Origin of the sequence: Paraburkholderia sp. GAS38 (assembly GCF_050434965.1) — a bacterium.
Lineage (GTDB): Bacteria > Pseudomonadota > Gammaproteobacteria > Burkholderiales > Burkholderiaceae > Paraburkholderia > Paraburkholderia phenazinium_A.
The window spans coordinates 1-114499 of record NZ_JBNDJO010000007.1 but is presented as its reverse complement, the minus strand read 5'-3'; the positions used below and the strand labels follow the sequence as shown (position 1 = coordinate 114499).

Here is a 114499-nt window from a genome sequence, read left to right as displayed (position 1 = left end):
CAACGCCGCGATTCCGATGGGCGCGGTGGCGGCGAGCCGCACGATCCACGACACCATCGTGAATGCCGGCGCGCAAGGGGCGATCGAACTGTTCCACGGCTACACGTATTCGGCGCACCCGGCTGCGGCTGCGGCTGCGGTGGCCACGCTCGACCTGTATCGCCGCGAAGATCTGTTCGGCCGTGCCGCTTCGCTCGCTCCGGCGTTCGAGAGCGCCGCACACGCGCTGCGCGATGCGAAGCATGTGAAGGACATTCGCAATCTGGGCATGGTTGCCGGAATCGAACTCGAACCGCGCGACGGCGCACCGGGCGCGCGTGCCTATGAGGCGTTCGTCAAATGCTTCGAGGCGGGCGTGCTGGTCCGCTTCACGGGCGACATCCTCGCGTTCTCGCCGCCGCTGATCGTCAACGAAGAGCAGATCCAGCACATCTTCAAGACCGTGCGCGACGTGCTCGCCACGGTGCAGTAACGACACCATCGGGCAGCGGCGTCGCGCCGCTGCCCGCCTGACGTACTTACGCAGCAGTCCCGACGATGGTATCGAAGTAGAGCTTCAAAAAACCGTCCACGTCGACATCCACACACACGTCCTGCTTGCTCGAGTTGTCCCAGTCCGGCGCAGGCACCCCCATGTTCTCCGGCTTCTGGATGGTCTGGCCGACCGCCAGCCCTTCGACCACCACCCGCACCGCCCCACGCCGGATCCGATAAAGCTCGGGCGCCACCAGATAAGCGACCGCCGACGAATCGTGCACATAGATTCCATGGACGCCCGAGCTGTCGATGTGGAACTGCTCGTACAGACGCGACACGTCCCAGACAAACTGCCCCACCTCGCCGCCGTGCTGACGGATACGGTCCAGGTAGGCGGTATCCATGATGGCCTTTTGCGTCACGTCCAGCCCCACCGCGGTGACCTTCCACGCGGCGGCAAAAACCTGATCGGCCGCCTCCGGGTCTGCGGAGATATTCGCCTCTGCACACGGGCTGACATTGCCCAAAACGCCGTTCATGCCGAACGCGCCGCCCATGATAATGACCTGCTTGACCAGCTGCTGGATCTCGGGGTCTTCCTGCAAGGCCCGCGCGAGATTGGTCATCGGGCCCACGGCGATGAGATTGATCTCGTGCGGGTGCTTGCGAATCTCGTCGATGATGAAGCGATGCGCGGGGCGCGCATCGAGGCGGGCGCGGCCGCCGTCGGCCAGCGCAGGCAGCGCGATGTCGCCGAGGGCGTTGTGTCCGTGAATATGCGGAATCGGTTCGGGGGTCGCGCGGCGCAGCGGTTTGCCTGCGCCACGTGCGACGACTACCGTAGGGTCCGCAAACCGTTCGACGAGATAGACCGCGTTACGGGTCGTGGTTTCGATCGTCGCATTGCCGAACACGGACGTCACGCCGATCAGTTCGATCGCCGGATGACGCGTCTGGAACACCAGCGCCATCGAGTCGTCGACGCCGGGGTCCGTGTCGAAAATTACCTTGTGCATGATTGGGCACTCACCTTGTTTGCGGAGGACAGCGCGGCGTGCGTGCTTATGCAGCCGGCACGCCGCCTGGCTCCAGATAAAACGCGCCGGGCAATAGCGCGGCGGCGCTGGTCACCTCGACCTTGCCCGCCAGGTTGCTCAGTACGACTTCGAGTTTGGGCGAGCCCAGTTCGATCATCACCTGACGGCACGCGCCGCACGGCGCGATGGGACCGTCGGTGTTGCCGATCACGGCCAGCGTCTTGAACTGCCCCGGACGATAACCTGCTGCCACCGCGCTGAAGAACGCCGTGCGTTCGGCGCAATTGCACAGGCCATATGAAGCGTTCTCGACGTTGCAGCCGTGAAAGAGCGTGCCGTCGTTCGTCTCGAGCGCCGCGCCCACCAGAAAGCCCGAATAAGGCGCATAGGCACGCTCACGCGCTTTGCGGGCTTCGTCTATCAGATGTTCGTGTGTCACTACTCCTCCCCATCAAAATCAGGAATCCACCGGTGCTTCGCTCCGCCAGGCGATCATTCGATCACTCGATCAGGCCGTACACGGTGGGCGGCATCGTCGTTGCGGTTGCGGCCAGGGTGAACGCGGCCTGGATCTCAGCGGCCGCGTGTTGCGCTGCGGATCGACCGCGTGCGTGAACCCGCGCAATCGTTGCGCCCGCATCGACGTATTGTCCGAGTTCGACGAGGTCTGTCAAACCGGCCTGATAGTCGATGCCGTCTTCGGGACGGCGTCGGCCGCCGCCCAGCCCCACCACCGTCAGTCCGAGCGCCCGGCAATCGATCCGCGTCACGTAACCCGCATGCGGTGCGGCGACCTCAAGCACAACCGGCGTCTCACCTAGATGATGCTGAGACGCCTCGATCAAATCAGATGGCCCGCCCAGCGCGCGCACCATCCGCGCAAAACGCTCGGCAGCCGCGCCCGAATCGAGCGCGGCGTTCAGTTTGACATAGGCGTGCGCGGGATCGTCGGCGAGGCCGCCCGTGACGAGCATCTGCGAAGCGAGCGTCAGCGTGACTTCGTGCAGCCGTGCCGGACGACGGCGTCCGGTGAGATAGTCGATCGCACAGCGGACTTCCAGCGCGTTACCCGCGCAGGGGGCGAGCGGCTGGTTCATGTCGGTCAGCACGGCGACGGTCTTCATGCCGGCGCCGTTGCCGACGTCGACGATGCTTCTCGCCAGTTCCAGCGATTTCTCGTAGTTCGGCATGAAAGCGCCCGACCCGACCTTGACGTCCATCGTGAGGCTCGCGAGTCCCGCCGCGAGTTTCTTGGAGAGGATCGACGCCGTAATCATCGCCACGGACTCGACCGTCGCCGTGACGTCGCGGATCGCGTAGATCCGCTTGTCCGCCGGCGCAAGCTGCGCCGTCTGGCCGATGATCGCTACCCCAACCTCGCGCACGACACGCTGGAACGCCGCGGTTTCAGGCACTACGTTGTAGCCGGGTATGGCCGCGAGCTTGTCGAGCGTGCCGCCGGTGTGACCGAGCCCGCGCCCGGAGATCATCGGCACGAAGCCTCCGCAGGCGGCCACCAGCGGGCCTAACAGCAACGACGTGAGATCGCCGACGCCGCCTGTCGAATGCTTGTCGATCAACGGCCCCGGCAGATCGAAGTCGCGCCAGCCGAGCACCTGACCCGAGTCGCGTTGCGCGAGCGTCAGTGCGACACGCTCGTCGACGCTCATGTCGTTGAAGTACACCGCCATCGCAAACGCGGCGACCTGGCCGTCGGTGACGCCGCCGTCAGCGACGCCCTGCACGAACTCGGCGATCTCGCTGCGGCTCAACGGTTGCCGGTCACGCTTCCTGCGAATGATTTCCTGTATCAACGACATGATGATCGACCCAACCCAAGGTAGGAGACCGTAGCGTCATTTCACTTCTCGCCGCTCAATGCGTTTAACGCGTTCAATGAAACGACAGGAAAATGCCGGCAATCGCCGCACTCATCAGATTCGACAGCGTGGCCGCTGCGACCACGCGCAAGCCATAGCGCGCCACTTCCGCGCGTCGCTCCACCGCCACCGCGCTAAAGCCACCCGTAAGAATCGCGATCGACGAGAAGTTGGCAAATCCACACAGCGCAAACGAGACGATAGCCAGCGTCTTCGGATCCAGCACTTGCAGGCCGGCCGCCGCGACCGACTGCGCGCCCTTCAGGTACGGCGACAGATCCACATACGCCACGAACTCGTTGAGGATCAACTTCTCGCCGATGAAGTTACCCGCGAGCGGCGCATCGTGCCAGGGCACGCCGATCAACCACGCCAGCGGTGCAAACACCCAGCCAAGCAGACTCTGCAGCGTGATCTGCGGATGGCCGAACAGGCCGGCAATGCCGCTGACAGTGGAATTCAGCAATGCGATCAGGCCGATGAAGGCGATCAGCATCGCGCCGACATTGATGGCGATGCGCAGCCCGATGGCCGCACCCGACGCGGCCGCTTCGATCACATTGGCCGAGCGCCGTTCGTCGAACGTGAGTCCTTCCAGCACGACGCGGCTTGGCTCGGTAGTCGGGAAAATCACCTTGGCGAACAGCAGGCCACCGGGAATCGCCATGAACGAGGCGGCCAGCAGATACTCCAGGTTGACGCCTAAGCCCGCGTAACCGGCCAGCACCGACCCCGCTACCGAAGCCATGCCGCTCGACATGACGGCGAACAACTCGGCTCCGGTCATCTGCTTGACGAACGGTTTGACGAAGGCCGGCATCTCGCTCTGGCCGAGAAAGATGGTGGCCACCGCGGAGCACGCTTCGACGCGGCTCACGCCGAGCAGCTTTTCGAACACGACGCCGAGACCGTCGATGATCCACTTCATCACGCCGATGTGATACAGCACCGCGATCAGCGCGGTGACGAAGATGATCATGGGCAGCACGCGCAGCGCGAACACAAAGCCACCGCCGCCGAACAGCGCGAACATCTTGTCGTCGACGAGACCGCCGAACATGAACGAGACGCCACGGTCGCCCATCTGCAGCACATGATTGACGCCGCGCGCAGCGGCGGCGAGGGCGGCGCTGCCGAGCGGCACGAACAGCACCAGCGCGCCGATCGCCACCTGGGCGGCCAGCGCGGGAATCAGCGTGCGCAGACGGATGCCGCTGCGATTGGTCGAGAGCACAAAGGCGATCAGCAACAGCAAGGCAATGCCACACAGACTACGTACGATATCCACGTTGTGCTCGCTCTATCGGAATGAGGATGATCGGGGGAGTTGCCAGCCGGGCTGACGGCACGAGGCCGGTCTCTCCAGCACGGTGGCGTAGGGATGCTTGGGCCGTCTAGCAGGCCCGCTTTGGGTTCAGTACGAGCCGTTCGGAACGACGGCGCGGTTGACAGCGCGGTTGAAGGAAAATTGGGTGGGATGGGGGACGTGCAGCACGACTGACTTTACTTCGCATACCTATCTTCCTCCTCTTTGTCTCTTTTGTTGGTCCAGCGGGCATGTCGCGGCGGCGTGCCCGTCCGTGCACCGTATAGTGCAGCGCAAAGTGCGCCGCGTCCAGCCTTGGCAGCCGCGCACGGCTCTGCATGTTGAGATGACGCAATGCAGCGATGCTCGCCGTTTTGGCGGGCAGGATGCGACCCATGCATTGCGCATCCCACAGGCAACGCCGCGACTTCACCTTTAATCCTGTCCTATCGGTCAGGTTATAGATGACCAAAAAAATAAAGTACAAGGCTTTTCGTGGAGAGGCGAAGGCTCTGTGCCAAGCCGCATGCGAAATGCGTGAAGTGAGCCCTACGTGTGGAATCACCGAGGTTCACGGTAAGGCTTCCGTATTGTTTACGCGCGGCACGTCCGTATCAGCGGCGTGCGGCATGACGGGCGGCGGCATTGCACCGCCGCCCTCGACACCCGCCTCAAAGCGTCACGACGCATGCATCAATGATGCGAGCGCGCGGCCCGCGTATGCGCGGCCTTTTTCGCCGCCGCCGATCGACCGGCGGCGCCCTTGGTACTGGCCGCCTTCTTCGCCGCCGCTGAGCGGCTCGCGGCCGGCCGGCGAGCGGCAGCCGTCTTCGTCTGCCTCGACAATGCCGCGCTCGACGCACCCTGTCCGCTCTCGCGCTTGAGCGCCGTGGTGGCGGCACGCGCGCGCTTCGTCTTCGATTCGGTGCTGGTACTTTTGGCAGCACTTTTGTGCTGACCCGCCGCGCTATCTTTGGCCGCCTTTTTACGGGTCGCCTCGCTGGTCGTACCCTTCTTCGGCGCCTTCAGATCGACGCCGGCGCGGCGCGCCTTCGACAAGCCGATGGCAATCGCCTGCCTGGCCGATCGCACGCCATGCTTGCCGGCGCGCACGCGGTCGACCTCTTCCTTGACGAACTCCCCGGCCTGGGTGCTCGCGGCTTTGCCGGCGCGCTTGTCGGCCTGGGCACGGTGGATGGTTTTCTGTACTGGCATGACAGTCCTCCCAATGGGTTGTTGGCCTGCATTCATGCAGCAACCCCTGTGCCTTACGAAAAAGCCCACGAATCCGGTGCGCCATTCGCGCGGACGGCGTATGGTTACAGCAAGGGCCGGCGCCTGGTGTCCGGCTTGACGGCCGTCCGGCCATCCGGGAGAAGCCGCATGAAGATACCCACCTTACGCGCAGGCGCTCATATTGAGGGAGTGCACTGGATCGCCGAATATGCCGAGGACGTCCACGAAATTCGCGTGTTTCGCGAGGGGCAGGAAGTGGATGTGCACAACGCGCCGTCCACGCTGTTCGGCGACGAAGAGAACGCCGGGTCGAAAAGCTGCGCCGATCATCGCGCGGCGGAGGCGGCAGTGCTGGCGTATTTGCGGCGCTTCGTCGCCGAGCACGACGCGGAAGAATAGCGAGCGGCCAGGGCTAAATCATGACGATTTCGCCCTGGCCAGGGTTTTACGGCCGCCATTGACCAACCCTGGCGGCGCCTGGTTCGACGGAGGCAGTCAGTCAGCAGGACGCAGCTTCTTCACTTCGGCGTCCGAAGGTTGCACGCTCGCGCCGTCGATATAGTGGAACGACGTCATTACACCCTTGCCGTCCTTCACACCCGTCACGCCCACATAAGCGCCCATGGTCGACTGGTTGTCCTGCGCGCGATACGTGACCGGCCCAAACGGCGTATCGACGTTCAAGCCCTTGAACGCGGCGGCAAGTTTGTCGGGATCGGTGGAACCGGCTTTCTTCAGCCCGTCCGCAATCGACATCAACGCGGAATAACCGACCACCGAGCCGAGACGCGGATAGTCGTGATACTTCGCCTGATACGCATCGACAAACTTCTTGTTGGCGGCCGTATCGATCGAATACCACGGGTAGCCCGTGACAATCCAGCCGGTCGGCGCTTCGGCGCCAAGCGGGTCCAGATAATCCGGCTCGCCCGTCAGCAACGACACCACGCTGCGGTCCTTGAACAGACCCGTCGTATTGCCCTGACGCACGAATTTGCCGAGATCCGCGCCGAACAGCACGTTGAAGATTGCATCGGGTTTCGCATCGGCGATGGCCTGGGTCACTGCACCCGCATCGAGATTGCCGAGCGGCGAGGCCTGATCCGAGACGAATTCGATGTCAGGCTGCGCAGCCTGCATCAGGCGCTTGAACGTCGCCACTGCCGACTGGCCGTACTCGTAGTTCGGATACACCAGCGCCCAGCGCTTTTTATGCAGCTTGAGGGCTTCCGGCACCAGCATCGCCACCTGCATGTAAGTCGAAGGACGCAGACGGTAGGTGTATTTGTTGCCGTCGGCCCAGACGATCTTGTCGGTCAGCGGTTCGGCGGCGAGGAAGAACACGTGCCGCTGCTTGGCGTAATCGGCGAGCGCGAGACCCGTGTTCGACAGGAAGCCGCCGAACAGCAACTGCACGCCCTCGCCCGTGACCAGTTCCTGCGCGACGCGCACCGTGTCACCCGGGTTGGCGTTGTCGTCGCGCGAGACGACTTCGAGCTTCTTGCCGAGCACGCCGCCCGATGCGTTCACCTCGTCGAGCGCGAGATTCCAGCCGTTCTTGTAAGGGCCGAGAAAGGCCGGTTGAGCCTTATAGCTGTTGATTTCGCCAATCTTGATCGTCTCTTGCGCCGCCGCCCCGAGAGCGGTCAACGAGAGCGTCAACGAGACGGTCAGACAAGAGATCCATCCTGCGCGTGTGGTCATGCCTTTCTCCGTTATCAGTGGGATTGCGGGAATGCGAATGTGCTACCAGGCAAATCGAAGCGCTCAGTCAGCGCGCGGCGCCGCGCGTATGCGCGCCACCGTCGCCTCGACGTCCTGCCACGCGGGCTTGCCGCCCGCAAACTGCTGACGCAGGTACGACACCAGTTCGGCCACCTGGGCGTCGTTGAAACTGTCTCGGTACGCCGGCATCGTACCGAGTTCGGGCCGCGCAGGCGAGCCGATGCCGTCCAGAATGACGCGTATCAGGTTGTCGGGCATTCCGCTATGCAAGTTCGTGTTGAGCGCCAGCGACGGATGCGCGCCGAACAGTTGCGGCCCGCTGCCGGTGTGGTGGCACGCGGCGCAAGCGCCGTCGAAGAGCCGTGCGCCGAGACCGGAGGCAACCGGCGTCGCCATGCTGGCCTCTTCATATTCGCGTGCGAGCGCTTGCGGATTCGCATTCGGACCGGCCGGATTGAGCGAGGCGAGATAGTTCGCCATCGCGCGGATGTCGCTGTCGGGCAGATGCGCGAGTTCGCTGACGACCGGCCCCATCGGTCCGGCCGCCACGCCATGCAGCGGTGCATGACCGAAGCGCAGGTAGCTGAACAATTCGTTTTCGGTCCACGGTACCGGCGCGTTGGACAGCGTCGTCAAGGCGGGGGCTTCCCAGCCTTCGGCCATGCCGCCGCCGAGGAATGCCGCGCCGGTTTTCTCGGCACCCATTGCATTGCGCGGCGTGTGACAGGCACTGCAATGACCCAGGCCGTTGACCAGATACGCGCCGCGATTCCATTGCGCCGTTTGCGTCGCATCCTGCGTGAAGGTATTGCGCTTCAGAAACAGGCTGTTCCATGCGGCCATCATGGGCCGCACGCCGAACGGAAACGCCAGCCTGGTTTCCGGCGGCCGCGAGCGTACCGGCGTTTGCGACATCAGGTAGGCGTATAGCGCCTGCAGGTCGTCGTCGGAGACGTTCTTGAAGGACGTGTACGGAAACGCGGGGTACAGGTGCCGTCCGTCGCGATGAATGCCCTGGCGCATGGCGCGCACGAACGCTTCGAACGACCAGTTGCCGATGCCGGTCTGCTCATCCGGCGTGATGTTGGTCGTGTAGATGGTGCCGAACGGCGTATCGAGCGCGAGGCCGCCCGCGTTCGGCACGCCGTTGTGCGCGGTGTGGCAGACGGCGCAGTCGCCGAGCGAGGCGAGCAGCTTGCCGCGCGCGATCAGCTCGGGGGCAAACGCCGAGGCGAGCGGCGGCGTGATCGGTGCAATCGGCTGCGGAGCGAATGAAGCCATGCTGAGCCAGCCCGCGGTGCCGGCGACCAAAGCGCTAAGGAAACCGAAACGCCAGCGCTTTTTCCTGCGCGCGGCAGCCGCGGCCGCCGCCTCTTGCGCGGGACCATCCGCGAGCGCCGCACGGATCACCTCCGGCGTGAACGGCGGGCGGCGAAAGCGCACCCCGGTCGCATCGTAGAGCGCGTTGGCAATCGCCGCCGCGCCCGGCAGCGAGGCCGATTCGCCGGTGCCCATGGGCGGCTCCCCGTGGCGCGGCATCATCACCACTTCGATGACCGGCACCTCGCGGAACGTCAGGATCGGATAGGCGCCCCACTCCTGGCTCGTGACCGCGTTGTCGCCGAACGTCACGCGCTCTTTCAACGCGCGGCTCGTCGCCTGGATCACGTTGCCGTGGATCTGATGACGCACGCCGTCCGGATTGACCATCGTGCCGGTATCCTGGCCCACCACCACGCGCGTGACGGCCAGCTCGCCGCTCTTGCGGTTCACTTCGATGTCGGCCACCCAGGCGGCCCATGCCGCGCCGAAACCGGGGAATTTGCTGTGCACGTAACGCGCATACGCAAAACCTCTGCCGCGTGCGATGTCGCCTTCCTGCTGGTCCGGCTCGTCCTGCTCTTTTAGCGCGACGTTACGCGGCTGCCAGCCGGCCTTGTTCGCCACCGCCTTGACCAGATCGATTGCGCGCGGATCGGTCAGGTGCTGCAGGCGGAACGCGACAGGATCGACACCCGCCTGCTCAGCCAGTTCGTCGATGAACGATTCGTGCGCGAACGTATTCGGCAAAGCTGAAACACCGCGCAACCACGAGGCCCGGACAATCGGCGGCGTGTCGTCGCAGACGATCCGCATGGTCCGGTAGTCGTAGGGCGGCACCGCCGTGCGGTCGCCCATTTCGAACACCTGCGGCTGCGGCGCGGTCGTCCCGGTCAGCAGCAAGGCGAGCGTCGGCGCGTCGTTCGACGGGTAACGGGTGGCGAAATCGTAGCCCGTGAGCTGGCCGTCCGCGTCCACTGCACCGCGTACGTCCATCAGTTGCGCCGCGCCTTTCGGTTCCCAGGCGTGTTCGTCTTCGCGCGATAGTTGCACGCGCACCGGTTTGCCCACTGCGCGCGAGAGCAGCGCCGCATCCGCGACCACGTCGTCGGCGCAGTTGCGGCCGTAGCAGCCCGCCGCCTCCATCCGCACCACTTCGATGCGCGCTTCGTCCAGCGCCATCAGCAGCGCCAGATCCGCGCGCAGCGAATGCGGATTCTGGGTGCCGGACCAGACCTTGAGCGCGCCGTCGCGATAGTCGGCCACCGCACACGACGGCCCGATCGACGCATGCATCTGGAACGGCCACACGTAAGTGCGGTCAAGGGCATTGCCCGCCTGCGCGAGCGCGGCGTCGACGTCGCCTTCGATCACCAGATCGCGACGCTTCGAGGGGTTGGCACGCAAAGCGGCCTCCACCTCGCTGCTGGTCTCGAGCGGCGGTAAGCCCTCCACCGGTTTCCACTGCACGTCGAGGCGTTTGGCGGCCTGTTGCGCGATCTCTTCGCGCTCCGCCACGATGCCCACAAAATCGCGGATCACGACCACCTTGACGATACCAGGCAGGTCGCGCAGCGAGTCTTCATCGACGTGCAACAGGCTGTTGCCGATGAAATCGCCCTGCGCCACGCCTGCATAAGGCGGACGCACCACGCGGCCATGCAGCATCCCTGGCATACGAACGTCGTGCACGAAGGTCAGCTCGCCGGTGGCTTTGGCGGGAATATCGACGCGCGCCGTGCTCTTGCCGACAATCCGATACGCCTCAGGCGGCTTGACCGGCGTATCCGTCGAGAGCGTCAGTTCGATGCGCCGCCCGGCGATCAGCTCGCCGTAGCCGATGCCTTGCGCCATCGCTTGTGCCGCCGCCTGTGCCCCATCCTCGCCGCGACGATGCACGATACCGTCGTGCACGTCGAGCGTATCGGCGACGACGCCAAAACGGGTGGCCGCCTCCTTCACCAGAAATTGCCGCGCCTGCGCCGCGGCAAGACGCAACGGCACGGCGGAAATCTGGATGGTTGCGCTCGCAATCGTCGGGCCCTGGTTCGGCACCTCGGTGGTATGCCCGAGCACCACCGACACGCGCGTGAGCGGCACATCCAGCTCTTCCGCGACGATCTGCGCGAGCGCAGTGCCGATGCCGGTTCCCAGGTCGACGTGTCCATTGAACGCCAGCACGCTGCCGTCGCCGCGCACCACCAGGAACACGTCCGCCATGGTCGGCACGAAGGACGAGCGCGAGCCCGGCTGCCCGATCGCCGGCTTGACCGGCGCCTGCGGCAGCCGCACGACGATCAGCACGTTCTGCGCGTCCTCGAGTTGCTGGCGCGAGAGCGGTTGACGGTCGACACTGACGTCCGGCCCGGTCATACGCGCTCTCCTTCAAGCTCGCCACGTCGCGCCGCCAGCAATTCGGCAGCGCGATGCACGGCGCGCAGGATTTCGACATGCGTGCCGCAACGACACAGGTTGCGCGACAGTTCGCGGCGGATGGTGTCGTCGCTGGGATGAGGGTCGCGGTCGAGCAACGCTTTGGCGGTCATGATCATGCCGTTCAGGCAATAGCCGCACTGCGCGGCCTGTTCCAGGATGAACGCCTGCTGCACCGGATGCAGCGCAGTCCGCGTACCCAATCCTTCGAGTGTGGTGACTTCATGCCCTAGCGCGACTCTCGCGGTCGTCACACAGGAGCGCGTCGGGATGCCGTCGAGCAGCACCGTGCATGCGCCGCACTCGCCCAGGCCGCAGCCGAACTTCGGACCGTTCAGCGCCAGGTCGTTACGCAGCAGATACAGCAGCGGCGTGTCGACGCCGGCGCTGACGACATGCGTCGCGCCGTTGACGTTGAGCGTGAGGTTGGCGGGACGGTTCATGGCCGCAGCGTCGACGGGTGGCGGCGCGCGCTCAGACGACCACCGGCACTTCGGTAGCAGGCGGCGTATTGCGACTGCGCCGGCAACGGATCAGGCCGTCGATCATCACCATGCCCACACCCGGTATATCGCCAAGCTGCACGCTTTCGAGCAACGTGCTGCCCGCCGAGTGCTGCGCGCGGTCCATGAACACCAGGTCCGCGGGACGGCCCACTTCGATCAGCCCCTGGCGTAGATTGCGTTGTCGCGCGGTGTTGCCGGTCGCAAAGCAGAAGGCGATTTCCGCGGGCACGTCGGCGAGACTCGAGATCAACGCGATCATGCGCAGAATGCCGAGCGGTTGCACGCCCGACCCCGCCGGACTGTCCGTGCCGAGAATGATCCGGTGCGGACATTTAAGTTCGATGGCGTGGCGCGCGGTCAGCAACGCGATGCGCTCATTACCGTTGTGGACGATTTCCAGCGCCCGCGTGGATTGCTCGCACAGATCGCAGACATGGCGGTAAGACAACGACGTATGGCCGCCGTTGATGTGGCCGATCACGTCCGCATCCGCCGCCAGCACCACGTCCTTGTCGATCAGTCCCGAGCCGGGGATCGACGGGCCGCCCGTGTGAATCGTGCTTTGAATGCCGTACTTGCGCGCCCAGGCAACCATCTGCCCTGCTTCTTCACCCGCCTTCACGCTGCCGAGACCCACTTCGCCCAGCAGCTTCACGCCTGCTTCCGACAATTCCTTGAAGTCTTCTTCGACCATGCCCTTTTCGATCACAGGCGCACCGGCCAGCACTTTCACGCCGCCGCCGACACCCGCTCCGCGCATGCCTTCGAACGAGCGCTGCGCCGTGATCGCCAGCGCCTTCACGCCGACGATATCCTTAGGACGTCCTGGCAAATGCACTTCGCCGGCCGAGATCATCGTCGTCACGCCGCCGTTCAGGTTCGATTCGATCCAGCCCATCTGGTTCTGGCGCGGCGTCCAGTCGCCGAAGACAGGATGCACGTGCGAATCGATCAGGCCAGGCGCGACCGTGGTGCCTTTGCAATCGACCGTGGTGCGCGCGCCTTCGAGGTCGCAGTCTTTCTCCTTGCCCACGGCGACGATCACGCCGTCGTCGATCACCAGCGTGTCGGCGTCGAGAATCGGCTGATCGATATCGCCCGATAACAACAGGCCGATATTCGTGATCACGACCTTGCCCGACAACCCTGTCAACGTCTCTGCTGCCATCTGCTTCTCCTTTCGCAACGACTACCCGACGCAACCGTTCGCCCGCATGGTGCTGGGCGCAGGACCGCGTCGCAGGAATCAGACGCTCAGATAAGCGCGCCTGACTGTTTCGTTCTTCGCGAGTTCGCCGATCGTGCCGCTAAAGCGGATCTGCCCTTTCTCGAGGACATACGCGCGGTCGCTGACCAGCTCGGCGAAGTGCAGGTTCTGTTCGGACAACAGAATCGACAGCCCTTCGCGCTTGAGTTCGAGAATCATGTTCGCCATCTGCTCGACGATCACCGGCGCCACGCCCTCCGAGGGTTCGTCGAGCAGCACCAGATACGGGTTGCCCATCAGCGTGCGCGAGACGGTCAGCATCTGCTGTTCGCCGCCGCTCATCTGGCCGCCGGGGCGCTTCGGCATTTCGCCGAGGTTGGGGAAGAGCCGGAACAGCTTCTCCGGGGTCCATTGCGGCGCGCCTTCGCGCGGCGGTTGACGGCCCGCGTCGAGATTCTCCATCACCGTGAGATCGGAGAACACGCGGCGGTCTTCCGGCACGAAGCCCATCCCCATGCGCGCGATGCGGTACGGCGGCAGCGCCGCAATGTCCGCGCCGCGAAACCGCACTTCGCCCTGGCGGCGCGGCAGCAGACCCATCACCGCCTTCATCGTGGTGGATTTGCCCGCACCGTTGCGGCCCATCAGCGCCACCACTTCGCCGCGGCCCACTTCGAGACCGACGTCGAACAGGATGTGCGCGCGGCCATAGAACGCATTGAGACCGGAGACTTTCAGCATCGGATCGCTCATTGCAACGCCCCTTGATGGCCGGCGTGGCCGTCCTGATGGTCCAGCGCAGCGTGCGCCTGAAACGTCTTGCCGGTGCCGAAATACACTTCCTGCACGCGGGCGTCGTTGCGGATCGTCTCGGCGCTGCCTTCGGCAATCAGCTTGCCGCGCGCCAGCACGATCATGCGGTCAGCGTAGGCGAACACCACGTCCATGCTGTGCTCGGTAAACAGCACGCCGATCTTGTGCTCGGTGACGAGGCGCTTGGTCAGCGCCATCAGATCGTTACGTTCCCTGGGCGCCATGCCCGCGGTCGGCTCATCCATCAGCAGCAGCTTTGGACGGTTTGCCATGGCAATCGCGAGTTCCACGCGCTTGACGTCGCCGTAGGCCAGCACGCCACAGGCACGATGCGCGTCGGCGCCCATGCCGACCTGTTCTAGCAGGCTGAACGCCTCATCCGCGTACCACGAGCCCGCCGGCTTCCACAGGCCGAACAGTTTGCGTTCGCGCGACACCAGCGCCATCTGCACGTTTTCCAGCACCGTCATCGAATTGAAGGTCGCGGCGATCTGAAACGTACGGCCCACGCCGAGGCGCCAGATATCGCGCGGCCGCATGCCGACGAGTTCGTGATCGTCGAGCCGGATCGAACCGGACGACGGCCGCAGTTGCCCATTAACCATGTTGAAGCAGGTCGATTTGCCCGCGCCGTTCGGACCCAGCAATGCGAGCAGTTGACCGGCTTCGAGATCGAACGACACGTCGTCGACGGCTTTCAGGCCACCGAACGATTTCGACAGCCCCGACACGCGCAGGAGACTCATAGACCCTCCTTCATGGCGGCCGCTTGCGAGGGTGACGGGGACGGCACATCGCCGCGCTCCGCGTCGGACGCGCCGCCGGCATGACCGTTCTTCGCGCCGAGGTCGTCGTCGCCGAAGCGGTCGCGGATAAAGCCCACGATGCCCTGCGGGAACGCGATCACCAGCAACAGGATGGCGAAGCCGAGCAGCGCTTGCCAGTAGTCGGTCTGACGCGCGACGGTGTCCTGCAGCCACGTGAAGACCGCGGCGCCGACGATCGGCCCGGTCAGGGTCTGCAAGCCGCCGAGCAGCACCATCACGAGTCCGTCGACGGAACGGCTCACGCTGATGACCTCGGGAGATATCGTGCCCTTCGAAAACGCGTACAGGGAACCGGCGAAACCGCAGAACACCGACGCGATCACAAACGACGCCCATTGCACGCGCTTGACGTCGATGCCGATTGCCTCGGCACGCAGGCCCGAATCGCGCGAAGCCCGCATGGCATAGCCGAGCGGCGAAAACAACATCCGTCTCAGCAACCACACACACACCACGACACAGGCAAGCGTCAGGTAGTAATAAGCGACCGGCGAGGACAACCAGTTCGACGGCCACAATCCGAGTACGCCGTTACTGCCGCCGGTCACGTCATCCCACTGGAACACCACGGACCAGACGATCTGCGCAAACGCCAGCGTCAGCATCGCCAGATAGACGCCCGACAGGCGCACGCAGAACCAGCCGAACACGAGCGCCCCGCCAAGCGCGAGCAACGGCCCGAGCAACAGCGCCGCTTCCATCGGCAAATTCAGGACTTTGAGAAAGAGCGCGGCGCCATACGCGCCGAGACCAAAATACGCGGCGTGGCCGAACGAATGCATGCCACCCGGTCCCATGATGAAGTGCAGGCTGGTCGCAAACAACACCGCAATCAGGATTTCAACCAGCAGGATGGGCATATACGGAAACGCGCTCGCCGCGAGCGGCGCCAGCACCAGTACCACCAGCGCGGCCGCCGCCAGCCACTTCAGACGCTTGCCTGCAGGCCGCAGCGGCGCGTCCGGTGCAGCCATGCCACGCACTGCCGCGCTCGCGCGACCGAGCAAACCCCAGGGCCGCACCACCAGAACAATCGCCATCACGACAAACTCCGCAACCAGCGTGAAGCGGCTCAGCGAAAAATCGATCCCGCCAATCGATATATGTCCAATGCCGATACACAGCGCCTTGATCTCGGCGATCAACAACGCGGCGACGAACGCACCGGGGATGGACCCCATGCCGCCCACCACCACCACCACGAACGCATTGCCGATGGTCTCCAGATCGAGCGACAGATTCGCCGACATGCGCGGCCCTTGCAAGGCGCCACCCAGCCCCGCCAGAAACGCGCCCACAAAAAACACGCCAGTGAACAGCCACGCCTGATTGATACCCAGCGCGCCGAGCATCTCGCGATCCTGCGTCGCCGCCCGTACCAGCGTGCCCCAGCGCGTGCGCGTGAGGCCATACCAGAGCAGCAGCAACACCAGCGGACCGATCACGATCAGCGCGATATCGTAAGTGGGTAACGCATGGCCGAGCAGATTGACCGCGCCGGCCAGGTGCGGCGCACGCGGCCCGAACAGTTCCTCAGGGCCCCACAACCAGAGCGCGGCGTCACGGAAGATCAGGACCAACGCGAAGGTCGCAAGCAGATGAAATAGTTCGGGGGCCTGATAGATGCGCCGCAATACGATCATTTCGACCAGCGCGCCGAGCACCGCGACAACCAGCGCCGCGGCCAGCACCGAGAGCCAGAAGCCGCCCGTCGTCTGGCCGAAGCGGCTCGCAATGCTGTAGGCCACATAAATGCCGAACATATAGAACGAACCGTGCGCGAAGTTGACGATGCGCGTGACGCCGAAGATCAAGGACAGCCCCGCGGCGACGAGAAACAGCGTCGACGCGTCGGCGAGTCCATTGACCAGTTGTACCAGCAGATTCGAAAACATCGTAACCCTCAGCGGCGTGCAATCCATCCAATGCGCAGGACACTACCAGCGAAATTATTCAGCGCAAACCATCTTCGCCTTTGATTTCGCTGACCTGCAATCCGCCGATGCGCGGCAGCGGCCGGCCCGATGCCGTCACTGCCACCGCCACCACAATCTCGTTGGCGCGCGGCGCATCGGAGACGCGGGCTTCGATGGCGTCGAAATGACTGCGTACGAACGCGGCGTCTTTATGGCCGAGCGGCACGTCGATCGCCGTGCCGAGCGTGCCCATCTTCTTCGCCGACGGCACCAGCGCCGCACCCTTCTCCACCGCGACGCGCAACGGCGCGCCGAGCTTCGGATGCAGGATCGCGGCCGCGTGTTCGAGTTCGCCCGCTTCGCCGACAATCGCCGCCTTGCCGTAACTTTGCGCCTCGCCCGGCGCGATGCCCAGCGCCTCGACGCATTTCTTGCCGAGCAGCGCGCCGAGTTCTTCACCCGCGTCGATCAGCGCATCCAGTTTCGGTTCGAAGCGGCCCGCATAGGGGTTTTCGATGACGGCGATGGCGACCGCGCGGCGTACCGGCGGATCGATCGTCTGACCCATTTCAATGCGTGTTTCATCCACCTGCACGATCAGCTTGCGAAGCTTGATTGCCATTTCGCTCTCCATATATGGGTTCGCTGTGTTTGCGTTCGGTCTGTTTTCGTTCGACGCCGCTGCGGGTTAGCGCAGGCCGTCCTTGCCGGCGATGGCCTCTTTCGCGAGACCGCCGACGCGCGCATGCACGCGCTGTCCGGTACTCATCACGAGGATATAGACCACCTCGTCCGCGGCCGGCGCGCCCGGCACGCGCACTTCGATCGCGTCGAAGTGGCTGCGCACATAGCTCGCGTTGACGTGGGTCATCGGCACGTCGAGTGCCGTGGATGGCGCCCCCACCTTCTTGGTGGACGGCACGATCGCATTGGTCGGCACGCCGTTCTTTTCCAGCAATTCGCGCATCGCATAACCGCCGGGCACATGCCACAACGCGCCATGCTCGAGCTCGCCGGCCGAGCCGACAATCGCGCCCTTGCCGTAACTTTCGATCGCCGCGTGCGGGACCGCCATCGCCGCCAGCAGCCGTTGCGCCATATCGATGCCGATCGGCTTGAGCGCTTCCATGGCGTGCTGGATGTCGGCCTCATAGCGGCCCGCAAACGGATTGCGCATCACGGCGGCAATCGCGCCCTTGCGCAAGGGATGCGCGGGCGCCGGACCGAACTCGTGAAAAATGTCTTCGACGTGCGTCAGCACGCGGCGTATTTCGAACACGGAGCCTCCGTTGGGTAATGGGCGTCACGGGTCAGGCGCAGGCCGCCACCGGCAGCCGGCGCCGCTGCGTGCGGACCGGCCATGCCGACCACTCGCACGCTGCGCTGCAGAAACAGCGCAGCACCTTCAATCAAACCTTGTTCGTGCAGACGGGCCGCTTCCTGGACCCCACGCGAGAGCGCAAAATCGATCAGCGGTTGCGGCAACGGCGGCACATCCACGGTCACCAGCAGGTCGCCTAGATCGCTGTCGTCCTTGAGCGCAGAGGCCGGCTGGCGGACGATATCCGCGTGCTTCAGATCGACGGCGTTGGCGATCATCGTGGCGGCGGCATCGGCGGCGGCGGCGCTGCGCGCCAGCACTGTCACGCTATCTGCAATGCCAAGACTGAAACTGCGGCCGCGCCAGCCACTCGTGGCGACGCCACGCACCGGCGAGGCCGCATCGAGCGTCAGGTTCGCATCGAGCGGGACGCCCCCGGCGAGGTGCGCGCCGTCGAACTGGGCCAGGTCGGTGAATACACCAATACGGTACTGCTGACCCGCGCTCAGATAAAGCGCAATGTCGCCCCCGTTGTTGATGAAGGCGCGCGCCACACCCGGCTGCGCGAACGCTCCGATCAGCTCATCCGCAACGCTGCCGGCAACGGCAGCCATGGGCGTGATGTAGCGGGCCCGATGCGGATAGCACGCGTCCCACATGCGGTTCGCCACAGGGCCCTCGCAGGGCCGGCGCACCGCGTCGTGCTGCACGGCTCGCCGCAGGCCTGGCAGTTCCGCAACCAGCTCGCTCAGCACACCGGTGAAGCGCTGCCAGCACGCCTCATGCGCGTCGCGCACGGCCGCTGCCTCGCCATCGGCGCCGATGATCAGATCGATCGGGCCGTGCTGCAAGTGCCAACGGGTGGCGTCGAGTTGGGCGCGGGTCGCGTTCATAGCCGTCATCCCAGCATCGGCGGCATGCCGAGCGGCCATGGGTTATCCGGGTGACGCGCCAGGGTGCGGCGTGCGAGCGGTGCCCCTTCGACGTGATCCGGTCCATTCGCCAGCACGCTTTCGAGCGAACGCACCGCATCGAGGTGACCGCCCAGGTCGCGGTAGACGTCATAGCTCATGGTGAATTCGATCGGCGCGACGATCGCCGGTGTCGGCACCGTGCCGAACGAGCGGTCCGGCATGCGCGTCACATCGACCATCACCGTGATGCCGCCACCGGGCCAGACGTAGGCCGGCGCACCGCCGCAAGTCACGTTCACCAGACGCTGCTTGATGGCGCGCGTCAGCAGGACCGGATTCTCCGTGGCACCGGCGCGCAGGCTGCCGCCCGCGCCCCCCAGGAACAGCACCGTCGCGAGCGACGGCTCGCAGTTTTCGCCGATCCGCTCCACGGTGCGCAAAACATCTGTAGGCATCTCTGCGATGCGCGGCACCAGATCCGCGTCCAGTTCGTACCATTGCGCATGCTCCCCGGTGGTCGACACCATCAGCAAGCGCATGCCCGGTCGCGCCACGGCAGGATCGAAGCCTTCGATAATGGCCAGGGGGTCCTGAATATCCGTACCGCCCCAACCGGTGCCGGGATTGGCGACCTGAAAATAGCGGCCCGGCGTCGACTTGCGGCCGCGAATCTTCAGACCTGAGCGCGTCATGCCGAGGCAGCGTCCCGCCTGATGCTCAGTGAGCACGCCGGTGATGTGATCGTCGACCACTACCACTTCGTCGACATGCCCGAACCATTGTTTGGCGAAAATGCCGATGGTGGCCGAGCCGCAACCCACCCGCATGCGCTGTTCCTCGACACCGTCCACGATCGGCGCCGCGCCCGCGCGGATCACGAGGCTCGCCCCGCCGTCGATGGTCAGCTCCACCGCCTGCTTGTTGCCGAGCGCGAGCATCATGTCGCAGGTCACGCGGCCTTCTTTCTTGCTGCCGCCGGTCAGATGATGCACGCCGCCGAGGCTCAGCATCTGCGAGCCGTATTCGGCCGTCGTCACATGGCCGACGATCTCGCCCTGGCAACGCACGTTCGACTGCTCGGGCCCGAGAAAGCGGTCAGTGTCGATTTTCACCTTGAAGCTGCAATAGCTGAAGATGCCCTCGGTGACGACCGTCACCATGTCGACACCTTCGAGCTTTGAAGAGACGATGAACGGCGCGGGCTTGTAGTCGGGATAGGTGGACGACGCGCCCACGCCAGTGACGAACAGCGCCTGATCCTGTTGCGCAGCCGCCGCGGGGGCGGCCACCGCCGCGTCGCCGCCCGTCGCGGGCGATGCACCAAATTCGACCGCAGCCGCCTCCCCGGCGCCATCGCCCACCGCGAGCGTGCGCGACACGAACACCACCGGATCAACCCGGATCAGCCGCCCGTCCGAGTTCGCGTAGCGGTCGCACGCGCCGGTGCGGCCCTCGGAGATCTGGCACAACACGGGACACGCATTGCATTCGATCTTGTTGCTCGCCATCCGCTCGCTGCGGGGCGCCGCTTTTTCGAGCACGGTCGGACCGGGCGTCGAGGCGGTTTCGCCATCGACGCCGTCTGCACCGAAATCGACCTTCGTATGTTCAGTCATGGTGGGGTTCCCATACGACGACATTACAATCGGCCCTACCCGGCTGACGAAATAGCCCTTGTTTCAAGGCACATTCGTGTGACACCCAACAACTCTCATTTTGAAAAATGTTGCGGTCACTCACCGTTCGTGTAGTATCCACTACACCAAACTTGATTGAAATCTACTCGATCAAAATAGACTGCGCAACGCCTTTTCCCGATTGTTCGTTATGTTGCGGCGCGCCATTGCCCGTGCCGCGGTCCTATGCAGAAGGAGTTTCGCCGTGACCCATGTCGTGACAGAAGCCTGCATCCGCTGCCGCTATACCGACTGCGTGGACGTCTGCCCGGTGGACTGCTTCCACGCCGGCCCGAACATGCTGGTGATCGACCCGGACGAGTGCATCGACTGCGCGGTTTGCGTGGCCGAGTGCCCCGTCAATGCAATTTACGCCGAAGAAGACCTGCCTGCAGACCAGCAGGCGTTCACCGCGCTGAATGCCGAGTTGACCGGCGTGTTTCCGGTACTCAACAAACGTGAAGTGCCCTTGCCTGACGCCGACGCATGGAAGGACGTCACGGACAAGCTGTCGCTGCTCGAGCGCTGAGCCGAGCTTATCTGAGCTGAGGGACGCCATGCCGCTCGCCGCACCGCCGCCACTGCCACTGCTCATGCCCCTGCCTCCACTGCGAGGCGCATCGCTTTCGCCCTGCCGCAGCCGCCCCAGGCGCTGCGCACGGCTCATCGTTCCCCCGTTGTTCCTCACTCAACCGATTGCAGGAGAGACCCATGAACGAAGTTGTTGACCACCCCGCCTCGCACAACACGCCGGACACCCACGCCGAACCGCCATCGCCCATCGAAACCGACGCATTGATCGTCGGTGCAGGGCCGGTCGGCCTCTTTCAGGTGTTCGAACTGGGCCTGCTGGAAATCAAGGCGCATGTCATCGATTCGCTGCCGGTAGTCGGCGGCCAATGCGTCGAGCTGTATCCGGACAAGCCGATCTACGACATTCCTGCGGTGCCGATCTGCACCGGGCAGGAGCTCGCGGACAACCTGCTCAAGCAGATCGAGCCGTTCGGCGCCAACTTTCACCTCGGGCAGGAAGTGCAGATCGTCGAGCGTCTGGAAGACCGGCGCTTTTTCGTGCGCACCAGTAAAGGCACCGAGTTCATTACGAAAACTATCTTTATCGCTGCGGGTGTCGGTTCGTTCCAGCCGCGTTCGCTGAAAGTCGCCGGCATCGACAAGTACCACGGCCGGCAATTGTTCTATCGGGTGCGCGACCCCGAGCTGTTCCGCGACAAGGACATCGTGATCTGCGGCGGCGGCGATTCCGCGCTGGACTGGGCACTCAATCTCGTAGACATCGCGCAAAGCGTGATCCTCGTGCATCGGCGCGACGAGTTCCGCGCCGCGCCCGCCTCGGTGGCGAAAATGCGCGCGCTCTGCGACGACCTGCGCATGCAGTGCCTCGTCGGCCAGGTGAGCGGCTTCGAAGACAATCACGAGGCGCTGCATCGCATCAAGGTGACAGGCGGCGACGGCGTGACGCGCACGCTCGAACTCGATCACCTGCTGGTATTCTTCGGCCTGTCGCCGCAACTTGGGCCGATTGCACAATGGGGCCTCGAGATCGAACGCAAGCAGGTTGGCGTCGACACAGAGAAGTTCGAAACCAACGTGCCGGGCATCTTCGCGGTGGGCGACATCAATACCTATCCAGGCAAGAAGAAGCTGATCCTGTCCGGCTTTCATGAAGCGGCGCTAGCGGCGTTCGGGGCAGCACCCTATGTTTTCCCGGACAAGAAAATTCATATGCAGTACACAACAACCAGTACCAAACTTCACAAGGTTCTGGGGGTCGAATCGCCGGTGTTCGATTAAATATCTGCTTGCCGGGCAACCTCCCGGTTGTATCATGACAGCGGGCCGGCAGCGAAAAAGCGCGGGCCCGCTGTGTTGTGAGCAGATGCACCAGAAGCTAACAGAGAGAGACGAGGCCGCCCATGAGTCCAACTGCCGCCCGCAAGACGGGCGCCACCGGCATCCGCGCGAAGCAGGCCCAGGATACGCGCGCAAAGATTCTCAAAGCGGCTATCAAGGTGTTCGCCAAGCAAGGCTATGCGAGCGGCCGGGTCGAGAGCATTTCGAAAGCGGCCCGCTCGCACGACCGGATGATTTACTACTACTTCGGCAGCAAGGAGCAATTGTTCGTCGAGGTGCTGGAGACCATCTACTCGCAGTTCAACGAAGCCGAAAGCCGGCTCGATCTGGACTTCGACGACCCCGTGCGCGGCTTGCAGCAAGTCGTCGAATTTGTCTGGCAGTACTACCTCGATCACCCCGAGTTCGTCACGCTGCTGTCCAGCGAGAATCTGCACCAGGGCAAGCACGCGAAGAAATCGTCGAAGCTGCGCGATATTTCCGGCTACGCGATTTCCGTAGTGCAGAAGGTGCTGGATGCGGGCAAGGCGAAGGGCGTGTTTCGCGACAACATCGCGGCGCGCGACGTGTACATCATGATCGCCTCGCTCGGCTATTTTTATAACGCCAATCAGTACACGCTTAGCGCGTTTCTCGGCGAATCGCTGATGGACAAGACCGCCCTCGCGCACTGGCGCGAGGTCATCAAGGAGACGGTGTTGCGCTCGGTGCTGGCGCGGGTGCCGGTTGAGGAGCCCGGCACCGTGAGCGAGAGTACGTCGGCCTAAGCGCCGCGCTTGCTACGCTTGGGCTTTGCCCGCCGCGTCCTCTTCGCGGAACAGCTTGTCGGCCAGATGGAAAGCCGAATTCGCAGCCGGCACGCCGCAATAGATGGCAGTCTGCAGCAGCACTTCCTTGATCTCGTCGCGCGTCACGCCATTGTTCTTCGCCGCGCGCAGATGCAAGGCAAGTTCTTCGCTGCGATTGAGCGCCACCATCAGGCCGATGGTCAGCAGGCTACGCGTGTGACGGGGCAAACCCTCGCGCGTCCAGATTTCGCCCCACGCATAGCGGGTGATGAAGTTCTGGAATTCCTCGGTGATCTCGGTGCGGTTGGCCAACGAGCGGTCGACGTGCGCGTCGCCCAGCACCGCACGGCGCACGTTCATTCCTGCTTCAAAGCGTTCGTCGTCGTTCATTGCTGCTCCGTGAGGAAGTCGAGAATAGTCTTCGTAAACGTTTCCGCCTGCTCGATGTTGGAAATATGCGAGGCGTCCAGTTCGACATAGCGGGCACCCGGAATCGCTGCGGCGAGTTCCTTCCCCTGTGCCGGCGTTGCCGCCAGATCGTGCGTACCGCTGATTACCAGCGCCGGCAGCTTGATGCCGGGGGCTTCGGGACGCAGGTCGGTGGCGTCGATCGCTTCGCAGTTGCTGGCGTAGCCTTCCTTGTCGGTGTGGACGAAGACGTCTCGGATCACCGAGAACATCAACGGCTGGCGGGCAATGAACTCGCCGGTGAACCAGCGCGGCAGGACTGCTTCCGAAAGCGTCAGCATGCCTTCCTTACGCGCCCGTTCTGCACGCGGCACCCACACTTCCGGCGAACCGATGCGCGCCGCCGTGTTGCAGAGCACGACGCGCTCGAAGCGGTTCGCATGACGCGCGGCGAGCGCAACGCCGGTCAGCCCACCCATCGACAACCCGCAAAAATTCGCCGTGGCGATCTTCAGCATATCCATCAGGCCCAGCACGTCGCCGCTCAACTGTTCGATCGTGTAGGGCCCTTTCGGCGCCTCCGAGTGACCGTGTCCGCGCGTGTCGTATCGCAAGACGCGAAACTGCTTCGACAACGCGGCGACCTGGGGCGTCCACATCGACATGTCGCTGCCGAGCGAATTCGACAGCACGATCCACGGTGCGTGTCCATGGCGATCGCCGTCGATCCGATAGTGAAGCTCGATGCCGTTGACTGCGGCGTAGGGCATTCCGTTACTCCTCTGAGGTGGCGCGGCCAGCGCGCTCGTCATGAAGGGCCAGCACGGCGTCTACATAGGCGTGCGCCTGGCCGACGTATTGAGCCGGGTCGAGCAGATGCCGCAATTGCTCGACCGAAAGATGTTGGGTGACTGCGGCATCGGCCGCCAGCACGTCGAACAGCGTTTGCCCCGACTGCACCGCCGTTTTCGATGCGCGCTCAACCAGATGATGCGCGTCGAGCCGGCCGATGCTATCGCCGAGCGCAAGCATCACCGATTCGCCGAGAATCAGGCCGTGCGTGACCTCGAGGTTCGCGGCGAGACGCGCGACATTGACGTTCAGTCCGCTCGCGATCTGTTCGATATTGGCGAGCGCGCCGCCGGCGAGCCGGGCGAGATCGGGCAGCGCGTCCCACTCGGCCTGCCAGCCGCCGAGCGCGCGCTCGTGTTCCTGCACCATGCCCGACAGCACCGTGGCGACGAGGCCGGGCGCGCGCATCGCGGCGGTCAGCACGGCCGCGCAGCCGACCGGATTGCGCTTGTGCGGCATGGTCGACGACCCGCCCTTGCCCGCCGCGGCCGGTTCGGCCAGTTCGCCGAGTTCGGTTTGCATCTGCAGGGAAATATCGCGGGCGATCTTGCCGAGCGTGCCGATCAGCATGCCGAACCACGCGGCGGTTTCGGCCATGCGATCGCGCTGCGTGTGCCACGGCACCGCGGGCACCGTCAGCTTCAGTTCCGCGCCTAGCGTCTGCGTCACCGCCGGTGCTGCGTCGCGCAAGCTTGCAAGCGTACCGGCCGCGCCGCCGAACTGCAGCACCAGCACGCGCGGGCGCAACGCCTCGAGCCGCTCGCGATGACGCAGCAAGGCGTCGAGCCACTGCGCGAACTTCAGACCCAGCGTGATGGGCAACGCCTGCTGCAACCAGGTGCGGCCGATCATCGGCGTGGCGCGATGCTTGCGCGCCAGCGCGGCGAGCGCCGTGCAGGTGGATTGCAGATGAGGGGCGAGCAGGTCGAAGCTGTCGCGCAGTTGCAGGACGGTCGCGGTATCGATGATGTCCTGGCTCGTCGCGCCCCAATGGACGTATTTCGACGCTTCCGCGTCCGCCGCCTTGACGCGTGCGGTCAGTTGCTTGACCAGAGGAATGGCGAGATTGCCGCCGAGCGCGGCATCCTGCGCGAGGGCCTCGGCATCCAGTTGATCCGCCTGACAGGCGGCTTCGATCGCGGCCACCGCCGACGACGGAATCACGTTGTGCGCCGCCGATGCGCGCGCCAGCGCCGCTTCGACATCGAGCATGCGCTGCAGCGTCGCGCGTGGCGACCAGATATCGTTCATTGGCTGCGTGCCGCAGAGGAGACCGGTCAGACGGGCGCTGGCTTCGAGCATGGTGGAATTGGCAAAACGGAGAAGAAGGTAGGGTCCGCCCGCGCCGGACTCAGCGCAAGCGGAGCAGGCACGGTGTTCGGCACGCGGACCGATACATTAGACACCATTGTGCCAAACGCTGCGCCGGGATCAGGCGGCGCGCGCCGCCTGGGTGCCGTCGATCAGCGGAACGCCCGTCAGCTTGTGCAGCTCGGCGAAGTCGATGTCCGAGAAAATCTCGCGCACCACGAGGCCATCGGCGGTCACGTCGATCATGGCGAGATCCGTGTAGATGCGGTCCACGCACGCCACGCCCGTCACCGGGTAGCTGCATTGCGCGGCGATCTTGCTTTCGCCCTGCTTGGTCAGGTGCTCCATCATCACGTAGACCTGCTTCGCGCCGATGGCCAGATCCATTGCGCCGCCGACTGCCGGAATCGCATCCGGTGCGCCGGTGTGCCAGTTCGCGAGATCGCCCTTGGCCGACACCTGGAACGCGCCCAGCACGCAAAAGTCGAGATGGCCGCCGCGCATCATTGCAAAGGAGTCCGCATGATGGAAGTAAGCGCCGCCCGTCAGCAGCGTGACGTGCTGCTTGCCGGCATTGATCAGTTCGTCGTCCTCTTCGCCTTTCGCGGGCGCCGGGCCCATACCGAGCAGGCCGTTTTCGCTGTGCAGGAAGATTTCCTTATCGGCGGCGAGGTGGTTGGCCACCAGCGTCGGCACGCCAATGCCGAGATTCACATACGCGCCTTCGGGGATGTCCTGGGCGACGCGCTTGGCCATTTCATCGCGGGTCAGTTTTTTCATGTCGGGTCTCCTCAGGCGGCAGTCGCGGATGCAAGTTCGGCTTGATGCGTCGCCTGCGGCACTTCGATCACGCGTTGCACGAAGATGCCAGGTGTGACGATCTCTTCGGGATCGAGCTCGCCGAGCGGCACGACTTTCGATACCTGCACGATCGCGGTTTTCGCGGCGCTCGCCATGATCGGGCCGAAGTTGCGCGCCGTCTTGCGATAGACCAGATTGCCCCAGCGATCGCCCTTGAACGCCTTGACGAGTGCGAAGTCGGCGTGCAGCGGCGACTCCAGCACGTAATGCCGGCCGTCGATCAGGCGGGTTTCCTTGCCCTCGGCGAGCTTCGTGCCGTAGCCGGTGGGCGTGAAGAAACCGCCGATGCCGGCGCCGGCGGCGCGAATGCGCTCGGCCAGGTTGCCTTGCGGCACGAGCTCGAGCTCGATCTCGCCGGCGCGGTAAAGCGCGTCGAACACATACGAATCGGTCTGGCGCGGAAACGAACAGATGATCTTGCGCACCCGCTTGGCCTTGAGCAAGGCAGCGAGGCCGATGTCGCCATTGCCCGCATTGTTGTTGACGATAGTGAGCTCGCGCGCGCCCTGTTCGATCAGCGCGTCGATGAGTTCGGACGGCATGCCGGCCGTGCCGAAGCCGCCGATCATGACGGTCGCGCCGTCGTGCACGTCGGCGACGGCCGACTGAAGTGACTCGAAAATCTTGTTGATCATGTCGAATTCCCTTTGGGACGCACCGCACCGTGCCGCTCGATCCGCAGCGGCTCGCCTTGCCGGCGAGCTGCGTTGAACAACACACGGGACGGTCTCCACGTCCTTGTCATGGCGCGTAGACCAGAAGGGGTCAACACGCAATTTGTTCGCTATATGAACAGTGATTCGTTTAGCGAACGCACTGGCGCATTATGAAAGGCGGCCGTTCAGCTTGTCAAGGCGGGGATATCCATGATCCGCTTTTCTGGGTGGGTTTGCAGGCTGGGGGGCGTTAAAACGCCAAGTGAGTCGGAAGCCTCACGCGCTGAGTAAATCTTCTGATTGAAAAGAAGAAGTGCCTGATTGTTTATCTCATTCGGGATAAATATTATCTTTATTCGGATAATATTTAGAGACGAAGAAATAATGCGAACCAAGAGACATCACAACGGACGGAATGATTTAGGCAGACAGCGTTCGATCCGCAACCTGATTGGGCCGAAAGCCAGCGTACGTCGCGTGCTTGCCTGCCTGTCGCTTTCACTGGCGCTCACAGCCTGCGGCGGCGACAACAACGCCACGACCGCCGAAGCCACCCCAGCGGCGCAAAACGCGGCGGAGGTCGCGGCCGCGGCCAGTGCTGCCAGTGCAACCAGCGTCCCGCTGGCGACGTCGCTCAAGATGAATACGAGCAGCATCGATTCCAACACGTCCATCGACCGCTTTATCGTCAGATACAAGACCGGCACCGCGGAACGCGGTTCAACCTCATCGGCCCAGTCGCAACTCGACAAGCTGGCCGGCGCCCTGCCCGCTCGGGCGCACCATGTTCGCCGCATGGGGATTGGCTCCGACGTGGTGACGACCGAGCGCAAGCTCAACGCCAATGAAGCCAAAGCATTCATGCGTGCGATGGCATCGGACCCGAACGTCGAATACGTCGAGCCCGACAGGGAAATGTCCGGCACCATGGTTCCAAACGACCCGGAGTACGTCAATCAGTGGGGCTTGAGTTCAAACCTGAAGCCCGGCAACGCCATGGTTGGAATACGCGCCGAGGGCGCCTTCGACAGTGCTAACGGCGCTGGGGCAGTCATCGCCGTGATCGACAACGGCGTGACCGGCCACAGCGACCTCAACGCCCATATCCTTCCAGGATATGACTTCACCGCGAACAACCGCGGTAGCAACGGCACCAATCCTGGGCGCATCAATGAAACCTGCGAGGTTGTCTGGCACGGCACGCACGTCGCGGGCATCGCCGGCGCGTTGACGAATAACGGCGTGGGCATAGCAGGTGTTGCGCCAGCCGCCAAAATTGTCCCGGTTCGCGTATTGAACGCGTGCGCGAAAGGCTACACATCGGATATCGCCGACGGCATGACATGGGCGGCCGGAGGAAGTATTCCGGGTGTACCCGACAACCCCAACCCTGCCAGCGTCATCAACGTGAGCCTTGGTGGACTCGGGTCTTGCGAGACCACCTTTCAGACCGCGATTGATTACGCAGTCAGCCGGGGGGCCGTCGTTGTAGCGGCGGCCGGCAACAACAGCGGTGACGCGTCGAATTTCGAGCCGGCCAACTGCCGTAATGTGGTCAATGTCGGGGGCATCAATCGCATTGGATGGCGATGGGTCGACTCGAACTTCGGGCTGAACGTGGATATTGCCGCCCCCGCGGACTCGATCTGGTCGACCTACAACAACGGAACGTCGACCCCAGGTACCGAAGGCTATGCGTATATGAGCGGCACCTCGATGGCAGCGCCCATGGTGAGTGGCGTCATTGCACTGGCCCAGTCGGTGGCGCCGAGGCCATTGACCCCGGCAGAAATGCGCACCCTTCTCACACAGAACGTACAGCCGTTCCCTAACGGCCAGCCGGATCAGCCCATCGGGCCCGGCATTCTGGATGCGAATGCCACGGTCAATGCCGCAAAGTCGGGGAAAATTCCAGCGGCGGCAAATTTCACTTGCACGGAGAGCACGTCGATCATGCAGGTGACATGCACGGACCTCTCTACGGCGCGCGGTGCGCCCATCAGTTCATGGGCCTGGAATTTAGGCACCGGCGGCCCCGATATGGTCCGGACACAATCGGTCAATCCCTGGACGAACTATGACTACCCAGGTACTTATCCGATCACCCTGACGGTTACCGATAGCACCGGCGCCGTTAGCAAGTTGACGCGTTCGTTCCGGGTCCTTCCCCCGACACTTACCGATCTGAGCGCCGGCATTCCCACGACAATTTCGGCAAAAAACGGTGAGATGCAGAATTACGATCTGGTCGTGCCTGCTGGTGTGAAAAGCCTGACTTTTACCCTGTCGCCCGGAGCCAGCAGCCAAACCGCGCTTCTGGACACTCGGGCCGGCACGCCTTCATCGCTCCACCCCGATTGCGAGTCGATCATGGTGAGAGGCGGCGCGGCCACCTGCACGATCGCCAACCCGGCACCCGGAAGTTACTACGCCATTGTTAGCGCAAACACCAAGTTAAGCGGAGTCACCCTCCTCGCGACTCTCACGCAATAGCTTGTCACCGCACAACGACACCCCGGATCGCTGTTTCGGATTCGGGGCGTCCATCAAAGTCAAACTATGGCGAGAACATGCCCTCTATAGCCACCCTGCAAGACCAGTTAGACCGTGTCGCGGCATTGGCAAAGACCGATCGCACCCGTGAACTCGACGAATTCATCACGCAGCTAAGAACCCATTTTTCCGATCATGCCGAGTCGCTTAAATCCTTAGCTTTCCTGCTCAATCAGAATGACAGGTTTAGCGATGCGGTTAGCGTGGCGAAACAAGGACTCGCGCTTGACCCGCTACACCCGTTGCTGCATCACAATGCCGCGCGGGCGCTTGGGATGCTTGGCAACGTAGCTGAAAGTCTGGTGTACAGCAGGGAAGCTGTCCGGCTTCTGCCCGACAATCCTTATATGCACTTCCACCTCGCAGGCACGTTGCTCGGTTTGGGAAAGCTCGATGAAGGCTGGCAGCACTATCGGTGGTTTTATGAGTTACCCGGCATGGACCGGCAACTTGTGCGGCTGAATTTTCCCCAATGGCGAGGGGAGTCGCTGACTGGACGCACGTTTCTCCTTGTCGGAGAACAGGGCCGGGGCGATGAAATCCAGTTCATCAGGTTCGCCGAGTGGCTGCACAGGCAGGGAGCCATCGTTGATGTACTGGTTAGTCAGCCCATCGCGGGCATAGCGGCCAGCATCGCGGGAGTGCGAGCCGTGTTCACCACCGTACCGCCTGGCGCCTATGACTACTGGAGCCATATGCTAAAGATGCCCGAGCATATGAAACTCAATCAGTCGATGCTCCCCATCGCCACGCGGTACATCGCCGCATCGCCAGACAAGCTTGCCTATTGGCGCGCTCACGTTGATGCACTTCCAACACGTCCGGCACATGCGAAGACAAGGCGAATGGGTGTCGTGTGGGCAGGAGGACCGCACCATGTGCTCGACCGCTTCCGGTCTATCCGCCTTGACGCACTGAAGCCGCTTTTCGCGTTGCCGGGAACAAGCTGGTATTCGGTCCAGAAAGGGGACCGCGAGTGCGAAAGCGAAGCCTTAGCGGACGAATTCGACTTGCATACGCTCGGCCCGGCAATCCAGGACTTCACCGACACGCTCGCGATACTTGAGACGCTCGACCTGCTCATCACCGTCGACACGTCCGTCGCGCATCTTGCCGGTGCGGCCGGACGGCCAGTATGGGTACTCCTGCCCACTTGTGCAGACTGGCGATGGATGGTCGATAGAACCGACACCCCGTGGTACCCGTCAATGCGACTCTTCCGCCAACGCGAACTCGGCCAGTGGGACGAGGTGATCGAAGAGGTACGCAATGCGCTGCGCGAATGGCAGGCCGCCAGATAGGCCTCGGCGCTTTCCCCAATATCCGTCCGGGCGATTAACGCGGTATGGTCTATACGCTGAAACGATACTCCACCCGCCGCCCCCGCCCGCATGTCCGAACTCGACCTGAACCTGATCCCTTACCTCGTTGCGATGGAGGAAACCCGCAACGTCAGCCGCGCGGCCGAACGTCTCGGCGTCAGCCAGCCGCGCGTGAGCACAGCGCTTGGACGGCTGCGCGAGTACTTCGGCGATCAGCTCTTCGTGCGCACCTCGCGCGGCATGGAGCCGACGCCGCGGGCGCTCGCCCTGATCCCCGCCGCGCGTGAAGCGCTGACGCGGATCAAGCAAGGCATGCTGGATGCGCAAGACTTCGATCCCGCCACGACCACGCATACGTTTTCCATTGCTCTCTCCGACGTCGGCGAAATCGTGTTTTTGCCGCGCCTGCTGCAACTCTTCGCCGAGCGCGCGCCGCATGCGAATCTGCGCTCGGTGTCGCTGCCGCCTTCGCAGATCGAACGCGGCCTCGAATCGGGCGACGTCGATCTGGCGGTCGGCTATTTCCCGGATCTGTCGGGCAACAACTTCTTTCAGCAACGCCTCTTCACCCATCGCTTCATCTGCCTGATGCGCAGCGACCATCCCCTCACCCGCGCGCCGCTCACGTTGCCGCAGTTCGTCGCGTCCGGTCATGCGGTCGTGCGCGCCGAGGGCCGCAGCCAGGAAGTCCTCGAGCAATTCCTTGAGAAAAAGCGCATCCGGCGCCGCGCCGTGCTGGAGACTTCGCACTTCATGAGCTTGCCGTTCATCCTCGCGCGCACGGACCTGATCGCCACGGTGCCGCACGCCATCGGCTTTGCGTACGTCTCGGAACACGCGTCGATCACGCTCGTCGAACCGCCGCTCGAGTTGCCGCGCTTCGATCTGAAGCAGCACTGGCATCGCAAGTTTCATAACGATCCGCGGGCAGGCTGGTTACGCAGTATCGTCGCCGGGCTGTTTAACGACGCCATGGATGAATGGCCGAAATAGCGCTCCAGCACAGGCGAGCCCTTGGGCCACAGGGCAATCGGCGCGTGGCGGGGCAGCCGCTGCGCACGCCGCAACGCAAAACATGGAACAATGGCCGTTGCCGTCCGCGGCCATATTCAACATGCGAGTTCAAGGAGCGAAGGATGAGCAGCAAGGCAAAGAAGACCAAACAAAGCGAAGCCCTGGGCCGCCCGACGCGCGATGAAGCCGAAGCCGCCGTACGCGTTTTGCTGCGCTGGGCCGGCGACGATCCGCAGCGCGAAGGCCTGCTCGACACGCCGGCGCGCGTGGTGCGGTCTTACGAGGAGTTCTTCGCGGGCTATTCGGTCGATCCGCGCGAGATCCTCGCCCGCACCTTCTCCGAAGTGGACGGCTACGACGAAATGATCGTGCTGAAAGACATCCGCTTCGAAAGCTACTGCGAGCATCACATGGTGCCGATCATCGGCCGCGCGCACGTCGCCTATCTGCCGGGCCATCGCGTGGTGGGCATTTCGAAACTGGCGCGGCTCGTCGATGCATTCGCCAAGCGTCTGCAGATCCAGGAGAAGATGACCGTGCAGATCGCCGATACCCTTAACGAAGTGCTGCAGCCGGAGGGAGTCGGCGTGATCCTCGAAGCGTCGCATCAATGCATGTCCACGCGTGGCGTACACAAGGCCGGTGTGACGATGGTCACCTCGCGCATGCTCGGCACGTTTCGTACGGATCCGTCGACACGTCGCGAGTTTCTGTCCATCGTCGGCAATCCCGGCGTAGTGGCCGTAGCGAATACCTAAGCACACCAGAAGAAAGCAGAACGCCGGGACGCAGAGAGCGCAGCAACCGGCGACTGGCTAGCGCGACGCCAACCTCACGCCGAGCGACGCGGCATGCGCCTCATGTGCCCCACTGTCGCAAACAACACTGCGCCGAGCACACACGCCACCCCGGCAAGCTGCGCGCCGGACACCGGTTCGTGCAGCAGCAGCGCCGCCATCGCCACGGCGCTGATGGGCACGAGCGCGGTCATGAGTCCGGCTTCCGCGCCGGTGATTCGTGCGGCACCCTCATACCAGAGCACGAACCCACCCACTGTCGGCACGAGGGCGTAATAGACAACGCCGGCGAGCGCACCGGGATCGAACGGCAGCGTCCACGCCTGTTCGAAACTCGCCGGCACGATCGCCACCGCCAATCCTAGCCCACTCATCAACGCGGACAACGGCAGCGCCGCCACCGGCGTGCGCAGCTTGCGATTGAGCAGAATGAACAGCGCCTCGCAAACAATCGCCGCAAACACCAGCGCATTGCCGGCTAGCGAACTCGCGGCACGCGGGGCGGCCAGGTCTTCGACGTGGACCGTGCATACCAGCACACCCAGCGTCGCCAGGACGATGGCGCCGATCAGCGAAGGCGCGGGCCGCTCGCCGAGCGCCAGCATGGCCACCAGCGCCGACACGGCCGGCAAGGTGCCCGCGATCACCCCCGCATCCGCCGCCGAGGCGAGCTTCATGCCGCTGATCAGAAACACCGTATAGCCGACACTGCCCGCACCTGCCTGCGCGATCAGCAGCAGGACATCACGCCGCGCCAGACGTGGCCAACGCACCCCGCGCAGGCGCATCACCAGCAGGAACACGGGAAACGCAATCGCGAAACGTAAAGCCGTCGCCGAAAACGGCGGCAGCCCCGCCGCGATCGATTTGCTGACCACCACCGTGCTACCCACGCCGATCATCGCCAGCGCGCAACACAGATAACCCACGTAACGCGAATTCATGCAGCCGCCGTTCAGAAGGGAATGAACGGTCAGCTTAAAAGTCGCCGGGCGGGCGGTCTTGAACGAAATTGCAGCGTTGCGTCGGGGGTTGCGTGACTTATCGGATCGCGCCGGCGTAGCTAGCCGGCGTCACGCCGAACAAGCGCACAAAGGCGCGCGTCATATGGCTCTGGTCGGCAAATCCGGCCGCCGCGGCCGTATCGGCCAGCGCCGCGCCACGCGCGATCAGTTGACGGGCCAGCACCACGCGCCGCTGCATCCGATAGGCATGCGGCGGCAACCCCATCGCCTGCGCGAACCCGCGCAGCAACTGGAAGCGGCTCATGCCCGCTTCGGCGGCCAGTTCGGCGAGCGTCAACGCCGCTGCGGGGTCGTCGTCGATGCGGGCCTTGGCGCGTGTGATCGGCCCCGCCGGCGCTCGCGTCGATGTGCAGGTCAACGTGGTGTGGTGGCGCCCAAGATAGCCGAGCATCTGCAGCAGCGCAGCTTCGCGTGCCAGTGCATCCCCGGCGTTTGCCTGCGTGACGGAAACCAGGAATAACTGCTCGAACAGCGCCTTCAACACGGGATCGTGCGCGACGGGCTGCGTCAATTCGATCTGGCGCGGACCGCTGGTCGCCCGCTCTTCGGCCAGTTCAGCCGCAGCGTGGCACATTAATGCAGGTTCGAAGTACAGCATGCGCCATGCGCGACCACGCTCGTCGAGCGGGCTGCCGTCGTGAACTTCGCCGGGATTGACCATGATCGCGTCGTTCGCGCGTGCTTCCACGACGCCCCGTCCGCTGGCAGAGCGGTGACCGCCCCGCACAATGACGCCCACGCCGAAGCGGTCGTGCGAATGACGCGGAAACGCATGGACCGTTTCTGCAACCGTTGCCTCGACGCCGGCAAGCGCACAGCGCGGCATCTGCACGCGGTTGGCGGCCACGGTTAGCGCTGCCCCTACGAGGCGAACGACGGCGTCACCATCAACGCCGCCCCTCGTCGTCGCAATCGGTTTCGCGGATCTTGCCTTGCGAGACGCTGCTGCCTGGCGGCACGCTATGGGTCAGCCACACATTGCCGCCAATCACCGAGCCGCGCCCAATCGTCACGCGCCCGAGAATCGTCGCGCCCGCGTAGATCACGACGTCGTCCTCGACGATCGGATGGCGCGCATTGCCCTTGATGAGCGTGCCGTCGACATCCGCCGCAAAGCTCTTCGCGCCCAGCGTCACCGCCTGATACACACGCACGCGTTCGCCGATGATGGCGGTCTCGCCGATCACCACACCCGTGCCATGGTCAATGAAGAAGCTCGGCCCGATTTGCGCACCCGGGTGAATGTCGATGCCGGTCGCCGAATGGGCGATCTCGTTGATAAAGCGCGCCAGCAGCGGTACGCCGAGCCGGTGCAGCGCGTGCGCGAGGCGATGGTGCGTCATCGCCCAGACGCCCGGATAGCAAAGCAGGATTTCGGTGATGTGCTGCGCGGCGGGGTCGCCGGTAAAAGCGGCCTGGATGTCGCTCACCAGCAGCGCGCGGATGCCGGGCAACTGGGTGCCGAACTCGCGGGCCACCTCGAACGCGCGTTCGCCGAGCAGCGCGTCCGGGGTCTCGCCATGTTCCGGCAGAAATCGCAACGCGCGGCGGATCTGTTCGGCCAGCAGCCGCAAGGTGCTTTCGAGCGTGTGCCCGACGTAGTAGTCGACGGTCTCGTCGGTCAGGTCCGGGGCGCCATAGTGGGTGGGAAAAAGCGCGGCGCGCAGGCCCGTGACGATGTTGCCGACGGCCTCGCGCGACGGCAGTTCGCGAATGCCGCGCGGATGGCGCGTGCGGTGCAGTTGCTCGCGCGACGCGCGCAGGTCGGCGACGATCTGCTCGAGGCCCCAGTTGCGAGTAGGAGGGTTTGACATGGTAAGGACGGCGGTCATGCGGCAAGCATGACAAAGTGAATTGTCCCCAGAGATTACCGCGTTTTCCCGCCGCTCGTGCAGCGCTGCGTCCACGCTAGCTGCGTCAGATAGTAACGCTGCTAGCGTCGATCCAGCGTACCGCCCAATCGCGCGCATGTGCGATGGCAGCGGCTTCGTCGGCGAAGCGGAAATCCGTAGGGAAAAACCGGTTGGCAACCAGCTCGCCGTCACTCGAACGCGAGATGACCACGTAAGGTTGCCATGTCCCGTCGCCCGCGCGCGCCGGCGCGCAGTTAAGCAAGTAGCCGCGATGTGTGAATGCAGCATCAAAGTGCATGTGTCACCCGCCCTGACTGCCTCATATAGTGTTCGAGCAGCGCGTTGTCGTCTCCCAACGGCCCGCTGAGACGGCTTGGCAGAAGCCGTCAATTTTAACCGCGACTACTCGTCGGAGTAAGATCATACTCTGTAGAAAATACGCGTTGATTAAAAAAAATCAAAAGAATGTCATACGCGTGTGCCAGGAAAAAACGGAAGGCGCGTCGCTCGCCCTCGCGATCTCCGGAACAAGTTTTGCTGTCACTTCAACCATCAGTCTTCCATGGAGAATGCACGATGAACAGCAATGACACAGGCAAACCCTTAGACACCGCCCGCGCAGCCGGCACCGGCGGTCCGAGCAGCACGGATCTGCACAACGACCGCACGCACGACAGCACCGTCGACACCGACGGCAAGAATCTCGAAGCCGCGCGACTGGCAGGCCACAGCCCGATCGGTCCCGACGAAGTGACCACCTCCAACGCCACGCTCGTGAACAGCGTGCCGGAAGCGAGAGACGGCCTTGCCGGGTTCGATAGCCGGGTGGGCGGCAATCATCTGCTGCTGGCGCTCGAGCCGGGCTATGCGGTGGTCGACAAAGGCATGATCGCGCCGCAATCGACCTACGACGAAGACCATCAATTCGAAGAAGAGCAAACGGCGGCAAGCCGTCAGGATCGCGGTCGCATTCACTTTGCGCTCAACCATATGCGGCCCACGCGGGTGATCGAACTGCAGCGCGTGAAATAACGTGGCGGCGGGTCGCGCCATGTCACGCGCCCGCTTGCGCGCTGTTTGTTTTCGTCTCTCCTGCCCGACTCCAGGCGGACTCGCGCGGTCCACGCCGTTTGAATGACAACGCGAACTGCGTATCGTCACTGCCAAAACCCGATTCGAAACTGCAGGTTTAAGGACCTGCAAGCCACGCCCCCTTTTTCTCGCCGCGCGGGCCACCGACAATCGAAGCCACACTTAACATTCAGAGGTCGCACATGAAAAAGATCGTCGTGATTGGTGCAACGGGTACGCTCGGCCAGGCGGTGAGCGCCGAATTGAAAGCCCGCCATGAGGTGATCGAGGTCGGCGCGACGCGCGGCCAGTACCGCGTCGACAGCACGGACCCGGCGAGTATCGAACGGCTGTTCCGCGAAATCGGCAAGGTGGATGGCGTCGTTACGACCACCGGCAAGCTGCATTTCGGCCCGCTGCCGGAGATGACCATCGAGCAGTTCTGGGTCGGCCTGCGCGACAAACTGATGGGACAGATCAACGTGGTGCTCGCGGCCCAGCAGTTTGTGAACGACGGCGGCTCGTTCACGTTGACGAGCGGTATCGTCGGCGACGAGCCGATCCGCGAAGGCGCGAACGCGACCACCGTCAATCTGGCGCTGGAAGGTTTCGTGCGCGGCGCGGCGATCGAATTGCCGCGCGGTCTGCGCATCAATGTGGTGAGCCCCACGGTCCTCACCGAATCGCTCGAAGGGTATGGTCCGTATTTCCGCGGCTTCGAACCGGTGAGCGCGCAGCGCGCTGCGCAGGCGTATCTGCGCAGCGTCGAAGGCGCGCAGACGGGGCGGGTTTATCGCGTCGGTTATTGAGGCGTCGGTTATCGAATCGGGGCGGTCGAACTGCTCGGACTATGCAGTCAAAACCGCCCCGTGATTGCCGTGAGTCGCCGTCACCTTCGCTTCAGTGAATCTCCGGCTCGCCAACACCACTGCTGTTCGCCGCGCCGCCCGCACCTTCGCGTTGCAGGAAGTCGAAGTCGCAGCCCTTGTTGGCCTGCATCACATGCACCTGATGCATCGCGCCATAGCCGCGCGTGAAGCGCGGTTCCGGTTCCACCCACGCCGCCTTGCGCCGCGCCAGTTCCTCGTCCGGCACCAGCACGTTCAGCTTGCGCTGCGGCACGTCGAGCTCGATCAGGTCGCCGTCCTGCACCAGCGCAAACGGTCCGCCGATGAACGACTCCGGCGCCACGTGCAGCACGCACGCCCCGTAGCTCGTGCCGCTCATGCGTGCATCGGAAATCCGCAGCATGTCGCGCACGCCCTTTTGCAGCAGCTTCTTCGGAATCGGCAACTGGCCCCACTCCGGCATCCCCGGCGCGCCCACCGGACCCGCATGCTGCAGCACGATCACGCAGCTCTCGTCGATGTCGAGCGCGTCGTCGTCGATACGTGCCGCCATGTCGTTGTAGTCCCTGAACACCACCGCACGGCCTGTATGCACGTGCAGCTTCCGATCGGCCGCGCCCGGCTTGATCACCGCGCCGTCGGGCGCGATATTGCCGCGCAGGACCGCGAGACCGTTGTTCGGCAACAGCGGCGCCGCGCGGCGGCGGATCACGTCGTCGTTGAAGATCTTCGCGCCTTCAAGGTTCTCGCCGAGCGTGCGCCCGTTCACCGTCTTCTGCGAACGGTCGATCAGCTCGCCCAGTTCGGCCAGCATCGCCTGCAGGCCGCCGGCGTAGTAGAAATCTTCCATCAGGTACGAACCGGTCGGGCGGATGTTCGCCAGCACCGGCGTGTGACGCGAGATGTCGTCGTAGCGGGTCAGGGTCAGGTCGATGCCGGCGCGGCGCGCCAGCGCGATCATGTGGACGATTGCATTGGTCGAGCCGGATAGCGCGAGGCACGTGGTGACGGCGTTATCAATCGAACCCGCCGTGATGATGTCCGACGGCTTCAGGTCTTCCCACACCATCTCGACAATCCGCATGCCGGTTTTCGCCGACATCTGCGCATGGCGCGAATCCGGCGCCGGAATCGACGCAAACCCAGGCAGCGTGAAGCCCAGCGCTTCCGCGGCGCTCGTCATGGTAGACGCCGTGCCCATCGTCATGCAGTGGCCCGGCGAGCGCGCAATGCCGCCTTCCACGCCCTGCCAGTCCTGCTCGGTGATCTTGCCCGCGCGCAGGTCCGCCCAGTACTTCCACGTGTCCGAACCCGAGCCCAGCGTCACGCCGTTCCAGTTGCCGTTCAGCATCGGGCCGGCCGGCAGGAAAATGGTCGGCAGGTCCATCGAGATCGCGCCCATCAGCAGCGCCGGTGTGGTCTTGTCGCAGCCACCCATCAGCACCACGCCGTCAGCCGGGTACGAGCGCAGCGTTTCCTCCGCTTCCATGGCGAGGAAGTTGCGGTACAGCATCGTCGTGGGCTTCTGGAACGGCTCCGAGAGCGTCTGCACCGGCAGCTCGATCGGAAAACCACCGGCCTGCCAGATGCCCCGTTTCACTTCCTCCACACGCTGCTTGAAGTGCGTGTGGCACGGGTTCATCTCGCTCCACGTGTTCAGGATTGCGATCACCGGCTTGCCCGCGTACTCCTCACGGCTGTAGCCCATCTGCGACGTGCGCGAACGGTGGCCGAACGAACGCAGGTCATTCACGCCATACCAGCGGTGGCTGCGCAATTCTTCAGGGGTCTTTCTCTTGGTCACAGCATTTTCTCCAACAGTATCTTGGCTACCAGGCTCGTTAATCAAACGCGCCGACCGTTCTTTCGGATCAACGCTTCTGTTCCTTCACACGTGAGACGATCTGCGTCGGGCTCACGAATTGCAGCGCGATCAACACCCATATCAGGGTGATCGCCATATAGATCATCGCCATCGCATCGATGGATTGCGGCGCGCGCACGCCGGTTGAAAACACCGCGTAGTACAGCGCGACAACCAGCGTCTGCGTACCCGGTCCGGCCGTAAAGAAGGTCAGCTCGAACATGCCGATCGTGCGCACCAGCACCAGCAAACCCGCGGCGAGCATGCCGGGCACCAGCAGCGGCAGCAGCACATAACGGAAATAGCGAAACGTATTGGCGCCGAAGATGCGCGCGGCGGCTTCGAGATTCGGATCGATCTGCTCGATGAACGGCGTCATCACCAGAATCACGAACGGCAGCGCGGGCACGAGATTCGCGAGAATCACGCCGGGCAGCGTGCCGGCGAGTCCCACCTTGTACATCACGGTGGCCATCGGGATCCCGTAGGTGACCGGCGGCACCATCAACGGCAAGAGGAACACCAGTACTGCGAAGCGCTTGCCGGGAAACTGCACGCGAGCGAGCGCGTAAGCTGCCGGCACGCCGAGCAGCACCGATAGGATCACCACCGCACCGACGACTTCAACCGTGACCCACAGCACGCTCGCCAACTGGAAGTCGCTCCATGCCTGCGCGTACCAATGCAGCGTGAAGCCTTGCGGCAACAGCGTGCCGAACCAGCGTGTCGCGACTGAATTGACCGCCACCGTCGCGATCAGCAGCAGGACGTTGACGAGAAAAAACACCATCGCGCCCCACACCAGGACTCTCCAGACGCGCTCGGGCAACGGCGTGCGTTGCTTGACGGCGTTGCCCGGTTGCGCACCCTGGTTGCGTCCCGCTTGGCCCGCGTGGCCCGCGCTTTCCACGCTGCCGGCTTGCTTGCCCTCATCCTCGCCCGCAACGGCTGGCGCCTGCGAGGCGGATGCGGACCACTGAGGCGTGGCGTGACGATCGGTTGTCATCAGCCCTTCCCGCCCGTCACCGGTCCGCTATAGAAGAAGCGGCGCGCCCCCAGCATGCCGGCCACCACCAGCAGTTGCACGAAGCCCATCACCATCGCGATGGCCGAGGCGAGCGCGTAGTCGTAGTTTTCGAACGCGGCTTCGGCGGCGGCAATCGACATCACCCGGGTCGGCCCCGCGGGCGCACCGAGCAGCACCGCCGACGGAAACACCGAAAACGCCTGCACGAACGACAGGCACGCGGCCATCGTCAGACCGGGCACCAGCAGCGGCAGATAGATGCGCCGGAACTGCTGCCAGGGACTCGCGCCGAGCGTGGCAGCGGCGCTGGCGAGCGTCGGATCGATGCCCGTGACGTACGACAGCGTCAGCAGGAACGCAAACGGAAAGCCCGACACGATCAACGAAATCAGGACACCCCAATAATTGTGGGTCAGCCGCACTTCGTCGGTATACAGATGCAGGCCTTGCAGCGCCTGCGGAAACCAGCCGTTCGGTCCGAAGTACGTGAGCATGCCGTCGGCGATCAGCACCGTGCCGAGCGTGACCGGAATCACCAGCAGGGTCGTGACGAGCTTCTGATAAGGCGAATTGCGGCGCAGCGCGAACGCTACGGGAATCGACACGCCGACGTTGAGCAACGTAGCGGGCACCGCGAGCTTCAACGTGACGAGGATGGTCGGCCACATCGACGTGTCGGTGAAGAACGCCACGTAGTTGGCCCACACGCCGCCGCCGTTCATTGGCTGGAACGACAGCACCAGCCCGTAGGCGAACGGATAGATGAACAACGCAACGATAAACAGCAACGCAGGCGCAACCAGCCAGCCCTTGGTATCGCGCGGGGCAAGCGGCGGCAAAAGTGCGGGGGCGTTCATGACGCCTCGCCGTCGTAGACCAGCGTGCGCGCCGGCGGCACGCGCAGCGTGATGTGTTCGCCCTCGGCGAAATCGCCGGCCACGCGCGCCCACAGATCGCCGAACGCCGACTTCACGCGGATCAGCGAATCGCGTCCGCCGTATTCGACGCTCAGCACGTCTGCGTCGAACGTGTTCTCAATACCGGGCGTGCTGCGCTCCATATCTTCGGGGCGCAGCGCGACACTCACGCGCTTGCTGTTGAAGCCATGCATCGGAGTCCCGAGCAGGCGCACACCGTTGGCGCTCACCGCCACCGCTTCGCCCTGCATCCCTTCGAGCGTAAAGTCGAGCACATTCCGGTAGCCCATGAAGCGCGCGACATGCAGGTTCTTCGGCCGCCCATAGACTTCCTTCGGCGTCGCCACCTGCTGCACGACGCCCTCTTTCATCACGACAATGCGATCGGCCATCGACAGCGCTTCGTCCTGATCGTGCGTGACGTAGATCGTCGCGCGTTCGAGCTGACTATGGATGCGGCGAATCTCCGCACGCATTTCAATGCGCAACTTCGTATCCAGGTTCGACAGGGGCTCATCCATCAGCACGAGCGGCGGCTCGATCACGATGGCCCGCGCAATCGCCACGCGCTGCTGCTGGCCGCCCGACAACTGCCCCGGCAGCTTGCGTTCATGCCCGACCAGTTGCACGAGCTGCAACGCCTCGCGGGCGCGGCGCACCGCTTCGCTTTTCGCCACGCCGCGCATCTTCAGGCCGAAGCCGACGTTATCGAGCACGGTCATATGAGGAAACAGCGCGTAGTTCTGGAACACCATGCCGAAGCCGCGCTTCTCGGGCGGCAGGACGTCGATGCGCGTGTCGTCGAGCCAGATGCCGCCGGCCGAGAGCGGTTGCAGACCCGCAATGCAATTCAGTGCCGTGGACTTGCCGCAGCCCGACGGCCCCAGCAACGCGATGAACTCGCCGCGCCGGATCTCCAGATCGAGGCCCTGCAGCGCGGCGACGGGATGACCTTCAGCATTCGTGAAACTGCGGCTCACCGAGTCGAGACGCAACTGCTCAAAATGAGGCTTCATGGCGCGTTCCTGTGGACCCCCTCGCGGCTACTGGCTCTTCTGCGCACCGATATCGCGGTCCCACTTCTGGAACGCCGCTACCATCGCCGCGGCATCCAGCGGCAGGACGTGCGGATGCGCAGTCAGCATCTGCGTATATTCCGGGCGGCCGTACTTCTTCAGGACCTCCTGGCTATGCGCCGGCGCCTGCTCGACGCTGACACCCTTGATGGCCGGTCCCGGGTAGAAATAGCCGTCGTCATAGGTCAACGCCTGCTGCGCCGGTTGCAGCATGAAATTCATCAGCTTGTAGAGCACGTCGAGCTTCTCTTTCGGCACGCCCTTCGGGATCACCATATAGTGAGCGTCGTCGACCCACGTCATGTTGTCGAAACCCTGCACGCGGAATTCGGCCGGCACGATGCCGAGCGCACGCGGGTTGATGTCCCAGCCGGTCACCGTGACCGTCATGTCGCGGGTGCCCTCGCCCAGTTCCTTCATCACCGCCGAGGTGCCGCCAGGGTAATACGGCACGCAGTCGTTCAGTTGCTTGAGGAACGCCCAGGTCTTGTCCCAGCCGTGGATCGGATCGCGCGGGTCCTTGTCGCCGAGTACATACGGCAAGCCCATCAGGAACGTGCGTCCCGGACCGGAGTTGGCCGGCCGCGCATAGATCAGCTTGTTAGGATGCGCCTTGCACCATTGAAGCAGTTGATCGGGTGTCTTCGGCGGATCGCCGACCTTCGCCGGGTTGTATTCGAGCAGCGGACCGGCGGGCATGTAGGCCACTTCAAGTCCGTCGCCTTGCGCGAGGTCCTGCATCTTGCGCGGACCGGGCGCGTAGTTGTCGAGCACGCCTGGGAAGGTGGCCGCCTGATCCGGCAACAGCTTGATCCACAGGTTCTGCTGGATGCCGGCGGCGAGCGCGTCGGTGCCGGTCAGCACCAGATCGATATCGGAGCGGCCGGCCGCCTGCATGGCCTTGAGCTTGCCCGGCAACTGCGGCGCGGGCGCGTTCGTATAGGTGATGTTCGCTACCAGATTCGGGTATTTGGCCTTGAACGCCTCGAAGCCCTTTTGCGTCAACTGAAGATCGCCCGCTACGTCGACGATATTGAGCGTGACCGGATCCGCCCAGGCCGGCGCCGCGAAGGTTGCACCGAACGCTGCCCCCACCGCCACCCATAAGCCCGCTAACCTGACCGACAAGCTGCCAGAAAAAGTCATTACGTCTCCTCGCTTCTTGGTATGGAAGTCCGCCAGTCGAATCGCGGTGCGGGCGGTGTGCGTCTCTCAATGCAACATAGCGAAGGCCCACTGTTGATGTCAAGCCAATTCACGGTTTGAGCCGTGCGGGAGCAGCGACTTCAGATGGCGAGGAAAGTCTTTTTATACAAAGCGTTGATGGAGATTCTCGAGCGCGGTGACGGGGACGTGGCGAGCGGATTTGATGGCCACTTGTTTGGCAACCGCAAGCACTAATGGGTAACTACAGGCATCCATGGGCACCTTAGCCGCCCTTTACGCCCTGCGTATTCACATACAACGAATACAGCCCGTGGCTCGCCGCCATGAACAGACGGTTGCGATGCAAGCCGCCGAAACACACGTTCGCGCAACGCTCCGGCAATGCAATATGACCGATGGCCTCGCCTTGCGGCGTGAAGACGCGCACGCCGTCGAGTTCCTCGGTGCCCATGCCCCAGCCGCACCAGAGGTTGCCGTGGATGTCGACCCGGAAGCCGTCCGGCGTGCCGGGCCCCGCGTCGATCAGTACGCGGTTGTTCGAGAGCGCAGTGCCGGTGACGTCGAACGCGCGGATCTTGCGCGGCTCGCCGCGCGATTCGACTACGTACAGGATCGATTCGTCCGGCGAGAAGGCGAGGCCGTTCGGTCCGAGCACGTCGTCGATCACGACCGTCACCTCGCCGCTCTGCCCGTCCACCCGATACACGCAAGCCGGCAACTCCGATTGCTGCTGCTCGCCTTCGTAGAAGCTGTCGATGCCGAAGGTCGGATCGCTGAACCAGATCGAGCCGTCCGACTTCACGATCACGTCGTTGGGCGAATTGAGGCGCTTGCCGCGATAACGGTCGGCCAGCACGGTGATCGACCCGTCGTATTCGGTGCGCGTGACGCGACGCGTCAGATGCTCGCAACTGACGAGCCGTCCTTCGCGATCGCGCGTGTGGCCATTGGCGTGGTTCGAAGGCTGGCGAAACGGCGTCACGGCGCCGCTCTGCTCATCCCATCGCAGGATGCGGTTGTTCGGGATGTCGCTCCACAGCAGATAGCGGCCATCCCCGAACCACACCGGACCCTCCGACCAGCGCGCCCCCTGATACAGACATTCGACCGAAGCCGAGGCCAGCCGCAAGTCCTTGAAACGCGGATCGAGAATGCGGATCGCGGGATCGGGATAGCGTCGGTTCGTTTCGGTCATGCCATGTCCTAGGGGTTACCTGCGCGTGATCGGATTGGGGTGTTACTCCTGCACCAGTTTACCGTCGCGCAAACGCCAGAGGTGAAGCGGATTGCCGTCGTGCAGCGCTTCGGGCAGCAACTCGGCCGGCAGATCCTGATAGCAGACCGGGCGCAGGAAGCGTTCGATCGCGGTGGCGCCCACCGAGGTGGCGCGTCCGTCCGAGGTGGCCGGGAACGGGCCGCCGTGCACCATCGCATACGACACTTCGACGCCGGTCGGAAAACCGTTGGCGAGAATCCGGCCTACCTTGCGCTCGAGTGTGGGCAGAAGTTGCCGCGCCAGCGCGTAGTCGTCCGCTTCGAGTTGCAGGGTCGCGGTCAGTTGGCCTTCGAGATGTTCCGCCACCTTGAGCATTTCGCCGATGTCGGCGCAGGTGACGATCAGCGAGGTCGGTCCGAAGATTTCGTCTTCAAGCTGCGCCGAGGCCAGGAATTGCGCCGCGGTGGTTTCGAACAGCACCGGCAACGCAGCGCAGGTCGCTTCCGTGGATGCACCTTGCGCCACGCTTTGCACGCCATTGCTCGAGGCGCGTTGCGCGACGCCGTCACGGTAGGCCGTCGCGATGCCTGCCGTCAGCATCGTCTGCGCGCCCTTGCCGGCGAGCGCCTTCGCGGCCGCGTCGATGAAGCCGCGCGTATGCGGGCCCTCGAGCACCAGCACGAGACCCGGATTCGTACAGAACTGGCCGACGCCGAGCGTGACCGAGTCGACGAAGCCGTTCGCCAGCGCTTCACCGCGTTTGGCCAACGCGCCGGGGAACACGAAGAACGGATTGACGCTGCTCATTTCGGCGAACACGGGAATCGGTTCACGGCGCTTCGAGGCGATCTCGACCAGCGCGAGACCACCGCGACGCGAGCCGGTGAAGCCCACCGACTTGATGGCCGGATGCTTGACCAGCGCCTCGCCGATTTCGTTACCCGCACCGATCACGAGCGAGAACACGCCTTCGGGCAGACCGCTCTCGGCGACCGCCTTCTGGATCGCCCGGCCCACCAGTTCGGAGGTGCCGAGATGCGCCGGATGCGCCTTGACGACCACCGGGCAGCCCGCCGCCAACGCAGAGGCCGTATCGCCACCCGCGACGGAAAACGCCAGTGGGAAATTGCTCGCGCCGAATACCGCGACCGGCCCGACCGGAATCTTCTGCAGACGCAGATCCGAACGCGGCAGCGGCTTGCGCTCCGGCAGTGCGGAGTCGAGCGTGGCGGTCAGCCAGCGGCCTTCGCGCACCAGCGACGCAAACAGCTTGAGCTGGCCGACCGTGCGGCCGCGCTCGCCTTCGAGGCGTGCCTTCGGCAACGCCGATTCGACGTGCGCGCGCTCGATCAGCGTGTCGCCCAATGCGAGGATGTTCTCGGCAATCGCTTCGAGAAAACGCGCGCGCGTCTCGAGCGAGGCGAGGCGGTACGGGTCGAAGGCCTGTGCCGCGAGTTCGCAGGCGCGCTCGACGTCCGCCGCGCCGCCGGCGCCGAACGCGGGTTCGATTTCCGCGTTACGTGCCGGGTCGAACGCGCGCAAGGTGCCCTGGGTGCCGCGCACGGCGGAAGCGCCCAGCAACATGTCTCCGGTAATCTGCATCGTGTATTCCTTTTATCCTTGGGATGTTTAGCGCGCCGTAGAGGCTTGCGCAAACTGGCGTTCGAACGCGAGCAGCGCCTGCGCCGCCTGCTCGATACTCGCGTGATGCTCCTGCGGGCTCGAACTCAGCAACGGCAGCATCGGACCCATGTCGGCGATCTTCGAGTACGTGACGGCGTCGTGCAGCACGCGAATCAGCGAAATGTCGTCGCGCAAGGTTTCGAGCGGCATGAACGCGTCGTAAATGCGCTGCGCGTCTTCCATCCGGCCGGCCTTGGCCGCGTGCAACAGCGCCGTCACCGCGTGCGAGGCAATGCAGCCCGAGCCGGTTGTCCAGGCCGCGAGGCCGAAATCGCGCACGTGTACCAGCGCCGGGCGCTCGCCCATGCCGGACACCACCTTCGCAGCCGGCACGCTCTCCAGCAGGCGGCGCAGGTACGCGTCGTCAGCGGGGTTCTCGCGCACGATAGCGTATTTCACCGCAATCAGTGTGCCGTTGTTGACCAGACGGGCCAGCGTGTCGACGTCCACGTAGTTTTCGCTCTTGATATAGAGCGTGAGCGGGATACCCGCTGTGTCGACGATGCGGGTCAGGCCGGTTTCCACACCTTCGGAAGTGGTAAAGCCCGCGAGCGGCAGCACCATGGCCGTACGGTAGGAGGTCTGCGCAAGGATGCGCGCCTGATCGAGCATCTTGCCGTAGTCCGCGCCGATGGCCGGAATCACCCGCGTGTCCGGGCCGGCGCTGTCCGCGAGCAGATCGAGCAGCTCGCGGTATTCGCTGACGGCGACGTGGTACAGATTGGCATTGCCGCCATACAGCAAGGTACGCACGCCGCCCGCCTCGATGTGCTGGATCAGCTTGCGGTTTTCGGCGGCGTCGAGCGAGTAATCGGCGCGGCGGGCCAGCGGCGGCACGGCCATGACAGTGGCGGCGAACTCGCTATCGAGAATGGGAGAAGTTTTCATGGCACCTCAAGACAGTATCGAAGAATTGATGCCAAGGTAGCACCCCGCTCGCAATGTTGTCAAACAACATTTGAAATGCATCAGGATCAGGGCTTCCACGGATAGCTGTCCGTCAGGTAAAAGAAATCTTTTAGCTCCTTACGTCTTGGGCGTTCCAAGGTACATTCATGCGGCTTTTCCGGCTCCGTCAGACCGGCAAATCTGGTATGACAACATGCGCCTCTCACCATGTGCGGCTGAACGGGGGTCACCCAGCAGCGTGGGCGCGATATCCGATGATAAGGACAGCCCGTCGTCAACGCGCGACAAATAAAATCGGCCAGGTAAAACATCCCGAATTAATTATTAACGGTCAATTTGACCGTATGAAGCGACGCCTATTTCGTCAAACCCCGTTTCTATTGGGATCACGCAGTCGGTTCAGGAAACGATTTGAACCGGCTTGTTCAATCGAGCCAAAGACATTCAAGGACAATGGTTAAAAAACACGCGGACTTTATTGCAGGCAGTCGTTCTTTGAAACTATCATGCGGATCGGTGCAGATAGCCGTCGCCCGAATTGTTAAATCGGGTGGAAATCGTTTTCAGCAGGGTTGATTTGACAATTGCCAGGCGGCGCACGCAACACAGCGTAAGGTCTTACAACTGGCAGCCGGTCTGGGCAAATTTTCGCCAGGCGGGGATATTTTTGATTTCTATAGACTGAGCGGCAAGAATCCGGGTACCCGGATTAGAAGCGCCTGACTTTGCGGTTTGAACCGTTCAGGAATAAACGGTGATAAATTGCTGCCCAATATCATGCCGGTCGCGAGTTCGCGCCGACGAAACCCGCGGCCGGGCTGCTGCGATTGAGAGAACGAAAGTGTCGCTACATTTTATCGAGCAAATGTCGCCACTCGTGGACGCCCCAGACGAAGCGACGTGGTTCAACGCGCTCACCACAATCGCCGGCACATGGGGATTCGACCGGGTTCTTATCGCCATGCTGCCGCGCCCCGGTATGCGCCTGGAAGATGCTTACGTTCGCAGCACGTATTCGCAAACCTGGCGCCGCAGTTATGAAGAGCAGGGGTTCATGCACATCGACCCCATCGTCACGCATTGCCTGAGCCGCTCGGCGCCGCTGATCTGGTCGCCGGAACTGTTCGCCACGCGCCAGCAGCGGGCGCTCTACGAGCTTGCCTGCACGCACGGACTGCGCTCGGGCCTGTCCTTGCCGATCCATGGCCCGAATCAGGAAGCCGGCATGCTGTGCTTCGCCAATAACTTCAACACGACCGACTCGTTCTGGACGCACATTGACGGCGTGCTGCCCAATCTCGTCCTGCTGCGCGATGTGGTGATCGACACCAGTCGCCGCCATCTCCACTCGCATGCGCAAACCGTCCTGCCGCAACTGACGCCGCGCGAGCGGGAATGCCTGAACTGGACCGCGCGCGGTAAATCCACCTGGGAGATTTCACATATTCTCAGTTGCTCGGAAGCCGCAGTGAACTTCCACGTGAAGAATATCAGGGCGAAATTCGGGGTGAACTCACGGCGCGCGGCAGCCGTGATTGCCGCGCAACTCGGACTTATTGACCCGGGTTAAGCAGGGCAGCAGCGTCGCGGCTATAAATCACCCGCTCGGCACGCCCTAAATCGCCGTCAGAAACCGTCTTCAGGAAGTACAGCCCCAGCAGGATTGAAACCGGCGGCGGAATTTCTGCGCCCGATTCGAACCGGCTGCCACGCGATTGCGTCACGCCAAAGCGTGCCCAGAAACGCCGCTGGCTTTCCTTTTTCATTTTGCGGTAAGCAATGATCAGGTGGCGATCAACCGTGGTGGAGGTTTCTTCGGGAGTATCGACCGCACGGTTTTGAATCGTGACGGGGGCTTTCCAATGATTTTCTAGTAATTCCATGGCGAGTTTCTCAGGTGGATTGGCCGTTATTTGTATGAATTTTGCTGGACCCTGAAAGACCACACACCTATCCAGGTAGGTAGGTGCAAAACCGACCCAACGCGCATAGCGATTTTCGCGCGTTTTTTATTGCCCGAAATATGTTCGGCAGAGGCGAAAAGAGTTCGGGACCACCGCACGGCGGTCCCTTGAAAGGCGATTAATGCGCTGCTGGAGCGCCGCTATTGCTGTCGCTGCTGCGTTTAAAGGTGATATGCGCGATCCGGCGCACCACGAAAGCCGCCACCAGCGCGGCGATGCCGGTAAGCACCACGCCAATGTGGATGGACTGAACCAGCACGCGGCGCGCCGCTTCCACGAGAGCAGGGCCGGCCAGCCCCGCGTGCGCCAGTTCGGCCAGCAAGCCGTCGCGCAGGCTCGGGTCGATCAGGATGCGCGGATCCGACAGTTTGGGCAGCCACGCGGAGGCGACCGGCTCGCCCAGCACCTGCAACGACTCCGCGACGCCCGCCTCGTAGCGGCGGTTGATGATCGTGGCGACGATGCTGGTGCCCAGCATGCCGCCCACCATCCGCGTGGACTGCAACAGCGCGGTGGTGATGCCGAAGCGCTCGCGGCCCGCGATTTCCTGGCCGAAGACGTTCAGGTTGTTGAGAATGAAGCCGAGCCCGATGCCGACCGCGCCCATCGCCAGTTCGAGGTAAAGATGCGGCGTGGCCGGCGTCGCCAGCGCAATGCCGACCGAGGCGATCACCAGCAGCATGAAGCCGATCGACAGGATCAGCGTCGGCTTCGGCATGTGAATCACGATGCGCGTGTTGATCACGCTGCCGAGGGCGATGCAGGCCGCGATCGGCGTGGCGAGCAGACCCGCCTGCTGCGGGGTTAGGCCGAAGCCGCCCTGCAACAGCAGCGGCGCGAAAAAAATCAGCGAAAACATCACGAAGCCTGACAACAGCGACAGCGTGAACAGCGTGACGAGTTGCGGGTCCCTGAACAGATCGAGCGGAATGATGGGGTGCGTCGCGCGGTGCTCGCAGATCAGCAGCGCCGCGGCGCCGAGCACGACCAGCGCCGCCAGCACCAGGTTGCCGGTGGTGAGGCCCGACTTCGGCACCGCTTCGATAAACGTCTGCAAGCCGCCGAGCACCAGCGCCACCAGCACCGCCCCGCTCCAGTCGATGCGGACCTGGCCGCTCACCGCACGCCGGTAGTTGGGCAAATGCGCCCAGATGAAATACAGCGCCAGCACGCCCACCGGCAGATTGACCAGGAACGTGGAACGCCAGCCGAACTGCTGGCTCAGCCAGCCGCCGAGCGACGGCCCCGCTGCCGTGCCGATGCCGTAAGCCGCCGCCATGATCACCTGCCAGCGCACCCGGGCGCGGGCGTCGGGAAACAGATCGGGGATCGAGGCGAAGGCGGTGCCCACCATCATCCCGCCGCCGACGCCTTGCAGGCCGCGCGCCACCACCAGGAACGGCATGCTGGGGGCCACGCCGCACAGCACCGAGGCCACCGTGAAGACGATCACCGCGGCAATGACGAAACGCTTGCGGCCGAAATAGTCGCCCAGCCGCCCGAACACCGGCACCGTCACCACCGAGGCCAGCAGGTAAGCGCTCGCGATCCACGCGTAGTACTCGAAGCCGCGCAATTCGGACACGATCGACGGCAAGGCGGTGCTGACCACGGTCTGATCGAGCGCGACCAGCATGTTGACGAGGGCGATGCCGAGCATCGCCAGCAGCGCATCACGGAAAGGCAGGGGGCGAGGAGCATTCACTTCGGGACAACGCGGCGTAACGCGTAAAAGAGGGCGCGAAAAAGCCAGACACGAGGCCGGACCGATTAAAAAAAACGGGCCGCGTTCGACGCGGCCCGGGATGACGGGAGTCCGTCAGGAACCGAACATCCGCTCGAGTGCGTTTTCGAGGTGCACCCGCATCGCCTGGCCGGCCGCGGGACCATCCTTGCGACGGATCGCTTCGAGGACGGCCAGATGCTCGGCCTGCACGAGCCGCTGCCGCTCGACCGTCTTCACCAGCGACAGGTTGCGCGACAGGTTCATGCTGAACACGATCTGCTCTTCGATGAAGGACATCACGGTGATGAAAAACGGATTCTTCGACGCCCGCGCGACGGCCAGATGAAACGAGAAGTCGTCCTTTGCGCCGATACCCTGGGTTTCGACGATGCGCTCCAGTTCGTCCCACGCGTGCTGGATCGCGGCGAGGTCTTCCGCCTCGGCTTTTTCCGCCGCGAGTTCGGCCGCACCGGCTTCGGTGACGATACGGAATTCGTAGCAGCGGCGAATATCGGAGAGCGTCTCGAGCGGCGCGAAGCGGCGCACGTCCGGATCGGGCCGGCGCGCCACCGTGGTGCCCGAACCGTGCCGCGTGACGATGATGCCGTCGGCACGCAGCCGGGCCAGCGCTTCGCGCACGGTGGGCCGCGAGGTTTCGAAAGTTTCGGCGAGCGCGTGCTCAGTGGGCAGGCGCTCACCTTCCTTGTACTCGCCTTCGAGTATGCGGTTCAGGATGTCGCTATAGATCTTGTCGGGCAAGCCCGTCGATTTGCGCTCGTTCATCATCGATGAAGGGTTAGCTTGTCAGAATAGACCACGATTGTAAGGCAAACAGCGTGTGTTGCCCGCTTAAAGATGAGTCAAACGACCCCAACGCCGCCCGCAAAAGCCGACTGGGCGGCGCGGCGACTATATGACCCTACGAGCGGAAATTTGACAAGTGTTTGATTTACATCCTGACAAAACTGCACATTCTTCAGCGATCATTGAAGCTGGAATCGGTCATCAGGCGCCTTCGCACAGCCGACATCAGGCGCAGCCGGTCTCGAACCTTTCCGACGTGGAGTCCAACATGTATAAACGCATCCTCGTAGCGGTCGACGGCAGCAATACCTCCCGCCGTGCCTTTGAATCCGCCCTGAACCTGGCCAGTTCGATGGGCGCGGTGCTGCAGCCTTTCTATGTGGTGGAAAACACCCCGATGTACTTCGAAGCGCCCGGCTACGACCCGTCCATCCTGCGCAACCGGATGATCGAGCAGGGCAAGGAACTCGGCGCCGAGTTCACCCAGGCCATGCGCGAGCGCGGCGTCAGCGGTGAAGTGGCGGTCGGCGAGGCGTCCTCGCTCGACGACGTCTCCACCGTCGTGCTGAAGGGCGCGGCCGCATTCAACGCCGACCTGCTCGTGATGGGTACGCACGGACGCCGCGGTGTCCAGCGGCTGTTCCTCGGCAGCGTCGCGGAGCGCTGCGTGCGGCAAGCGGCCTTGCCCGTGCTGCTGGTTCCATCGGCGGCGAGCCAGGAGCCAGGCGCGCAGGCAGACGCCTCTGCTTGAGCGTGCTGGGACACGGACCGGCCGGGCGGGCGCCATGGCGTCACGCGCTGGCCCGGCGTTCCTGGGGCGCGATGCAACCTGACAACCGTGTGATCCCGCTCAAACGGAAGAAGCGCGGGCGCGCGTCATTTTGTCGCTAAACAGCGTTTAACCATGGTGGGACAATGGGTATGTTCTCCTTACAAATGGTCGTACACCATGCTTACGCCCACCCCCGTTGTCCGCCCTTCTGCCCGCCGTGCGCCTGTGCGCCCGGCCGCCCGCAGCAGCGCGCGCTGTTCGAGTTGCGCGATGCGGCAACTGTGCATGCCGCAAGGTCTCTCGCCCGATGAACTGCCGAAGCTCGAAGCGCTGATCTGCAGCGCGCGCCCGGTACGGCGCGGCGAGGCGCTCTACCGTTCCGGGGACGCCTTCGACAATCTGTATGCGGTGCGCTCCGGCTCGCTCAAGACCACCATGGCGCACCGCGACGGCCGCGAACAGGTGACCGGCTTGCGCCTCGCGGGCGAGGCGCTCGGCCTCGACGGCATCAGCGACGACAAGCACGCGTGCAGCGCGACCGCGCTCGAGGACAGCACCGTCTGCATCGTTCCGTACATCGCGCTCAAGCGTCTGTGCCGCGAAGTCGGCTCCATGCAGGAGCGCCTGCATAAGCTGATGGGCGAGCAGATCGTCCGCGAGGCCGCGCAAATGATGGTGCTCGGCTCGCTCTCCGCGGACGAACGGGTCGCCGCGTTCCTGCTCGACGTGTCGGAGCGCAACGCGCAACGCGGCTATTCATCGGCGGAATTCAATCTGCGCATGACGCGCGAAGACATGGGCAGCTACCTGGGCACGACGCTCGAAACGGTCAGCCGCACCCTGTCAAGATTTCAAAAGCGCGGCCTGATCGACACGCAAGGCAAGTTCATCCGCATCGTCGATCTCGAAGGTCTGCGGGCGGTGTAGCCGCCCGCTGTTGCGGGCCTATCGGACGGCGCGGCCAGGGCGGCCGCGGCCTCCTCGCGTGCGCCTCCTTGGCACGTCTCCTGCGACTCAGGTACAGTCTTCAAACTGTCCCCCTCCAGGAGGCCCGGCGATATGAATCGCGACCCCGCCCCGCATCATCCGCTGGTCCAGCGCCTGATCGACGCGCGTCACATTACCGACGCCCTCTTCTCCATCGTCAAACCCGAATACCTGTACGAACGGCCGATCCGCGAGCGTCACCGGATCGTGTTCTATATCGGGCATCTCGAAGCGTTCGACCGCAATCTGTTCGACGAGCGCCTGTGCTCGCTGCCCGCCTTCGATGCATCGCTCGATGCGCTGTTCGCGTTCGGCATCGATCCCGTCGACGGCGGACTGCCGACCGATGTGCCGGGCGACTGGCCGTCGCTGGAAGCCGTGCGCGCGTACGGCGAGCAAGCGCGTGCGCAGATCGACCGCGAGCTGGCGGCCTTGAACGTCGACGGCCAGCCTCAAGGAAACGGCGCGCAGACCGGCTCGGCCGAGCAGTTGCTGAACGTCGCCATCGAGCATCGCCTGATGCACGCCGAGACCCTCGCTTACATGCTGCATCAGTTGCCGCTGGCGCAGAAGATTGCCGAGCGCAGCGACGGCGAAGGGCAACGCCCCGGCTACGTCCCTCCCGCGCGGCATGCCGGTCGCACCGGCGAAGTGGATCACGCGCCGATGGTCAGCGTGCCGGCAGGCTCGACGCTGCTCGGCATGACGCGCGAAAGCGGCCGCTTCGGCTGGGATAACGAGTTCGGCGAATTGCGCGTCGACGTGCCCGCCTTCGAGATCGACCGTTACATGGTGACGAACGGCGCGTACCTCGAATTCGTCATGGCCGGCGGATATCGCCAGAGTACGTGGTGGAAAGACAAGGACTGGCTCTGGAAGGAAAGCGAGGCAATCACCCACCCGGCGGGCTGGTCGCAACGTGCCGGCGACGGCGAGTGGCTGCTGCGCACCATGTTCGAAGAGCGCCCCTTGCCGCTCGATTGGCCGGTCTATGTCAGTCATGCCGAAGCGAGCGCCTACGCCCGCTGGGCCGGCAAAGCGCTGCCGAGCGAAGCGCAATGGCAACGCGCGGCCCACGGCGCGCCTCATGCGGCGTCGGGCAACTTCGATTTCCGTCACTGGGATCCGCAGGCCGTCGACGCCTATCCCGACAACATCAGCGCGTTTGGCGTGGAAGGCCAGTTCGGCAACGGCTGGGAATGGACGTCCACGCTATTCGACGCGTTGCCCGGATTCGAAGCGTTTCCGTTTTATCTGGGTTACTCCGCGAACTTCTTCGACGGGCAGCATTACGTGCTGAAGGGCGGCTCGGCGCGGACCGCGCAATGCATGTTGCGGCCCGCGTTTCGCAACTGGTTTCAGGCGCATTATCAGTATGTGTATGCGGGGTTTCGGTGTGTGCGGGCGTGTGACAAACAAAGCGTAAGTTGATCGTCAAAACAGCCTTATGCTTTATTGCAAATACTGGCCGACTTATGCTTTATTTTCCCCACCCAAAGCGAATATGGAGGCGAGCAGAAAACGTGCGGGGTGTCTCGGGACGAGTATGAGCTGCCCCCAACTAAAGCTTACCTCGTATTACCAGTTTCAGTATGCGACTGCTTTCCGTGCCGGGCCAGAACCCTGCCCCTGTCTCCGAGCGAGCAACGCACTCTGTAAGCCGGCCGCCCGTCGCCTCAACTTCTCTCTTGATCTCATGCAGCCTTTGCACGAGCCGTTGCCTACGCGCGCGACGCCTCTTGGCCCTTTCAATTTCGTCCTTTCTTCTTATGGTGGCTACTAGTTCCGGGAGTATTACTTCCATCCTCCTTGGAGCGACGCGCACCGATTGCGCGAGTTCATGTAACGACATTCCAGGCATCTCACCAGCCGCCTGTTGAAACGCTAGAGCGAGCTCAGCATCGCGGATCGTCCTGCGGCGCGCCCGGGGGATAGCATCGGACGGCTGGTAAGCCCGCTCGATTTTCCCGTCAAGCAGACGTACGAGATTCGCGCCAGTTGTCAAGCATATCGTCATCAGCAAATCGATGGGGACCCTTGATCGGCCGCCAAGCGTATACAAGTGACCCACATCCATTCTAAAAAATCGGGATGCCTCCATTACGCTGCCGAACTCATCAACGAGGTGGCACAAGACCGCCTCAGCAGCGACGCCACGATCAAACTCCTTGCCATCCGATATCGCCGCAATCAGATCGGCCATCTGCGATGGCGATTATAAGTTTGTTCCCGGTTGCCCGTCTTGCAGGGTGTTCGGAACAGCCATACGACACCGATCCACAGCATGGACATACACCAAATAGATTCGGTGCCTTTGCGGACCCGTACTGCATCGGGATGAGACACGAGCAAGACATTAAGTCGATCTCATGGAATGGACATGCGTCCACTATGGAAATGTCCCACAGCACCCGGCCCCACGCATCTGGAAATGGAGATTCCTCAACACACACAGGGCAATAACGCCCGGCGCCATCTATCCCTCCGATCATTAAAGCGAAGTTATTTCGAAATGGTAGTAGTGCGCATTTATGAAGACCGTCGCAGCCCGTCGCTAAAGTGAGCGATTCTGCCTCTTTGCCCGGACTGTTATATCGATTGCGCAATCCGCGACGACTCGGATAAATTTCGGAAAGGTACGATTTTAATTTCACATAAGGTACGCAGTGCTGGAACGCGAGGCGACGCATGAAGCTTCCGACGCTTTCGCAGTCCCACAAACCGAGACCAATAGGCTTCAACGGATAAAGGATGGTTCCCGTCGTTTGCACATCTACCTGATTTACCACGGTACGTACCTTTATCAACTAGTGCAACTAACCATTACGTATCGAAGACTCGACAATTCAAGAAATCTAGCCTACGCGCGCTAGAAGCAGATCGGCGAGCACGCTGTTTGGAGTTGGTGATCGAAAAACCTCGGGCAATGTGAACGACTAACCTGTCATCTCCTCGTTGGTGCAATCGCTGCACTTCGGCATCGCCCTACTCGCGCTGTACTAATGCAGCGGCTGACGAGACTAGTCGTTCTGCGCATCCTGCTCACGCCTGAAAGGCTCTTCAAAGCGTGAGCCTCGACTTACACAAATGCCCGATTCGAGCCACACATTGCGTAGCGTAACGGATTTACCTGCGTTCTTCAGATTCTGGGCAACGGATTCAATCGATGCTTGTGCCTCAAGTATGCGCGCGGCCGTATTAATGCTTCTTGCCGAGCGCCAACGCGCTGTGAGCATCGCCGCCTCCTCCGGCAGACGTTTCGAAATGGTTGAACGGTCGCAACCTATATAAGCCGCAACAGCCGCCACGGAGGGATCTTGCAGGACAGCAAGCGCAGAATCTATCTTTTCGCGCAACTCATCAAGAGAAGTGATCCGAGTTCGGCGCGCGTGAGGCTTATAGCGAAAGTCCGCCCCTTCGGAGCATTGCGCCGGGCCTCGCAACACATCAACGACATTTATACCGCATGCCGCGCAGAGCGCGAGCAGAGGGGCGTACTTGATAAGCCTGACTCCGTGAATCCAATCGTATAGCCTGGCTTTGTTGAACCCGCATACTGCAGCTGCGCGAAATGGGAAGCCATCGCCTATCTGGGTCGCGAGCCCGCGGATACGCTCAGGCGCCAACGGTGCGTCAAAATTCTCGCCATCCGAGACCGCAGCAATGAGCATCGCTGACTGACGCGCCACCCACTGCTCTGCGAGCGACGCGCCTACGTGGGAAACCGCCCGGCAAGCGTAGGCGATCGAGCCACACTCGGTACAGACCCCTGGCATGTGAACTCTATGCCACCTCGGACGGCGTTGGGGTGTCTCCCGTCCGCATTCAGAATCGACCAGTCGCACCGCGTGAACCGGACAGCAACTGACTGCCTTCAGATCCCAAAGAAGCGGACGGTGCAGTTGGGCAAACTCTGCGGCTCCGTAGCACAGCGGACAGTGGCGAAGACGGAGAGAGGACATGCCCGCCAAATCTATGACGCCATCAAGAGAAGCTAGCGAAAGCCGACCGACCGCCTGAATTCCGGTCGCTCCGACGAGGGCGTCCCGGAGTGCCAGCGTGCGTTGCTTCGCAAAGACATCCACCGCGCGGTCTTTCATCCACGTCGAGAAATGACGCCAGATTTTGAAATCGTTTGCGGAATACCGCGCCAGTCCCATGTTGACCAGATCATCGACGCTAACGCAATGCGCCAAAGCCAACCTGCAAAGGTAACTCACCAGACCTTCGCAATCTCCCGTCCCTATCCCCATTGGCAGAAGCCCATAAAACAACGGAACAGGTTCTCGCGCCAGCGGTAGACCGGAACGCAAGTCTTCGGACATGGCGGACTGCATCGTATCTGCGTTCACTTCACCTTCCCGCCACGAGCTTTTCCATCTCCGCAACGCGATCCAGATCAATGGTTGACTCATCGAAATTTTCTCTTATCAACATGGCTTCACCGGCCTCGACTGCTTTCCGGATCTTTTCGATAGAGTGCTTCTTCTTGAGCGCAACGGGTATGAAGCCTTCCTTCCACCTTCCCGAGTTCTCTATCTGGCAAATCAGACATCGCGTCAAAAATTCCTTCAGCAATCCGACGATACCTAACGTCGCCGTCAACAAGTCGCTTGCTACCAGTTCAAATCGCGGCACCAGCTCCAGTGGCCAGCGTTCCATCAGTTTTCTTATAATATTTTTGTACTCATCCACATCGCTTTTGTTCCGAACTTTATCCGGTCGATCATTCCTGTACCGGCCGAGATAAACCATTTCGCCTCGCCGCACCACCTGGTCATAGTTTGTCACCATGCCGAACAGATCATAAGGCCCGATCAACAGAATCTGGGTTGAAACGGCGTCCGACAGGTCTTTCACCGAGTCCAAGGCTTTATCGTGATCACCATATCGCAGGATATGGAGAATTTCGTCAACGACGAGTAGCCGTGTGTCACGGTTTTTCAGCATCTGGCATACCGCATTTTGCAAAGCCGGGAGGTCAGCCCGACTACTCGAGCCGATCAGACGATTGTCCCGCACGCCCCATGAGCGCTTCGCGTCAATCATCGGTTCCTGACCTGCCTCCAGGATTTTTCTGAAAAAACCACCCCAGGATACTTTTGCGGCTCCAAAAGCGGGCGCTCTCACATAAATATATGGCCGATGACCGGCTTCAGTCGAGTTCATCCGGGAACCAACTGTCTCGGCCAGCGCTGTCTTGCCCCCTCCGGTTGGCCCGAAAAGTGTAATTATTCCGGTATCGGTGCACGGCCCCAACAGATCCGTTAGCTTAGCTTCCGCACCGTCACGAAGAAGATGCTTTACTCTCAGCGAATAAAAGTAGCGAACTTTCTGCGCATCGGGAAGCGCGAGGACCTGCTCACGAGTCAGCCTGCTATACATCAGCCTCTCTTCGTACGTAATCCTGTGTATTGTCTTAGAGAAGTCCAGCTTCATCTGGCTCGCTCCATGCGGAAGAGGTCGGATCAGACAGCGCGGCAAGTTCGGCAGCCGCTTCTCCACCAGCTCGCGCGATCGCCGCATCGGGCGCCATGTCCACCTCCGAGGAATCGGGCCCAGAGGCTGAACTGCAAGCTGGTTCCTGACGAGGTACCATGCCAAGATCAATGGCTCTTGCAGTTCCCATTCCAAGCGCCTTATAAAGCTCCAATTCGCTCTTCTGTTTCTTTGCAGTGGTCTCGTCAAAACTTATAGGCGTTCTTACCTGCCCAAGACGCACGGCCCGCGATGTCGTATGGCGGTCACGTTCTGCAGCAAGGCGGTTGAAATTTCGCTCCATCCGCTTGGCGTACTCCACTTCGTAGCGCGTTCGACCCCAGTAGGGCTCGAGGTCACGCGCGAGGGCCGTCACCCAGCAATGACCAACATAGACATAGATGACGTTCGCCAGCCACGGCTCGTATCGGACCGGACACGGCTTCCCGCCGACCTTTGCAAATTCCGCATGCCAATAAAACATGCCGCTCTCCCACACACCCCGTTGCGCGTGAACCTTGTGTTCGCTGCGTGGTGGCGAAGGCGCCGTGAGCAGAAGCAGATTCTCGTCAAATTCGACCCGTATATGGTCCCGCCGGCCTGTCTGTTCGAGCCTGGCCTGCTCGTAGTCACACTGCGTCATACCCAGCCCCGGATGAACGTGCCGACGGTATCTGAAGTCGAAAAGAAAGGATTCCATCGCGCGGTAAAGCTGAGGGAACGTCCAGACAGCGCGGCGCGTAGGATCGACTGACTTGGTTACGGTGCGAGCCTCCTTCAACTGGATCGAACAGCCTTCCAGACCGGATAGCAGTTCTTCCTCGGTCAGACCGAATAGCCGCTCAACGTCTTTGCCGCCACGCGGTCGACCGCCTGCCCGATATCGCACATCAATGTTATGGATCTTGCAGAACTGTTCAACCGCGTGCGAGCGCATGTCGGCGCCACCGTCAAAGACCACAATCCGCGGCAGGCGCCTCCACCGACGCACATAGTCCCGGAGTGTCATGAGCACCGACAGCGCGGATGGTGGACGATATGAGAGATAAAATGCGCGTGCACAGGTTACGTTACCGTCCACTGCCGCAGAGAGCCAGAGCTTTCCCCAGTCCTGTCCCTCAGGACCCTTCGTGAAGAGATTAGGCTCGGTGTGGTCGATGTAGCAGACTTCGTGGGGCGCTACGCCATCCACCGGCTCGCGCGCGTCCAGGATCAGAGGAATCTGCCCGTCCCGGTAGGCAACACGTTTGCCGAACCGGGCATTCGGGTCCTCGTATGCCTTGACCCGTTGGCACAATGTTGGATAAGACATGGGCACGACACCCTGTTTAATGCATTCCTCGCAGTAGGTGTCGTAAGTCTTCTTTGCATTGCCGGCCGATGCCGCGTTATGAACGGTCTCAATCGTCGTCTTCGCAAGCAACTCGACCAGTGGTGGAAGCCGGGGTAACCGGTTACCTTTTTCTGCGTGATGCGGTGCGAGCTCGAGCAGGACATCCTGTACGAAGGTGCAGTCGCGTATTGCCTGCCTGGACCTGCCCAGAGTCGCATCGGAATACTGGTCTGCCCCGTCGTCCAAGATTACTGCCTTATATTTCTTTATTCCATCCTTGAGCTCCGTCCTGCTTAAGGAAGCGATGGCGCGCCGTTTCTCGCTGTTAAGCAAAGCAACGCGCTCTTCATCGGTTGCGCGCTCGGCCAGCAATTGCCTTGCTGTCTCGGTGGGGAGGCTCATTCTCCCTCCCGCGCCTGAAGTAAGAAGCACCTCCGCGTCCGGTCCTGTCGAACCCAAGATAACAGTCCACGCCTCTCCTCCATATTGCAGTCGGGTGCCGATTGGGCACGCTGCAAGGCCGGGAAGGGGCAACGGCTCGCACATGAAGTCGCCCCGGCGAATGAGCCGATCGGCCTCGGCAAGGTCAGCATCGCGGTGCATCAGCAGATCGGCGGGATTACCAATACTGTCGGTATTCAGATCAACGAACAGCACACCCTGGACGATCGCCGACAGCAGAACATCCGCTTGGAATCCCTCACGCTTCATCATGTCATCGTAACTGACCGGACCGTTCTGTACGCATTGCCTTAGCCGCTCTGCCGTATCCGAGGAGAGAACCGGTGTCCTTGGATCGTAAAAATCCCGCAGATATCGAATATTCTCGAGAAACCGTCGTGGAATCTCTCGGTTCGTCCGCAGTTGATGCGCAATTCCAAGCGACCCGCAATATTGCTCGCATGCGCGGTCATGCCAGCGATCGCATTCATCACGCCAGAAGCGGCCCACCTTTTTCCATCGATCGTCTTCTTTCTTTTGCATCTGGAATAGGACCGTCTCCTCTTTCCAGTCCTCGAAGCGGGGCGCACCGTCCCCAAGTATCAGAAAATCGAACCAGTGCTGCGACTTGTTTGCGACGCTCCCATCTTCCCGTTGAGTAATTGCAGTGAATGAATGCACATTTGCATAGTATTCCTGAATTTTTTCGTCAAATTCACACCACATGGCCGCACTGGCGTGTAGCGTCCGGCTCTGTACGGTGACGCCCTGCTGCATTTTTGCGGAACGAATCGTCACGACCGTTCGTGTACCCTGATGATTGAACGGATTGAAGTCTGACTGATTGCGCCGGATCTTCTCCACCAGTTCGCGCGTGGTAGCCGGCATCGGATGGCTTGCGAGATACTCAGCTAGTTCCAGTTGACCGAACATTCTGGCACCTGTAATCCATGCATCATGATTGCAACACACTTCTGATTGACGGCGGCGGGATACGGTGGATCCTGACCAACGCTTTTGCGTTCGCCATCAGTTACACACCTGACACGTCCTGAAATAGCAGCTCATGCGCCATATTCCAACGATCGGAAGCCGGAGCACCCCAATCGCGCGCCCACTGTCAGGGACAAGCATAGCTTGCCTGCCCGGGAATCGAGGCATGACCTGCGGTGTGGGCACGTGGTGGGCGGCTGTTTCCAGGCCGTGCACGGCTGGCTGGATAACACGGGCACGTAAGAGCTTTTTCGGCACAAAATCGGGTTTTTATGGGAAAGCCGAAATGTCGATATATGTCCTACAACGGTTTTCAGAGCAGTCTGACGGAATACTGTTTGTATCGGAAACATCGTCTGTGGTATTTTTTTTCAATTGCTGATACGCGCAACCGCCATGTTCGATTGCGAACATCCGTCTTTCCCCATACCGGTTGCCGTTGTTATTTAGTTAACGGCACAAATAAATACACGGCAAAAAAAATGGACGGTTGGCGCGTCATGCCGGGACGGTGAGCGCAATAATGCCACTCTGTTTCGCGTGATAATTAAAGTTATCATTTCTCCAGCGCTCTATCCCGGACATTTATCCCAATCAGTACGTCCTGTATGTATTGGAATAACCGCGAATCACATTAAAATCCGTTTTCGGGCCATAATCAGTTTTATGAGCCGCGCTCCGTCCAATTCCCCCGAAGCCGTTCGTGCGACCGTAATCGCTTTGCTGGCCGAAGCTGGTCAACCCGCGCCTGCGTCAACGGAAGAGTTCCGCCGTCACGTCTCGGTCCGACGAGTCAGGGCGAGGCTCGGGGGCGGTGACACCACAGCGTTAGGGCGGACGATAAACGAGATTGAAGTTGAACTCGTCGCAGCGGGCCGGGCGCACCTGCGCGTGCCGGACATTCCGCCACACGTCTCTGACCTGATGCGAGGGTTATGGACTGCGGCACTGGATGCGCAGACCCACGAGATACTTAAAATCCAGCAGGCGGCGGCCGAATCCGTGGAGAACGCCGAGACCGAGCGCGACAATGCCCGCGCGAGGGTGGATCTGCTGAAGGTGGAACTGGATGATCTGCGTCAGGATCTTTCCACCCGTGACGAAACGGTTGGCGAACTGCGTGCCCGACTCGCGGAAACCGAGACGCAGCTGGAAGCAGCAAATCGCAATGCACGGACTATGGCGGATCGGCTCGATGAGATGAAGTCCCAGCGCGATGAGGCACACCGCGCTTACCAGGAGCGCGTTGATGCACTCCGACTGCAATTTGACGGCCTCGGCAGGCAACTCAGGCTTGAGACCGACACGCTGCGGCAGGGGATGGTGTCTGAAAAGGCAGCCCTCGAAGGAGGGTTGACGAGAGCATCGCAAGTGATTGAAAGCCAGAAGCAAATCATTGAGGAACTCCAGGCCGACCGGCAAAAACTCAGGAGCGAACTCGCGGGCCAGCGCGATGCGGATTCCCCGGTCCGGTAGTCAGGCCGCCCGTTCACTGTTTGAAAGGTTGCATCATGATGCCTTCCGCGTGGATCGACGCGATGGTCGCACCGCCGCGGCGACTGCCAGACCGAATCGACGACGCGATCGAGTATGTGTCCGCGGCGCTGGGTGTCCCTGTCTATGAACGATGGACACCGGCAACGCTGGCACGTCGTTATCCGTCGATGACCGCCGCGAAGAGTGCCCAGCCGGCAGTGTTCAATCTGCTGCTCGATTCGCTCGAAGCCGTGCAGTTCTGGCACGCTGGCACCATCGTGGTGATGACAAGCGAGCAGGCGCCCACCTCGGGACAGGTGCTGGAACAGCTGTTACGCACCCTCACCGTCCGGTTTCGCCTGACGCACCCGGATGCAACGAAACGTTCAGCAGACAATCACCCGATCCCGAAGGGCGACGGCCATGCAGTTGCTATAACCGGTTCCTCCCATGATGAAAGGTGGTTGGCGAGAACGGGCAGGTTCTTCAACGCGGACCCCAGCACAAATACCCTGAGCTCGACGAACGACGCGACGGCACTCCGTGCATTCCTCGTTGACCGTACCGGCCGGTCTTTGCATACCCGGCGCGCGTACGTGACAGAGCTGAAACGGCTGATCGCGTGGTGCCAGTGTGCCGATCTCGGACCGTTATCAGGTCTCACCCGCGAACACTTGATCGCATTCCGTGATACGCTGCCTCATATTTCAGCTCACGCTACCGCCCACCCGCTTGGAGCAGCAAGCTGCGCGCGCGCCATGGCGGTCGTTAAAAGTCTTTACCAGTACTGGGCGAAAACGGGCTATATAACGGTGAACCCCGCACTGGAACTCGGGAGTACCAAGGGCGAACGACCCACGTTCGAGCCGAAGCGCTTTCTGCCAGACAGTGCCACTGAAGCGTGCGATGCATGGATTAGCGCGTGGCTTAGCGCCCCGCCGGCCAACGCAAAACGGAACCGCCAGGCAACCATCCTTGGCCTCTACCGTTATACAGGTGTCAGACTGGCCGAGCTTGCGTGGGAAGACGGCTATCCACTGCTTCATACAGACCGGACAGGATGGACACTCGAGGTGAAGGGGAAAGGTCAACGCGTGAGACGCATTCCCCTTCCTGCTCAATGTGTCAGCTGCATCATGCGTTACCGCGAGTCGCGGGGACTACCGCCCGCTCCGTCTCCGATCGAAGACATGCCTCTCATCCACACCACACGAGGACACGGGCTGGGACGAAGCGGACTATATCGCGAGGTGAAGCTGGCTTTCGAGGAGATCGCAGGCCAGCTTCCAGCCAACGACATCGCCGGACGGTTCGCCCTCATGGCCGCGTCAACCCACTGGCTGCGACACTCGTACGTGCATCACCTTGTTGTGAGCCATCAGGTGCCACTGCCCGTGGCGCAAGCGCTCGCCGGTCACTCATCCGTGCAAACCACGGCAGCATATGCCCTTACCGATCAGTCGCAGCTGCGTAAATTTGTGTCGGAAAGCTTCGGCGACGTGCCAGCGTCGTGATCCTCCCGTGGCGCGACCAGCAAGTGGGGCACTTTCACTGTGCAAGTATTCTTCGCGACACCTCTACTCGGCCCGCACGCTGTGCGCCCCACCTCATGTGACAGTCGGCCATCCAGAATCGATGCAGCGTGCACCGACTGCCGCGGAGTTATCCGCAATTGAACGAGGCGCTGGCGCGTGTTTCCTACGTAAGCGCGCAGCAAACCCGCCTTGACGGATTGCGCTAATTGACTATCACAGGCGGACGCCAGCGATGCGGCAGCAATGCCGAGATGTCGCTGGCCTTGTGGGTCGGCAGCCGCGTGAGGATGTCCTTCAGATAGGCGTGCGGGTCGTGGCCGTTGAGTTGGGCCGAGCGTATCAGGCTCATGATGGCGGCAGCACGTTGGCCTGCTCGTAGCGAGCCGGCGAACAACCAGTTGGCCCTTCCGATAGCCCATGGGCGGATCTGGTTTTCGACCCAATTGTTGTCTAGGCGTCGAGAAGGCGATAAAGATCGTTCAGAGTCCTGACTACTTCGATGCGCAGGCACGTCGACTTCTGTTACCCCTTCTCACGGAGGACGACAAATGGCAGCTTTTGGGAATCGACTTCGGTGTGGCAGCGTGAGCGCACGACTGTGAATTTCTGATGTGCTTCGCCTTTCAAGCAGCGAATGCCGAACTGTCAGCCGCTAGTCCCTACGTTGAAATTGGCTTCTCCTTGCCTGAGAGTTCCGCTGCCGAGTCAGAGTTCATTCCGACAATCGAAACGGTGTTCGGCACGGATTGCCCGCGTTCAATGAGGGTCACGCGCTCACAGGAACCATAAGTGCTTCCGCGCCGAGATAGACGCCCAACGTCAAAGCGTCGTAGCGATTGAAAAATGTCTCGAAGAAAAACCGGTGCGAATCTCCATTGTCATCCGTCAAGATGAGCTCTCGTTCGCCAAGCAGGCCGCCCTTCTGTCGTCCGCAATAGCTGCTCACTGCGTTGAACAGCTCCACTTCAGTGATTCTGGAAAATCTTGCGTGAAAAGCGTGCGACTGAATCAGATGGCGGCATGGACTTGCTGGATCAAAATTGATCGGGCGACGATCCACATGCGGGTGGCAGGTCATGAGGCCCACTACGGGAGTTTCCTGTCCGACGCTCTCGACGAAGCGATAGAGGGTCGTTGAAAGCGTATTCCCATACGTATTTTTGAGATCGATTATTGATTGAAGACACGCCGGCGAGGAGCGGGCTTCGTTCACAAACCGGTCCCGAAGGAAAAGTAGCCGACCGGCCGCGAAATTAGCCTCGGTTTCAATCTGTTCGGCGCAGTCTCTCGAGACCGTGTTCTCGTTATCGCCATGCATCATGTCCTGATGCCAGGGAATGAGACTGTGGCCAATTTCGTGAGCTTCATTCCATCGGTGCTTGAGCAGTGGTACCGCACTGTCTAGCATGATCCGCTTACGATCAGGCAGGTAAAGTGCTTTCAGAGAAAATTTCTTCACTGCATCGAGAATCAGCGCGGGCCGGCGGTATACCTGCACGGCCGCGACGCGGATTCGGCTGATGGCTTCCCGAGCCAGACCAGGATCGTCCGAGGTGTAGAAAGCCAGATCTAACTTGAGGAGCTCACGAACATCTTCAAGCCGCAACGGAGGCTCAGGGTTGCCGAGGCCCCGGAGCACCCGTTCAACTCGACTGTCGATGTCATTTGAAGTCCTGGCAGAAAGAATCAGATTCCTGGCCATAGTTGCCTCATGCAGTTATGTTTACTTCTGCTCGCTGAGTACCGCGACGAACGCCTCCAGGGCGGAGCGCTCGGTTTCATTCAGGTCAGTGACCTTCTCGGATCGAGCCGCGAACCGTATTGCTTCATTGGCAAGATGGCTATCGCGCTGTTGCGATAGACCGGCCAACTGCATCAACTTCGAACTGGGAATCGCGAAATAGCTTGCCAACTGGAAGACAGTGCGCGGCTCCGGTCTGTAGTGTGAATCTTCCTCAATTTCTACGAGTTCGGTGACGTCGATGTCGGCAGCTTCCGCGAGTTTCTCGAGCGTCTGCTGTCGTCCCCTTCTCATGAGTCTGACAAATCTGCCAAAAGCTATCCTGGGATCGGCGGATTCCTCCATCGCATACTCCGGACGCTGTGTGGATGGGTCTGCGGCAAACAGGCCAGCACCGATCTCGACGTCTGTTCCATTCTCGTGCTCAAGCCTCGCCATTTTCAGGCACCACTCTTTCGTTACTTCAAATTTCATGACTAGACTCCTTTGGCGATGAACGCCTCCGCCTGTTCAGGCGTCATCTCAAAATAGCGGAGGTTCTCCTTGGCGGAATCAATTCCCAGGTCCGACATACCGCATACGTTTGCGTACCAAGCGTTGGCCTGCGGCAGCGAGTGAAGTCCAATTCGTCCGCCAAATCCTTCACTACGGCTAAGCTCGATAGCCGCGCGGACTAGTAGCGTTCCCACGCCTTTCAGACGTGGATGTTCAGCGGAGAGGCCAGGGCGATTCCATGGCGCCGTTTCGAGGTACTGGATATAAACGAGCGGCTTGCCCTTCTGATGCGGCAACCGGCAGGATTCCAGGGTTTCGACAATCATCAGGCCCTGGGTCATCCCCTGGCACACGATGCTGAAAGATGGAGCCGCAAGCAGGCCTTTGAAGGCCTCAGCTTTTCTGCGCCAGTCCCAATGCCGGTTCTGTGGCCAGAATCGCCTGTCGACACCCTTCTCCTTTAGCTGCTGAAGCGCTCTCGCGAGCGCGGGCATCCAGGCATCTTCCCAGTCGCTAACGTTGGAATCGGAAATGCCCTCGATCAGGCTTGCCTCAACGGCCGCGTCCGAAGCGACATCAACTAGGTATACCGGGAATTGGCTCATAGCATCACAACTTCTGCCTTTTCCTTGGTTTTCTCATCCTCGAAAAAAAACTTGTCGCCTCGCTCAGCCCGTACTTCGACAGCCTGATAAAGCCGCAGCGCCTGCCGAAGGACCGCCGTTTTGCTCAGATCCTTCTTTTCGCAAAGCTCCTCGAGCGCACTCATCTCAGCATCGGTGAGATTTAGGGTCATAGTCTTTTTTGATGTGGCCATGTCTTTCTCCTTACTGTTTCCACAATTTTAGGTCCAAAAAATAGCCATGTCAAAGCTATTGACTAGCTAAAATTTAGCTATATAATCAGTATCAAGCTACCGGGTGGCCGGTTGCTCGAATCAGGGAGAACAGAATGAACATAACGATTGAAGATCTGCAGGATGCGCTGGCGGCAGGCCGCACGATCCGCGACCATGGCCCTTATCATGTGCGGATCGGGATGCAAGGATTCGACTTCAAGAAGGTCGTTCTTGCTGAGCCGGTCGTGACCGGCAACGCAATCCTCGAAGCGGCCGAGGCATTTCCCGTCGAGCAGCACCTCCTCTTCAGGATTACGCGAAGTGGCGTGACGGAAGAGATCCGCCCTGATTCGGCGTTGGATTTGCGCCTGGACGCTGTGGACAGGTTTGTCGTGTTTCGGAGTGATCGCACCTTCCGGTTCCTGCTGGATGAGCGTGCATTCGACTGGGGCGCATCGCAGATTTCAGGCGCCACCCTCAAGCACCTCGCAGGCGTTGACATGTCAGATCACGATGCGTGGCAACTGGGTACGGACGGGACTGAAGCGTTGATTGAGGACGACTGTTTTGCCGACCTTGCAGCACCCGGTGTTGAGCGCTTCATCACCCGACACACCGGGCTGACCATCGTCGTGAATGGCAAGCGCAAGGAGGTATTCCGACGTCGCCTGTCGTACTGGGAGGTCGTGAGGCTCGCGTTTCCCGACGCGGTGAAGAGCGAGAACATCATCTATACGATCAACTATGCTCGCGGTCCGCACGCGAATCCCGAGGGCTCGATGGTCGATGGGCAGCACGTGAAGATCAAAGAAAATATGGTGTTCTATGTCACTCCGACTGATCGCTCTTAATCAGGACCTGCGTCGCCTGCGCGACGAAGGATATGAACTGGAAATCAGATCAGGCTACCTGCTTGTTCATTCCATACCGTACGTAAATTCGAGGCGTGAAGTGTGCCTTGGGGTTCTCGTGTCGGAAATGAATATGGCGTCTCCTGACGTTCTCGATCGCCCCAACACGCATCAAATCTATTTCGTTGGGGAGCATCCGTGCAACCCTGACGGATCTGAACTTGTCCAGATCAAGAACGGAACGAAAACCTACCAGTTGGCCGACAACCTTGTCGCGAACCACTACTTCTCGAACAAGCCGAAATCCGGCGCGTACGAGAATTACTACGAGAAGGTAACGACCTACGCCAACGTCATTTCAAACCAGGCGAGAGCCCTTGACCCGACTGTGGACGCGCGGACATGGAAAACGGTCGACTCCGCTGAGGATGAGTCCGTTTTTCTTTACGAAGACACCGCATCGAGTCGTGCCGGCATCCAAGCGATCGCCGCACGCCTGAAGCACCAGCGCATCGCGATAGTCGGGCTCGGTGGGACCGGTGCGTATGTACTTGACCTGGTGGCGAAAACGCACGCCAAGGAAATCCACCTTTACGATGGAGATCCGTATCGGCAACACAATGCGTTCAGATCGCCTGGCGCTGCATCGCGCGAAATGCTCAATCGCCGGCTCAGTAAGGTTGCGTACTGGGTTGAAGTGTATTCGGCCATGCGAAAAGGTGTCGTGCCTCACGAGGTCATGATCAGCGAGACCAACGTCGCGGAGCTGTCGGGCTATGACTTCGTCTTCATCTGCGTAGACAAAGGTGAGGTTCGGCAACTTATCGTTCGGGAACTCGAACGGCAAACTGTGCGGTTTATTGATGTCGGAATGGGGATTAACCTCACAGAAGACGGAAGCCAGCTCTGGGGTACCTGCCGCATCACCACCAGCACGCCCGCGACCCGTGCGCTTGCGTCCGCCCGAATCCCCAAGGTGGACCGCGATGACGAAATATATGGCTCGAACATACAGATCACCGACCTGAACTGTCTGAACGCAACCCTGGCCGTCATGAAATGGAAGCGTCTTAGCCAGTTCTACGTTGATGACCGCAACGAGTACGACTCAACCTACAACGTTAATCTGAACCAGTTGACAAACGAGGAGCCCGAATCGTGAAGGTTAGCGGGTTCAAACCAATGTTTGTCGAGTACATCCCCGATCGGCTCGACGAGGGTGTTCTCTATCTGTCGATGGAGTTCGCCACTGCCTCTCATGCGTGCGCCTGCGGATGTGGCCGTGAGGTAGTCACACCGCTGTCGCCGGTTGGATGGCAAATGCGCTACGACGGAGAGAACGTCAGCCTTGAGCCATCCATCGGCAACTGGAGCTATCCCTGTAGATCCCATTACTGGATCAAGGGCGGGCATGTCCGCTGGGATAGCGAGATGCCGCAATGGGCCATAGATGAAGGCCGGGAGCGCGACCGGCAAGCAACAAGAAGATATTACGCGGAACGATCGAATCCGGCAGCGCCCGCAGCACAGGTCGAGCAGGCTCCGCAGTTGCATGACGTAACCCAGGAAGCAGACGTCCCCGTCTCGCGTACCTGGTGGGAAAGATTGATTTCTGTTTTCCGGTAAGGGGGACAACAACATGATCGAGCGGCACAGGCGCTAAGCCTCAAGTTCGCGCGGGGCGGTACTACGAACTGCCCTGTCATCTCGAAGACCTTGGCCATTGAATCGCTGGTTTCCAGTCGGGGATTACTGACCAAACCAGCGGACGTTGCGCATCATGTGCGATGGCGATCGCAGCTTGTGATGCATGATCCGGTAGCGGCGGCTGTCGCAGCGATCGGACGCTTGGCTCAAATTGTCGTCGTGTAGACCAGCTCTGCCCAGATTCTCAAGACCGTATTGGTCCCAGTTCAACGAGGAAATAAACATGAAGCTTGCCGAGTACATCGAACATCTCCAAAGCCTACAGAAGCAGTATGCGGGACTAGACATCGAAGTCGCCCAGCGACATCCGACAGTGAGTACGAATGCCGGACTCTATGTCGTACCAGCGAAAGCTCCTCGTGTTTGGCCCGTGAGAACGGAGGACTCTCATTCTCAACTAGTGCCGTTAGGCGCACAACCGCTCGACCCGGCCGCAAAACCGAAAGGCCCCGGTCCACACGGCGTCATCCTTGTGTTCGACGTTCAATGAGTGACGGCTGGTCCCGTATAGGCTCACACGTATCCGATGAGCAGCGGTTGCCAGCATCCAGCAATACATTTGGAGTTCCATAGTGGCGTTGCATACCGTACGTGTTCGGCTACCCGGCGTATCGGTAACGACGGACATGGAGAAGCGTTGATGACCCAAGTGCTACTGCCAATTGACCGACCAGATGCGTGGCCGGCTCGGCTGATATCCCTTCTGGACAGTCTCCACGAATTACTTCTGGACTCGCAGATCGCCCCAACGAAAGTGAATCCGCCAGACCATGACCGAGCGATTCTCGCCGTCGGTGATGCCCTTCGTCCGTATTCGATCACCGGCTGGCACTGCACCCGCCTCACAGATATAGAGATCGCGCAGATCGTCGGATCTGGGATGCAACTGCCCGACGATACGATGCTGCGCCGTCGCATCAATGCGCTGGTCAAATCGGGCCGACTTCCGGGCGACATTGGTGACCGCCTCGCAAGGACCAATCAGGCTGATGAGAGCAATCGCGCAGGACGGCTGTGGTTCTGCTTTTTCCCGCCGCATCGCGCTGGCGAACATGGCATTGGACGCTTTTTCCGTCATTCGGGCGGTGAAGCGCTCTATAACTCCCATGAGGACGACCCAGTGACGTCTCAGATCCTCTGCGCGATCGGAACACCGTGTGTGATCGAGGCCGACGTACCTGTTACCTCACTCGCCCCCGGTACCGGCCTTGCCACGAAGCTCGTACGCACGTATTTGATTAGTCGCGGCTACGGGACGCATGAACCGGTGAAACATGTAGACAGAAGCGTGCAGCCCATTGTAGCTGACTGCATCAGGCAGGTGATCCGTTATCCCGAAACTGACTTCATGGAACTCACCGGATGCGCAACCTGGCGACGTCCGCCTTTAGATGGACAATAAACGCTGTTTCGGAGTGAATTCCGCCTCTGTCCGTGCGGACAGCACGGTATGAATAGGTAATTGCCAAAGTTCAGTCCAACCCCTCCGCCGCGCTCGCCGCTTCGAGGTCCGGCCTGAGAATGTTCCAGTGCAAAGTTAGATCGCCGCGTTCGGCGTTGAATTCACCCAGCCCCATGCTGTCGACAGCGAGGTTGATCAGGTGGATCGCAGCGGCGTTGGCACATAAAAGCGTCGACGCCATGTCGGACGTATCGGGCCCGAAGAAGTACGCGTCTGGCTCGCCGTCGATACCTTCCCTCATGTGGCGAACAAATGCACCCAGCGTCGCGTGTGCCCCGTTCCCGGATGTGAACCTGTACGAAAGTTCGTAGAGCAGCGTGAGATCTGACTCATGAGCAAGCGTCGCAAGCTTCAGTGATCGCGGCCTGTCATACTGCGCTTCAATCTCAGCTTTCCTTCTCCTGAAAATTTCCAGCCGTTCGTCCCCAGCGTCATTTCCGTTGAGTTCGAGAACCCGGTTACATACACCGAGATCGTGCGCTGCATCGTCCTCGCGGAGGCGTTCGAGCGTGCCCTCCACCTTTGCCAATCCGGCCGTTACGATGACGGATTCTGTGCACAAGCGTGCCAGCGCACGAGCCTCTGGCAGCGCTCCGCGACTAGCCATCAGGATGCCCCCCTGGAACGCTCCCAACGCCCGTACGAACCCGGCAATGGCCCACTTTACTTCCTCGCGGAGCTCGTTCAGATCAAAAGCCTTCCGCATTCGCATTCCCATCTCGTTCGCGCGCCCCGCGAACTCGAAGGGCCCGGCGAACAGTTCACGCGCAGCCGTCTGCCAGCCCTCAAGATCGTCAGACAGGAACCCGACTTCATCAAAACTCGCCATGGTGGCTTTCTCCAGTCACCGCACACAATGCCGGGGCCAGCTAGAACTACGCAGCAGCCTGATCCCGCTCGATGGATGTACTGCTTCGCTGAGGCTTGCGCAAGACTAGAGGCACGTGATGGCCTGTAGGGTGGACGGCTTTTCCGGCCAGTCCAGCCGCCGCCAAGCCGAACTGGCTCGTATGGGAGAGTATCGCGGTTTTTCGCGTACGCGAAAAATGCCCCGGGCTTGTCGCGATTTTTGTAGCAACGTTGTAGCTACACGCCACCTTTTGAGATACAATCAACCTACGCGAGATTCCACCAAAGGCCCGCGCGGGATCTCGCTGTTTATCGTCATTTTCAATTTCATAGCAGTATGAAGTAACTATTTCCGGTAACGGTGAAGCGGCTTGGCCTTTGAACTTGCACGGTTCTGGAGTGGAGATATGCAATGGTCGGAACCACTGTTGATAACAAGACAGCCGATGTGCGTACCCGAATCGAACCGGAATTGAAGGAAGCAGCCGTGAAGGTACTCGCACAGAACGGGCTAACGCTGTCTGACGCGATGCGCCTGTTCCTTCGCCAGGTCGTGCTTTACAAGGGATTGCCGTTTGAGGTTCGGCAACCAAATGAGGCAACAGTAAGAGCGCTCAGGGAATCCCGGGCGATGCGGGAAAAGGCGCGCTTCGGCTCTGTAGCGGAGCTAATCGATGAGCTTGAAAAAGAAGGGCGCAAGTAGCAAACGTACGACGCTGCCCCTGCGCAGCGACATGAGTAAGGATTTCAGGAAGGACTGGAATCGGCTGTCGGAGTCGGGGCGTTATGACCTTATCCGGCTCAAGCGGGCCATGATGCTGCTGGGCATGAATGAGGGGCCGCTGCCGGCCGAGTACCAGGACCACGCGTTGACTGGCGACTGGAAGGATCACAGGGAGTGCCATGTTGGCGGCGACTTTCTTTTGATCTACCGGATCACAAAGGACGCGGTGATTTTTGTACGGGCGGGGACTCACCCGGAGCTATTCGGCTGAGTGAAGCGGGCAAGACAAAAGGCCGTCGCGGCATCGCGGCGGCTTTTTTTCGCGTACGCAAATAGCTGGCCAAGGCGGCAGAAAGCGTTCGCCAGCTAACGAAGTGTGCCCTGGCATCCTCTTTGCCAGGCATCGATCTGCGCCATCCAGTACGGTATTGCTGAAGACCCACACGGGCATCCGCAGTGGTGTGACCCGCGAAGACAGGCGGTTCCGACTCGTAGCCGCGGATATCCAGATAGTCAGGAACGGCCGGCACATTTAGGAACACGCCCAGATCATCACGAATACAAATCCGGCTCGACTCCGCACGCGTCGTGCAGTACCTGAGTCTATGACTACTCCGGCGCGTTCGCAGCCGCTGCACTTGCCCAAGGTCGCAGCGCTCCGGATCTGAGCGCGACGCCCGCGTACGGAGAACTGGCATCAAGGTCGAAGCGGAAGGAGTTCTTCTTGTCGGTCAACCCAGGAATGGCGCCATGCCAGAACAACGTTGTCTTCTGGCCTGCCAGTGTCGGAAGGTAGTCGGGCAGCACTTTCTTTTTGCTCGATACCAGTAGCAGGGGAAGTTTCTTGGCTTCATGGAGAAATCGTTTTCTGCTTTCTATAAGGAAGCTATAGTCCGCCTCTCTGACAGTTGACGCGCCGAAAATGATACGCTCGCGCGGATTCAGCGAACTGATTTCATCGGAAGCACTGCCAAGAAACGTAAAGGCAGTCTCGTACGTCAGGCGGCGGCTGCCGATTAGACAGCGTCAAGCAGCACGGCCGGTCAGCGACAACTATTTTGGCCGGTCAACGGGTGTAGTTGTCGCTGGCTAATTCATAGTTGTCGCGCCTCCATCGTAATTGTCGCCGGCGCGCTCTGTTTGTCGCTGGCCTTTCGACGGCGATAGCTTTCCACATACAGTTCAAAGATCGTCGAGTGATGGACAAGCCCGTCGATGGCTGCGACCGTCATGCCGGGGTCGGGGAACACGTCATTCCAGCCAGAGAACGGCTGATTGGCCGTTATTAAAAGACTTTTTCGCTCATACCTCTCGGCGATCAGCTCGAACAGTACGCTGGTTTCGGCCTGGTCCTTGCGCGCATACGACAGGTCATCCAAGATGATGAGATCGAAGCGATCGAGCTTCGCGAGCGCGGATGGCAGCTGCAGGCGCTGGCGTGCAGCCTGCAGCTTCTGGACGAGTTCGCTGGTGCGCGTGAACAGCACCCGGTAGCCAGCGTCGATCAGCGCGTGCCCGATGGCCGATCCCAGATGACTCTTACCGGCACGAAGCGGCCCGAACAGGAGAATCGTGGCGCCTTTCTCCAGCCAGGATTCCCCGGTTGCCAGCGCAGTGACATGCGCCTTCGAGACCATCGGCACCATGCCGAAATCGAAGGTAGCAAGTGTCTTGGTCGGGTCCAGATGCGACTCGGTTCGGTGGCGCTCGATGCGTCGTTTGGCGCGTTCGGCCAGTTCGTGCTCGAGCAATGCGCCGAGCAGCCGTGAAGCCTGCCAGCCTTCCTTGTCAGAGCGTTCCGCGAACTCGGGCCACAACCTGCCGATGGTGGGCAGGCGCAGCTCGTTGAGCATCAGGGCCAGACGACCGTTCTCATAGGCGGGTGCGTTCATGCGGCCGCCTTGTCGAGGAGTTCGTCATAGACTGCGATGAGAGGCATCTCGACCACCACCTCGGGACACAGCGCCTCGCGCGGAGCGAATTCGTCGCGCAACTGTTTCAGGTCGGGCAGTTCGCCGACTACGAGTAACGCATCAAGCCGCTGCGCCAGCAACGCTTCAACGCCGTGGTGTCCTGCAAGTTCGAGCAACCCCACCATGGTCTTGCATGCCTGACGTTGCATCGGTTGCGCCTCCAGCCGCTCCCAGGTCCGGCGGTGGGCATCGCGCGGAAACAGCGCGTCGCGAAACGCAAGTCCCCTGAACGCCTGAGGCTTGCGCTTGAGAGAATCGATGAAGTGACGGTAATCCAGCGCGTGGCGGTTGTCGGCGGCACGGGAGCCTCGCGGCGTACTGTGCGCCAGCGCGCCCGACAGATACCGGATTCGACCAGAAGCAGCTAATGGCCCATCGTTTTCACGGTGAAAAGGTTCAGCATACTAGCTGCTTCGCCCACTCGAAATCTTCATCTTCCCCGATAGACTTGAGCGTCCAGACAACATCGCGCTGCGGGCAGTGATCAACCAGTTTTTGCAGCACGTCGAGGCGGATGTTTCGCAGCATGCCCACGAGATTGACGTTATCCTCGTGCAGCCTTTCGTCATGCACAGAACCGGCCAGATATTCCAGGATGGCACGTTCTGTGGCCGCCACCGGCATCCTTGCACTACGCGCGGGCAACGCCGAAATCGCGAACGTCGTCGGCAAGGCATCGTCAAACAGGCGGTCGTGCTCGTACGTGAGCAACAGCAACTCTTTCGCCCACGAAGGAAATTCGAAGGGCACGGCGCCCCACAGATTGATCCGGGGGCGTGCGTACAGGTAATAGCGTATGCCTCGCATGTCCAATGCGGCCTTGCCGCTCACATGAAGCCCGGGAACGCGTCGGGCAAAAAAGGCAACGGTGCCGTCGAGAGCCGGCAAATCACCTCGGAGTAGGTAAGCGTCGTCAGAAAGTCGCCGCAGCCAACCGCCTGTTACGAGATCTGACGCTTCGACCGACGTCACGCCGTATTCGGCGAGGAAGCCTAGATCGAGCGGCTCTCCGCGTGGCGCGAAATCCATCAGAAGCTGGACCAACCGGGTGATGTCCTCCATGTCCGATTCGACTACGTCGCGTCTACAACCGGGTCATTGCAATCCTGTGCATCCAGGTTGAGTGCAAGCTGCAATGGGGCGTCGTTGGGAAGGCGATGCCGCAGCCGGGAGCAGGGATGCAGATCACCCTCTTCCGTTCTGTACCAGTAGTCGTACGCCGGCGCAATGATTTGCTGCTGGGTCAACAAGCCTGTCACGCGTTGCATTCGCGCAGATGGCCGATCCTCGGCGGGTGCATCCATGACGTACACAGAGAAGCTCCCTGACGTCAGTTCACTCGCGATATCGAGAAGCGCCGCCGGGTCGACGACCAGCAACCCGTCGGGCAGTGCTCCGGTCCGGTCAGACTGGGGCGCGGGGAAAACCCAGAAACAGATCGTGTCGTCCGTCCATCCCACACACCTCCACGGTTGGAACGGCTTTGCGATGGCGCGCCGGAACGCACTCGACTCGGCCCAGTTTGCATCTGTGAACAACATATCTCTCCCTTACGGTGACACGGAAACGCAAAACACACGACAAGACAACAATTAATGTTGCCAACCAATATAAAGCGATGTTATCAGATCAGTACATTGAAGAGACCATCTCATGTTGAATGACAACATGAAATGGTGACTTTTGACTGCCGTGAACGAGCAGAAGACCGCAAAGCATTTGGGGCGCGCGCTAGCAGCGGCCCGAGCCGATGCACAGCTAACGCAGGAGCAGGTGGCCGAACATCTTGGCGTTTTTGTCGAGACCGTAAGCCGCTTTGAGCGCGGCGCGCATTGGCCGACCATCCCGCGTCTGCTGGAGCTAGCGGATCTCTATAAAATTCCGGTCGTGACATTGCTCAGGCGCGCGTCCGACCGGCCAACAGATGTCAGCCTGGAGATCGCCGAGCAACTCGAGCGGCTCAGTAGTGACGATCGCGCATGGGTGGGCACGCTGGTCAAGGATCTGTGCAACCGGTTGCCAGCCGCATATGAACACAAAGCGAGCGGCCAAGGCCGTGCGCGTCAGTAACGCGACTTTAGCGGTTCACTCCGCAGCGCGCGACCGAGGGAGTTTTTCAGCGTCCCGACAGGATCCGCGCAACCTGCATACTCCGCGCCTTCCAGACACGAAGCTCGCTGAGGTATGTCGTTCGAAAGCAGGCCAATCTATACCGCCGGCGCTGCAGCGGTACTTTCCCGCACAATGAGTTCCGCTTCGAACTCGTCTTGCCTGACGGGCTGATTACCCACGTTGTTGACCTGCGCCAACAGGTTTTCAGCACTTAGGTGTCCGATCTTAACGGCATCGGAATGGATGGTGGTGAGCGATGGAGAACCGAGTCTGGCTAGATCCCAGTCGCCAAAACCCGTTACCGACACCTGACCCGGAACGGAAACGCCGAGCGCTCTGCACTCGGCAAGCGCCCAGGCCGCTACGAAATCGTTGTTGCAGATAAGCGCAGTCGGAGGATTTGCCCTGGAAAGAAATTGACGCGCTGCGGAGCGAACGGACTCGGGGTCATACGGCGTAGCGATCACAGCTTCAGGCCGCAAGGCTATTCCATGACGCCCCAACTCCTCGCGTATGCCCGAGAGTCTCGCGGCCGACAACTGATGGACATCGGACGGACCTGTGAGCACGCCAATACGGACATGCCCAAGGTTGACGAGATGCTCAGTGACGCGCCCCATGGCACGTTGGTTGTCATAGCCGACGGTCGGATGAACGCGCTCCGGGTCAGTCGCCCACATCAATACATAAGGAAGTTCCTGCCTGCGTATCAGGGTTAGCACGTCGGGATGATGGCTGGAACCGACTAGCGCGAGGCCATCGACTCCGCGTTCGATAAGCGTCCGAACGATACGCAACTCCAGATCTCGATCATCACGATGGCAGGTTAGCAGCCCCGTGTAATCCAACTGAAGAAATTCGCTTTCCAGGGTATCAACGGCTCGCGCGTACAACTCGTTCATCAATGTCGGCGCAACGATACCGATGGTTCGCGAGCGACCCGACCGGAGTACGCGGGCTGGCGCGTACGGGACGTAATCAAGCGACGCAATTGCCTCTCTGACCTTTTTCAGCGTCTTCGGGTGCAGGCGCTCCGGCGCTGCAAGCGCGCGCGAAACGGTGGACGACGACACCCCGGCAAGCGCGGCGACTTGTTTCAGATTCACCATGTACACCCCGATACCGGCATGTTCATACCCATAAGATCGTGCGGCGTTGAGTGTATCAAAACAGCAATTCTCTTCATGCCCGTCTCCAATGGAGGCGCCAAAAGCATCGCAGCATCCCGGCCCGTTGAATTCCCGGCAACTCGCCCCACGAAACCACAAATGATAACGATTGCAAAACATCATAATATTGATTTAAATAGAAAAAATATGATATAAGTCTGAACGTTGCAATCGTTGTCATCAAATTCATCAAGGCTAGGGAAAGGATGGGAGCGCGCAGCTGCGGACAACTTCCCATGCAGACGGCCCCAGTAGGAGAGATAGTCCATGAAGGCATCAAAACAACTCCTGATCATGCTGTGCGTGTCCATACCGTCGTTCATGATCAACCTTGACGGAAACATCATCGCCGTATCGTTGAGTTCGATTGCCCGTTCGTTACATGCCGATTTCGCCGCAGTCGAATGGGTTATCAGCGCTTATACCTTGACCTTTGCGGCCATGCTCATGCCGGCCGGAACGCTTGCCGACCGCTTTGGTCGCAAACGCATGCTGATCGTCGGCCTGGTCCTGTTTACGGGCGCCTCGGCGATGTGCGGCGCGGCACACTCTGATACGGCGCTCAACTGGGCACGAGCACTACAGGGAGTCGGTGCGGCCTTGCAGCTGAGTGCGGCGATGGCAACCCTCTCCCACTCATTTCGTGGACTCGCACGGGCCCGTGCGTTTTCGTTCTGGGGCTCGGTCATCGGCGTTGCGATCATGCTCGGGCCAGTCGCCGGCGGCCTGATCACCCAATATCTCGGCTGGCGCTGGATTTTCTTCGTCAATTTACCGGTGGGCGTGTCAATGATCGCGTTGACGCTGTACGCGGTCGAGGATTCGAAAGATCCGCAAGCGAAGCGACTCGACATTGCTGGTGTGACGACCTTCGGCGGCTCTCTGATATTGCTGACGCTTGCCCTTATCTCGGGTAACCGTGCCGGATGGTCCAATCATCTGATTCTGGCGGAGTTCATCGGGGCAGCGGTCCTCTTTGCCGGGTTCCTGACTGCCGAGACACGACAAGTCCGGCCAATGGTCGATCTGCGCTTTTTTTACCAGCCAACGTATGTCGGCGCCAATATCGCCGGACTAGCCTACGGGATGGCTTTTCTGACCATGCTGACCTATTTGCCGATGTACTTCCAGAATGGCATGGGCCGCACGCCGCTCGACGCAGGGCTTCTCATGTTGCCAATGGCCTTGCCGCTATTCGTGATCCCACGCGTCGTCGCCTGGTGGCTGGCGCCGCGTTGTTCCGGTCGCCTGCTTCTCAGCACAGGCTTGGCACTGGTCGGGCTGGGATTGATATGGACGTCCACCGAAATGCGCAGTTTCGCCTATACACCCATCCTCGTCAGCATGCTCGTCGCCTCTTGCGGTGCCGGAATTCTCAATGGGGAAACCGCCCGGGTCGGCATGACTGTCATTCCCTCAGACCGTGCGGGGATGGCCTCCGGGGTTTCGGGTACCGTCAAGTTCAGCGGAATCGTGATCGGCTTTGCGACGCTGGGGGCGATCCTGGTTTCCCGCGTCCAGGCGTCGCTCGCAGACGCTTTGCCTGGGTACCCGGCGGCGGTGCGCAAAGAGCTCACGCGAATGATCACGGGTGGTAATTTGCATGCCGCGCAGGTGCTGGCTGGCCAGCGCGGTGGTTCGTCATTTGCGCAGTGGAGCTTTGGAAGTGGGTATGAGGCCGTGTTCTTTACGGCCGGCGCCATTGCACTGATAGCCGCCGCCCTGAGCTGGATGCTGGTCGACGCAGGTGAGACGGCACCGCTGGGAGCGGAAAGCATCCGGGATCACATCGCCGTGATGGAAGACTGAACCCATGAGATCGGCCACTCTCAACGGACCGTTCAAGCCGCGTCACGAATGACCTCCCTGATCCATGTTGTGAAGGCATCCATCGTGGCCTCGGTCCGCGTTGGCAGATGGCGGTGTCTTGGATAGAGAATCGATACTTCGGGCGCTGGCGTCTCCCATGAGGTCAGGATCCGCTCCAGCCTGCCCTCGCGTAGTGCGGGCGCAGCGAGGAACGAGAGGCTCTGGACGATACCCATGCCGGCGATCGCCAGTTGCAGCCGGGCATCGGAATCCCCAATCGAGGCGATACTGCGAGGGAACAGTTCCTGCCGTTCCCCGTTCTTGTCGAACTCCCACTCGAGCCGCGCTCCTTGCTGCGGCAGCAGAAAGTCGATCAGATGGTGTTCGGCGAGGTCTTCCGGACACTGCGGCCGCCCCCTTTTCCGTAGATACGCGGGCGAGGCGACCGTGACGCGTCGTGGACGCCCCAGGGGCCGCAGCACCAGGTCCTGATCCTCAAGTCCTCCAATCCGTACCGCGAAATCGATCCCGTCGCGTACAAAATCGCTGCGATGGTCATTCATCACCAGTTCGACGTGGATCTGCGGATGCAGCTCAAACCAATCAGGCAAGCGCGGTATGAGAATCGAACGGGCAATCGAGATGTTCGCACTGATTCGGACCCGCCCCGCGAGCGCCTCTTGAGAACCGGTCAGTGAAGCCTCGATTTCGTCCAGTTCGCCGAGCACCCGGCGACAGACCTCGTAATAGCGCGTACCAGCCTCGGTGGCGGCAACCGCACGTGTCGTGCGGGCCAAAAGCCGCACGCCCAGGATTTTCTCAAGGCGAGCCACCCGTTCCGTTGCATTCGAAGAAGACATGTCCATTGAACGGGCTGCCTTACCGAAAGAGCCCGTTTCCACAATGCGCACGAAAAGACGCATGGCAGCCAACTGATCAACGCGCATCCGATTACTCGCTTAAGCCGAAAAGAGTCTTCGCATCTTACGCTCTAGGCGACTGACCGTCGATTCCCTATTGTGTGAAGTGTTCTCAACATAAAGCGGGCTCACTGTCATGAACTACTGCACCTTCGGCCGCTCCGGCCTGCGCATTTCCCGTCTCACACTCGGCGCCATGACGTTCGGCGCAGGTGAAGGCATCTGGGCAACGATCGCCGGCCTCAATCGTGAGCAGGCAGCACGTCTTGTGGGTCTTGCCCTGGATAATGGGGTGAATCTGATCGATACTGCCGATGCCTATTCGCAGGGTCAGTCCGAGGTGGTGGTCGGCCAGGTGTTGGCCGATCTGGGCCTCGACGAAACGCGCATGCTCGTCGCCACCAAGGTCCGCCTGCGTACAGGCCCCGGCCCCAACCAGGTGGGCCTTGGGCGCTCGCATATCATCCGCACGGTCGAAACGAGCCTGAAGCGGATCGGCCGCGATCACATCGATCTGTTGCAACTGCACGATCGCGACGCACTTACACCGCTCGACGAAACCTTGCGCGCGCTCGACGATCTGGTTACACAGGGCAAGGTCCGGCACATCGGAGTATGCAATTTCAGTGCTTCCGAACTCGAGCGGGCACACGCGATCACGTCGCAGGCGCATTGGGCGCAGGTTGCCAGTAATCAGGTGCACTACTCGCTGGCCGCACGCGACATCGAGCACGAAGTCGCGCCCGTCGCACGGCAACACGACATGGCGCTGATGGTCTGGAGTCCTCTGTCAGGCGGTTATCTGAGCGGCAAATACACCGCGCAGAACGGCGAACCTGCAAAGGGTCGGCGCACCAATCTCAACTTTCCGCCAATCGTTCCGCAAAAGGTCGATCCCATCGTCGAGGAATTACGCGTGGTCGCAAATGCACTGAACACAACGCCAGCGCAGGTCGCGCTCGCCTGGTTGCTCGGGCGCGACGAAGTGGCAACCGTGATCGTCGGGGCAAGTTCCGACGAGCAACTTGGCGCCAATCTGCAAGCAGCAGAACTCGTGCTCCCGCCAGAACTCCGTGACCGGCTCGATCGCATCTCGCAACCGGACGTACCGTATCCGCACTGGATGCAGCGCTTTCATGACAAGGACCGTGTCTAATCCCACAGCAAATAGGTGAGAAAGACGAAAGGACGACCCCATGACTGAAGGCAATATGACTATTCCCCGCGCCCTCGCATTGCTGGCGATTGCAGGGAGCGCGCTTGCAGCGTTCCCCGCATTTAGCCAGGGCAGTATGCAGCCGACCGCTCAGCCGGCCACAAACGACGTCAAAACGATGCAATTCGATCTCCAACACCGTTCGCGGGAGATTCACTGGCCCGAAGGTTTCAACCCGGAAACAGCCGACCTCTTTTCCCACAATGAGACCGTCATCCATGCGTCGTGCGAACGCGTATGGGACAACATAATCGATGCCACCAAATGGCCTCAGTGGTATCCAAATTCGAAAGATGTCCACATCATCGGTGACAGCCCCGTCCTCACTCGCGACTCCGTGTTTCATTGGACGACATTCGGCCTGCAACTGGAAAGCAGGATTCACGAATTCGTTCCGTACACGCGTATCGGCTGGTACGGCTATGCACCAGGTACTCAGCCCAGCTTCTACCACACGTGGTATCTCACGCCTGAGGGGAGCTCCTGTCGTGTAGCGATGGACGAAGTAGGTAACGGTGCCGCCCCAGCCCATCTACGCGAGACCGATGAGAGCCTCATGCACCGCGGCCATGATCTCTGGCTTGCTACGCTGAAGTGGGTTTCTGAAGAACACTAGCCATCGTGACGGCATCATTGCCAGCACTGACTACGAGCACAAGCAAATCGTAGAGAAAAACAACCGCCCCAGCAATCTGTAACGTTCGCCAATACAAGGGCGAATGTGATCGTGGGTTTCAGACGATCCCACCTTCGCTTGGGAGTTCTGATGGTGAAAGCTGGAAAGCTTGGTTTGATTATGCTCGGAGTGGCGGGAGTCGCCCTTGCATGCGCAATCCGTTACGCATGGCAACCCTCGATTGAGCCGCTGTTGGCCCCTGCACCGACTGGCGCCGACACGGCGCTGGTCGCCCACGGGGAGCAAGTCGCAGAAGTGGGTGACTGCATGTACTGCCATACCGCCAACCGCGAAAAACCTTTCGCAGGCGGCATGCCACTCGATACACCGTTCGGTGTGATCTACAGCACGAATATCACGCCCGATCCGGATACCGGCATTGGCCGCTGGCCGCTCGATGCGTTCACGCGCGCGCTGCGCGAAGGCGTTTCACGCGACGGCCATCTGCTGTACCCAGCCTTTCCGTATCCGCATTTCACGAAGATGAGCGACAGCGACATCGCTGCACTCTATGCCTATCTGATGTCAGTCGCACCAGTCAGCGCACCGGCGCACCCGAACGATCTGCGCTTTCCGCTCAACTTCCGGCCACTCGTGGCTGGGTGGAATCTGCTGTACCTCAAAACGGGCGAACTTCAGCCGCCGGACAGGTCGGAATCGCCGGCATGGCTGCGGGGCCGCTATCTCGTAGAAGGGGCTGCCCACTGCGCATCGTGCCACACGCCGATGAACGCGTTGGGTGCGGAAAAAAACGGCGAAGCATTCGCGGGCAACCTGATTGACAGCTGGAACGCGCCGCCGCTCAACGCACTGACACGTGCGCCAAAACCGTGGACCCACACACAGCTCGTCGACTACCTGCGTACCGGGCTCGCCTCCGAGCACGGCGCCGCAGCTGGTCCAATGCTGCCCGTCACGCAACACCTGGGCAACGCGCCGGAGTCCGATGTAGAGGCCATCGCCACTTACCTGATGTCGTTGCAACCGCCGCCCGCACCGGCGCAACCTGCATCCTCCCGCGAGAAAGCCTCCAGGACCGACGATGCAAGTGCACAGTCCATCCGTGGCGGGACCTTGTTCGCATCGTCGTGTGCCGGCTGTCATGCGAGCGAAGCGCCGATGCGCGAAATCGGTGGCAGCCCTGCGCTCGGGCTCAGCTCCGTCCTCACCTCCGACAGTCCACGCGATGCGATCCATCTCGTCTTGCAGGGCAATCCGTGGAACGGCTCTGCGACGGCGCATTACATGCCCCCGTTTGCCGACGTTCTCGACGACGACCAGGTCGACGACCTTCTCGCCTACCTGCGTACCCAATATGCGCAGCGCCCCGTCTGGAAAGACGTATCCCGGACGACCGCCGCAATCCGCAAGGAGATTCCACAACCATGACCAAGCTCTCAGTCAACGGTGTCGAATACAACCTCGACGTCGACCCGTCCATGCCGCTTCTCTACGCGCTGCGAAATCATCTGAAGCTCAATGGAGCGAAATACGGCTGCGGGCTCGGACAGTGCGGCGCCTGCACAGTCGTCGTCAGTAAACGCGCAGTGTTTTCGTGCCTGATGCCTATCTCAGCCGTCAAGGACCGACCGGTGCTGACGATCGAAGGACTCGGTACCGTCGAGCGGCCGTCGCCGCTTCAGCAAGCCTTCATCGACAAGCAAGCGGCGCAGTGCGGCTACTGCATCGCCGGCATGGTCATGCGCGCACAGGCGCTACTCGAACAGAAGCCCGGCGCCACAGAAGTCGAGATTCGCGAACACATGCAGCCCAACCTGTGCCGTTGCGGTACCCACATGCGTATCATCGGCGCTATCGTGGAAGCCTCGCAGACAATGCGTGAACAACACCGCGCGCAGGGAGCCGATGCATGAACGTGCGTCCCCCCTCCAATCCGGACGCCCCCACGAACCCAGGCCGCCGACGCCTCCTCGTCGCCGGCTCCCTGACGGTGAGCTTCGCGCTGTTTCCTGCTGTGGACGTCATGGCCCAGCGGGCCACGGAAGACGCCGCACCCAATGCTACCAGCGCAGCATTGACCAGCTTGCCTGGCAACCTGGCCGGGACGCCCTCGCTCGATGCATGGATACGCATCGACGAACATGGTCATATCACCGTATACACTGGCAAGGCTGAATTAGGCACGGGAATCAGCACCGGTTTCATCCAGATCGCCGCCGAGGAGCTTCAGGTTCGTCCCGGTGACATTCACCTGATCACCGCCGACACGGGCTCGACGCCGAACGAGGGCTACACCGCAGGCAGCCACTCCACCGCGGACAGCGGTACAGCCATCATGCATGCGAGCTCGCAAGTGCGTGTCCTGTTGCTGGAATCCGCCGCCGGCAAGTTGGGCGTGTCCGCCGATACGCTGCAGATCCGCGATGGGACGATCGTCGCGCCGGATAACCGCAGACTCACGTTCGGCGAGGCAGTCAGCGGTCTCAACCTGCACCGTAACGCCGTCGCGCAGTCGCAGTTGATCGCGCCGGCTCGACATCACGTCATCGGGCAGCCGATACAGCGCATCGACATTCCCGGCAAAGTCACCGGTGGAGCGAGCTACGTGCAGGACATGCGCCTGCCCGGCATGCTCCACGCAAGGGCGGTGCGCCCTCCCTCGTATGGCGCCAGGTTGATTTCCATCGACAACGCGGTGGAAATGATGCCGGGTGTCGTCAAGGTTGTCCGCGACGGCAGCTATCTTGCCGTGGTCGCCGAGGACGAATGGCAGGCGATCCAGGCAATGCGTGCGCTCGAGCGGACCGCCCGCTGGGACACCTCCGCGAAGCTGCCGACGCCAGCGACAATCTACGAGACGCTGCTCACGCTCCCGCGGCGGGAAATTCAGGTGGCCGAGCAACATGGTCCGGCGCAACCTGCCGTGCGAACGCTGCACGCCAGGTTCACGAAGCCGTATCTGTCCCACGGATCGATTGGGCCGTCGTGTGCCGTCGCGCATCTTGATCAGGGCAAGATGACCGTGTGGACGCACGCACAAGGCGTATTCCCGCTGCGCGGCGGGCTCGCGGAGATGCTCGGCATGAAACCGGAAAACATCCGCTGCATCCACGTTCCCGGCGCCGGTTGCTACGGCCACAATCCCGCCGACGATGCCGCCGCCGATGCCGCACTCATCGCACGGGCCGTTCCCGGCCGACCGATACGTGTCCAATGGATGCGCGAGCAGGAACATACATGGGATCTGTTCGGGCCAGCAATGGTGACGGACGTGCGCGCATCGCTCGACGCGACCGGCCACGTGATCGACTGGCAATATGAAATCTGGAGCAACACGCACAACTTCCGTATCGACAACGCGGGGCGATTGCTCGGCGCGCAATATCTCGCGCAGCCCTTTACGCCTGCCCCGCCCCAACCCATCCCGATGCCGGAAGGCGGCGGCGACCGCAACAGCATACCGCTCTACAACTTCCCGAATTTCAACATCCAGCACCACTTTCTGCCGGACATGCCACTGCGAGTCTCAGCCCAGCGCGGACTCGGCGCCTTCCAGAACATATTTACGATCGAGAGCTTCATGGATGAGCTGGCCAGCGCGGCGCAGGTCGATCCTGTTGAATTCCGGCTGCGACATCTCGACAACGCTCGTGGTCGTGACGTGATCGAGCTGGCAGCGCGGCAGTTTGGCTGGAACCCGAAGCACGCGCGACGCCCGGGCCACGGTGTGGGGTTCGCGTTCGCACAGTACAAGAACCTGATGAGCTATCTGGCGATCGCCGTCGAACTTCGCGTCGTGCCGGAAACCGGAGCCGTGCAGATCGAACGAGCCGTCGCGGCGCTCGACTGTGGCCAGATCGTCAATCCGGACGGCGTGCGTAACCAGGTCGAAGGTGGCATTCTGCAGTCGGCCAGCTGGGCACTGTATGAGCAGGTGCAATACGACAGCGAACGTATCCGAAGCTTCGACTGGAGCGGCTATCCGATCATGCGGTTTTCCGAAGTGCCGCTGCACGTCGAGGTGCATCTCATCGACCGGCCCGGTGCACCGTTCCTGGGTACCGGGGAGGCGTCGCAAGGACCGACGTCTGCGGCTGTCGCCAATGCAATTGCTGATGCAACTGGCAAGCGGATCCATGATATGCCCCTGGCAGCCGGCGGCCGACTACGAGAATTCACCATCTGACCGCCTGATCCTGATCAACCGTCGCGCTGCAAAAAACGCGAGATGGTTTCCCACCCCGCGTACGGCCGTTACGCCAGATCGAACTGCAAGGTGCCCAGCTTCTCTATCGTACTTTCGATCTGGTCGCCCGCCTTAAGCCAGACCTGCTGATCCTTCGGCTTGCCGAGGATAACGCCAGGCGGCGTACCCGTGAAAATAATGTCACCCGGCTCGAGCGCGAATAGCTTCGACGTATAGGCGATCATTGCCTGTGTATTGAAGATGAAACGACTCGTGTTGCTCGATTGCCGGACCTGGCCGTTGATCCGGGTTTGAAGCGAAAGGTTGTTCGGGTCGCCGACGAGATCGGCTGACACAAAATATGGCCCGATCGGCGCGAAGCCATCTAGCGTCTTGCCGACCATCCACTGGCCCCCCGTATCCATCTGCAGATCGCGCGCCGAGAAGTCATGGCCCACCGCATAGCCGGCCACGTAGTCAAGCGCGTCTGCTTCGGTCACGTTTCGTGCGGTCTTACCCATCACGATGAGCAGTTCCGTTTCATAGTCGAACTGGTAGGACACTTCGCGCGGCGGCAACTTGATCGTCGACCGGTGAGCTGCGAGCGTGTTGTTGTACTTGTTGAACAGAATGGGTACTTTGGGTAAAGCTTCGTGCGTCTCCTCCGCGTGCTCGCGATAATTCAATCCGACGCAGACGATCTTGCCGGGCGAAGTAAACAGCCTGCCGTATCGTATAGACGATTCTTCACGGTAAGCGGACGCAGCGGCCGGATTGCGAGCCGCTGCGGCGATCAGCGATGTCAATTCTGCGCCATTACCGTTACGTAGCAACGCTTCGAGCGTCACAGGGACGTTCGCGTTAAGCAATGCGTTGGCCTTAGCCACATCGAGGATGCCGTTTGGAGTTTTGACGCCGAGCGTTTCGGAACCATCGGGCTGATAAATGGACAGCAGCGTCACGCCGCGCGGCAATGCCGATGAGCGCGAAGCGCCAGCCAATGCAGCAGTATTTCCCTGCGCCAACACAGACTTTGTTGTCAGGGCCGAGGCGGCGAGAGAAAGCGCGCCTACAGTTTTGATCATTGTTCGTCGATTCAGCATGTCAATCTCCTTGGTTAAGGTCAGTCTGGTGCCATGTACGATATTGAGTTCCGCTTTCACAGCGACGACTGCACGAGTGCGCCATTAGCTGGCAAGCGCATTTCATCGCGCCCATTATGTTAAATCCGACCTCCGATCGGCCCGGACTTTCTCAGCCATCGCCAGTCAACACAGATCAGTAACAACGCCGAGAGAGCGGTTGCCGTAGCTGCCGCAAACGCAGAGGGTATGCCGTAGGATCGTGCGACCGCACCGGCACCGGGACCCGCAATCGCGAGCCCCAGATCGAAGCACGCAAGATAGGCACCTATCGCGAGACCGCGGTTTTCGCCGGGCACGCGCCTCATTGCCTCAACGCCGAGAGAGGGAAAGACAAGCGAGTAACCCAGCCCGGTGATAGTGGCTCCAGCCAGCGCGATCAAGGGGTCACTTGCCCAGCCGATCAGTCCAAGCCCGATGGTCTCTGCAAAGAGTGAAGCAAGACCCGTTTGATACCCACCCAGCCGGTCAGGAAGGCCACCCAGGACGAGACGCATCACAATATAGGCAGCGCCAAAGGCCGCAAGCGCGAAACCCGCATGAGGCCACGCCGCCATGCTGTAGCGTAGCGGTAAAAACGCGCTTATCGTGCCTACGCCGGAGGACGCCAGTGCCATGCCGAGTCCGGGTACCCATATCATGCGCAACACGCGTAAGAAGGAAGTACGCTGGGCGATGCGTTCGACGGCGAAGGCTTGCCATGTGCTTGCAGCCGCTGCGCCAAGAAGTGGGGCAAGGACCGCGCAAGCCGCGACAGCACCGAAGCCAGCGGCACGATAGATTGCCAACCCCAGCGGCGCGCCGACAGCCAGTGCTGCGTACATCGCGATGCCTGACCACGCCATCGCCCGACCTGCATATTCCGAACCGACACGACCGATACTCCACGCAGCCAACGCGGTAATGAAAAGGCTTTCTGCCAAACCGAGAAGCAAACGCCCAAGGCAAAGTAGCGCGAGACTCTCCCCCGGGTGCTGAACCAGGACAGCGGCGAGCAGATAAAACAAACCCGCTAAGGACGCGAAAAGGAGCCCCACCAGCGAGGTCAGCTTCGGGCCACGGGTATCCGACAGCCGACCGGCATACTGGCGCGTCAGAAGCGTAGCGAGTGACTGCAGACCAATTACGCCGCCGACAACAAGCGTGCCGAAACCTAGTCTTTCATGCACATAGAGCGACAGCACGGGTAACGGAAGACCAACCGCGAGAAAGCCCAGAAACGCTACCGCAGAAAACGGTACCAGTTGCCGGACCACGTGCGCTTCCTTGAGCATAGACAGAATCCTGAACAGCAACGGTGGCAACGGATCGCATGGACGCAAGAAAAATCATGGGTCTACCATGACCACTCTATTGCGACATTCGCTGTATCAGACGTTCGAGTGCCCGATCGATCGTGATAGAACCCTTCCGTATCGCAGACTTGTCGCCGTCGAACTCGATCCATCCTTCGTTGAAGCCATCGAGCATGCGTATACGTGGTTCGGGATTGGACGCGCCCTGCGAGCGGAACAGGTCGGCCCACGTCTGCCTTGGTACCACCTCCGCGCGCACCGGCCGTGCGAGCAACTTGCCGAGCGCAATCGCGATTTCGGTCGGCGTCACCCGTTGCGGTCCTTCAAGCTGCACAACACGCTGTATCGCGTCGTCCTGTTGGAGCAGTTCCGCCGCGACCTGTCCGATGTCCTCAGTGGAAACCATCGGTACCGGCTTGTCGAGCGGCTGCAGAAAGCTGGCAATCGTTCCGGTTGTCATGGCCGTCTGAATGTCGCGCGCCGCATTCTCCATGAACCATGCGGCACGCAAAAACGTGACGGATACCGGGAGCGCGATGAGGCTCCGTTCCATGATCCCAAGCTTGCTCAGCAAGTTTGACTGTGTCGCCCGCGCACCGATGGTTGACAGACAGACCACCCTCTGAGGGAGTGTCTCCTCGAGCGCACGGCGAATGGACGTCACCATCCTGACCGTCTCGGGAAATCCGTCTGCCTGATCGAAATTCGACGGCAGCATGACAAAGACCCCTCTTGAGCCGTGGAACGCGGTGACCAGTGACTTCTGATCGTCCATGTCGGCGACACACACCTCACATCCACGCTCCGCCCAGGCGGATCCCTTTTCCTGACTGCGCACGATCGCGCGAACTGGCTGGCCTGTGGCAAGAAGCGATCGGGCCACTGCTCCGCCGACCTTACCGGTTATTCCGAGAACCGAAAACATGTGTCACCCTACGAAGGATTGTCGAAAAGTGCTGCCATCGTGACTACAATGTCAGCCAGGAAAGTGGAACCAGACAGGCAAGCTTGGCTACCCCCAATTACGTGCGTCGATTACGACGGTCGCGCCAGGCCCGCATAAAATGCGTCGGCATCGCGCGCGAGCATGGCCTTGATCTCGGCGCTACGCGCGTCGGCACACACTTCGCGCTGGTTACTGGCAACGCCCGCAATCGCGCTACGTGCGATATCATCCGCGCTTGTTTTAGAAACGCCCAAGGACGCCGCCATATCCGTATCGATAAAGCTCGCATAGACACCCACGACCAGCGTGCCCTGTGCCGCCAGCTCCAGGCGCAGCCCGTCTGTCAGCGCGCGTTCAGCTGCCTTCGATGCACAGTAGGAACCGTTCATCGGATGCGTAAACCAGCTGACGACCGAAAGCATATTGACCAGCGCCCCGCCACCGTTATTACCGAGCACCGGCGAAAACGCACGGCACATGTTCAGTGTTCCGAAGTAATTTGTCATCATTTCTTCTCGCGCAGCCTCGATTGACGGCGCGGCGATGAACGGGCTCATCCGCATAACACCCGCATTGTTAATCAGCAGCGTTACATCGCTACATTGCCGGGCCGCTGCGGTGACAGTGTTGGGATCTGTGATGTCAAGTGCAACTGGAACCACACCGGGATCAGTGATTTTCGAGGGATCTCTCGCGCCGGCATAGACCTTTACCGCTCCAGCCTGAAGGAGTACTTGCGTGAAGGCACGCCCCAGCCCACGATTGGCACCGCTCACTAGCGCGGTTACCCCTTTGATCTGCATAGCCGGCTCCTGCTGTAGTTCGACGCCGCCGAGTATAGGGTTCCTCATCTGATTCAAAAAGCGCATCCGTGTCAAAATCACCGTGACACAAATTCATTGATCACTATGGCCTTCGATACACGTCTGTTGAATGGTATTGGCGTTCTCGCCGCAGTCGTCGAGAGCGGCAGCTTCGTGCACGCCGCAGAAGCACTCGGTGTAACCGCCTCTGCGGTCAGCCGCGCGGTGGCCCGGATGGAACAGCGCATTGGAATACGGCTATTCGACCGCACGTCCCGCGCGGTCAAGCTCACCGACGAGGGACAGCGCTTCTACGAGCGCGTCGCGCCGCTGCTAGCCGAAATGGAGGACGCAGCGACCGAGACGGCAGGCTCATCCGTCAACGTTCGGGGACGACTGCGCGTCAATGTAGACCCCTGGTTTGCCCGCTTCATACTGGCGCCCAAACTCGAGAAGTTTCTGTCAGCGCAACCATCGCTCCACGTCGAGCTGGCGATTCGTGACAGGCTCGGGGATCTGGTCGCGGAGGGTTTCGACGCGGCGGTACGCTTTGGCGTACCTGAAGCGTCATCGCTCGTGGCACGCCCGCTTCTGAGTACCCGCATCCTGACCTGCAGTTCGGCCGCCTATCTCGCGCGGCACGGTCGACCCGCGCATCCGCTCGAGCTCGCCGACGGTCGATACGAATGCCTGTTATTCCGGGATTCGTCGACCGGTCGGCCATTTCCGTGGGAGTTCCATCGCAATGGCGAAGTGCTAACTGTGCCCGTATCGGGACGGTTGATCGTCAATGATCTCGCGACAAAGCTGAGCGCTTGTGCCGCTGGTCTGGGTATCACACAGACGATGGAACTCGGGGCGCACCAATGGCTCGGCGACGGCAGCCTGGTCGAACTGTTTCCGGAATGGGCTCAGGAACAGCTACCGCTCTATGTCTATTACCCGTCGCGCCGACTGGTGTCGGCCAAGATGCGGGCATTCATCGACCTGCTGACAGCGGACATTGGCTAGCGTCAGGCATCTTGCAAGCCGGACGACGCGCTTCCGCTTGTTCAGATCCGCCGTGCGGCCCGCCGTATGGCGAGTAGCCACTCGCAGACGTTAGCTGCAATACGTGCCGGTAGCACCGGCTTACGCATCCTGGCGATTCGTTCAATGACAATCCGGCATCTATTAGATGACTTCGATGTTATTCAAGTTTGATCTATTTTTGTCCAGAATCTATTCCGAACGATCCGTTCCTTTCTTAACCCGCGTAAAGGAAATTTGCCATGAACTTCCGCCAAATCACCCTGGTCGTCGCGGCTGTGCTCGTCTTTCCGATCGCCAGCCATGCCCAGGAAACCTCCTCCACCGTAACCCGTGCCCAAGTGCGCGCCGAACTAGTTCAGCTCGAAAAGGCCGGCTACATGCCGAGCCGCGCCAATGATCCTCACTATCCGGACGACATTCAGGCCGCCGAGGCCAAGATCAGCGCACAGCGCAACACCTCTGCTAACGTCGAAAGCAGTTTCGGTGGTGTGCAGAACGGCTCCGAGGCATCGGGCAGTCCCACCGCCGTGATCGGCCTGGGTTCACTTTATACACGTCCCTGAGCGACCTGCCGTCCGGCCTGAAAGTACTCACACTTTCCCAGGCCTCGAAGGCCTGGATGCGTAGGGCCCGCTTTCCTTTGCGTCGGTGTGCTAACGGCAATGCAAGAAGGTCTCGCACCTGTTTAAGCGGGAAGGTGCGCCGGCAGATGCGTACTCAATGTTTGACGACGTTGAAGACGCGTGTACGGCGCATCGGCCACGACGTGACGCCTTCAAGTCGATTGCTGACGATTCGCAGGTCCGGCGTGTCGTACAAAACGATCATCGGTACATCGGCGATCATCATTTTATGCAACTGCTCAAACGTCTGTCCGCGCGCAGACGCATCAGTCACGCCGCGCAGGCTCTGCAGAAGCTTGAGTGCTTCTGGATTGTTCCACTGTGCCATCGGCGTCTTGGCTTTGTCCCCCAATATATCGCTGAACATCATCGCCGGGTCGGTTCTTGCCGAGTAAGCGAACGACATGATCTGAAAATGTCCGGCACGAAAATCGGCAACCTGCTTGCCCCAGTCGACCACGTCGAGTTCTGTCGAGATGCCTGCTTTTCTCAGCAGTGACTGAACGTAAACCGCCAGTGAAAACATAAACGGAAAGCGATGATTCGTCTCGATCTTCAACGTCTGTCCGTGATAGCCCGCCTCTGCAAGCAAACGCTTCGCTTCCCCAATATTTTGCGAGAACCCGACCCGGTCGCCGGGCCCGAACACACCACTCGTCTCCGGTACCAGTGATGGACTGTAGTGCGCACGACCATCGGTAACGGCATTCACAATGGCGGGAAGATCCAGTGCAAGCGCGATTGCACGACGAACCCGCGCGTCTGCAAGCGTTGGGTCCTGGCTTTGCATCAGTAACTCGACGGGATCGGCACTGGGGCCCACGATGACACGCCATCTGGGGTCGCTCCCGACGAGCCCGTCTCCGCTCACCGACATCATGTCGACCTGCCCGGCGACGACCGCAACCTTTTGTGCCGCCTCGTCCGGGATGACGACAAATCGAGCGTCGTCGTACGCGACCTTCGCGCCCGCAAGACCACTCGGCGGTTCGCCTCTCGGGCGATATTGCGCAAATCGCTTCAGCAGAATGTACTGTCCGTGTCTCCAGTCCGCAAATATGTACGGACCTGTTGCGACGGGGCGAAGCCAATGACCGGAGCTGTCGACGCTTGATGGGCTAAGGATTGCCAACTGACAGTGCGTGTCGACCATGTCTTTGAGGAACAGTTCGTTCGCTCTGTCCAGTTCGAACACCACGGTATAGGCATCGGGCGTCCGCACGCCGACGACCTTGGCACCTCGATGCCCGTCGTAGTTGCCACGGCACATGAATCCATTTTCTGGCCTCATCAGGAAGTCGAAGCTCCACTTGACCGCGCTTGACGTGAATGGCGAGCCGTCGTGAAACACCACGCCATGCCGGAGATGAAATGTGTAGGTCCGAGCATCTGAAGAGATGTCCCAACTGTCCGCGAGCATCGGGCCAATGCTGAGATCGGCACGTAGCGCTACCAGCGACTCGACAACGTTGGCCAGAACATTGTCGGTCATGGTATTGCGTGCGATATTGCCTGGCATCGAGGTAGGTGTGTCGGTGCCCTCCGCGACGCGGATTTCAGGTGTCCCGATCGCGGTCGACGAAAGCGTGCGCTGCGTTTCCGCTTTCGCGAAGACGGGAAGCACAATAGCGACGACGGCGGCCCCAATCCGGCAAAGAGTGGTCAGTCTGGACATTAAGATCAGGCAATTGAGGCAGGATGAGGTCCCCGCTTGCTGGCGAGTACACGCGCGAAGAATGCCTGGACTGCCGGAATCACCTCTGCGGATCGATGCGTGGCGTTCTCGACTTCTTCCAGCGCAACGTTGATCCCATGCAACTCAAAGCTGTTCTTGAGCGACTTCAGTCTCTCGGGACGCGTACGGCCCGCGTCGTTCGCGCCGGGCATATAGTGCGCGCCGTCCGGTTGATGGGTAATCTCCCAGGTCTCGATATCGGCTTTTCCGACCACCATGTGAATCGGGACTTTTCTCAACGCCTCCACATCGATCTTTTTCCCGAAATGGGACTCGACGTCTCGCGTGCCAGTCCACCAGTCACGGGTCGGATCAAGCAGCGTGACCGAGCCAGGCGCGCCGATCGATGCGGCCCATAGCCTCCCAGGATGCAGCAGGCAAAACCGGTTGGCAAACTGGCCACCGCCCGAAAATCCAAAGAGCCCAAATGTCTCCCATCTGCGTTGATACTTCTTCTCGATCTCGGCGATCATGTCCAGCAGCAACTGGTCGTAGCGGATCGTTCCTTCGCGTAGCTGCTTATACCCGTCACGATTGTCGTCGCCGCAAACGTTGGCGGGAAACAGAGGACTCAGAACGACACAGTTGTGCGACTCCGCGAACTCGGAAAAACGATCTCTGAAGCCCTCCATTCTGCGGTTCGACCCATGAACGACGACGATGAGGTCAATAATAGACTCAGGATCGAGAATGCTCTTCGGCACGTAAAGGGTATAAGCGAAGCGCGGATCCTTCGTATGCGAATAGACGGTGGTGTTCCCGAAGTTGTACATGCGATCCGAGCGCGATGCCGATGCAGACGTTTTTGTTGTGTCAGAGGTATCCATGACGTTTCCCTTTTGCTGATGCGGAGAGTATCGTATTGATCAATTCAAAAAAAAAGCTAAATTTACTTTATTTGAATTAAACAATTTCTTTCCAATCAGGTGTTGCTGAAAACGCAGAGTCCGTTGATCGAAGGGAGATACCCATGAGCACATTGAGGTTCCTCAGAACCTTCGTTGCGATTGCCGAACATGGAAGCTTCGCTGCCGCGGCTGAACGTGTCGCGCTGACGCACGCCGCTGTCGGCCAGCAGATGCGTGCACTGGAGAGCGAACTCGGCCGGCCTTTGTTCAGTCGGGAGAAGCGCTCAATCACGCTGCGCCCAGAGGCTTACCAGTTGCTTCCGCAAGTCAGGCAGTTGCTGGCCGACTATGAAGGGATCGTTGCAGGCGACAAAACTGAAAACAATGTTGCCGGGCACGTTTCGATAGGCGCGATCGTCTCCGGGATGGGGTTGCTTTCGAAATGCCTGGTCGAGGTTGCGCAGGTTCATCCCGCACTCGAGGTTACTTTGGCGACCGGACGATCGAGCGATCTGATCGTTCGGGTAGGGTCGGGCGAGCTGGACGCCGCGGTTGTTATTGAAGACAGTCGCCGGCCCTTTCGCGGTATCGGATGGACTCACTTGTATGATGAGCCACTCGTCCTGCTTGCAAATCGTGGACAGATCCGTCGCAAGGACGACTTTGATAGCCTGTTGGAAACATCCCCGTTCATTCGCTATGACAGGGCTACGGCAACCGGCGCGCAGATAGAGCGACTATTGCGTCGGGTGGGCACAAGACCACGGCAGATTCTGGAGCTAGACTCGATTCTGGGGATCAGCGAACTGGTCAGGCAGGGGGTGGGTGTTGCCATCGTACCGATGCTCGCACATTCCGGTTGGCACAAAGACCCTGCGCTACGCGTGTTCCCTGTGCCTGACGGCATCTATTCCCGTCGGGTTGGAATGCTCGAGCCGAGTCGCAAAGGGCATATCACCGGAATCATTCGGCGGCATCTGGTTGGCATCATGAGTAACCCATGCTAAGCGTATGAGGAATTCAAACCGGATTCGGAGCGAGCGTCACAGGCTTTGCGTCGATCCTGATGCGGAACAACGTATAAGGCTTCTTGCGCAAATCGTGACCATGATGAAATGAAGCCTGCCGAGGCAACTGGTTCGCCGTGAAGTACAGATAGCCGTCGTTCCCGACCGACAAAGTATCCGGCCACAGAATGCGCGGATCGTGTGCAATGGTTTGCCACTCACCGTCTGGACGCCGCCGGCGAATGCTGTCGTGTTCATAATCGCCGGCATAGATAGCGCCGCTCGCATCTGCTTCAAGACCATCGGATGCGCCCTTCTCGCCCAGATCCCGCACAGCTGCCGCTACCGCCGCGGGGCTGGCATTGCGATCGCGCAGCAGCGCAGTCGGCACCGAATACAGATGGCGGCTGGACAACGGTGAGTAGTACAGCGTCTCTCCGTCGGCTGACAACGCAATGCCATCTGCCGCACCATGTAGCGGCCGGCGTTCTCCGTCAGGACCGTCGGTTGCCATCTCTTCGCCCTCCACCACTGGAACGAACGCCGCATCGGCGCTGGTCGAAGGGTCCCCTGATAGTTTGCGCCACGCCTCGCCGCTTGCCAGATCCACAACAATGATTCCACCTGGCCCATGCGGCGACGAGTCGGTAACATAGGCAATGCCTTGCGCACCGAACCGGAAATCGAAACGCACGTCGTTCAGGTACGTTGTCGGCAACAACGCGTTCGGCGGAAGGAGAATCGTCCTGACCACCTTGTTGGTAGCAAGGTCGACGGCGACCAGTTTGGCGCCGCCCTGGATCGGTGCCGCCAATTTCGGCGACGCCGTGTCCAGAATCCACAGCCGGTTCTGCGAGTCGGCAACGACGCTTTGAACGCTAATCAGGCTATCGGCAGGATGCGCGGGATCCGCGCGATTCGTCTGTGCGTCCGGATAAGGCACGATCCGCTTACCGACGATCTCGCCGACGGTAAACGGCACGTCGTCTCCCCAACGTGGAAAGTTGACAAACAGGCGACCGTCTGGCGCTTTCGTTACACCGGTGGGCATGGCACCGTAGAACTCGAATACCGGTTCGATATGGCCGATCGTCTGTTCAGTGGCAAGTTTGGGCGTCGCGTCCGCAGTTGCCGTGAGCGTTGCTGTCAATCCGAGCGTCACCGCTGCCACGGCTTTGCTTATGCTTCTCATGTTTTTCCTGATTGGATTGCACGATTGAGCGCCTCCGGCATTCCCGTAACCAGCACGGTATTTTCCGCGGGGTGGCGCTGGACTGGAAATATCATCGCCCATTCACCGCACTGCCTCGCTCGATTTCCAGCGCTTCGAGCACCTCCGCTGCGGCATTGCTGGCAGTGTGCGCCGCCGGAAACCCGGCATATACAGACGCCTGAATCATCACTTCCTCGATTTCGCCCATGCTCAAACCGTTAGTCAACGCGATGCGAACATGATTCTTCAGTTCGTCGCGTTGGCGTAGCGCAATCAGAATACCGAGCGTAACGAGAGAGCGTGCACGACGATCAAGGCCCTCACGCGCCCATACGCTTCCGAACACAAAATCTATTGACAGGGCCGCCATCGATGCACCGAATTTCCCATCAGTCATCGAGTCCGCCATGTTCCGCGCTCGCTCAGCACCACGTAGTTGCTCGAATACGGCAAGACCCCGTTCCATGGCGTCCTTCATTGCGGCTCCAATACGATTGCACCGAGAACGGCCTTCGTCTCAAGAAACGCCTCGAGCCCGAATGTCCCGTATTCCCGACCGATGCCGGATTGCTTGTAACCGCCGAAAGGTGCGAGCGGTTCATGTGGCGCGCCGTTTATGCTCACGCGGCCGGCTTCGAGCCTGGACGCCACAGCACGGGCCCGTTCGATGTCCGCTGAAATCACGTACGCGTGCAACCCGTAGACAGTGTCGTTCGCGATCTCGATCGCTTCTTCCTCACTGCGATAGGTGAGAATGCACAGCACTGGCCCGAAAATTTCTTCACGCGCAATGCTCATGCCGTTCGTCACGTTCGCGAACACCGTGGGTTTTACATAGTAGCCGGCCAGCCCGTCCGGATGACCTTCTCCGCCAATTACGAGCGTCGCGCCTTCTTCGACACCGCGCCGGATATATCCCTGCACCCGTTCATATTGTCGCTGGCTGACCATGGGTCCGATTGCCGAATCGGCATCGTTCAAGTGACCGACCTTTACCGCTGACACGGCTTCCTTCACCAGCCGGATGACATCCTGAAGACGATCCTCAGGTACAAGAATGCGTGTACCCGCAATACACGCCTGGCCGCTATTCTGGAATCCGGAAGTGACGGCGACGGGTACCGCTGTCTCGAGATTGGCGTCGTCAAGAATCAGTGTCGGCGACTTACCGCCAAGTTCAAGCGTCACCCGCTTCATCGTGTCGGCGCCGGCGCGCAAGATCGATTTGCCGACCGCAGTCGACCCCGTAAAGGAGATCTTCGCGATGTTCGGGTTCACACTCAGTTCCGAACCCACAATGTCGCCCCGTCCCGTCACAATGTTGAACACGCCGGCTGGCAGACCCGCCTCGTGCAGGGCTTCGGTGACAATCTGCGTCTGGAGCGCGCTCATTTCGCTTGGTTTGATGACCACCGTGCAGCCCGCGGCAATCGCCGTTGCCAGCTTGTTGCAGATAAAGCCGGCGTTCGCGTTCCAAGGCGTAATTAGCGCAGCGACGCCTACCGGTTCCATCACCACTTCCGCCGACCCAATCCTCCGCGTGAACGAATACTCCTCCAGCGTCTGCGCAGCGTGCAGAAAGGACTCGGCGGCGTAACGTGCTCCCCACTTTGCACGCGTCGAGGGCGCGCCATATTCCTCGATTGTCGCAGCGGCGAGGCGATCGACATTCGCGAGCATGGCCTCATACAGACGCTTGAGCCACGCAATACGCTGCTCTCTGGTCGTACGCGCGAACGCCGGAAATGCACGGCGCGCGGCGGCTATCGCATCTTTCGTGTCTTGCACGTCGGCAAGACGCACCCGGCCGATTACGTCACCTGTCGAAGGGTTGTGGAGGTCGAACCACTCCTGACCATTTGGCTGCACAAACTGGCCGTCGATATAGATGTGTTCAATGCTGTACATGAATGCCTCGATCAAATGGTCACGTGTCCCAGCGTAGTCGATTGCATCCGGGCCGATAAGAGGGATAAACTTACACGACTTGATCCGTAAATCGGGACAATGCTCAAATCAGGCTTGATCGAACTGGAAGTCGTGCTCGCCGTCGCGCGGCTCGGTGGCTTTCGTGCGGCGGCACGTGAACTAGGCATGTCGTCGACAGCGTTGAGCCGTGCGATCGTGCAACTCGAAAATCGGCTGGGTGTGCGGATATTCAACCGGACGACCCGCAGCGTCGCGCTCACGGAACCTGGCAAGCAGTTCATCGCAACCGTCGGTCCCGCCCTGTCCGAAATCCAGCAGGCGATGGCCGCCGTCAACAATCATCGTGCAATGCCGACAGGCACCTTGCGACTGAACTGCGCGGTTGGGGCTGCGCGCGCTATCCTCGTTCCAGTCGTGCTGGAATATCTGCGCCGGTTCCCCGAGATGAGCGTCGACATCGCCACGGAAGCGCACTTCGTCGATATCGTAGGTAGAGGCTTTGATGCTGGCATCCGTGCCGCAGATGATGTGCCACGCGACATGATCGCTGTGCCGTTTGGCGGTGCATTGAAATTTTCCGTCGTCGGCTCGCCATCATATTTTGCGCAATGCAAGAAGCCGCGCACGCCAAAGGATCTGATGTCGCATCAATGCATACGAGCGCGCTGGCCAAGCGGCAAGCTGTCCCGTTGGGAGTTCGAGCGACGGGGCGAGAAACTCTCGCTCGACGTACCAGGAAATCTGACGCTAGACGAGCCCACGCTGATGCGTGATGCTGCGATTGCAGGTGCGGGCGTCGCGTATCTGTGGGAAGCCCCCGTAGCGGATGAACTCGCGACGGGGCGGCTCGTAGCTGTGCTAAAGGACTGGACCGTCAGTTCAGCCAGCTTGTGTCTGTACTATCCGGATCGGCGTAATGTATCAGCGGCATTGCGAGCATTTATCGAACTGCTACGAGAGCCAATAAACCATGAAAGCCGAGGTGATGCGATTGTCCTGAGGTGCTGAAGTCAAGACACAGTTCGCCATTCACCGCGCCCTGCACGTCATTCCACGCCGCGAATGATCCGGAAATCGCGCACGACGGCGTCGCCCAAGGCTTCAAGCGCCTTCCGGTACGCGTCGCTTTCGTATGCGGCAACGGCCTGCTCATAGGACGGAAACTCAATCACAACGGTTCGCTCCTTCAAACCGTGCTCACGGACTTCGTCAGCCACTCCACGTGCGATCACTCTGCCGCCGGCAGCCTCCACAGCGGGTACCGCCAATTGGGCGTACGTCGCCAGCCTGGCCTGGTCCTTCGTTTCACGATAGGCCGACACCCAATATCCCTTGCTCATTTAAATCTCCTTCTTCCAAGAGGAAAGCCGCTTTTATGCAGTACCTTTTCTTCGCTTCGGCGAGATCGCACTTACGTGTCCCTGCAACGCCGCCGGCAGTGTCGTAACGCTCACGTCGTCTGATGCCGTCTGTTGGTATTCCAGAGCAGCGCTGATCAGATCCGCAGCGTCGTTAACCTTCAGACCCGACAAGCGGACGCGCGGCTTTTCCGGCGCGTCAAGCGCAGCGGCACAGGGCTTCCGACAACTGCCGAGGCAATGGACCATCATTACGGTTACGCCCTGGCCGGTCAACCTTTCTTTGACTTCGTTATACAGGGACAATCCCACCGCACCGCTGTGCGGCTGGTCCCTAGGGCAGGTTCGGCAGATTGCGACGGTATTCGACCGCGCCCTCTCGCTCATATCCTGACTAACGACCTGAGATTGTTCCTGGCTCTCGCGTGTGGCTAACATGACGCCGTCTCCTGGCTCTATCTTTTCGAGGAAGGAACTGTCCCGAGTTTTATGAACCGTCTTTAAACAACCTGGGACAGAAAATCCTATGAACAAATTCTACGAGCGTGTCAGATCGCATGCTTATCAGAGCGTCGTATCGCGTATCCTAGAATCCAACTCTGTCATTGATATTTATATGGAATCCTATATTTATCATCAATCTCTGCTATGTCACTGCTTCCCCGGTCCTGGAACTTTCCGCAAACTGCACGCCAGACGTCCGACCGCTCGAAGGACCGAACTACGGATTCAATTTCGCGCAGCTTGAAATCTCGATGCAGTAGTGCAAATTTTATCGAATGGGTCGTCATGCCACGAGGTGTTCTGCATCCTCTTCGACGCTATGGACACCCATCCTTAAGATCTGCGCGACAACTTGATACTCATCAGGCGTTAGCGTCTGCGGATGATATTGTAGAAGTGCCCGGAGAGCATGTAACAATCGACTCAGGGAAATGATCGGCCACGCACTCATGAGGTAAGCAAGTGGTAGTACGCTTTTTCTCTCGCACCATCTATCAAAGAGAGGGAGGCAGAGTCTTTCGAGCTCATCGATTTGCGCATCGACAACGAGTTCGTCAACGATTTTTGACATGTCGACCAGATGTTTGCAGCGGCAGCAGCCGCCAAGCCAATTGAATAGCCAGAATCGAGACCCCGGCAGCGCAGATCCCTGTCCAGCCCCATTGACCCCAGACCCACCCGAATACCACGCCACCTCCACCACCGGCAAAATGGCACGTCATGTAGGCTGTCCGAATACGGACATGGATGATCGACATAGCCTTCCGGGCACGACTTCTACTTTCGGCAGATGCCAGCGAGCTCCACGCCAAGGTCCACGAAAAGCAATCAAACGTCATCACAGAGAGGTAAGCTCGGTTGAACCAGAAATGCCAAACGTTCCAATGGCCGGCGACATCGTTGAATCGGTTACATTGCATACACTTCCCCGATTCCCATGTCTTTCAATGACGGCGCTTAGCAAAGTGGAGCCTGCGCCGATGGAGTTTGAACAGCCATGCGGAATTTCGCGTAAGTCAGACACCGTCCGACCTGCCCCAGGCAAGCTAGAGGACGAACCTCAAAATTCCGAGGGCTTACCGACACGCGTCCCACATGGCTGCTCCACGCTGCGAAAGCAGCGTGCTGGTTCAAGGCGTACCGGTCCCCTGCTCCCCAGACTCCGAGTTCGCGCTGGTTACACCACCATAGGAAGTCTGCGGATTTCCACCCGCTGCGTTGCTCGCGCGGACCTTGGCCTCGGCGGCCTGAATGTCTGCCGGGTAGTAAGGGCTGGGCTTGCCCGGATGATAACCAGCTTTTTCGAGGGCCACCAGTTCAGCACGTACTTGCTCACGCGTGACGGGAGTGCTATTTTCCTGAGCGCTCGCAAGAATGGGCAGAACCACCGCGAAACCAATAACCAGATTGCGAATGTTGACGATCATTTTCATGCTCCTGTGTATCAACGAAAACTTGAATGAGCGAAAAAAAGCTGCATCGCAGAAGTTATTAACTGCATTTCCTCGACGAGCATTTCCTTAATCAGTTCAACGTAGCGTCATTCCGTAAATATCCAGTTACATCGGGCTTCGCCCTCTGGCTATTTGCACTCGCTGAACTTGATGATATTTTCGGCAGTCGTAGCCAAGACGTCTACGTACGGCAGGTCATGTCTGTCATAACGTCGTAGCATCGCATCACCGCGCAAATCATCTACAACCGGCATGCTGGCGATCGGTGATCAGGCGGGCGAATGACGTACCGCTCCGTCAGCTTGTCGATCAGTTCCCTCAGCGCATTAGGACCAACATCGTGTCATGTCTACAATGCCGACATGGCATGGATAGTCTTCTCAAGAAACCGTCGTCTGATTTTTGCGCCGCGAACCGTAGGTGTCGGCGAATCGTATCGCTACGTCCGGGAGAGCCACCGCAGTTGCGCTCGGCGAATCAGGAACTCGTCGATCGATATGGCGCAGTCCACGATCGCGTATTCGTGGCCATCGTGATCGACAACCACCCGGCTCAACTTGTACAGACGGTCTGCATCGTAGTCCCACGCCTCGCGTTCGTCGGAACCGTCACCACCACGCAGGATTGCGTACGTAGTACCACCCTCGTTCAGCCTGTCGATGTTTAGCCGTCGCTCATTGCGAGCGATCTTCACTAGTTTGCGCCACGGCGGCGGACTCCACACCTCGATTCGATCGGTGCCGTCCGGCAATTTTTCCCGTTGCATCGCCCACAACTTCAATACGACCACATCCTCGCCGTACGCGTCCCATGACCACGCGCGATTCGTCAGTTTCAAATTGAGTGTGTACAGCAGAAACTCATTGATCGTCTGTTGATTGTTCCTGGCCATGCGGTTATGCCGTTCCAATGCCGTCGTGGCACGGCGGCGGTCTACGCCGAACAGTGCCCGCACGCTATCAACTAGATTACGGGTTGAGCCAGCGGAGTGTTCTCCGACGACAGGAGCTCCCGATTCTCGTCAGCCAGCGCCAGCGGCACCTGGTCTCGCGCGAACTCGACGAAGGTTCTGATCTTGGCGTCGAGGTAGCGTCTCGACGCATATATCGCATAGATGTTGCACTCTCGCAGGCGGTGCTCAGGCAAGACGCGAACAAGGCTCCCATCGCGTAAGCCCGGCAGCGCGACAGAAATCGGCAAAGGTCCGATTCCCATCCCCTCACGTATCGTCTCGACCAGCGCTTCGGCGACATTGACGGTGAGCGGTGCAGGCCGCATGTGACAAAAAACCGGCTCGCTTACATCCTCAAATTGCCATTCTCCGGGAGGCACATCCGGCAACATCAATTGCAGGCATGTGTGTTGGCTCAGGTCCGCAAGACGAGCCGGAGTGCCGCGCCTCGACAGGTATTGTGGAGAGGCGCACAGAATCGTTTGCACGCTTCCAATGCGTTGGGACACCAAGTTCGAATCCACAAGATCTCGCGTCATCACCACGGACACGTCGATACCTTCGTTAACGATATTGGGCACGTTCTGCGAGAGTACCAGCTCGATCAGTACCTCCGGAAACCGTTTGCTATAGCGTGCGATGAGCCGCGCCAGATGGTGTTGACCGACACTGGCTGTCGCGTGGACCTTTAACTTGCCGGAGGGGCGGGTGCCCGCGCCTGCCGCCTCGGTCTCTGCGAGTTCAACATGGGCCAGAATGTGCTCGCAGCGTTGTAGATAGCGTTCGCCAGCACCGGTAAGCGTGACTCGCCGCGTTGTTCTTTGCAGCAGTCGTGTGTGCAGATGCGATTCAAGGTCCGTGATTGCACGTGAAACGTGTGCTGTCGACACAGACGCAAGATTCGCGGCCTTCGTGAAGCTGCCGGTTTCCGTAACTCGCACGAACATCCGCATGTTTTCTAAAGTATCCATCGGAATCCTGACTACAAGTAAAAGGTTTTCGGCAGATCAGCATCGTGTCGATAGGCGTTGAGTCGTAAGGAGCCGTCGGGCGCTCCGAGCCTGTTGCGCCTTACTGACACAGAAGCTGGATTAGCACGCGTTTCGAATAAGCTCGCGCAATACGACATCTAAAGGTACACGCCCAATTCGCGTTTCGGTCCGACGGCCCTCGAACTTCAGCCAGCCTTCGTTGAAGCCATCGAGCATTTGCATGCGCGGCCCAGGATTCTTCATGCCTTGCGCGCGGAACACTGCCTCCCATGCGTCCCGGGGAACCAGCTTCGGCCGGACTTCGCGTCCGAGCAGTCGATCAAAGGTCCGGGCGATGTCATTCGGGCTAATACGCCTATCACCTTCAAGTTCTATGATCCGAATACCGTCCCACTCTTCTGTGAGCGTCTCTGAAACCACGCGTCCGATGTCGGCCGTTGCCACCATGGGAATGGTCTGGCCAAGCGGCTGAAAAAAGGTGGGAATCTCCCCGCTTTCACACGCAGGCTCAACATCACATAAGGCGTTCTCCATGAACCACGCAGCACGCACGAACGCGACTGGCATCTGGAGATTGCCAAGCGCTTCTTCCAGATAGCGAACCTGCGTGAGCAGGCTAGGTTGAGACACCTGAGCCCCAATGGTCGACAGGCAGACGACCTTGCGAGGTTGCGCGGTGACAATCGCGTCGTGCAAAGACGAGGCGATTTCGCGCGCTTCCGAAAAATCCGAAGAAGGATCGAAATTCAGGGGCAACATCACAAAAACGCCTTCCGCTCCCTGGAACGCCAGCGCCAACGCTTGCGTATCGCGCAAATTGGCAACCGAAACCTCGTATCCCTGCTCCCGCAACGTCGGCGTATGGTCCGGATTTCGAACAACGGCGCGAACGTCGTATCCGTTTGCCAGAAGCAGTCGGGCAGCAACGCCTCCTACCTGGCCGGTGACTCCAATCACGGAAAACATAGTGCCCCCCTTTCGCTAGAACTGAATCAAATACAGTGTTCCAGCATTCTCATTCTTCTTTCATCGGATTAGGACCGCCGTCACGTCATACCTTCCATAACGGTATGGCATAGCTAAGCCTCGAGCTGGGCTTTTTGAGACGCGAGTTCGATCTTTCGCATACTCCTGTCGGCTTTCCACCAACATGAAGCGCATTCCTTTTCCGCCCTCGGCAACATGGCCGAAAGCACGGCTTCACATCGGACTGCTTCAGATTCAGGGATTCAGGTAACGCGTATTTTGGGCGTGCAGATAGCTCTCATTCCCGCGTGGGTATTCGCTGCAGGCGCGCTGAAAAAAAGCCGGTCGTCAGCGCATGCTCACGACCGGCTTTTTTCTGTCACGCGCTGCTCTTTCGTTGCGAGCGCCGCATCCAGGGCATCATCAGAACTTATGGCGTAGTCCGACGCTAACCACTTCCTGTGTGTTGGTGCCACCGTAGCCATACGAGCCCACGGACGCCTGCGCAGCCACCACGGCGGTGCCGCTTGCGCTAAGTGTTTCTCCGCTGGCGTGTTGCCATGCGCCTATCAAATATAGGTCAGTGCGAGTGGACAAGTTGTAGTCAGCGCCAATGTTGACTTGATGGTAGGTCGCGCCCGTGTCGCCGCTCGACTTCGTATAGCTGTAAGCCACACCCAACAGGATTGCCTTGGTGGCTTGATAGTTGAGGAAGCCCTGCCCTGTGTTGAATTTCTCAGTCGACGAGAATGCCGATTGTCCATCCGACTTGTACTGTGCGTTGCTATAAGCCGCACCGAACGTGAACGGCCCCGCCACATACTGCGCCGCGACCCGGGCAATGTTGATGGACTTCGCGCTCTGCAAGCCCAGATTGATCAGCGAGCCGTCGAAGGTGCCGTCAGATGACCCGCCCCAGCCGGAGCCACTTGTTGTCGAGGGTCGCACGAGGCCACCCACAGACGGATTGTTTGCCACAAAGTAACCCGCCGCCACTGAGATCGGGCCGTTGTTATACGCCGCAGCGGCCGACCAGGTCTGGCCCGAGCCCGTCTGTCCCGCGACGCCACCGAACGCATACATGCCCTCGACCTGCAGTCCAGAGTACACCGGCGACAGGTATTTGATCGCGTTGTTGGTACGGGAACTGTTATCGTAGTTGTCGACGTCACCTGCGGTTGCAAACCCGCTGCCGAAATAGTTATCCTCAGTAATGCCCTGCACAAGGTCAACGAGTGGGTCATATTGGCGGCCCAACGTGAACGTGCCAAATTGGCCTGAGGTCAAACCCACAAATGCCTGGCGACCAAATTCCCGGCCACCCTGCGCAAGTTGCCCCGTGCTCGGGTTAAACCCGTTTTCCAACTGGAAGATCGCCTTCAGACCACCGCCCAGGTCTTCCTGACCCTTCAAACCCCAGCGGCTGCCGGAGAGATCCCCGTTACTCGCGTTGCCGACGGACCACTGATTTTGGCCGGCTGCGTTCGCGTTATGAATGAAGGTAATCGACGTATCGATGGTGCCGTATAGCGTGACGCTGCTTTGTGCATGTGCTGCGCCTGCAGCAGTCAACAGTGTCAGCGAGAGTGTCGAAAGCGCTGTTCGTTTCATCTGTTTCTCCGGGTGGATGAATGATCTGGTTATCGCGTGATGGACGATAACGTGACGCCCCCTTCCGGAGTACCGAAAAAAATTGCCCGTCGCAAAAAGTTAACAGAAGCATGAGCCGAAGTGGACAATGATGTGCTCGACCAGAGCCAACGGACAATCAAAATTTTATGTGAGCGGAATTGGCCTGACACGGCTTTGCCGAGCAGCACACTTTCATCTACTTTTTCTGCGAACGCTGTGGTCTAACGAAACTGACTCACACCTCGACCCGCTTATAGCAGGAACGTCTGAGGCGGTCTGTATACGCGCAAAAACAAGTAACAGGACACCCATTTCAGTCGAACTGTCTTATTTTGTGTGGCGCACCCGTATCCAAAACCATGCTGGTTTCTCCAGAGAATAGCGTGTGCGTTACGCCCCCTTAACGTTGTCGACCGACCTAACCGTCGGTAAAGTCGGTGGCGCACTTGTTAGTTATACCCACCATTTGTCCCGATCCACGAGCGGCGAAACGTATCGTACAGTCCAACATATGCCATTTCGTCATAACAGGGATGCCGCTCTGGCCATTCTAATTTGACGAAATAAACGGTAAACCAAGTGCGATCCGCTTTCCGACATCAATCATAAGCCGGCTAGAGAGCTATCTCGCTCCGCGTCCGTTGCCTGCTCGGTTGTGCCGCCAGGCGCGTGCCCGGCAATCCGGTTCAGTGGCCGGATTTCTCCAGGCCTCCTTGGTGTTTTCACGCGCTCCTGTGATTCCACTGGCACTCTCTTATCAGATAGTCTATTTTTTCCGGACCCACGCGTGAACTCCAGGTGTACGACCAATACCTGGCTCTTCTAAGGCGTGCTAGCCTGTAAAAACTAAAGGCCGTCCAGCGACTGCGACTGGATAGCCACTTTATGGAGAGAGGCAAATGATGAATCCGCAGCTTTTTACCAATGTGAAGATTTTCGACGGCACGGGTGCACCAACGTTCGTGGGCGAAGCGCTTGTCGATGGCAATCTGATCCGCGCCGTGGCTCGCGGCAATGGCGGGATTCCGCGTGAATCCTACTACGACGTCATCGACGGCAAAGGCATGACGCTGATGCCAGGCCTCGTCGAAGCGCACGCTCACGTCACCTACAGCAACATGGCACAGTTCAGTGAACTTGGCCTGATTCCGATTGAAGAACACACCATCCTCGCGCTGCAGAACGTCAAGCTGATGCTGGACTCGGGCTTCACCAGTCTGTACTCGGCGGCTTCGGCGAAGTTCCGGCTCGAAGCGGTGCTTCGCGACGCCATCGACGCGGGAAAATTCCCCGGGCCGCGCATGCGGGCCGCTTCGCCTGAACTCACCGCAACAGGAGGTCTTGGGGACGAACGTCAATACCACACGAACCACCAGGGCTTCGAACTGATTGCAGACGGCCCCGATGAAATCCGGCGAACGGTCAGGACACTGATTCGCGAGGGTGTCGACACCATCAAGATGAACATCTCGGGTGACATGTTTGCTGGACGTCAGGGGTTCGCCCGCCGGCTTTCCTATACGGAGGCAGAGGTCGCCGCCGCCGCGGAAGAGGCCCATATGCGCGGCGCCTGGCTATCGTGTCATGCCCGTGCGGATGCGGCCGTGAAGCTTGCCCTGAAGTATGACTTCCGCGTTATCTATCACTGCGATTTCATCGAGGGTGAAACGTACGACCTGCTCGAGGCGAAGCGCGACAGCGTGTTTCTCGCGCCGGCCATTGGCGTAATTTACGCAACCGCGTACGAGGCAGAGCCGTGGGGCATCACCCGGGAGTTTGTCGAAAAGAGCGAGCTCTTCACCATGATCGAGCAATGCCCGAAGGTGTACGGCGAACTCAGGAAACGCGGCCTGCGGGTTCTCCCGGGCGGCGACTACGGGTTCGCATGGAATCCGATCGGCACCAACGCACGCGACCTTGAGCACTTCGTCAACATTCTTGGCTTCACGCCGGCCGATGCCCTGATGGCCGCCACGAAATGGGGTGGCGAAATCATGGATATCCCGAACCTCGGTCTCGTCAGCGATGGCTACCTCGCCGACCTGCTGCTCGTCGATGGCGATCCGGTCGAGAACATCAAGCTTCTCCAGGACCGCGACAACATCAAGGTCGTGATGAAGGACGGGGTCTACTACAAGCGGCTCATCCCGACACCCGGCATGTAGGGACCGAATTGTTACTGTGTATCTGAAGCCTATTTAAAGCAGGAGAATTTAAATGACAGTTAAAAAAAGTGTTCTCGTCGTAGGTGCCTCGCGTGGGCTCGGTCTTGCTCTTGCGGAGGAATACTGCGGCCGGGGCTGGCATGTAATTGCGACGTCGCGGAGCAAGTCCGCCGGACTTGCAAGCCTGCTTGAGCGCTATCCGGAATCGCTTGAGCTTGAGACCGTGGATATCGTGGACCTGGCCTCGGTGAGAACCCTGCGCACTCGACTCGAGGGGCGCAAGCTCAATACGCTCTTCGTCAACGCCGGCATCGCCAAGGCGAATGTATTGACGACGGTCCAGGTGGAAGAGAAAGACTTTCTCGACATGATGTTGACGAACGCGCTTAGCCCAATGCGAGTCATCGAGGTATTTCGGGACATTGTCGCGGAGAATGGCGTGATGGCAGCGATGTCGTCCGAGATCGGCAGCATTACCAACAGCTTCGGGTTCTGGGAGCTATACAGTTCGAGCAAGGCAGCGCTGAATATGCTGATGAAGGCGTTCTCGACACGCCATCCGGACGATTCGCGCGCACTTCTCCTGGTCGCTCCAGGCTGGGTCCGCACTGAAATGGGCGGACCGGAGGCAACCTTCGAGATTTCGGAGAGCATCCCGCTCGTGGTCGACGTGGTCGAGCGCAACGCAGGCGTGCCGGGACTTCGCTATACCGACCGTTTTGGTGAAATCCTGCCGTGGTGAGAACGACAGAAGGCGCGGAAATCTTCCGCGGTCGATAGCCCGTCTGAATTCCCGAGGCGATCAAATGGACGTGGACATAAAAAGAAAAAAGACCGAAGGCAAATCCACGCCCTGTTCGCCTACGCGGGCTGCGTCGACCGCGGAGTTGAGCGCCAGGACGCTTGTCTGGAAGGCTGTCCCTTCGTTTCGGTGGCGTAGGACGGCTAACCACCGGGTGGACGCCGAATGCGGCAGTTGAGCAATGTCGCGGCAGCGGCCATTGCCCTGCCCGATGTCATCGACAAAGAGTGCCGTCGCGATAGGCTACCAACCCCACGGCTGATAGCCCACCGGTTTTGCGTAGACGACGCGCTCATCGATCGACGTGTGGCGTTCACACCAATCGACCGCGAAAATTGTCGCGCCGTGCGTCTTTCTCACCACGGCAGGATTTCGCCAAAACGGTCGGTATAGCGAAGTCCCGGCACGCCTGCGTTGCGCTCGACCACGTCGACCACGAGCGGGATGCTCTCCGAAATCTCGAAGGTTGCCTCCGGTCCGCCCATTTCAGTGCGGACCCAGCCTGGAGCGACCAGGAGAAGTGCGCGCGAATCGTCCGGATGGCGTGTCGAGAACGCCTTCATCAGCATATTCAGCGCTGCCTTGCTCGAACTGTATAGCTCCCAGAACCCGATACTATTTGTAATGCTGGCGATCTCGGACGACATCGCTGCCATCACGCCATTCTCCGCGACAATGTCACGAAATACCTCGATGACACGCATTGGACTGAGCGTGTTCGTCAACATCATGTCGAAGAAGTCCTTCTCATCCACCTCGACCGAGGTCAATTCATTCGCCTTGGCGATGCCGGCGTTGACGAAGAGCGTATTGAGCTTGCGCCCCTCGAGTCGAGTGCGCAGGGTTCTCACCGAGGCCAGGTCCACGATATCCACGGTCTCAAGCTCAAGCGATTCCGGATAGCGCTCAAGCAGGCTTGCAAGTCCGGCGGACTTGCTCCGCGACGTCGCAATTACATGCCAGCCCCGGCCGCAGTATTCCTCCGCAAGAGCAAGACCGAGCCCACGCGAGGCACCTACGACGAGAACATTTTTCCTAACTGTCATTCCAATTTTCCTGCTTTAGTCTGGTGCGAGTTTTTTCGCCGGTTGTCTGGACATGCGGCTCGGATATCAGGCCACCGATGCCCCGCCATCGGCGACTACAACTTGGCCCGTCGTAAAGCTACCTCGCATCAGATAGAGGTAAGCTTCGGCCACCTCATGTGCTTCAGCGGCATGCTTGACGAGAAGGTTTTCTTCAGCGCGTTGAAATGTCGCCTTACGGACAGCCTCAGGGAAGCTATCCCAAAGGCTGGTCTTGACCGTTCCAGGGCAAACCACATTGACCCGCAGCGGCGCAAGTTCCACCGAAAGCGCACGCGCAAGCGCTTCAATCGCGCCGCAGACGCTCGACACCACGGACGAGCCCTTACGGGGGCGGCGCGCTGCCATCCCGGAGGAAAGGACGATCGAGCCCCCCTCACGAATCTGGCCCGCACCGTACTTCGTGGCCAGGAAAACACCCCAGTAGCGGACTCCGAAAAATGCCTGCGCATCCTTGAAGCTCAAGTCCTTCTGATCAGCCATTAGCAAAGGATTGCCGGCCGTATACACCAGATGGTCGTACGCTCCTATCTTCTCGAAGAACGACTTGATGCTAGCCTCATCCTGCAGGTTGAGCACATGACCTTCCGCACTCGGCGGCAGTTGCTGCTGCGCCTTCGCTACCCTCTCCTGGCTGCTAGACGCAATGACGACAAGTGCACCTTCGTCTGCCGCAGCCTTCGCCGTAGCGAAACCCATTCCCGACGATCCGCCGAGAATGACAATCCGTTTACCTTTAAGCGACATAACTTCCTCCAATACGATGCAAAAACCCCAGTTTCATTTCTGAATCATTGCCGTCAGTGTGGGCCAGACGTCCAGCAAATACAGTACCAAAGAGCGTTCTGCACGTCCTAAGCCCGCATTCGAATCTGCGGAGTCAGCGGCTCAAAGGTTCCAACCTGACGACGATGATCCTCCGGAATCCCAAGCGATCTTACTGCACACTCGATGATGTCTTACCCACGCCCATAACGCTTGACCGACTGGCACTGTTCGCCGAGACCCGCGATGCCAAGGCGCATGGTGTATCCACCGTCGAGGTAACGCGGCGGCGTGAAGCCAAGGCCGACGCCTTGTGGCGTTCCCGTTATGATCACGTCACCCGGAAGCAGAGTCATAAATTTGCTGACATAGCTGACACACTGCGCGACAGAGAAAATCATGTCTGCTGTATTGCTATGCTGCACTCGCCCACCGTTCACTTCACACCACAGATCCAGCGCCTGCTCGTTGCCCACTTCGTCCCGAGTTACCAGCCAGGGGCCGATAGGGCAAAACGTGTCATGACTCTTGCCTTTGGTCCACTGACCGCCTCGCTCGAGCTGATGCTCACGCTCCGATACGTCATTCACAATGACGTATCCAAAGACATGATCGAGCGCCACGGCCTCTGAAACATTTCTCGCACGACGCCCTATCACAACGCCGAGTTCCACCTCCCAATCCGATTTCGTCGAGTTTTCCGGAAGAACGACGTCGTCGAACGGACCTGTGATGGCCGTATTCGCCTTAAGGAAGATGATTGGCTCCTTTGGAATCTCGGCGCCCGCTTCTTTCGCGTGCTCGCGATAGTTCAGTCCGATTCCGACCACCTTGCCGATATTTCCGATGGGACAACCAAGCCGGGAACCAGCGGGCGCTGCTGGTAAGGCGTCGATTTCCCTTGAATCGAGGCCCTGTAGCGAGTCCGCCCCGATCAGTTGCGGATCAATGTCTGATACGTGTGCGGACAGATCGCGGACGACCCCGTCCGACCCGACGATACCTGGCTTCTCGGCACCTGTATGACCAAAGCGTACTAGCTTCATATCTTCCTACTGGAAGGAGTGATCCAATGTCCTGCCTGTTGGCGCGAAGACCCAGGCACGATCAGAGATTTCAGAGAAATTGACATCTCCGACTGCGGTGTCGGGCTCCTGCACGTCTTCACCTCAGCACGACACCGCAGCATGGCTTGCGCGTTTTATTTCGTCAGGAACTGGAGCAGCAATTCGTTCACGGCTGCTGCCTTTTCGATGGGCGTCCAGTGACCGCATTGCGCCAGTTCGACATACTTCGAGCCCGGAATCTTGTCGGCAATGCCCTTCGCAGTCGCAGGCGGCGACGTTGCATCCTGATCGCCCGTCACAAC

The 114499-nt window shown here is 60.7% G+C and carries 107 protein-coding genes and 2 pseudogenes (1 of these 109 cut by a window edge); 36 read left to right on the top strand and 73 right to left on the bottom strand.

The window, feature by feature from the left end; translation table 11 throughout:
* Positions 1–472, top strand: the end of a protein-coding gene (locus P3T42_RS18220; RefSeq protein WP_429306816.1) for an aspartate aminotransferase family protein. Its footprint begins 857 nt before the window's first position; only the last 472 of its 1329 coding nucleotides appear in the window; the start codon falls outside the window, past its left edge; its stop codon occupies positions 470–472.
* 46 nt (positions 473–518) lie between these two features.
* On the opposite strand, the gene P3T42_RS18215 is transcribed toward P3T42_RS18220, so the two are convergent.
* The 5 genes from P3T42_RS18215 to P3T42_RS18195 all read right to left on the bottom strand — a co-directional run bounded on the left by P3T42_RS18215 (position 519) and on the right by P3T42_RS18195 (position 5915).
* Positions 519–1493 carry a nucleoside hydrolase gene (locus tag P3T42_RS18215; RefSeq protein ID WP_429306815.1) on the bottom strand — a complete coding sequence of 325 codons (975 nt, stop codon included), beginning with the start codon at positions 1491–1493 and terminating at the stop codon, positions 519–521.
* Positions 1494–1539: 46 nt separating this feature from the next.
* Positions 1540–1953, bottom strand: coding sequence for a cytidine deaminase (locus P3T42_RS18210; RefSeq protein ID WP_429306814.1), 414 nt, complete (start codon positions 1951–1953; stop codon positions 1540–1542).
* Positions 1954–2014: 61 nt separating this feature from the next.
* Positions 2015–3334: a thymidine phosphorylase gene (deoA, locus tag P3T42_RS18205; RefSeq protein WP_429306813.1), complete on the bottom strand. Its 1320-nt coding sequence runs from the start codon at positions 3332–3334 to the stop codon at positions 2015–2017.
* A gap of 73 nt (positions 3335–3407) precedes the next feature.
* Positions 3408–4682, bottom strand: a complete 1275-nt coding sequence (locus tag P3T42_RS18200; RefSeq protein ID WP_074296283.1) for a NupC/NupG family nucleoside CNT transporter — start codon at positions 4680–4682, stop codon at positions 3408–3410.
* Between the two features lie 711 nt (positions 4683–5393).
* Positions 5394–5915: a DUF6496 domain-containing protein gene (locus P3T42_RS18195; RefSeq protein ID WP_074296284.1), complete on the bottom strand. Its 522-nt coding sequence runs from the start codon at positions 5913–5915 to the stop codon at positions 5394–5396.
* A 168-nt stretch (positions 5916–6083) separates the two neighbouring features.
* Here P3T42_RS18195 and P3T42_RS18190 point away from each other — a divergent pair, with 168 nt between their 5' ends.
* A complete protein-coding gene (locus tag P3T42_RS18190; RefSeq protein ID WP_074296285.1) occupies positions 6084–6335 on the top strand; it encodes a hypothetical protein in 252 nt (83 codons plus the stop codon).
* 96 nt (positions 6336–6431) lie between these two features.
* Here the strand turns inward: P3T42_RS18190 and P3T42_RS18185 are convergent, their stop codons facing one another.
* From P3T42_RS18185 to P3T42_RS18135, 11 genes are all read right to left on the bottom strand, one after another.
* Positions 6432–7640, bottom strand: a complete 1209-nt coding sequence (locus P3T42_RS18185) for an ABC transporter substrate-binding protein (protein ID WP_074296286.1) — start codon at positions 7638–7640, stop codon at positions 6432–6434.
* A gap of 63 nt (positions 7641–7703) precedes the next feature.
* Positions 7704–11354 (bottom strand): molybdopterin cofactor-binding domain-containing protein, encoded by a 3651-nt coding sequence (locus P3T42_RS18180; protein ID WP_429306812.1) that lies wholly within the window; start codon positions 11352–11354, stop codon positions 7704–7706.
* A complete protein-coding gene (locus P3T42_RS18175; protein ID WP_074296288.1) occupies positions 11351–11857 on the bottom strand; it encodes a (2Fe-2S)-binding protein in 507 nt (168 codons plus the stop codon). The genes P3T42_RS18180 and P3T42_RS18175 overlap by 4 nt, the downstream gene beginning before the upstream one ends.
* A 31-nt stretch (positions 11858–11888) precedes the next feature.
* Entirely contained in the window at positions 11889–13088 is a 1200-nt protein-coding gene (locus P3T42_RS18170) for an amidohydrolase family protein (RefSeq protein WP_074296289.1), read from the bottom strand.
* 78 nt (positions 13089–13166) lie between these two features.
* A complete protein-coding gene (locus tag P3T42_RS18165; RefSeq protein ID WP_074296290.1) occupies positions 13167–13880 on the bottom strand; it encodes an ABC transporter ATP-binding protein in 714 nt (237 codons plus the stop codon).
* Positions 13877–14686, bottom strand: a complete 810-nt coding sequence (locus P3T42_RS18160; RefSeq protein WP_074296291.1) for an ABC transporter ATP-binding protein — start codon at positions 14684–14686, stop codon at positions 13877–13879. The genes P3T42_RS18165 and P3T42_RS18160 overlap by 4 nt, the downstream gene beginning before the upstream one ends.
* Entirely contained in the window at positions 14683–16662 is a 1980-nt protein-coding gene (locus P3T42_RS18155; protein ID WP_429306811.1) for an ABC transporter permease, read from the bottom strand. Before P3T42_RS18155 ends, P3T42_RS18160 begins: the two co-directional genes overlap by 4 nt.
* Positions 16663–16720: 58 nt before the next feature.
* Entirely contained in the window at positions 16721–17305 is a 585-nt protein-coding gene (locus P3T42_RS18150; protein WP_074296293.1) for an amino acid synthesis family protein, read from the bottom strand.
* Positions 17306–17371: 66 nt separating this feature from the next.
* Positions 17372–17962 (bottom strand): amino acid synthesis family protein, encoded by a 591-nt coding sequence (locus tag P3T42_RS18145; RefSeq protein WP_074296294.1) that lies wholly within the window; start codon positions 17960–17962, stop codon positions 17372–17374.
* The gene (locus tag P3T42_RS18140; RefSeq protein WP_429306810.1) at positions 17938–18897 is read right to left on the bottom strand and encodes a UPF0280 family protein; all 960 of its coding nucleotides are present in this window, start codon (positions 18895–18897) and stop codon (positions 17938–17940) included. The genes P3T42_RS18145 and P3T42_RS18140 overlap by 25 nt, the downstream gene beginning before the upstream one ends.
* A gap of 5 nt (positions 18898–18902) precedes the next feature.
* Entirely contained in the window at positions 18903–20534 is a 1632-nt protein-coding gene (locus tag P3T42_RS18135) for a 6-hydroxynicotinate reductase (protein ID WP_074296295.1), read from the bottom strand.
* 265 nt (positions 20535–20799) lie between these two features.
* Between P3T42_RS18135 and fdxA the strand changes: the two genes are divergently transcribed.
* From fdxA to P3T42_RS18120, 3 genes are all read left to right on the top strand, one after another.
* Positions 20800–21123 (top strand): ferredoxin FdxA, encoded by a 324-nt coding sequence (gene fdxA, locus P3T42_RS18130; RefSeq protein WP_429306809.1) that lies wholly within the window; start codon positions 20800–20802, stop codon positions 21121–21123.
* Between the two features lie 182 nt (positions 21124–21305).
* On the top strand, positions 21306–22406 hold the full coding sequence (locus P3T42_RS18125) for an NAD(P)/FAD-dependent oxidoreductase (protein ID WP_074296297.1): 1101 nt from the start codon (positions 21306–21308) through the stop codon (positions 22404–22406).
* A gap of 122 nt (positions 22407–22528) precedes the next feature.
* On the top strand, positions 22529–23233 hold the full coding sequence (locus P3T42_RS18120; RefSeq protein ID WP_429306808.1) for a TetR family transcriptional regulator: 705 nt from the start codon (positions 22529–22531) through the stop codon (positions 23231–23233).
* A gap of 12 nt (positions 23234–23245) precedes the next feature.
* Here P3T42_RS18120 and pcaC read toward each other — a convergent pair whose 3' ends face one another.
* From pcaC to P3T42_RS18095, 5 genes are all read right to left on the bottom strand, one after another.
* On the bottom strand, positions 23246–23644 hold the full coding sequence (gene pcaC, locus P3T42_RS18115) for a 4-carboxymuconolactone decarboxylase (RefSeq protein ID WP_429306807.1): 399 nt from the start codon (positions 23642–23644) through the stop codon (positions 23246–23248).
* Entirely contained in the window at positions 23641–24432 is a 792-nt protein-coding gene (gene pcaD / locus P3T42_RS18110; RefSeq protein WP_429306806.1) for a 3-oxoadipate enol-lactonase, read from the bottom strand. Before pcaD ends, pcaC begins: the two co-directional genes overlap by 4 nt.
* A 4-nt stretch (positions 24433–24436) precedes the next feature.
* Entirely contained in the window at positions 24437–25816 is a 1380-nt protein-coding gene (locus tag P3T42_RS18105; RefSeq protein WP_429306805.1) for a 3-carboxy-cis,cis-muconate cycloisomerase, read from the bottom strand.
* Between the two features lie 129 nt (positions 25817–25945).
* Positions 25946–26605 carry a 3-oxoacid CoA-transferase subunit B gene (locus tag P3T42_RS18100; protein ID WP_074296302.1) on the bottom strand — a complete coding sequence of 220 codons (660 nt, stop codon included), beginning with the start codon at positions 26603–26605 and terminating at the stop codon, positions 25946–25948.
* 11 nt (positions 26606–26616) lie between these two features.
* Positions 26617–27321 (bottom strand): 3-oxoacid CoA-transferase subunit A, encoded by a 705-nt coding sequence (locus tag P3T42_RS18095; protein ID WP_074296303.1) that lies wholly within the window; start codon positions 27319–27321, stop codon positions 26617–26619.
* Positions 27322–27726: 405 nt separating this feature from the next.
* Here P3T42_RS18095 and P3T42_RS18090 point away from each other — a divergent pair, with 405 nt between their 5' ends.
* The 4 genes from P3T42_RS18090 (at position 27727) to folE (ending at position 32989) form a co-directional block, all read left to right on the top strand.
* Complete coding sequence (locus P3T42_RS18090; RefSeq protein WP_429306804.1) at positions 27727–29835, top strand: S8 family serine peptidase; 2109 nt, start codon at positions 27727–27729, stop codon at positions 29833–29835.
* A gap of 77 nt (positions 29836–29912) precedes the next feature.
* Positions 29913–31196 carry a hypothetical protein gene (locus P3T42_RS18085; protein ID WP_429306803.1) on the top strand — a complete coding sequence of 428 codons (1284 nt, stop codon included), beginning with the start codon at positions 29913–29915 and terminating at the stop codon, positions 31194–31196.
* Positions 31197–31286: 90 nt separating this feature from the next.
* A complete protein-coding gene (locus P3T42_RS18080; RefSeq protein WP_074296306.1) occupies positions 31287–32210 on the top strand; it encodes a LysR family transcriptional regulator in 924 nt (307 codons plus the stop codon).
* Positions 32211–32353: 143 nt separating this feature from the next.
* Positions 32354–32989 carry a GTP cyclohydrolase I FolE gene (gene folE, locus P3T42_RS18075; protein WP_074296307.1) on the top strand — a complete coding sequence of 212 codons (636 nt, stop codon included), beginning with the start codon at positions 32354–32356 and terminating at the stop codon, positions 32987–32989.
* A 74-nt stretch (positions 32990–33063) separates the two neighbouring features.
* Here folE and P3T42_RS18070 read toward each other — a convergent pair whose 3' ends face one another.
* The 4 genes from P3T42_RS18070 to P3T42_RS18055 all read right to left on the bottom strand — a co-directional run bounded on the left by P3T42_RS18070 (position 33064) and on the right by P3T42_RS18055 (position 36204).
* The gene (locus P3T42_RS18070) at positions 33064–33972 is read right to left on the bottom strand and encodes a DMT family transporter (RefSeq protein WP_074296308.1); all 909 of its coding nucleotides are present in this window, start codon (positions 33970–33972) and stop codon (positions 33064–33066) included.
* Positions 33973–34069: 97 nt separating this feature from the next.
* The gene (locus P3T42_RS18065) at positions 34070–34879 is read right to left on the bottom strand and encodes an AraC family ligand binding domain-containing protein (RefSeq protein WP_429306968.1); all 810 of its coding nucleotides are present in this window, start codon (positions 34877–34879) and stop codon (positions 34070–34072) included.
* Between the two features lie 61 nt (positions 34880–34940).
* Entirely contained in the window at positions 34941–35867 is a 927-nt protein-coding gene (gene epsC / locus P3T42_RS18060; RefSeq protein ID WP_074297538.1) for a serine O-acetyltransferase EpsC, read from the bottom strand.
* Between the two features lie 103 nt (positions 35868–35970).
* Positions 35971–36204: a hypothetical protein gene (locus tag P3T42_RS18055; RefSeq protein ID WP_074296310.1), complete on the bottom strand. Its 234-nt coding sequence runs from the start codon at positions 36202–36204 to the stop codon at positions 35971–35973.
* 278 nt (positions 36205–36482) lie between these two features.
* Here P3T42_RS18055 and P3T42_RS18050 point away from each other — a divergent pair, with 278 nt between their 5' ends.
* Together P3T42_RS18050 and P3T42_RS18045 are read left to right on the top strand one after the other, a co-directional pair.
* The gene (locus P3T42_RS18050) at positions 36483–36938 is read left to right on the top strand and encodes a DUF3005 domain-containing protein (RefSeq protein ID WP_074296311.1); all 456 of its coding nucleotides are present in this window, start codon (positions 36483–36485) and stop codon (positions 36936–36938) included.
* A gap of 242 nt (positions 36939–37180) precedes the next feature.
* The gene (locus P3T42_RS18045; RefSeq protein WP_074296312.1) at positions 37181–37786 is read left to right on the top strand and encodes a short chain dehydrogenase; all 606 of its coding nucleotides are present in this window, start codon (positions 37181–37183) and stop codon (positions 37784–37786) included.
* Between the two features lie 91 nt (positions 37787–37877).
* Here the strand turns inward: P3T42_RS18045 and araD are convergent, their stop codons facing one another.
* The 8 genes from araD to P3T42_RS18005 form a co-directional block, all read right to left on the bottom strand.
* A complete protein-coding gene (araD, locus tag P3T42_RS18040; protein WP_429306802.1) occupies positions 37878–39629 on the bottom strand; it encodes an L-arabinonate dehydratase in 1752 nt (583 codons plus the stop codon).
* Positions 39630–39696: 67 nt separating this feature from the next.
* Positions 39697–40695: an ABC transporter permease gene (locus tag P3T42_RS18035; protein WP_074296314.1), complete on the bottom strand. Its 999-nt coding sequence runs from the start codon at positions 40693–40695 to the stop codon at positions 39697–39699.
* A complete protein-coding gene (locus P3T42_RS18030) occupies positions 40695–41573 on the bottom strand; it encodes an ABC transporter permease (protein WP_429306801.1) in 879 nt (292 codons plus the stop codon). Before P3T42_RS18030 ends, P3T42_RS18035 begins: the two co-directional genes overlap by 1 nt.
* The gene (locus tag P3T42_RS18025; protein ID WP_429306800.1) at positions 41570–42649 is read right to left on the bottom strand and encodes an ABC transporter ATP-binding protein; all 1080 of its coding nucleotides are present in this window, start codon (positions 42647–42649) and stop codon (positions 41570–41572) included. The genes P3T42_RS18030 and P3T42_RS18025 overlap by 4 nt, the downstream gene beginning before the upstream one ends.
* A 27-nt stretch (positions 42650–42676) precedes the next feature.
* A complete protein-coding gene (locus tag P3T42_RS18020) occupies positions 42677–43855 on the bottom strand; it encodes an extracellular solute-binding protein (protein ID WP_074296317.1) in 1179 nt (392 codons plus the stop codon).
* A 283-nt stretch (positions 43856–44138) separates the two neighbouring features.
* A complete protein-coding gene (locus tag P3T42_RS18015) occupies positions 44139–45071 on the bottom strand; it encodes an SMP-30/gluconolactonase/LRE family protein (protein WP_074296318.1) in 933 nt (310 codons plus the stop codon).
* Between the two features lie 42 nt (positions 45072–45113).
* Positions 45114–46694 carry an aldehyde dehydrogenase (NADP(+)) gene (locus P3T42_RS18010; protein WP_074296319.1) on the bottom strand — a complete coding sequence of 527 codons (1581 nt, stop codon included), beginning with the start codon at positions 46692–46694 and terminating at the stop codon, positions 45114–45116.
* A gap of 27 nt (positions 46695–46721) precedes the next feature.
* On the bottom strand, positions 46722–47663 hold the full coding sequence (locus tag P3T42_RS18005) for a dihydrodipicolinate synthase family protein (RefSeq protein WP_074296320.1): 942 nt from the start codon (positions 47661–47663) through the stop codon (positions 46722–46724).
* An 886-nt stretch (positions 47664–48549) separates the two neighbouring features.
* Here P3T42_RS18005 and P3T42_RS18000 point away from each other — a divergent pair.
* On the top strand, positions 48550–49254 hold the full coding sequence (locus P3T42_RS18000; protein ID WP_074296321.1) for a helix-turn-helix transcriptional regulator: 705 nt from the start codon (positions 48550–48552) through the stop codon (positions 49252–49254).
* On the opposite strand, the gene P3T42_RS17995 is transcribed toward P3T42_RS18000, so the two are convergent.
* The 3 genes from P3T42_RS17995 to P3T42_RS17985 all read right to left on the bottom strand — a co-directional run bounded on the left by P3T42_RS17995 (position 49238) and on the right by P3T42_RS17985 (position 52157).
* Positions 49238–49567, bottom strand: a complete 330-nt coding sequence (locus P3T42_RS17995; protein ID WP_074296322.1) for a hypothetical protein — start codon at positions 49565–49567, stop codon at positions 49238–49240. The two genes, P3T42_RS18000 and P3T42_RS17995, sit on opposite strands and share 17 nt — an antisense overlap.
* A 199-nt stretch (positions 49568–49766) precedes the next feature.
* Positions 49767–51308, bottom strand: a complete 1542-nt coding sequence (locus tag P3T42_RS17990; RefSeq protein ID WP_429306967.1) for an MFS transporter — start codon at positions 51306–51308, stop codon at positions 49767–49769.
* Between the two features lie 159 nt (positions 51309–51467).
* Positions 51468–52157, bottom strand: a complete 690-nt coding sequence (locus tag P3T42_RS17985; RefSeq protein WP_074296324.1) for a FadR/GntR family transcriptional regulator — start codon at positions 52155–52157, stop codon at positions 51468–51470.
* A 289-nt stretch (positions 52158–52446) separates the two neighbouring features.
* On the opposite strand from P3T42_RS17985, the gene P3T42_RS17980 reads away from it, so the two are divergent.
* From P3T42_RS17980 to P3T42_RS17970, 3 genes are all read left to right on the top strand, one after another.
* Complete coding sequence (locus P3T42_RS17980) at positions 52447–52929, top strand: universal stress protein (RefSeq protein WP_074296325.1); 483 nt, start codon at positions 52447–52449, stop codon at positions 52927–52929.
* A gap of 291 nt (positions 52930–53220) precedes the next feature.
* Complete coding sequence (locus tag P3T42_RS17975) at positions 53221–53877, top strand: helix-turn-helix domain-containing protein (protein WP_429306799.1); 657 nt, start codon at positions 53221–53223, stop codon at positions 53875–53877.
* A gap of 132 nt (positions 53878–54009) precedes the next feature.
* The gene (locus P3T42_RS17970; RefSeq protein ID WP_429306798.1) at positions 54010–55368 is read left to right on the top strand and encodes an SUMF1/EgtB/PvdO family nonheme iron enzyme; all 1359 of its coding nucleotides are present in this window, start codon (positions 54010–54012) and stop codon (positions 55366–55368) included.
* A 130-nt stretch (positions 55369–55498) separates the two neighbouring features.
* Here the strand turns inward: P3T42_RS17970 and P3T42_RS17965 are convergent, their stop codons facing one another.
* The 5 genes from P3T42_RS17965 to P3T42_RS17945 form a co-directional block, all read right to left on the bottom strand.
* A complete protein-coding gene (locus P3T42_RS17965; RefSeq protein ID WP_253190076.1) occupies positions 55499–56140 on the bottom strand; it encodes a hypothetical protein in 642 nt (213 codons plus the stop codon).
* Positions 56097–56708, bottom strand: coding sequence for a TniQ family protein (locus P3T42_RS17960; protein WP_429306966.1), 612 nt, complete (start codon positions 56706–56708; stop codon positions 56097–56099). Before P3T42_RS17960 ends, P3T42_RS17965 begins: the two co-directional genes overlap by 44 nt.
* 249 nt (positions 56709–56957) lie before the next feature.
* Positions 56958–58262: a TniQ family protein gene (locus P3T42_RS17955; protein WP_167379443.1), complete on the bottom strand. Its 1305-nt coding sequence runs from the start codon at positions 58260–58262 to the stop codon at positions 56958–56960.
* Positions 58263–58290: 28 nt separating this feature from the next.
* Positions 58291–59376, bottom strand: coding sequence for an ATP-binding protein (locus tag P3T42_RS17950; protein WP_074267626.1), 1086 nt, complete (start codon positions 59374–59376; stop codon positions 58291–58293).
* Positions 59357–62122 carry an integrase catalytic domain-containing protein gene (locus P3T42_RS17945; protein ID WP_429306797.1) on the bottom strand — a complete coding sequence of 922 codons (2766 nt, stop codon included), beginning with the start codon at positions 62120–62122 and terminating at the stop codon, positions 59357–59359. Before P3T42_RS17945 ends, P3T42_RS17950 begins: the two co-directional genes overlap by 20 nt.
* Before the next feature lie 726 nt (positions 62123–62848).
* Here P3T42_RS17945 and P3T42_RS17940 point away from each other — a divergent pair.
* Together P3T42_RS17940 and P3T42_RS17935 are read left to right on the top strand one after the other, a co-directional pair.
* Entirely contained in the window at positions 62849–63658 is an 810-nt protein-coding gene (locus P3T42_RS17940) for a DNA-binding protein (RefSeq protein WP_074267624.1), read from the top strand.
* Between the two features lie 35 nt (positions 63659–63693).
* On the top strand, positions 63694–65172 hold the full coding sequence (locus tag P3T42_RS17935; protein WP_074267623.1) for a tyrosine-type recombinase/integrase: 1479 nt from the start codon (positions 63694–63696) through the stop codon (positions 65170–65172).
* Positions 65173–65395: 223 nt separating this feature from the next.
* Here P3T42_RS17935 and P3T42_RS17930 read toward each other — a convergent pair.
* The 5 genes and pseudogenes from P3T42_RS17930 to P3T42_RS17910 all read right to left on the bottom strand — a co-directional run.
* Positions 65396–65647 (bottom strand): annotated as a pseudogene (locus P3T42_RS17930) (transposase domain-containing protein); the annotation flags it as partial.
* Between the two features lie 312 nt (positions 65648–65959).
* Positions 65960–66895: an ImmA/IrrE family metallo-endopeptidase gene (locus P3T42_RS17925; protein WP_074267622.1), complete on the bottom strand. Its 936-nt coding sequence runs from the start codon at positions 66893–66895 to the stop codon at positions 65960–65962.
* A gap of 21 nt (positions 66896–66916) precedes the next feature.
* Positions 66917–67408, bottom strand: coding sequence for a helix-turn-helix domain-containing protein (locus P3T42_RS17920; RefSeq protein WP_074267621.1), 492 nt, complete (start codon positions 67406–67408; stop codon positions 66917–66919).
* A gap of 2 nt (positions 67409–67410) precedes the next feature.
* Complete coding sequence (locus P3T42_RS17915) at positions 67411–68034, bottom strand: GNAT family N-acetyltransferase (protein ID WP_074296331.1); 624 nt, start codon at positions 68032–68034, stop codon at positions 67411–67413.
* A complete protein-coding gene (locus P3T42_RS17910; protein WP_074267619.1) occupies positions 68031–68246 on the bottom strand; it encodes a ribbon-helix-helix protein, CopG family in 216 nt (71 codons plus the stop codon). Before P3T42_RS17910 ends, P3T42_RS17915 begins: the two co-directional genes overlap by 4 nt.
* A 134-nt stretch (positions 68247–68380) precedes the next feature.
* On the opposite strand from P3T42_RS17910, the gene P3T42_RS17905 reads away from it, so the two are divergent.
* The 4 genes from P3T42_RS17905 (at position 68381) to P3T42_RS17890 (ending at position 72227) form a co-directional block, all read left to right on the top strand.
* Positions 68381–69118, top strand: a complete 738-nt coding sequence (locus tag P3T42_RS17905) for a multiubiquitin domain-containing protein (RefSeq protein WP_074267618.1) — start codon at positions 68381–68383, stop codon at positions 69116–69118.
* A complete protein-coding gene (locus P3T42_RS17900; RefSeq protein ID WP_074267617.1) occupies positions 69093–70280 on the top strand; it encodes a ThiF family adenylyltransferase in 1188 nt (395 codons plus the stop codon). Before P3T42_RS17905 ends, P3T42_RS17900 begins: the two co-directional genes overlap by 26 nt.
* Positions 70277–70744, top strand: coding sequence for a DUF6527 family protein (locus P3T42_RS17895; RefSeq protein WP_074267616.1), 468 nt, complete (start codon positions 70277–70279; stop codon positions 70742–70744). Before P3T42_RS17900 ends, P3T42_RS17895 begins: the two co-directional genes overlap by 4 nt.
* Positions 70745–71465: 721 nt before the next feature.
* Positions 71466–72227: a hypothetical protein gene (locus tag P3T42_RS17890; RefSeq protein WP_143787666.1), complete on the top strand. Its 762-nt coding sequence runs from the start codon at positions 71466–71468 to the stop codon at positions 72225–72227.
* Between the two features lie 70 nt (positions 72228–72297).
* Here the strand turns inward: P3T42_RS17890 and P3T42_RS17885 are convergent, their stop codons facing one another.
* Positions 72298–73116, bottom strand: coding sequence for a DUF5677 domain-containing protein (locus P3T42_RS17885; protein ID WP_074267613.1), 819 nt, complete (start codon positions 73114–73116; stop codon positions 72298–72300).
* Positions 73117–73548: 432 nt separating this feature from the next.
* On the opposite strand from P3T42_RS17885, the gene P3T42_RS17880 reads away from it, so the two are divergent.
* Both P3T42_RS17880 and P3T42_RS17875 read left to right on the top strand, forming a co-directional pair.
* Positions 73549–73839, top strand: coding sequence for a type II toxin-antitoxin system RelB/DinJ family antitoxin (locus P3T42_RS17880; protein ID WP_074267612.1), 291 nt, complete (start codon positions 73549–73551; stop codon positions 73837–73839).
* On the top strand, positions 73811–74131 hold the full coding sequence (locus P3T42_RS17875; protein ID WP_074267611.1) for a type II toxin-antitoxin system YafQ family toxin: 321 nt from the start codon (positions 73811–73813) through the stop codon (positions 74129–74131). The genes P3T42_RS17880 and P3T42_RS17875 overlap by 29 nt, the downstream gene beginning before the upstream one ends.
* An 823-nt stretch (positions 74132–74954) precedes the next feature.
* Here the strand turns inward: P3T42_RS17875 and istB are convergent.
* From istB to P3T42_RS17855, 4 genes and pseudogenes are all read right to left on the bottom strand, one after another.
* On the bottom strand, positions 74955–75752 hold the full coding sequence (istB, locus tag P3T42_RS17870) for an IS21-like element helper ATPase IstB (protein ID WP_074267609.1): 798 nt from the start codon (positions 75750–75752) through the stop codon (positions 74955–74957).
* A pseudogene (locus tag P3T42_RS17865) lies at positions 75749–76177 on the bottom strand (IS21 family transposase); the annotation flags it as partial. The gene istB and the pseudogene P3T42_RS17865, both read right to left, overlap by 4 nt.
* Positions 76178–76229: 52 nt before the next feature.
* Positions 76230–76895, bottom strand: coding sequence for an AbiEi antitoxin N-terminal domain-containing protein (locus tag P3T42_RS17860; protein ID WP_074296335.1), 666 nt, complete (start codon positions 76893–76895; stop codon positions 76230–76232).
* A gap of 11 nt (positions 76896–76906) precedes the next feature.
* Entirely contained in the window at positions 76907–77374 is a 468-nt protein-coding gene (locus P3T42_RS17855; protein WP_074267608.1) for a hypothetical protein, read from the bottom strand.
* Between the two features lie 151 nt (positions 77375–77525).
* Between P3T42_RS17855 and P3T42_RS17850 the strand changes: the two genes are divergently transcribed.
* The gene (locus P3T42_RS17850; protein WP_167379440.1) at positions 77526–77903 is read left to right on the top strand and encodes a helix-turn-helix domain-containing protein; all 378 of its coding nucleotides are present in this window, start codon (positions 77526–77528) and stop codon (positions 77901–77903) included.
* 137 nt (positions 77904–78040) lie between these two features.
* Here the strand turns inward: P3T42_RS17850 and P3T42_RS17845 are convergent, their stop codons facing one another.
* Positions 78041–79054, bottom strand: a complete 1014-nt coding sequence (locus P3T42_RS17845) for a LacI family DNA-binding transcriptional regulator (RefSeq protein WP_074267606.1) — start codon at positions 79052–79054, stop codon at positions 78041–78043.
* 327 nt (positions 79055–79381) lie between these two features.
* On the opposite strand from P3T42_RS17845, the gene P3T42_RS17840 reads away from it, so the two are divergent.
* Positions 79382–80923 carry an MFS transporter gene (locus tag P3T42_RS17840; RefSeq protein WP_074267605.1) on the top strand — a complete coding sequence of 514 codons (1542 nt, stop codon included), beginning with the start codon at positions 79382–79384 and terminating at the stop codon, positions 80921–80923.
* Between the two features lie 32 nt (positions 80924–80955).
* On the opposite strand, the gene P3T42_RS17835 is transcribed toward P3T42_RS17840, so the two are convergent.
* Complete coding sequence (locus tag P3T42_RS17835; protein WP_429306796.1) at positions 80956–81870, bottom strand: LysR family transcriptional regulator; 915 nt, start codon at positions 81868–81870, stop codon at positions 80956–80958.
* A gap of 109 nt (positions 81871–81979) precedes the next feature.
* Between P3T42_RS17835 and P3T42_RS17830 the strand changes: the two genes are divergently transcribed.
* From P3T42_RS17830 to P3T42_RS17810, 5 genes are all read left to right on the top strand, one after another.
* The gene (locus P3T42_RS17830; RefSeq protein ID WP_074267603.1) at positions 81980–82999 is read left to right on the top strand and encodes an aldo/keto reductase; all 1020 of its coding nucleotides are present in this window, start codon (positions 81980–81982) and stop codon (positions 82997–82999) included.
* 40 nt (positions 83000–83039) lie between these two features.
* Complete coding sequence (locus P3T42_RS17825) at positions 83040–83675, top strand: SRPBCC family protein (protein WP_074267602.1); 636 nt, start codon at positions 83040–83042, stop codon at positions 83673–83675.
* 153 nt (positions 83676–83828) lie between these two features.
* Positions 83829–85124: a c-type cytochrome gene (locus P3T42_RS17820; protein WP_429288136.1), complete on the top strand. Its 1296-nt coding sequence runs from the start codon at positions 83829–83831 to the stop codon at positions 85122–85124.
* Positions 85121–85609 carry a (2Fe-2S)-binding protein gene (locus tag P3T42_RS17815; RefSeq protein ID WP_074267600.1) on the top strand — a complete coding sequence of 163 codons (489 nt, stop codon included), beginning with the start codon at positions 85121–85123 and terminating at the stop codon, positions 85607–85609. The genes P3T42_RS17820 and P3T42_RS17815 overlap by 4 nt, the downstream gene beginning before the upstream one ends.
* Positions 85606–87882 carry a xanthine dehydrogenase family protein molybdopterin-binding subunit gene (locus tag P3T42_RS17810; protein WP_074267599.1) on the top strand — a complete coding sequence of 759 codons (2277 nt, stop codon included), beginning with the start codon at positions 85606–85608 and terminating at the stop codon, positions 87880–87882. The genes P3T42_RS17815 and P3T42_RS17810 overlap by 4 nt, the downstream gene beginning before the upstream one ends.
* Positions 87883–87950: 68 nt before the next feature.
* On the opposite strand, the gene P3T42_RS17805 is transcribed toward P3T42_RS17810, so the two are convergent.
* From P3T42_RS17805 to P3T42_RS17790, 4 genes are all read right to left on the bottom strand, one after another.
* A complete protein-coding gene (locus P3T42_RS17805) occupies positions 87951–88985 on the bottom strand; it encodes a fumarylacetoacetate hydrolase family protein (RefSeq protein WP_074267598.1) in 1035 nt (344 codons plus the stop codon).
* 119 nt (positions 88986–89104) lie between these two features.
* Positions 89105–90298, bottom strand: a complete 1194-nt coding sequence (locus tag P3T42_RS17800) for an MFS transporter (RefSeq protein ID WP_074267597.1) — start codon at positions 90296–90298, stop codon at positions 89105–89107.
* A 76-nt stretch (positions 90299–90374) separates the two neighbouring features.
* Entirely contained in the window at positions 90375–91244 is an 870-nt protein-coding gene (locus P3T42_RS17795) for an NmrA family NAD(P)-binding protein (RefSeq protein WP_074267596.1), read from the bottom strand.
* A 110-nt stretch (positions 91245–91354) separates the two neighbouring features.
* Entirely contained in the window at positions 91355–92068 is a 714-nt protein-coding gene (locus tag P3T42_RS17790) for an SDR family oxidoreductase (protein ID WP_074267595.1), read from the bottom strand.
* 105 nt (positions 92069–92173) lie between these two features.
* On the opposite strand from P3T42_RS17790, the gene P3T42_RS17785 reads away from it, so the two are divergent.
* Together P3T42_RS17785 and P3T42_RS17780 are read left to right on the top strand one after the other, a co-directional pair.
* Entirely contained in the window at positions 92174–93079 is a 906-nt protein-coding gene (locus P3T42_RS17785; protein WP_074267594.1) for a LysR family transcriptional regulator, read from the top strand.
* A gap of 260 nt (positions 93080–93339) precedes the next feature.
* Positions 93340–93663 (top strand): DUF4148 domain-containing protein, encoded by a 324-nt coding sequence (locus tag P3T42_RS17780; RefSeq protein ID WP_074267593.1) that lies wholly within the window; start codon positions 93340–93342, stop codon positions 93661–93663.
* Positions 93664–93817: 154 nt separating this feature from the next.
* On the opposite strand, the gene P3T42_RS17775 is transcribed toward P3T42_RS17780, so the two are convergent.
* Together P3T42_RS17775 and P3T42_RS17770 are read right to left on the bottom strand one after the other, a co-directional pair.
* Positions 93818–95398: an ABC transporter substrate-binding protein gene (locus P3T42_RS17775; protein ID WP_074267592.1), complete on the bottom strand. Its 1581-nt coding sequence runs from the start codon at positions 95396–95398 to the stop codon at positions 93818–93820.
* Between the two features lie 5 nt (positions 95399–95403).
* Positions 95404–96285: a hydrolase gene (locus P3T42_RS17770; protein WP_074267591.1), complete on the bottom strand. Its 882-nt coding sequence runs from the start codon at positions 96283–96285 to the stop codon at positions 95404–95406.
* A gap of 143 nt (positions 96286–96428) precedes the next feature.
* Here P3T42_RS17770 and P3T42_RS17765 point away from each other — a divergent pair, with 143 nt between their 5' ends.
* Positions 96429–97313: a LysR substrate-binding domain-containing protein gene (locus P3T42_RS17765; RefSeq protein WP_074267590.1), complete on the top strand. Its 885-nt coding sequence runs from the start codon at positions 96429–96431 to the stop codon at positions 97311–97313.
* A gap of 13 nt (positions 97314–97326) precedes the next feature.
* Here the strand turns inward: P3T42_RS17765 and P3T42_RS17760 are convergent, their stop codons facing one another.
* The 3 genes from P3T42_RS17760 to P3T42_RS17750 all read right to left on the bottom strand — a co-directional run bounded on the left by P3T42_RS17760 (position 97327) and on the right by P3T42_RS17750 (position 100434).
* Positions 97327–98484 carry an L-dopachrome tautomerase-related protein gene (locus P3T42_RS17760; RefSeq protein WP_429306795.1) on the bottom strand — a complete coding sequence of 386 codons (1158 nt, stop codon included), beginning with the start codon at positions 98482–98484 and terminating at the stop codon, positions 97327–97329.
* 112 nt (positions 98485–98596) lie between these two features.
* Positions 98597–99004: a carboxymuconolactone decarboxylase family protein gene (locus P3T42_RS17755; protein ID WP_074267588.1), complete on the bottom strand. Its 408-nt coding sequence runs from the start codon at positions 99002–99004 to the stop codon at positions 98597–98599.
* A complete protein-coding gene (locus tag P3T42_RS17750; protein ID WP_074267587.1) occupies positions 99001–100434 on the bottom strand; it encodes an aldehyde dehydrogenase family protein in 1434 nt (477 codons plus the stop codon). The genes P3T42_RS17755 and P3T42_RS17750 overlap by 4 nt, the downstream gene beginning before the upstream one ends.
* Before the next feature lie 114 nt (positions 100435–100548).
* Here P3T42_RS17750 and P3T42_RS17745 point away from each other — a divergent pair, with 114 nt between their 5' ends.
* Entirely contained in the window at positions 100549–101463 is a 915-nt protein-coding gene (locus tag P3T42_RS17745; RefSeq protein ID WP_429306794.1) for a LysR family transcriptional regulator, read from the top strand.
* A gap of 38 nt (positions 101464–101501) precedes the next feature.
* Here the strand turns inward: P3T42_RS17745 and P3T42_RS17740 are convergent, their stop codons facing one another.
* The 7 genes from P3T42_RS17740 to P3T42_RS17710 all read right to left on the bottom strand — a co-directional run bounded on the left by P3T42_RS17740 (position 101502) and on the right by P3T42_RS17710 (position 108292).
* Positions 101502–101795 carry a DUF1330 domain-containing protein gene (locus P3T42_RS17740; protein ID WP_074267585.1) on the bottom strand — a complete coding sequence of 98 codons (294 nt, stop codon included), beginning with the start codon at positions 101793–101795 and terminating at the stop codon, positions 101502–101504.
* 33 nt (positions 101796–101828) lie between these two features.
* Positions 101829–102200 (bottom strand): DUF1636 family protein, encoded by a 372-nt coding sequence (locus P3T42_RS17735; RefSeq protein WP_367946980.1) that lies wholly within the window; start codon positions 102198–102200, stop codon positions 101829–101831.
* A gap of 1247 nt (positions 102201–103447) precedes the next feature.
* On the bottom strand, positions 103448–103744 hold the full coding sequence (locus P3T42_RS17730) for a DUF4148 domain-containing protein (RefSeq protein WP_429306793.1): 297 nt from the start codon (positions 103742–103744) through the stop codon (positions 103448–103450).
* Between the two features lie 466 nt (positions 103745–104210).
* Positions 104211–104663: a hypothetical protein gene (locus P3T42_RS17725; protein WP_074267582.1), complete on the bottom strand. Its 453-nt coding sequence runs from the start codon at positions 104661–104663 to the stop codon at positions 104211–104213.
* Positions 104664–104734: 71 nt separating this feature from the next.
* Positions 104735–105694, bottom strand: a complete 960-nt coding sequence (locus P3T42_RS17720) for a LysR family transcriptional regulator (protein WP_074267581.1) — start codon at positions 105692–105694, stop codon at positions 104735–104737.
* 120 nt (positions 105695–105814) lie between these two features.
* Complete coding sequence (locus P3T42_RS17715; RefSeq protein ID WP_074296352.1) at positions 105815–106681, bottom strand: NmrA family NAD(P)-binding protein; 867 nt, start codon at positions 106679–106681, stop codon at positions 105815–105817.
* 423 nt (positions 106682–107104) lie between these two features.
* Positions 107105–108292, bottom strand: a complete 1188-nt coding sequence (locus P3T42_RS17710; protein ID WP_074267579.1) for a porin — start codon at positions 108290–108292, stop codon at positions 107105–107107.
* A gap of 920 nt (positions 108293–109212) precedes the next feature.
* Here P3T42_RS17710 and P3T42_RS17705 point away from each other — a divergent pair.
* Both P3T42_RS17705 and P3T42_RS17700 read left to right on the top strand, forming a co-directional pair.
* On the top strand, positions 109213–110478 hold the full coding sequence (locus P3T42_RS17705) for an amidohydrolase family protein (protein WP_083611636.1): 1266 nt from the start codon (positions 109213–109215) through the stop codon (positions 110476–110478).
* Positions 110479–110530: 52 nt separating this feature from the next.
* Positions 110531–111220, top strand: a complete 690-nt coding sequence (locus P3T42_RS17700; protein ID WP_074267578.1) for an SDR family NAD(P)-dependent oxidoreductase — start codon at positions 110531–110533, stop codon at positions 111218–111220.
* Between the two features lie 416 nt (positions 111221–111636).
* On the opposite strand, the gene P3T42_RS17695 is transcribed toward P3T42_RS17700, so the two are convergent.
* From P3T42_RS17695 to P3T42_RS17680, 4 genes are all read right to left on the bottom strand, one after another.
* Positions 111637–112326, bottom strand: coding sequence for an SDR family NAD(P)-dependent oxidoreductase (locus P3T42_RS17695; protein ID WP_074267577.1), 690 nt, complete (start codon positions 112324–112326; stop codon positions 111637–111639).
* A 66-nt stretch (positions 112327–112392) separates the two neighbouring features.
* A complete protein-coding gene (locus tag P3T42_RS17690; protein WP_074267576.1) occupies positions 112393–113112 on the bottom strand; it encodes an SDR family oxidoreductase in 720 nt (239 codons plus the stop codon).
* A 212-nt stretch (positions 113113–113324) separates the two neighbouring features.
* On the bottom strand, positions 113325–114176 hold the full coding sequence (locus P3T42_RS17685) for a fumarylacetoacetate hydrolase family protein (RefSeq protein WP_074296354.1): 852 nt from the start codon (positions 114174–114176) through the stop codon (positions 113325–113327).
* 155 nt (positions 114177–114331) lie between these two features.
* Complete coding sequence (locus tag P3T42_RS17680) at positions 114332–114496, bottom strand: hypothetical protein (RefSeq protein WP_429306965.1); 165 nt, start codon at positions 114494–114496, stop codon at positions 114332–114334.
* Positions 114497–114499: the final 3 nt, after the last annotated feature.

Excerpts from the sequence above, each read along its gene's own strand:
- P3T42_RS18215 (WP_429306815.1), bottom strand. The coding sequence starts at position 1,493 with ATGCACAAGGTAATTTTCGACACGGACCCCGGCGTCGACGACTCGATG.
- P3T42_RS17685 (WP_074296354.1), bottom strand. The coding sequence starts at position 114,176 with ATGAAGCTAGTACGCTTTGGTCATACAGGTGCCGAGAAGCCAGGTATC.
- istB (WP_074267609.1), bottom strand. The coding sequence starts at position 75,752 with ATGAACGCACCCGCCTATGAGAACGGTCGTCTGGCCCTGATGCTCAAC.
- P3T42_RS18160 (WP_074296291.1), bottom strand. The coding sequence starts at position 14,686 with ATGAGTCTCCTGCGCGTGTCGGGGCTGTCGAAATCGTTCGGTGGCCTG.
- P3T42_RS17815 (WP_074267600.1), top strand. The coding sequence starts at position 85,121 with ATGACCAAGCTCTCAGTCAACGGTGTCGAATACAACCTCGACGTCGAC.
- deoA (WP_429306813.1), bottom strand. The coding sequence starts at position 3,334 with ATGTCGTTGATACAGGAAATCATTCGCAGGAAGCGTGACCGGCAACCG.
- P3T42_RS17880 (WP_074267612.1), top strand. The coding sequence starts at position 73,549 with ATGGTCGGAACCACTGTTGATAACAAGACAGCCGATGTGCGTACCCGA.
- P3T42_RS17935 (WP_074267623.1), top strand. The coding sequence starts at position 63,694 with ATGATGCCTTCCGCGTGGATCGACGCGATGGTCGCACCGCCGCGGCGA.
- P3T42_RS18190 (WP_074296285.1), top strand. The coding sequence starts at position 6,084 with ATGAAGATACCCACCTTACGCGCAGGCGCTCATATTGAGGGAGTGCAC.
- P3T42_RS17990 (WP_429306967.1), bottom strand. The coding sequence starts at position 51,308 with ATGCTCGGCATCGCCCTCGTCAACATGCTGGTCGCGCTCGATCAGACC.
- P3T42_RS17950 (WP_074267626.1), bottom strand. The coding sequence starts at position 59,376 with ATGAAGCTGGACTTCTCTAAGACAATACACAGGATTACGTACGAAGAG.
- P3T42_RS18070 (WP_074296308.1), bottom strand. The coding sequence starts at position 33,972 with ATGAATTCGCGTTACGTGGGTTATCTGTGTTGCGCGCTGGCGATGATC.
- P3T42_RS17985 (WP_074296324.1), bottom strand. The coding sequence starts at position 52,157 with ATGAACGAGCGCAAATCGACGGGCTTGCCCGACAAGATCTATAGCGAC.
- P3T42_RS18185 (WP_074296286.1), bottom strand. The coding sequence starts at position 7,640 with ATGACCACACGCGCAGGATGGATCTCTTGTCTGACCGTCTCGTTGACG.
- P3T42_RS18050 (WP_074296311.1), top strand. The coding sequence starts at position 36,483 with ATGAACAGCAATGACACAGGCAAACCCTTAGACACCGCCCGCGCAGCC.
- P3T42_RS18030 (WP_429306801.1), bottom strand. The coding sequence starts at position 41,573 with ATGAACGCCCCCGCACTTTTGCCGCCGCTTGCCCCGCGCGATACCAAG.
- P3T42_RS18020 (WP_074296317.1), bottom strand. The coding sequence starts at position 43,855 with ATGACTTTTTCTGGCAGCTTGTCGGTCAGGTTAGCGGGCTTATGGGTG.
- P3T42_RS18105 (WP_429306805.1), bottom strand. The coding sequence starts at position 25,816 with ATGCTCGAAGCCAGCGCCCGTCTGACCGGTCTCCTCTGCGGCACGCAG.
- P3T42_RS17770 (WP_074267591.1), bottom strand. The coding sequence starts at position 96,285 with ATGGATACCTCTGACACAACAAAAACGTCTGCATCGGCATCGCGCTCG.
- P3T42_RS17855 (WP_074267608.1), bottom strand. The coding sequence starts at position 77,374 with ATGTTGTTCACAGATGCAAACTGGGCCGAGTCGAGTGCGTTCCGGCGC.
- P3T42_RS17765 (WP_074267590.1), top strand. The coding sequence starts at position 96,429 with ATGAGCACATTGAGGTTCCTCAGAACCTTCGTTGCGATTGCCGAACAT.
- P3T42_RS18095 (WP_074296303.1), bottom strand. The coding sequence starts at position 27,321 with ATGATCAACAAGATTTTCGAGTCACTTCAGTCGGCCGTCGCCGACGTG.
- P3T42_RS17790 (WP_074267595.1), bottom strand. The coding sequence starts at position 92,068 with ATGCAGATCAAAGGGGTAACCGCGCTAGTGAGCGGTGCCAATCGTGGG.
- P3T42_RS17805 (WP_074267598.1), bottom strand. The coding sequence starts at position 88,985 with ATGCTGAATCGACGAACAATGATCAAAACTGTAGGCGCGCTTTCTCTC.
- P3T42_RS18085 (WP_429306803.1), top strand. The coding sequence starts at position 29,913 with ATGCCCTCTATAGCCACCCTGCAAGACCAGTTAGACCGTGTCGCGGCA.
- P3T42_RS18125 (WP_074296297.1), top strand. The coding sequence starts at position 21,306 with ATGAACGAAGTTGTTGACCACCCCGCCTCGCACAACACGCCGGACACC.
- P3T42_RS17795 (WP_074267596.1), bottom strand. The coding sequence starts at position 91,244 with ATGTTTTCGGTTCTCGGAATAACCGGTAAGGTCGGCGGAGCAGTGGCC.
- P3T42_RS18010 (WP_074296319.1), bottom strand. The coding sequence starts at position 46,694 with ATGCAGATTACCGGAGACATGTTGCTGGGCGCTTCCGCCGTGCGCGGC.
- P3T42_RS17830 (WP_074267603.1), top strand. The coding sequence starts at position 81,980 with ATGAACTACTGCACCTTCGGCCGCTCCGGCCTGCGCATTTCCCGTCTC.
- P3T42_RS18065 (WP_429306968.1), bottom strand. The coding sequence starts at position 34,879 with ATGCCGCGCTGTGCGCTTGCCGGCGTCGAGGCAACGGTTGCAGAAACG.
- P3T42_RS18000 (WP_074296321.1), top strand. The coding sequence starts at position 48,550 with ATGTCGCCACTCGTGGACGCCCCAGACGAAGCGACGTGGTTCAACGCG.
- P3T42_RS17730 (WP_429306793.1), bottom strand. The coding sequence starts at position 103,744 with ATGATCGTCAACATTCGCAATCTGGTTATTGGTTTCGCGGTGGTTCTG.
- P3T42_RS17920 (WP_074267621.1), bottom strand. The coding sequence starts at position 67,408 with ATGAAATTTGAAGTAACGAAAGAGTGGTGCCTGAAAATGGCGAGGCTT.
- P3T42_RS17905 (WP_074267618.1), top strand. The coding sequence starts at position 68,381 with ATGAACATAACGATTGAAGATCTGCAGGATGCGCTGGCGGCAGGCCGC.
- epsC (WP_074297538.1), bottom strand. The coding sequence starts at position 35,867 with ATGTCAAACCCTCCTACTCGCAACTGGGGCCTCGAGCAGATCGTCGCC.
- P3T42_RS17710 (WP_074267579.1), bottom strand. The coding sequence starts at position 108,292 with ATGAAACGAACAGCGCTTTCGACACTCTCGCTGACACTGTTGACTGCT.
- P3T42_RS17980 (WP_074296325.1), top strand. The coding sequence starts at position 52,447 with ATGTATAAACGCATCCTCGTAGCGGTCGACGGCAGCAATACCTCCCGC.
- folE (WP_074296307.1), top strand. The coding sequence starts at position 32,354 with ATGAGCAGCAAGGCAAAGAAGACCAAACAAAGCGAAGCCCTGGGCCGC.
- P3T42_RS18025 (WP_429306800.1), bottom strand. The coding sequence starts at position 42,649 with ATGAAGCCTCATTTTGAGCAGTTGCGTCTCGACTCGGTGAGCCGCAGT.
- P3T42_RS18140 (WP_429306810.1), bottom strand. The coding sequence starts at position 18,897 with ATGAACGCGACCCGCGCCCAACTCGACGCCACCCGTTGGCACTTGCAG.
- P3T42_RS18135 (WP_074296295.1), bottom strand. The coding sequence starts at position 20,534 with ATGACTGAACATACGAAGGTCGATTTCGGTGCAGACGGCGTCGATGGC.
- P3T42_RS17735 (WP_367946980.1), bottom strand. The coding sequence starts at position 102,200 with ATGAGCGAGAGGGCGCGGTCGAATACCGTCGCAATCTGCCGAACCTGC.
- pcaC (WP_429306807.1), bottom strand. The coding sequence starts at position 23,644 with ATGAACGACGACGAACGCTTTGAAGCAGGAATGAACGTGCGCCGTGCG.
- P3T42_RS17800 (WP_074267597.1), bottom strand. The coding sequence starts at position 90,298 with ATGCTCAAGGAAGCGCACGTGGTCCGGCAACTGGTACCGTTTTCTGCG.
- P3T42_RS18170 (WP_074296289.1), bottom strand. The coding sequence starts at position 13,088 with ATGGCAGCAGAGACGTTGACAGGGTTGTCGGGCAAGGTCGTGATCACG.
- P3T42_RS17715 (WP_074296352.1), bottom strand. The coding sequence starts at position 106,681 with ATGTTTTCCGTGATTGGAGTCACCGGCCAGGTAGGAGGCGTTGCTGCC.
- P3T42_RS18090 (WP_429306804.1), top strand. The coding sequence starts at position 27,727 with ATGCGAACCAAGAGACATCACAACGGACGGAATGATTTAGGCAGACAG.
- P3T42_RS18155 (WP_429306811.1), bottom strand. The coding sequence starts at position 16,662 with ATGTTTTCGAATCTGCTGGTACAACTGGTCAATGGACTCGCCGACGCG.
- P3T42_RS17755 (WP_074267588.1), bottom strand. The coding sequence starts at position 99,004 with ATGAAGGACGCCATGGAACGGGGTCTTGCCGTATTCGAGCAACTACGT.
- P3T42_RS18150 (WP_074296293.1), bottom strand. The coding sequence starts at position 17,305 with ATGGCAATCAAGCTTCGCAAGCTGATCGTGCAGGTGGATGAAACACGC.
- P3T42_RS17940 (WP_074267624.1), top strand. The coding sequence starts at position 62,849 with ATGAGCCGCGCTCCGTCCAATTCCCCCGAAGCCGTTCGTGCGACCGTA.
- P3T42_RS18005 (WP_074296320.1), bottom strand. The coding sequence starts at position 47,663 with ATGAAAACTTCTCCCATTCTCGATAGCGAGTTCGCCGCCACTGTCATG.
- P3T42_RS17965 (WP_253190076.1), bottom strand. The coding sequence starts at position 56,140 with ATGGCCGATCTGATTGCGGCGATATCGGATGGCAAGGAGTTTGATCGT.
- P3T42_RS17860 (WP_074296335.1), bottom strand. The coding sequence starts at position 76,895 with ATGGAGGACATCACCCGGTTGGTCCAGCTTCTGATGGATTTCGCGCCA.
- P3T42_RS18045 (WP_074296312.1), top strand. The coding sequence starts at position 37,181 with ATGAAAAAGATCGTCGTGATTGGTGCAACGGGTACGCTCGGCCAGGCG.
- P3T42_RS18100 (WP_074296302.1), bottom strand. The coding sequence starts at position 26,605 with ATGAAAAAACTGACCCGCGATGAAATGGCCAAGCGCGTCGCCCAGGAC.
- P3T42_RS17740 (WP_074267585.1), bottom strand. The coding sequence starts at position 101,795 with ATGAGCAAGGGATATTGGGTGTCGGCCTATCGTGAAACGAAGGACCAG.
- P3T42_RS18055 (WP_074296310.1), bottom strand. The coding sequence starts at position 36,204 with ATGCACTTTGATGCTGCATTCACACATCGCGGCTACTTGCTTAACTGC.
- P3T42_RS18165 (WP_074296290.1), bottom strand. The coding sequence starts at position 13,880 with ATGAGCGATCCGATGCTGAAAGTCTCCGGTCTCAATGCGTTCTATGGC.
- P3T42_RS17890 (WP_143787666.1), top strand. The coding sequence starts at position 71,466 with ATGACCCAAGTGCTACTGCCAATTGACCGACCAGATGCGTGGCCGGCT.
- P3T42_RS17695 (WP_074267577.1), bottom strand. The coding sequence starts at position 112,326 with ATGACAGTTAGGAAAAATGTTCTCGTCGTAGGTGCCTCGCGTGGGCTC.
- P3T42_RS17700 (WP_074267578.1), top strand. The coding sequence starts at position 110,531 with ATGACAGTTAAAAAAAGTGTTCTCGTCGTAGGTGCCTCGCGTGGGCTC.
- P3T42_RS17845 (WP_074267606.1), bottom strand. The coding sequence starts at position 79,054 with ATGGTGAATCTGAAACAAGTCGCCGCGCTTGCCGGGGTGTCGTCGTCC.
- P3T42_RS17720 (WP_074267581.1), bottom strand. The coding sequence starts at position 105,694 with ATGGATACTTTAGAAAACATGCGGATGTTCGTGCGAGTTACGGAAACC.
- P3T42_RS17995 (WP_074296322.1), bottom strand. The coding sequence starts at position 49,567 with ATGGAATTACTAGAAAATCATTGGAAAGCCCCCGTCACGATTCAAAAC.
- P3T42_RS18180 (WP_429306812.1), bottom strand. The coding sequence starts at position 11,354 with ATGACCGGGCCGGACGTCAGTGTCGACCGTCAACCGCTCTCGCGCCAG.
- P3T42_RS17810 (WP_074267599.1), top strand. The coding sequence starts at position 85,606 with ATGAACGTGCGTCCCCCCTCCAATCCGGACGCCCCCACGAACCCAGGC.
- P3T42_RS17705 (WP_083611636.1), top strand. The coding sequence starts at position 109,213 with ATGATGAATCCGCAGCTTTTTACCAATGTGAAGATTTTCGACGGCACG.
- P3T42_RS18195 (WP_074296284.1), bottom strand. The coding sequence starts at position 5,915 with ATGCCAGTACAGAAAACCATCCACCGTGCCCAGGCCGACAAGCGCGCC.
- P3T42_RS17785 (WP_074267594.1), top strand. The coding sequence starts at position 92,174 with ATGGCCTTCGATACACGTCTGTTGAATGGTATTGGCGTTCTCGCCGCA.
- P3T42_RS17690 (WP_074267576.1), bottom strand. The coding sequence starts at position 113,112 with ATGTCGCTTAAAGGTAAACGGATTGTCATTCTCGGCGGATCGTCGGGA.
- P3T42_RS17750 (WP_074267587.1), bottom strand. The coding sequence starts at position 100,434 with ATGTACAGCATTGAACACATCTATATCGACGGCCAGTTTGTGCAGCCA.
- P3T42_RS17835 (WP_429306796.1), bottom strand. The coding sequence starts at position 81,870 with ATGCGCGTTGATCAGTTGGCTGCCATGCGTCTTTTCGTGCGCATTGTG.
- pcaD (WP_429306806.1), bottom strand. The coding sequence starts at position 24,432 with ATGCCCTACGCCGCAGTCAACGGCATCGAGCTTCACTATCGGATCGAC.
- P3T42_RS18080 (WP_074296306.1), top strand. The coding sequence starts at position 31,287 with ATGTCCGAACTCGACCTGAACCTGATCCCTTACCTCGTTGCGATGGAG.
- P3T42_RS18015 (WP_074296318.1), bottom strand. The coding sequence starts at position 45,071 with ATGACCGAAACGAACCGACGCTATCCCGATCCCGCGATCCGCATTCTC.
- P3T42_RS17725 (WP_074267582.1), bottom strand. The coding sequence starts at position 104,663 with ATGGCCAGGAACAATCAACAGACGATCAATGAGTTTCTGCTGTACACA.
- P3T42_RS17840 (WP_074267605.1), top strand. The coding sequence starts at position 79,382 with ATGAAGGCATCAAAACAACTCCTGATCATGCTGTGCGTGTCCATACCG.
- P3T42_RS17900 (WP_074267617.1), top strand. The coding sequence starts at position 69,093 with ATGTCACTCCGACTGATCGCTCTTAATCAGGACCTGCGTCGCCTGCGC.
- P3T42_RS17910 (WP_074267619.1), bottom strand. The coding sequence starts at position 68,246 with ATGGCCACATCAAAAAAGACTATGACCCTAAATCTCACCGATGCTGAG.
- P3T42_RS17955 (WP_167379443.1), bottom strand. The coding sequence starts at position 58,262 with ATGTCCGAAGACTTGCGTTCCGGTCTACCGCTGGCGCGAGAACCTGTT.
- P3T42_RS17945 (WP_429306797.1), bottom strand. The coding sequence starts at position 62,122 with ATGTTCGGTCAACTGGAACTAGCTGAGTATCTCGCAAGCCATCCGATG.
- P3T42_RS17925 (WP_074267622.1), bottom strand. The coding sequence starts at position 66,895 with ATGGCCAGGAATCTGATTCTTTCTGCCAGGACTTCAAATGACATCGAC.
- P3T42_RS17875 (WP_074267611.1), top strand. The coding sequence starts at position 73,811 with ATGAGCTTGAAAAAGAAGGGCGCAAGTAGCAAACGTACGACGCTGCCC.
- P3T42_RS17970 (WP_429306798.1), top strand. The coding sequence starts at position 54,010 with ATGAATCGCGACCCCGCCCCGCATCATCCGCTGGTCCAGCGCCTGATC.
- P3T42_RS18035 (WP_074296314.1), bottom strand. The coding sequence starts at position 40,695 with ATGACAACCGATCGTCACGCCACGCCTCAGTGGTCCGCATCCGCCTCG.
- P3T42_RS17915 (WP_074296331.1), bottom strand. The coding sequence starts at position 68,034 with ATGAGCCAATTCCCGGTATACCTAGTTGATGTCGCTTCGGACGCGGCC.
- P3T42_RS18175 (WP_074296288.1), bottom strand. The coding sequence starts at position 11,857 with ATGAACCGTCCCGCCAACCTCACGCTCAACGTCAACGGCGCGACGCAT.
- P3T42_RS18120 (WP_429306808.1), top strand. The coding sequence starts at position 22,529 with ATGAGTCCAACTGCCGCCCGCAAGACGGGCGCCACCGGCATCCGCGCG.
- P3T42_RS17825 (WP_074267602.1), top strand. The coding sequence starts at position 83,040 with ATGACTGAAGGCAATATGACTATTCCCCGCGCCCTCGCATTGCTGGCG.
- P3T42_RS17975 (WP_429306799.1), top strand. The coding sequence starts at position 53,221 with ATGCGGCAACTGTGCATGCCGCAAGGTCTCTCGCCCGATGAACTGCCG.
- P3T42_RS17780 (WP_074267593.1), top strand. The coding sequence starts at position 93,340 with ATGAACTTCCGCCAAATCACCCTGGTCGTCGCGGCTGTGCTCGTCTTT.
- P3T42_RS17775 (WP_074267592.1), bottom strand. The coding sequence starts at position 95,398 with ATGTCCAGACTGACCACTCTTTGCCGGATTGGGGCCGCCGTCGTCGCT.
- P3T42_RS17885 (WP_074267613.1), bottom strand. The coding sequence starts at position 73,116 with ATGGCGAGTTTTGATGAAGTCGGGTTCCTGTCTGACGATCTTGAGGGC.